Annotated in this window: 123 protein-coding genes and 1 pseudogene (2 of these 124 only partly in view); 25 read left to right on the top strand and 99 right to left on the bottom strand. The window is 47.9% G+C overall.

Annotated elements, in window-relative coordinates; all coding sequences use genetic code 11:
* On the top strand, window positions 1-4 hold the 3' end of the coding sequence (locus tag BBB58_RS04640) for a sensor histidine kinase (RefSeq protein WP_074035786.1). Its footprint begins 1,406 nt before the window's first position; only the last 4 of its 1,410 coding nucleotides appear in the window; its start codon lies off the left edge, out of view; its stop codon occupies window positions 2-4.
* 18 nt (window positions 5-22) lie between these two features.
* Here BBB58_RS04640 and BBB58_RS04635 read toward each other — a convergent pair whose 3' ends face one another.
* The gene (locus BBB58_RS04635; protein WP_074035784.1) at window positions 23-967 is read right to left on the bottom strand and encodes a F510_1955 family glycosylhydrolase; all 945 of its coding nucleotides are present in this window, start codon (window positions 965-967) and stop codon (window positions 23-25) included.
* A 58-nt stretch (window positions 968-1,025) separates the two neighbouring features.
* Window positions 1,026-3,038: a heavy metal translocating P-type ATPase gene (locus tag BBB58_RS04630; protein WP_074035782.1), complete on the bottom strand. Its 2,013-nt coding sequence runs from the start codon at window positions 3,036-3,038 to the stop codon at window positions 1,026-1,028.
* A 130-nt stretch (window positions 3,039-3,168) separates the two neighbouring features.
* Between BBB58_RS04630 and BBB58_RS15310 the strand changes: the two genes are divergently transcribed.
* The 6 genes and pseudogenes from BBB58_RS15310 (at window position 3,169) to BBB58_RS04615 (ending at window position 7,366) form a co-directional block, all read left to right on the top strand.
* Window positions 3,169-3,531: a cupredoxin domain-containing protein gene (locus tag BBB58_RS15310; RefSeq protein WP_244150669.1), complete on the top strand. Its 363-nt coding sequence runs from the start codon at window positions 3,169-3,171 to the stop codon at window positions 3,529-3,531.
* Between the two features lie 15 nt (window positions 3,532-3,546).
* Window positions 3,547-3,774 (top strand): annotated as a pseudogene (locus BBB58_RS15565) (multicopper oxidase domain-containing protein); the annotation flags it as partial.
* A gap of 114 nt (window positions 3,775-3,888) precedes the next feature.
* Window positions 3,889-4,647 (top strand): multicopper oxidase family protein, encoded by a 759-nt coding sequence (locus BBB58_RS04625; RefSeq protein ID WP_276327313.1) that lies wholly within the window; start codon window positions 3,889-3,891, stop codon window positions 4,645-4,647.
* Between the two features lie 155 nt (window positions 4,648-4,802).
* Window positions 4,803-5,948 (top strand): sensor histidine kinase, encoded by a 1,146-nt coding sequence (locus BBB58_RS04620; protein ID WP_074035780.1) that lies wholly within the window; start codon window positions 4,803-4,805, stop codon window positions 5,946-5,948.
* A 97-nt stretch (window positions 5,949-6,045) separates the two neighbouring features.
* Window positions 6,046-6,189 (top strand): hypothetical protein, encoded by a 144-nt coding sequence (locus tag BBB58_RS15135; protein WP_026825140.1) that lies wholly within the window; start codon window positions 6,046-6,048, stop codon window positions 6,187-6,189.
* A gap of 91 nt (window positions 6,190-6,280) precedes the next feature.
* Window positions 6,281-7,366 (top strand): GGDEF domain-containing protein, encoded by a 1,086-nt coding sequence (locus BBB58_RS04615; RefSeq protein WP_074035778.1) that lies wholly within the window; start codon window positions 6,281-6,283, stop codon window positions 7,364-7,366.
* 39 nt (window positions 7,367-7,405) lie between these two features.
* Here the strand turns inward: BBB58_RS04615 and BBB58_RS04610 are convergent, their stop codons facing one another.
* The 7 genes from BBB58_RS04610 to BBB58_RS04580 all read right to left on the bottom strand — a co-directional run bounded on the left by BBB58_RS04610 (window position 7,406) and on the right by BBB58_RS04580 (window position 14,472).
* A complete protein-coding gene (locus tag BBB58_RS04610; RefSeq protein ID WP_074035776.1) occupies window positions 7,406-8,080 on the bottom strand; it encodes a glycerophosphodiester phosphodiesterase in 675 nt (224 codons plus the stop codon).
* Between the two features lies 1 nt (window position 8,081).
* Window positions 8,082-9,389, bottom strand: coding sequence for an ABC transporter substrate-binding protein (locus BBB58_RS04605; RefSeq protein WP_074035774.1), 1,308 nt, complete (start codon window positions 9,387-9,389; stop codon window positions 8,082-8,084).
* A 16-nt stretch (window positions 9,390-9,405) separates the two neighbouring features.
* Entirely contained in the window at window positions 9,406-10,215 is an 810-nt protein-coding gene (locus tag BBB58_RS04600; RefSeq protein WP_047794841.1) for a carbohydrate ABC transporter permease, read from the bottom strand.
* Window positions 10,212-11,117 carry a carbohydrate ABC transporter permease gene (locus tag BBB58_RS04595; protein WP_074035772.1) on the bottom strand — a complete coding sequence of 302 codons (906 nt, stop codon included), beginning with the start codon at window positions 11,115-11,117 and terminating at the stop codon, window positions 10,212-10,214. Before BBB58_RS04595 ends, BBB58_RS04600 begins: the two co-directional genes overlap by 4 nt.
* Complete coding sequence (locus BBB58_RS04590; RefSeq protein WP_074035770.1) at window positions 11,114-12,205, bottom strand: ABC transporter ATP-binding protein; 1,092 nt, start codon at window positions 12,203-12,205, stop codon at window positions 11,114-11,116. The genes BBB58_RS04595 and BBB58_RS04590 overlap by 4 nt, the downstream gene beginning before the upstream one ends.
* A complete protein-coding gene (locus tag BBB58_RS04585; protein WP_084543122.1) occupies window positions 12,202-12,789 on the bottom strand; it encodes a glycerol-3-phosphate responsive antiterminator in 588 nt (195 codons plus the stop codon). Before BBB58_RS04585 ends, BBB58_RS04590 begins: the two co-directional genes overlap by 4 nt.
* Before the next feature lie 201 nt (window positions 12,790-12,990).
* A complete protein-coding gene (locus BBB58_RS04580; protein ID WP_074035766.1) occupies window positions 12,991-14,472 on the bottom strand; it encodes a cryptochrome/photolyase family protein in 1,482 nt (493 codons plus the stop codon).
* A gap of 64 nt (window positions 14,473-14,536) precedes the next feature.
* Between BBB58_RS04580 and BBB58_RS04575 the strand changes: the two genes are divergently transcribed.
* On the top strand, window positions 14,537-15,166 hold the full coding sequence (locus tag BBB58_RS04575; RefSeq protein WP_074035765.1) for a class I SAM-dependent methyltransferase: 630 nt from the start codon (window positions 14,537-14,539) through the stop codon (window positions 15,164-15,166).
* Between the two features lie 108 nt (window positions 15,167-15,274).
* Here the strand turns inward: BBB58_RS04575 and BBB58_RS15305 are convergent, their stop codons facing one another.
* The 11 genes from BBB58_RS15305 to BBB58_RS04525 all read right to left on the bottom strand — a co-directional run bounded on the left by BBB58_RS15305 (window position 15,275) and on the right by BBB58_RS04525 (window position 23,981).
* Window positions 15,275-15,787 carry a GGDEF domain-containing protein gene (locus BBB58_RS15305; RefSeq protein ID WP_244150775.1) on the bottom strand — a complete coding sequence of 171 codons (513 nt, stop codon included), beginning with the start codon at window positions 15,785-15,787 and terminating at the stop codon, window positions 15,275-15,277.
* 24 nt (window positions 15,788-15,811) lie between these two features.
* On the bottom strand, window positions 15,812-16,213 hold the full coding sequence (locus BBB58_RS15300) for a GAF domain-containing protein (RefSeq protein WP_244150667.1): 402 nt from the start codon (window positions 16,211-16,213) through the stop codon (window positions 15,812-15,814).
* A 137-nt stretch (window positions 16,214-16,350) separates the two neighbouring features.
* Window positions 16,351-17,046, bottom strand: coding sequence for an N-acetylmannosamine-6-phosphate 2-epimerase (locus tag BBB58_RS04565; protein ID WP_074035763.1), 696 nt, complete (start codon window positions 17,044-17,046; stop codon window positions 16,351-16,353).
* Between the two features lie 5 nt (window positions 17,047-17,051).
* Window positions 17,052-17,855, bottom strand: coding sequence for a MurR/RpiR family transcriptional regulator (locus tag BBB58_RS04560; protein ID WP_012727332.1), 804 nt, complete (start codon window positions 17,853-17,855; stop codon window positions 17,052-17,054).
* A 23-nt stretch (window positions 17,856-17,878) separates the two neighbouring features.
* Window positions 17,879-19,417, bottom strand: coding sequence for a maltose/glucose-specific PTS transporter subunit IIC (locus BBB58_RS04555; protein ID WP_074035761.1), 1,539 nt, complete (start codon window positions 19,415-19,417; stop codon window positions 17,879-17,881).
* 116 nt (window positions 19,418-19,533) lie between these two features.
* Entirely contained in the window at window positions 19,534-19,812 is a 279-nt protein-coding gene (locus BBB58_RS04550) for a hypothetical protein (protein WP_012727334.1), read from the bottom strand.
* A gap of 58 nt (window positions 19,813-19,870) precedes the next feature.
* A complete protein-coding gene (locus tag BBB58_RS04545; protein ID WP_074035759.1) occupies window positions 19,871-20,920 on the bottom strand; it encodes a C45 family autoproteolytic acyltransferase/hydrolase in 1,050 nt (349 codons plus the stop codon).
* A gap of 63 nt (window positions 20,921-20,983) precedes the next feature.
* Window positions 20,984-22,720 (bottom strand): methyl-accepting chemotaxis protein, encoded by a 1,737-nt coding sequence (locus tag BBB58_RS04540; protein ID WP_074035757.1) that lies wholly within the window; start codon window positions 22,718-22,720, stop codon window positions 20,984-20,986.
* A 97-nt stretch (window positions 22,721-22,817) separates the two neighbouring features.
* On the bottom strand, window positions 22,818-23,273 hold the full coding sequence (locus BBB58_RS04535; RefSeq protein WP_074035755.1) for a hypothetical protein: 456 nt from the start codon (window positions 23,271-23,273) through the stop codon (window positions 22,818-22,820).
* Window positions 23,274-23,284: 11 nt separating this feature from the next.
* Entirely contained in the window at window positions 23,285-23,707 is a 423-nt protein-coding gene (gene fabZ / locus BBB58_RS04530) for a 3-hydroxyacyl-ACP dehydratase FabZ (RefSeq protein WP_031422282.1), read from the bottom strand.
* Between the two features lie 13 nt (window positions 23,708-23,720).
* Window positions 23,721-23,981, bottom strand: a complete 261-nt coding sequence (locus tag BBB58_RS04525) for a DNA-directed RNA polymerase subunit beta (RefSeq protein ID WP_031422281.1) — start codon at window positions 23,979-23,981, stop codon at window positions 23,721-23,723.
* 194 nt (window positions 23,982-24,175) lie between these two features.
* Between BBB58_RS04525 and mscL the strand changes: the two genes are divergently transcribed.
* Window positions 24,176-24,556: a large conductance mechanosensitive channel protein MscL gene (mscL, locus tag BBB58_RS04520; protein ID WP_074035753.1), complete on the top strand. Its 381-nt coding sequence runs from the start codon at window positions 24,176-24,178 to the stop codon at window positions 24,554-24,556.
* Between the two features lie 16 nt (window positions 24,557-24,572).
* Here mscL and BBB58_RS04515 read toward each other — a convergent pair whose 3' ends face one another.
* The 4 genes from BBB58_RS04515 to BBB58_RS04500 form a co-directional block, all read right to left on the bottom strand.
* Window positions 24,573-25,676 (bottom strand): glycerate kinase family protein, encoded by a 1,104-nt coding sequence (locus BBB58_RS04515; RefSeq protein WP_074035751.1) that lies wholly within the window; start codon window positions 25,674-25,676, stop codon window positions 24,573-24,575.
* A gap of 60 nt (window positions 25,677-25,736) precedes the next feature.
* Window positions 25,737-26,519 (bottom strand): flagellar hook-basal body protein, encoded by a 783-nt coding sequence (locus BBB58_RS04510; RefSeq protein ID WP_074035749.1) that lies wholly within the window; start codon window positions 26,517-26,519, stop codon window positions 25,737-25,739.
* Between the two features lie 11 nt (window positions 26,520-26,530).
* A complete protein-coding gene (locus BBB58_RS04505) occupies window positions 26,531-27,304 on the bottom strand; it encodes a flagellar hook-basal body protein (RefSeq protein ID WP_074035747.1) in 774 nt (257 codons plus the stop codon).
* Window positions 27,305-27,402: 98 nt separating this feature from the next.
* Window positions 27,403-29,358: a HAMP domain-containing sensor histidine kinase gene (locus BBB58_RS04500; RefSeq protein WP_074035745.1), complete on the bottom strand. Its 1,956-nt coding sequence runs from the start codon at window positions 29,356-29,358 to the stop codon at window positions 27,403-27,405.
* 186 nt (window positions 29,359-29,544) lie between these two features.
* On the opposite strand from BBB58_RS04500, the gene BBB58_RS04495 reads away from it, so the two are divergent.
* The 3 genes from BBB58_RS04495 (at window position 29,545) to BBB58_RS15290 (ending at window position 32,086) form a co-directional block, all read left to right on the top strand.
* Window positions 29,545-31,326, top strand: a complete 1,782-nt coding sequence (locus tag BBB58_RS04495) for a sensor histidine kinase (protein WP_074035743.1) — start codon at window positions 29,545-29,547, stop codon at window positions 31,324-31,326.
* On the top strand, window positions 31,307-31,750 hold the full coding sequence (locus tag BBB58_RS15295) for a LytR/AlgR family response regulator transcription factor (RefSeq protein ID WP_244150666.1): 444 nt from the start codon (window positions 31,307-31,309) through the stop codon (window positions 31,748-31,750). The genes BBB58_RS04495 and BBB58_RS15295 overlap by 20 nt, the downstream gene beginning before the upstream one ends.
* A 69-nt stretch (window positions 31,751-31,819) precedes the next feature.
* Window positions 31,820-32,086 carry a hypothetical protein gene (locus tag BBB58_RS15290; RefSeq protein ID WP_244150665.1) on the top strand — a complete coding sequence of 89 codons (267 nt, stop codon included), beginning with the start codon at window positions 31,820-31,822 and terminating at the stop codon, window positions 32,084-32,086.
* A 64-nt stretch (window positions 32,087-32,150) separates the two neighbouring features.
* Here the strand turns inward: BBB58_RS15290 and BBB58_RS04485 are convergent, their stop codons facing one another.
* Window positions 32,151-32,912 (bottom strand): SDR family oxidoreductase, encoded by a 762-nt coding sequence (locus tag BBB58_RS04485; protein WP_074035741.1) that lies wholly within the window; start codon window positions 32,910-32,912, stop codon window positions 32,151-32,153.
* Between the two features lie 188 nt (window positions 32,913-33,100).
* Here BBB58_RS04485 and BBB58_RS04480 point away from each other — a divergent pair, with 188 nt between their 5' ends.
* Both BBB58_RS04480 and BBB58_RS04475 read left to right on the top strand, forming a co-directional pair.
* Window positions 33,101-33,607, top strand: a complete 507-nt coding sequence (locus BBB58_RS04480; protein WP_074035740.1) for a hypothetical protein — start codon at window positions 33,101-33,103, stop codon at window positions 33,605-33,607.
* Window positions 33,608-33,620: 13 nt separating this feature from the next.
* The gene (locus BBB58_RS04475; RefSeq protein WP_074035739.1) at window positions 33,621-33,992 is read left to right on the top strand and encodes a VOC family protein; all 372 of its coding nucleotides are present in this window, start codon (window positions 33,621-33,623) and stop codon (window positions 33,990-33,992) included.
* 41 nt (window positions 33,993-34,033) lie between these two features.
* Here BBB58_RS04475 and BBB58_RS04470 read toward each other — a convergent pair whose 3' ends face one another.
* The 22 genes from BBB58_RS04470 to glyA form a co-directional block, all read right to left on the bottom strand.
* Window positions 34,034-35,020 carry a rod shape-determining protein gene (locus tag BBB58_RS04470; protein WP_074035738.1) on the bottom strand — a complete coding sequence of 329 codons (987 nt, stop codon included), beginning with the start codon at window positions 35,018-35,020 and terminating at the stop codon, window positions 34,034-34,036.
* 81 nt (window positions 35,021-35,101) lie between these two features.
* Window positions 35,102-36,403, bottom strand: a complete 1,302-nt coding sequence (gene murA, locus BBB58_RS04465) for a UDP-N-acetylglucosamine 1-carboxyvinyltransferase (RefSeq protein ID WP_074035736.1) — start codon at window positions 36,401-36,403, stop codon at window positions 35,102-35,104.
* A gap of 244 nt (window positions 36,404-36,647) precedes the next feature.
* On the bottom strand, window positions 36,648-36,866 hold the full coding sequence (locus BBB58_RS04460; RefSeq protein ID WP_031422262.1) for a DUF1146 family protein: 219 nt from the start codon (window positions 36,864-36,866) through the stop codon (window positions 36,648-36,650).
* Window positions 36,867-37,066: 200 nt separating this feature from the next.
* Window positions 37,067-38,257 carry an EAL and HDOD domain-containing protein gene (locus BBB58_RS04455; protein WP_074035734.1) on the bottom strand — a complete coding sequence of 397 codons (1,191 nt, stop codon included), beginning with the start codon at window positions 38,255-38,257 and terminating at the stop codon, window positions 37,067-37,069.
* 151 nt (window positions 38,258-38,408) lie between these two features.
* Window positions 38,409-38,819 carry a F0F1 ATP synthase subunit epsilon gene (locus tag BBB58_RS04450; protein WP_012727354.1) on the bottom strand — a complete coding sequence of 137 codons (411 nt, stop codon included), beginning with the start codon at window positions 38,817-38,819 and terminating at the stop codon, window positions 38,409-38,411.
* A 28-nt stretch (window positions 38,820-38,847) separates the two neighbouring features.
* Window positions 38,848-40,266, bottom strand: a complete 1,419-nt coding sequence (gene atpD, locus BBB58_RS04445) for a F0F1 ATP synthase subunit beta (RefSeq protein ID WP_074035732.1) — start codon at window positions 40,264-40,266, stop codon at window positions 38,848-38,850.
* Between the two features lie 34 nt (window positions 40,267-40,300).
* Window positions 40,301-41,158 (bottom strand): ATP synthase F1 subunit gamma, encoded by an 858-nt coding sequence (gene atpG / locus BBB58_RS04440; RefSeq protein WP_012727356.1) that lies wholly within the window; start codon window positions 41,156-41,158, stop codon window positions 40,301-40,303.
* Between the two features lie 36 nt (window positions 41,159-41,194).
* Window positions 41,195-42,703: a F0F1 ATP synthase subunit alpha gene (atpA, locus tag BBB58_RS04435; RefSeq protein ID WP_074035730.1), complete on the bottom strand. Its 1,509-nt coding sequence runs from the start codon at window positions 42,701-42,703 to the stop codon at window positions 41,195-41,197.
* 18 nt (window positions 42,704-42,721) lie between these two features.
* Entirely contained in the window at window positions 42,722-43,255 is a 534-nt protein-coding gene (locus tag BBB58_RS04430) for a F0F1 ATP synthase subunit delta (RefSeq protein ID WP_074035728.1), read from the bottom strand.
* Window positions 43,255-43,782, bottom strand: coding sequence for a F0F1 ATP synthase subunit B (atpF, locus tag BBB58_RS04425; protein ID WP_074035726.1), 528 nt, complete (start codon window positions 43,780-43,782; stop codon window positions 43,255-43,257). The genes BBB58_RS04430 and atpF overlap by 1 nt, the downstream gene beginning before the upstream one ends.
* A 71-nt stretch (window positions 43,783-43,853) precedes the next feature.
* Entirely contained in the window at window positions 43,854-44,075 is a 222-nt protein-coding gene (atpE, locus tag BBB58_RS04420) for a F0F1 ATP synthase subunit C (protein WP_012727360.1), read from the bottom strand.
* 65 nt (window positions 44,076-44,140) lie between these two features.
* Window positions 44,141-44,878: a F0F1 ATP synthase subunit A gene (gene atpB, locus BBB58_RS04415; protein ID WP_074035724.1), complete on the bottom strand. Its 738-nt coding sequence runs from the start codon at window positions 44,876-44,878 to the stop codon at window positions 44,141-44,143.
* Window positions 44,878-45,285 (bottom strand): ATP synthase subunit I, encoded by a 408-nt coding sequence (locus tag BBB58_RS04410; protein WP_074035722.1) that lies wholly within the window; start codon window positions 45,283-45,285, stop codon window positions 44,878-44,880. Before BBB58_RS04410 ends, atpB begins: the two co-directional genes overlap by 1 nt.
* Window positions 45,282-45,533: a hypothetical protein gene (locus BBB58_RS04405; protein ID WP_244150664.1), complete on the bottom strand. Its 252-nt coding sequence runs from the start codon at window positions 45,531-45,533 to the stop codon at window positions 45,282-45,284. The genes BBB58_RS04410 and BBB58_RS04405 overlap by 4 nt, the downstream gene beginning before the upstream one ends.
* 640 nt (window positions 45,534-46,173) lie before the next feature.
* On the bottom strand, window positions 46,174-46,803 hold the full coding sequence (upp, locus tag BBB58_RS04400) for a uracil phosphoribosyltransferase (protein ID WP_012727364.1): 630 nt from the start codon (window positions 46,801-46,803) through the stop codon (window positions 46,174-46,176).
* Window positions 46,804-46,901: 98 nt separating this feature from the next.
* Window positions 46,902-48,113, bottom strand: coding sequence for a hypothetical protein (locus BBB58_RS04395; RefSeq protein WP_074035719.1), 1,212 nt, complete (start codon window positions 48,111-48,113; stop codon window positions 46,902-46,904).
* 204 nt (window positions 48,114-48,317) lie between these two features.
* Window positions 48,318-49,016: a hypothetical protein gene (locus BBB58_RS04390; protein WP_074035717.1), complete on the bottom strand. Its 699-nt coding sequence runs from the start codon at window positions 49,014-49,016 to the stop codon at window positions 48,318-48,320.
* A 108-nt stretch (window positions 49,017-49,124) separates the two neighbouring features.
* The gene (locus BBB58_RS04385; protein WP_074035715.1) at window positions 49,125-50,360 is read right to left on the bottom strand and encodes a sensor histidine kinase; all 1,236 of its coding nucleotides are present in this window, start codon (window positions 50,358-50,360) and stop codon (window positions 49,125-49,127) included.
* A 3-nt stretch (window positions 50,361-50,363) separates the two neighbouring features.
* A complete protein-coding gene (locus tag BBB58_RS04380) occupies window positions 50,364-51,041 on the bottom strand; it encodes a response regulator transcription factor (protein ID WP_031422249.1) in 678 nt (225 codons plus the stop codon).
* 65 nt (window positions 51,042-51,106) lie between these two features.
* Window positions 51,107-51,355, bottom strand: coding sequence for a hypothetical protein (locus BBB58_RS04375; RefSeq protein WP_074035713.1), 249 nt, complete (start codon window positions 51,353-51,355; stop codon window positions 51,107-51,109).
* Between the two features lie 100 nt (window positions 51,356-51,455).
* Window positions 51,456-52,403, bottom strand: coding sequence for a hypothetical protein (locus BBB58_RS04370; RefSeq protein WP_074035711.1), 948 nt, complete (start codon window positions 52,401-52,403; stop codon window positions 51,456-51,458).
* Between the two features lie 4 nt (window positions 52,404-52,407).
* Entirely contained in the window at window positions 52,408-53,661 is a 1,254-nt protein-coding gene (gene glyA / locus BBB58_RS04365; RefSeq protein ID WP_031422243.1) for a serine hydroxymethyltransferase, read from the bottom strand.
* 131 nt (window positions 53,662-53,792) lie between these two features.
* Here glyA and BBB58_RS04360 point away from each other — a divergent pair, with 131 nt between their 5' ends.
* A complete protein-coding gene (locus BBB58_RS04360) occupies window positions 53,793-54,578 on the top strand; it encodes an alpha/beta hydrolase (protein ID WP_074035709.1) in 786 nt (261 codons plus the stop codon).
* A 53-nt stretch (window positions 54,579-54,631) separates the two neighbouring features.
* Here BBB58_RS04360 and BBB58_RS04355 read toward each other — a convergent pair whose 3' ends face one another.
* The 10 genes from BBB58_RS04355 to rho all read right to left on the bottom strand — a co-directional run bounded on the left by BBB58_RS04355 (window position 54,632) and on the right by rho (window position 62,842).
* A complete protein-coding gene (locus tag BBB58_RS04355) occupies window positions 54,632-55,174 on the bottom strand; it encodes a TIGR01440 family protein (protein WP_047794818.1) in 543 nt (180 codons plus the stop codon).
* On the bottom strand, window positions 55,171-55,611 hold the full coding sequence (gene rpiB, locus BBB58_RS04350) for a ribose 5-phosphate isomerase B (RefSeq protein WP_074035705.1): 441 nt from the start codon (window positions 55,609-55,611) through the stop codon (window positions 55,171-55,173). Before rpiB ends, BBB58_RS04355 begins: the two co-directional genes overlap by 4 nt.
* Before the next feature lie 4 nt (window positions 55,612-55,615).
* Window positions 55,616-56,116 carry a low molecular weight protein arginine phosphatase gene (locus BBB58_RS04345; protein WP_012727381.1) on the bottom strand — a complete coding sequence of 167 codons (501 nt, stop codon included), beginning with the start codon at window positions 56,114-56,116 and terminating at the stop codon, window positions 55,616-55,618.
* Between the two features lie 21 nt (window positions 56,117-56,137).
* Complete coding sequence (locus BBB58_RS04340; RefSeq protein WP_074035703.1) at window positions 56,138-57,148, bottom strand: L-threonylcarbamoyladenylate synthase; 1,011 nt, start codon at window positions 57,146-57,148, stop codon at window positions 56,138-56,140.
* Window positions 57,129-57,986 carry a peptide chain release factor N(5)-glutamine methyltransferase gene (gene prmC, locus BBB58_RS04335; RefSeq protein WP_074037873.1) on the bottom strand — a complete coding sequence of 286 codons (858 nt, stop codon included), beginning with the start codon at window positions 57,984-57,986 and terminating at the stop codon, window positions 57,129-57,131. Before prmC ends, BBB58_RS04340 begins: the two co-directional genes overlap by 20 nt.
* Window positions 57,986-59,056 carry a peptide chain release factor 1 gene (prfA, locus tag BBB58_RS04330; protein WP_074035701.1) on the bottom strand — a complete coding sequence of 357 codons (1,071 nt, stop codon included), beginning with the start codon at window positions 59,054-59,056 and terminating at the stop codon, window positions 57,986-57,988. The genes prmC and prfA overlap by 1 nt, the downstream gene beginning before the upstream one ends.
* Before the next feature lie 82 nt (window positions 59,057-59,138).
* Entirely contained in the window at window positions 59,139-59,750 is a 612-nt protein-coding gene (locus tag BBB58_RS04325; protein ID WP_074035700.1) for a thymidine kinase, read from the bottom strand.
* Between the two features lie 106 nt (window positions 59,751-59,856).
* Entirely contained in the window at window positions 59,857-61,080 is a 1,224-nt protein-coding gene (locus BBB58_RS04320) for a cation:proton antiporter (RefSeq protein WP_074035699.1), read from the bottom strand.
* 99 nt (window positions 61,081-61,179) lie between these two features.
* The gene (locus BBB58_RS04315; RefSeq protein ID WP_012727387.1) at window positions 61,180-61,422 is read right to left on the bottom strand and encodes a type B 50S ribosomal protein L31; all 243 of its coding nucleotides are present in this window, start codon (window positions 61,420-61,422) and stop codon (window positions 61,180-61,182) included.
* A 133-nt stretch (window positions 61,423-61,555) separates the two neighbouring features.
* Window positions 61,556-62,842: a transcription termination factor Rho gene (rho, locus tag BBB58_RS04310; RefSeq protein ID WP_074035698.1), complete on the bottom strand. Its 1,287-nt coding sequence runs from the start codon at window positions 62,840-62,842 to the stop codon at window positions 61,556-61,558.
* A 382-nt stretch (window positions 62,843-63,224) separates the two neighbouring features.
* Between rho and BBB58_RS04305 the strand changes: the two genes are divergently transcribed.
* Window positions 63,225-63,920, top strand: coding sequence for a C40 family peptidase (locus tag BBB58_RS04305; protein WP_074035696.1), 696 nt, complete (start codon window positions 63,225-63,227; stop codon window positions 63,918-63,920).
* Between the two features lie 39 nt (window positions 63,921-63,959).
* On the opposite strand, the gene BBB58_RS04300 is transcribed toward BBB58_RS04305, so the two are convergent.
* The 11 genes from BBB58_RS04300 to BBB58_RS04250 all read right to left on the bottom strand — a co-directional run bounded on the left by BBB58_RS04300 (window position 63,960) and on the right by BBB58_RS04250 (window position 73,763).
* The gene (locus tag BBB58_RS04300; protein WP_074035694.1) at window positions 63,960-64,445 is read right to left on the bottom strand and encodes a DUF421 domain-containing protein; all 486 of its coding nucleotides are present in this window, start codon (window positions 64,443-64,445) and stop codon (window positions 63,960-63,962) included.
* A 24-nt stretch (window positions 64,446-64,469) separates the two neighbouring features.
* Entirely contained in the window at window positions 64,470-65,228 is a 759-nt protein-coding gene (locus tag BBB58_RS04295) for an ABC transporter permease (protein ID WP_074035693.1), read from the bottom strand.
* The gene (locus BBB58_RS04290) at window positions 65,218-66,060 is read right to left on the bottom strand and encodes an ATP-binding cassette domain-containing protein (protein ID WP_276327312.1); all 843 of its coding nucleotides are present in this window, start codon (window positions 66,058-66,060) and stop codon (window positions 65,218-65,220) included. Before BBB58_RS04290 ends, BBB58_RS04295 begins: the two co-directional genes overlap by 11 nt.
* A gap of 171 nt (window positions 66,061-66,231) precedes the next feature.
* Window positions 66,232-67,203 (bottom strand): class II fructose-bisphosphatase, encoded by a 972-nt coding sequence (gene glpX, locus BBB58_RS04285; RefSeq protein ID WP_074035692.1) that lies wholly within the window; start codon window positions 67,201-67,203, stop codon window positions 66,232-66,234.
* 14 nt (window positions 67,204-67,217) lie between these two features.
* Window positions 67,218-68,474: a UDP-N-acetylglucosamine 1-carboxyvinyltransferase gene (gene murA / locus BBB58_RS04280; protein ID WP_074035691.1), complete on the bottom strand. Its 1,257-nt coding sequence runs from the start codon at window positions 68,472-68,474 to the stop codon at window positions 67,218-67,220.
* Between the two features lie 27 nt (window positions 68,475-68,501).
* A complete protein-coding gene (gene fsa / locus BBB58_RS04275; protein ID WP_074035689.1) occupies window positions 68,502-69,152 on the bottom strand; it encodes a fructose-6-phosphate aldolase in 651 nt (216 codons plus the stop codon).
* Window positions 69,153-69,226: 74 nt separating this feature from the next.
* Window positions 69,227-70,057, bottom strand: a complete 831-nt coding sequence (locus BBB58_RS04270) for a hypothetical protein (RefSeq protein ID WP_074035688.1) — start codon at window positions 70,055-70,057, stop codon at window positions 69,227-69,229.
* A gap of 96 nt (window positions 70,058-70,153) precedes the next feature.
* Window positions 70,154-71,008: a class II fructose-1,6-bisphosphate aldolase gene (gene fba, locus BBB58_RS04265; RefSeq protein ID WP_074035687.1), complete on the bottom strand. Its 855-nt coding sequence runs from the start codon at window positions 71,006-71,008 to the stop codon at window positions 70,154-70,156.
* 161 nt (window positions 71,009-71,169) lie between these two features.
* Window positions 71,170-71,529 (bottom strand): response regulator, encoded by a 360-nt coding sequence (locus BBB58_RS04260; RefSeq protein WP_074035685.1) that lies wholly within the window; start codon window positions 71,527-71,529, stop codon window positions 71,170-71,172.
* A gap of 91 nt (window positions 71,530-71,620) precedes the next feature.
* Complete coding sequence (locus BBB58_RS04255; RefSeq protein ID WP_074035683.1) at window positions 71,621-71,980, bottom strand: YxeA family protein; 360 nt, start codon at window positions 71,978-71,980, stop codon at window positions 71,621-71,623.
* Window positions 71,981-72,104: 124 nt separating this feature from the next.
* A complete protein-coding gene (locus BBB58_RS04250) occupies window positions 72,105-73,763 on the bottom strand; it encodes a glycerol-3-phosphate dehydrogenase/oxidase (protein WP_074035681.1) in 1,659 nt (552 codons plus the stop codon).
* Window positions 73,764-74,024: 261 nt separating this feature from the next.
* Between BBB58_RS04250 and BBB58_RS04245 the strand changes: the two genes are divergently transcribed.
* The gene (locus BBB58_RS04245) at window positions 74,025-75,140 is read left to right on the top strand and encodes an NADH-dependent flavin oxidoreductase (RefSeq protein ID WP_074035679.1); all 1,116 of its coding nucleotides are present in this window, start codon (window positions 74,025-74,027) and stop codon (window positions 75,138-75,140) included.
* A 39-nt stretch (window positions 75,141-75,179) separates the two neighbouring features.
* On the opposite strand, the gene BBB58_RS04240 is transcribed toward BBB58_RS04245, so the two are convergent.
* The 6 genes from BBB58_RS04240 to BBB58_RS04215 form a co-directional block, all read right to left on the bottom strand.
* Window positions 75,180-76,508, bottom strand: a complete 1,329-nt coding sequence (locus BBB58_RS04240; RefSeq protein WP_074035676.1) for a polysaccharide deacetylase family protein — start codon at window positions 76,506-76,508, stop codon at window positions 75,180-75,182.
* A gap of 114 nt (window positions 76,509-76,622) precedes the next feature.
* The gene (locus tag BBB58_RS04235) at window positions 76,623-77,171 is read right to left on the bottom strand and encodes a GNAT family N-acetyltransferase (RefSeq protein WP_074035674.1); all 549 of its coding nucleotides are present in this window, start codon (window positions 77,169-77,171) and stop codon (window positions 76,623-76,625) included.
* Window positions 77,172-77,202: 31 nt separating this feature from the next.
* Entirely contained in the window at window positions 77,203-78,045 is an 843-nt protein-coding gene (locus BBB58_RS04230; RefSeq protein WP_074035672.1) for a TVP38/TMEM64 family protein, read from the bottom strand.
* A 137-nt stretch (window positions 78,046-78,182) separates the two neighbouring features.
* Window positions 78,183-79,778: a CTP synthase gene (pyrG, locus tag BBB58_RS04225; protein WP_074035670.1), complete on the bottom strand. Its 1,596-nt coding sequence runs from the start codon at window positions 79,776-79,778 to the stop codon at window positions 78,183-78,185.
* Between the two features lie 248 nt (window positions 79,779-80,026).
* The gene (gene rpoE, locus BBB58_RS04220; RefSeq protein WP_074035668.1) at window positions 80,027-80,506 is read right to left on the bottom strand and encodes a DNA-directed RNA polymerase subunit delta; all 480 of its coding nucleotides are present in this window, start codon (window positions 80,504-80,506) and stop codon (window positions 80,027-80,029) included.
* Between the two features lie 80 nt (window positions 80,507-80,586).
* Window positions 80,587-81,912 (bottom strand): hypothetical protein, encoded by a 1,326-nt coding sequence (locus BBB58_RS04215; protein WP_074035666.1) that lies wholly within the window; start codon window positions 81,910-81,912, stop codon window positions 80,587-80,589.
* A 170-nt stretch (window positions 81,913-82,082) separates the two neighbouring features.
* Here BBB58_RS04215 and BBB58_RS04210 point away from each other — a divergent pair, with 170 nt between their 5' ends.
* Window positions 82,083-83,381: a methyl-accepting chemotaxis protein gene (locus tag BBB58_RS04210; protein ID WP_074035664.1), complete on the top strand. Its 1,299-nt coding sequence runs from the start codon at window positions 82,083-82,085 to the stop codon at window positions 83,379-83,381.
* 38 nt (window positions 83,382-83,419) lie between these two features.
* Here BBB58_RS04210 and BBB58_RS04205 read toward each other — a convergent pair whose 3' ends face one another.
* The 8 genes from BBB58_RS04205 to BBB58_RS04170 form a co-directional block, all read right to left on the bottom strand.
* Complete coding sequence (locus tag BBB58_RS04205; RefSeq protein ID WP_074035662.1) at window positions 83,420-85,546, bottom strand: (Fe-S)-binding protein; 2,127 nt, start codon at window positions 85,544-85,546, stop codon at window positions 83,420-83,422.
* Window positions 85,547-85,638: 92 nt separating this feature from the next.
* Complete coding sequence (locus tag BBB58_RS04200) at window positions 85,639-86,355, bottom strand: hypothetical protein (RefSeq protein WP_074035659.1); 717 nt, start codon at window positions 86,353-86,355, stop codon at window positions 85,639-85,641.
* A 7-nt stretch (window positions 86,356-86,362) separates the two neighbouring features.
* A complete protein-coding gene (locus BBB58_RS04195) occupies window positions 86,363-86,881 on the bottom strand; it encodes a GNAT family N-acetyltransferase (protein ID WP_074035657.1) in 519 nt (172 codons plus the stop codon).
* A 170-nt stretch (window positions 86,882-87,051) separates the two neighbouring features.
* Window positions 87,052-87,477, bottom strand: a complete 426-nt coding sequence (locus BBB58_RS04190) for a hypothetical protein (RefSeq protein WP_074035654.1) — start codon at window positions 87,475-87,477, stop codon at window positions 87,052-87,054.
* Complete coding sequence (locus BBB58_RS04185; RefSeq protein ID WP_074035651.1) at window positions 87,474-87,893, bottom strand: YwiB family protein; 420 nt, start codon at window positions 87,891-87,893, stop codon at window positions 87,474-87,476. The genes BBB58_RS04190 and BBB58_RS04185 overlap by 4 nt, the downstream gene beginning before the upstream one ends.
* A gap of 51 nt (window positions 87,894-87,944) precedes the next feature.
* Entirely contained in the window at window positions 87,945-88,505 is a 561-nt protein-coding gene (locus BBB58_RS04180) for a GNAT family N-acetyltransferase (protein ID WP_074035648.1), read from the bottom strand.
* A 34-nt stretch (window positions 88,506-88,539) separates the two neighbouring features.
* Window positions 88,540-89,202 (bottom strand): Type 1 glutamine amidotransferase-like domain-containing protein, encoded by a 663-nt coding sequence (locus BBB58_RS04175; protein ID WP_074035645.1) that lies wholly within the window; start codon window positions 89,200-89,202, stop codon window positions 88,540-88,542.
* Window positions 89,203-89,320: 118 nt separating this feature from the next.
* On the bottom strand, window positions 89,321-91,024 hold the full coding sequence (locus BBB58_RS04170) for a glycoside hydrolase family 13 protein (RefSeq protein WP_074035643.1): 1,704 nt from the start codon (window positions 91,022-91,024) through the stop codon (window positions 89,321-89,323).
* A 213-nt stretch (window positions 91,025-91,237) separates the two neighbouring features.
* Between BBB58_RS04170 and BBB58_RS04165 the strand changes: the two genes are divergently transcribed.
* Complete coding sequence (locus tag BBB58_RS04165) at window positions 91,238-91,702, top strand: GNAT family N-acetyltransferase (protein ID WP_074035641.1); 465 nt, start codon at window positions 91,238-91,240, stop codon at window positions 91,700-91,702.
* 47 nt (window positions 91,703-91,749) lie between these two features.
* The gene (locus BBB58_RS04160) at window positions 91,750-92,514 is read left to right on the top strand and encodes a MerR family transcriptional regulator (protein ID WP_074035639.1); all 765 of its coding nucleotides are present in this window, start codon (window positions 91,750-91,752) and stop codon (window positions 92,512-92,514) included.
* Window positions 92,515-92,571: 57 nt separating this feature from the next.
* Here the strand turns inward: BBB58_RS04160 and BBB58_RS04155 are convergent, their stop codons facing one another.
* The 8 genes from BBB58_RS04155 to BBB58_RS04120 all read right to left on the bottom strand — a co-directional run bounded on the left by BBB58_RS04155 (window position 92,572) and on the right by BBB58_RS04120 (window position 102,080).
* Window positions 92,572-93,174, bottom strand: coding sequence for a hypothetical protein (locus BBB58_RS04155; RefSeq protein WP_074035637.1), 603 nt, complete (start codon window positions 93,172-93,174; stop codon window positions 92,572-92,574).
* Between the two features lie 118 nt (window positions 93,175-93,292).
* The gene (locus BBB58_RS04150; RefSeq protein WP_074035635.1) at window positions 93,293-93,928 is read right to left on the bottom strand and encodes a hypothetical protein; all 636 of its coding nucleotides are present in this window, start codon (window positions 93,926-93,928) and stop codon (window positions 93,293-93,295) included.
* A gap of 33 nt (window positions 93,929-93,961) precedes the next feature.
* Window positions 93,962-95,092 (bottom strand): glycosyltransferase family 4 protein, encoded by a 1,131-nt coding sequence (locus BBB58_RS04145; protein ID WP_012727419.1) that lies wholly within the window; start codon window positions 95,090-95,092, stop codon window positions 93,962-93,964.
* Window positions 95,080-96,405, bottom strand: coding sequence for a nucleotide sugar dehydrogenase (locus BBB58_RS04140; protein WP_074035634.1), 1,326 nt, complete (start codon window positions 96,403-96,405; stop codon window positions 95,080-95,082). The genes BBB58_RS04145 and BBB58_RS04140 overlap by 13 nt, the downstream gene beginning before the upstream one ends.
* A gap of 26 nt (window positions 96,406-96,431) precedes the next feature.
* Window positions 96,432-97,784, bottom strand: coding sequence for a phenylacetate--CoA ligase family protein (locus tag BBB58_RS04135; RefSeq protein ID WP_074035633.1), 1,353 nt, complete (start codon window positions 97,782-97,784; stop codon window positions 96,432-96,434).
* Between the two features lie 17 nt (window positions 97,785-97,801).
* Complete coding sequence (locus tag BBB58_RS04130; protein ID WP_031422168.1) at window positions 97,802-99,145, bottom strand: phenylacetate--CoA ligase family protein; 1,344 nt, start codon at window positions 99,143-99,145, stop codon at window positions 97,802-97,804.
* Complete coding sequence (locus tag BBB58_RS04125) at window positions 99,145-100,173, bottom strand: NAD-dependent epimerase (protein ID WP_074035632.1); 1,029 nt, start codon at window positions 100,171-100,173, stop codon at window positions 99,145-99,147. Before BBB58_RS04125 ends, BBB58_RS04130 begins: the two co-directional genes overlap by 1 nt.
* The gene (locus BBB58_RS04120) at window positions 100,170-102,080 is read right to left on the bottom strand and encodes a polysaccharide biosynthesis protein (RefSeq protein WP_074035630.1); all 1,911 of its coding nucleotides are present in this window, start codon (window positions 102,078-102,080) and stop codon (window positions 100,170-100,172) included. Before BBB58_RS04120 ends, BBB58_RS04125 begins: the two co-directional genes overlap by 4 nt.
* A 396-nt stretch (window positions 102,081-102,476) precedes the next feature.
* Here BBB58_RS04120 and BBB58_RS04115 point away from each other — a divergent pair, with 396 nt between their 5' ends.
* Complete coding sequence (locus tag BBB58_RS04115) at window positions 102,477-103,229, top strand: homing endonuclease associated repeat-containing protein (protein ID WP_074035628.1); 753 nt, start codon at window positions 102,477-102,479, stop codon at window positions 103,227-103,229.
* A 56-nt stretch (window positions 103,230-103,285) separates the two neighbouring features.
* Here BBB58_RS04115 and BBB58_RS04110 read toward each other — a convergent pair whose 3' ends face one another.
* From BBB58_RS04110 to speE, 4 genes are all read right to left on the bottom strand, one after another.
* On the bottom strand, window positions 103,286-104,242 hold the full coding sequence (locus BBB58_RS04110) for a sodium-dependent bicarbonate transport family permease (protein ID WP_074035627.1): 957 nt from the start codon (window positions 104,240-104,242) through the stop codon (window positions 103,286-103,288).
* 218 nt (window positions 104,243-104,460) lie between these two features.
* Window positions 104,461-104,820, bottom strand: coding sequence for a Na-translocating system protein MpsC family protein (locus BBB58_RS04105; RefSeq protein ID WP_012727427.1), 360 nt, complete (start codon window positions 104,818-104,820; stop codon window positions 104,461-104,463).
* Window positions 104,821-105,702, bottom strand: coding sequence for an agmatinase (gene speB, locus BBB58_RS04100; protein WP_012727428.1), 882 nt, complete (start codon window positions 105,700-105,702; stop codon window positions 104,821-104,823).
* Window positions 105,699-106,538, bottom strand: a complete 840-nt coding sequence (gene speE / locus BBB58_RS04095) for a polyamine aminopropyltransferase (protein WP_012727429.1) — start codon at window positions 106,536-106,538, stop codon at window positions 105,699-105,701. Before speE ends, speB begins: the two co-directional genes overlap by 4 nt.
* Window positions 106,539-106,739: 201 nt before the next feature.
* Here speE and BBB58_RS04090 point away from each other — a divergent pair, with 201 nt between their 5' ends.
* From BBB58_RS04090 to cls, 4 genes are all read left to right on the top strand, one after another.
* Window positions 106,740-107,678 carry an EAL domain-containing protein gene (locus BBB58_RS04090; protein WP_074035625.1) on the top strand — a complete coding sequence of 313 codons (939 nt, stop codon included), beginning with the start codon at window positions 106,740-106,742 and terminating at the stop codon, window positions 107,676-107,678.
* Window positions 107,679-107,853: 175 nt separating this feature from the next.
* Window positions 107,854-109,038 (top strand): chloride channel protein, encoded by a 1,185-nt coding sequence (locus BBB58_RS04085; protein WP_074035623.1) that lies wholly within the window; start codon window positions 107,854-107,856, stop codon window positions 109,036-109,038.
* 65 nt (window positions 109,039-109,103) lie between these two features.
* Window positions 109,104-109,454, top strand: a complete 351-nt coding sequence (locus tag BBB58_RS04080) for a hypothetical protein (RefSeq protein WP_074035622.1) — start codon at window positions 109,104-109,106, stop codon at window positions 109,452-109,454.
* Between the two features lie 55 nt (window positions 109,455-109,509).
* Window positions 109,510-111,039, top strand: coding sequence for a cardiolipin synthase (gene cls, locus BBB58_RS04075; protein WP_244150662.1), 1,530 nt, complete (start codon window positions 109,510-109,512; stop codon window positions 111,037-111,039).
* Here the strand turns inward: cls and BBB58_RS04070 are convergent.
* The 5 genes from BBB58_RS04070 to BBB58_RS04050 all read right to left on the bottom strand — a co-directional run.
* A complete protein-coding gene (locus BBB58_RS04070; protein WP_074035619.1) occupies window positions 111,015-111,548 on the bottom strand; it encodes a TVP38/TMEM64 family protein in 534 nt (177 codons plus the stop codon). The genes cls and BBB58_RS04070 overlap by 25 nt on opposite strands.
* A 63-nt stretch (window positions 111,549-111,611) precedes the next feature.
* Window positions 111,612-112,889 (bottom strand): dicarboxylate/amino acid:cation symporter, encoded by a 1,278-nt coding sequence (locus BBB58_RS04065; RefSeq protein WP_074035617.1) that lies wholly within the window; start codon window positions 112,887-112,889, stop codon window positions 111,612-111,614.
* Window positions 112,890-113,045: 156 nt separating this feature from the next.
* A complete protein-coding gene (locus tag BBB58_RS04060; RefSeq protein ID WP_031422148.1) occupies window positions 113,046-113,549 on the bottom strand; it encodes a YwhD family protein in 504 nt (167 codons plus the stop codon).
* A 55-nt stretch (window positions 113,550-113,604) separates the two neighbouring features.
* Window positions 113,605-114,654: a DUF871 domain-containing protein gene (locus BBB58_RS04055; RefSeq protein WP_074035615.1), complete on the bottom strand. Its 1,050-nt coding sequence runs from the start codon at window positions 114,652-114,654 to the stop codon at window positions 113,605-113,607.
* 61 nt (window positions 114,655-114,715) lie between these two features.
* A protein-coding gene (locus BBB58_RS04050) for a PTS transporter subunit EIIC (RefSeq protein ID WP_031422144.1) crosses the window boundary here: on the bottom strand, window positions 114,716-115,343 show its final stretch. It continues 746 nt past the right edge of the window; only the last 628 of its 1,374 coding nucleotides appear in the window; its start codon lies beyond the right edge, outside the window; the stop codon is at window positions 114,716-114,718.

The following is a 115,343-nucleotide window of genomic DNA, read 5'->3' as shown; positions in this document are numbered from 1 at the left end:
ATAATGGAAAGGCGTCTTTTAATCAATTGAGCTCACCTTTGTCGAGGCGCATCTCCCATTCCCCGTCTGTAAACTCATATACGCTGTTATCCGATGTGACAAGCAACATGCGCTCCTCGTTGACTGCCAATTCGATTGGCACAACGTCCGCTTGAAACTCTGGAAGATTGAACGTCTCTGTCGACTCATCGTCTAAGTTGAAACGAACCCCTTCGAAAGAACCATCTGTCTGTCGTACGTATGCCAGCTGCCCCTCATCCGCTCCGACCGTGACAACTTGTTCTGCTTCAACAAGTGGCTCGAACGAATCTCCAGAGTCATTCGAAACGAGGATGCCGGACGGACCGTACAAGAAGACGCGCTCCGCATCCGTCGCATCGGCGACGATTCCTGCCACTTGCGCTTCCTCTATCCCTTGTACCTGCATCGGTTCAAATGATTTCCCACCATCGATGGAAAGATAAAATCCCGGCTCTAGCTCCGAGGTCGCTTCCTCCAAATAAACGTAGAGTGTACCTGTGGCATAACCGGCACTCATATAGTGGAAATCTGCCTCGCCTTCAAGCGACCGACTCTCGAGTACCGCCCCATGATTTTTTCCATGCATGACCCCAAGTGGATTTTTGAAATCTGTCCGACGATCGGGGTGACCGCTCGCATAAAATCCATCCTCGACGACTTCAAATCCCATGTAGTCATGGCGATTTGTCGGCAGCGTATACCAACCATCTTCTCGATATTCCATCAATCCGGCATGCGTCGCGATGACAAGACGTTCGTCGTCTTGCCAAAATCCAGCTCCGTGGATGTGGGAGACCGTTTCATCGGATCCCACACGTTGCCACTCGTCTTTTGTAGTTGTCGTCACATTCTCGGATTGACTCGTGTCCGACGGTGCGTCTTCTGTTCCACACGCCGACAGGAGCAGTGGAGTCAGGAATAGTGATAGCATTAACGTTCGTTTCATCTCGATCCCTCCATCATTAGCATCCCATCTAGCATACTGACTAAAGGTGAAAGAAATGTTAAATCTTCAAAAGTCGAGCGTTGATTGCGACAATAACTGTGCTTAAACTCATCAAGACGGCACCGATGGCTGGGGACAAGATGATTCCAATCGGAGCCAGCACGCCTGCAGCAAGCGGGATGGCGACGATGTTATACCCGGCTGCCCACCACAAGTTTTGAATCATCTTACGATACGTGTTCTGTGAAAGCTCCAAAATCGATAGGACATCTTTCGGATTACTGCGGACGAGGACAATATCTGCCGTTTCGACGGCAACGTCTGTCCCGCTCCCGATTGCGATGCCGACATCCGCTTGTGCTAAGGCAGGTGCATCATTGATTCCATCTCCGACCATCGCTACTTTGCTGCCATCTTTTTGGACGTCTTTCACTTGGTTTGCCTTGTCGTCCGGTAATACTTCGGCATACACGTCATCGATACCGAGCTGACCCGCGACCCAATGCGCGACCTTCTCGTTGTCACCCGTCAACATGATCGAGCGAATGCCTTTTTTATGAAGTGCCTCGACGGTCTCCTTCGCTTCTTCCCTCACCAGATCGGCCATCGCAATCATCCCGACCCATTCTCCGTCTTTCAAAACAAAGACGACGGTCTTTCCTTCTTCCGAGAGTCGTGCAAACGTCTCCTCATCAATTTGAATGTGTTGATCGCGGATATGTCGCGGACTGACGACTTGAACACGCGCACCGTCAACCGTTCCTTCCAATCCGACACCTGTCATCGAACCGAAGTCGTCGACAGCCGCCAGTTTCAATTCCCGTCTCTCGGCTTCTCTTAAAATCCCTTGCGCGAGAGGATGTTGCGACTCACGCTCAACTGCTCCTGCGAGTTGCAACACGTCTTCTTCCTTATAAGACGAGCTCGCCTGTATGTCTGTGACTCCGAAATTCCCTTCCGTCAGCGTACCGGTCTTATCGAAAATGACGGCATCGAGTCGACGCGCCTCTTCAAATTGAGTCCGATTGCGGATGAGAAGACCTTGTTTCGCCGATAATGCTGTCGAAACAGCGACAACAAGAGGTGTCGCCAGTCCAAGTGCATGGGGACATGAGATGACCATGACCGTTACCATCCGTTCAACCGCCGTCCCGACCGAATATCCGAGCATGAACCAAACCGTGAACGTGATGACTCCAGCGGCAATTGCGATATAGAACAAATATTTTGCCGCCCGATTCGCCAAATTTTGAGCCCGTGACTTCGATTTTTGTGCCTCACTCACCAATTCAATCACTTTTGACAAGTACGTTCTTTCTCCCGTACCAATCGTTTCAATCGTCAAGCTCCCTTCTTGGTTGATCGAACCCGCAATGACATCTTCACCTTCTGTTTTTTCGACCGGTACCGATTCGCCGGTCAACATCGACTCGTCGATGGTCGTTCGTCCTTTGATGATTTTCCCGTCCACGGGTACCTGCTCCCCCGGTTTGACGAGGATTCGGTCTCCTTCCTTCAGTTCAGAGATGGGAACGTCTTCCGTTTCTTCCCCATTGATGCGATGCGCCTCGTTCGGGAGCAGTTGTACGAGTTGTTCTAACGCATGTGATGCCCCCATGACCGAACGCATCTCAATCCAGTGACCGAGTAGCATGATCACAATCAGTGAAGCGAGTTCCCAAAAGAAGTCATGCCCACTTCCGTATCCAAAGACGACAGCTGCGCTATAAAAGTAAGCGACGCTAATCGCCAAGCCAATGAGCATCATCATGCCCGGGCTACGCTCTCGTAGCTCTTCCACACTTCCTTTTAAGAACGGCCATCCGCCGTATACATATACAATCGTCGCCAATACAAATAAGATTGTCTTTTCAAGCGGAAAATCGAGTTCAAACCGCAGCCATTCTTGAATCATGTCCGATAACAATAAAATCGGAATCATTAGTCCGAGCGATATGAAGAAACGTCGTTTGAAATCATCAATCATATGCTCGTGTCCGTGTCCGCCATGATGAGACTCGTGACTTCCCTTATGATATTCATGATGTTGATCGTGTGCATGTTCCATCATTCATCCTCTCCTTTACACGAATTGTATACCCCCATATGGTATATAATTAAACAGATTTGGACTTTCATGTTTCTTTCACAATTAGGTGGTACAACAAAGTGAGGACTGAACAATGAAGGAGTGTTATAGAATGAAATCGAAAGGAATGTGGTTTCTGTTGACGGGGATTTTAATTGGGGGCATCTTCGTTTTACTAGTCGTCCTCTTCAACGGGACATGGAACCATAACAACAATATGGACCAAAATCATATGATGGGAAACGATTCGGCAACGGGTCAGATGGGACACGGAGCGAGGCAAGAGCTCCAAGCATCGGATGAACCGACACAGCCGCTTCCGATTCCGACCGCCTTACAGCCAGATCGTGTCACGGAAGACACGGTCTACTATACGGTGGAAGCAACTAAAGGCACGTCACAATTTTTCAAAGACGGCAAGAAATCGGAAACATTCGGTTATAATGGAGACTTACTCGGACCAATGATCGAGTAACCGAAAGGAAAAACAGTCGTAATCGATACCATCAATCGATTGGATGAACCGACAACGTTCCACTGGCACGGACTCGTCATTCCTGCCGACATGGACGGGGGACCTCATCAGACCGTCGCACCAGGTGAACGGGCACAAGTTCGACTCGACATCGACCAAGAACCTAGTACGCTGTGGTTTCACCCCCATCCGATGGGTTCGACAGCTGAACAAGTTTATAAAGGGCTTGCCGGTCTTCTTTATGTGACTAACGATACACCGAATGGTCTCCCGAATGAATATGGAGTCGACGACATCCCGCTCATTGTACAAGATCGACGCTTCACTCCTAACGGTGGGTTAGATTATGATGCCCATATGAACGTTGACGGAACGACCGGGGATACAATTCTTGCGAATGGAGCCATCAACACGACGTTCGACGTTCAAACCGAGACGTTACGTGTGCGACTAGTCAACGGTTCGAATGCGCGCGATTTTGATTTTACGTTATCTAACGAGGCCGAGATGACGCAGATTGCGACAGAGGGAGGACCGTTAGAGCGCCCGATTCCCTTAAGAACCATCACGTTGACACCAGGTGAACGGGCCGAAGTGCTGATAGATTTTTCACAAGTTGAAGATGTCGCCGCCTTAAAAGCGGACGGAGTGACATTCACTACGTTTCGTGTCGGTGAACTCGACAAGGCGTCCATTAAGATTCCGGTGACCGAGACGATGGAGCGCTCGACAGATAAGACGGCAGATCGACGGCTCACCCTTTTTGGATTTGGTAACATGGTTTCAATCAACGGAAAGACCTATGATCCGGAGCGTATCGACATCGAAGCGAAACGCGGAGACACCGAGGTATGGGAAATTGAAAATAAACCAGATATGATGGGTGGGATGACACATCCCTTCCACATCCATGGCGTCCAGTTCCGAGTCATTAGTCGAGACGGCAACCCAACATACGATCAGGAAAAAGGGTGGAAAGATACAGTAGCCGTCGCTCCAGATGAACGAGTAAAGATTGAAATCACCTTCACGAAAACCGGCACATTTATGTATCATTGCCACATCCTCGAGCATGAAGAAAATGGGATGATGGGACAAGTAAAAGTGACCGAATGACCGACACCTCTCTGTTCTATCAGCGGAGAGGTGTTTTGTATCCGTCCCGATTTCGATACGTTTCTGCTAGGACTATTGCCTGTATAGGGATTCCTTCTCGAATGTCGTATACTTATTGTGAATGCATGTACAAATGTTCGCGAGGAGGTAGGTCCATGCGCCGATTCCATAGGATTAGGCAGAAACGATCCGCTCGTCAAAAACAGCAACGCCACACGTTCTCCATCGTTTCCATCGTGGAAGAAGTACAGGATGCGATGTGTTATATCGATTTCTCAAGATGTCGTCTGTATTCGAATGATTCTCTTCGGCAATGGTACCCTTCGATGACAACACAATCTTTTGACACATTGGAAACATTGACTCGTTATTTATATGCCACGTTGGAACAGCATGGGGCGGATTCCGCACAAGTCATGCACCTCATCCAGGAATTGCTCGAATGTGCGACTGAAACGGATCCAAGGATGACCTCACGTCGTCTGCGCTTTAATGACAAGACGCTACATTTGATTTTCAACTTCACGCGCACACCACGTGGCGTTTTCATCATGTGGCGCGACCAAACAGAAGCTGTCCGCTTTGAAGAACGTAAAGACAGTTTCCTTGCCGAACTGTCTCATGATTTCCGCACGCCATTGACTGCCATCCATGGCTATACGGAGTTACTCATGACACGCCATCAAGGTTCGGAAAAGTCGTATCAGATGCTAACACAAGTCAAACAAGAATCGGAACGGCTGGAGCGGCTCGTCGATAATTTCCTCGATTATCAAAAAGAGCGCTACACGGCTGACCAACTGACCGTGACGACGTTCGCACTCCGTCCTCTTTTAGAGGATGTCATGTCGAGCTATCAGACGACCTCCCCGCTTCATACAGTGACATTTGAAACGAATGATGTCTCGATTCAAGCAGATGAAGAAAAGTTACGGCAATTGCTCCATAACCTCATTAGTAACGCCATCAAGTACTCTCCTGACGGCGGTACGGTCCATACGAGAGTATTTGAATGTGCTGGCACAATCATCTTATCTGTATCCGATACCGGCATCGGGATTCCGGAAGAAGCACTTCCATACGTATTTGATGAATATTACCGTGTCGAATCCGCTGCCCACCAATCGATCAAAGGAACCGGTCTCGGTCTACGAATCTGTAAACGAATCGCTGAAGCCCATGGTTGGGGAATTCATGCGGACTCGGTATACGGAGAAGGCACCACCTTTACGATCGAGCTCCACACCAGACAGAGTTGTTCATTGCAATCATCACCTAAACATTTGGTTTCGTTCGACTGATTTAATCGGTTGAACGTTTTTTTTATTTGTTTCGATTCAAGAATGAAGCGCATTCGTTTTGGGAATAAAGAAGTGTCGAAGAGAGGAGGAAATGAAGATGAAACAACGTGGCTACTTATCGATTCCCGTCGCGGTCGTATTCGCCGTCGTTTTCGGGCTCACCCTCGATAATTGGTGGCTCGGCATTGGAATTGGCATCGCTATGTTTTTTGCGTTTCGAGGAACAAAGAAGAAAGCGTGAAAAGATAATGAACATTTACACACCTTCAGATTGACAATTATTTGAAGACTGCTACCGTTAATGTATAGTCTATGAAAAAGGTCGTGAAGGAATGACGCTCACCGTCTTGTTGCTCAATGCTTGTGTCGCATTCACCGGATTTTATATCATCTCGAAGATTTATCATTCTTCGCTTTTTAATTCGTACCGTCTTCGTAGTTCTGTGATTGGAATACTCGCCGGTGCACTCGGTCTGTTTTTGATGTATAACGCCGTAGAAGCTAACGATATGGTCCGTGTGGATTTACGTCACTTACCGCTCGTGTTGCTTGCTTTTTATGGTGCTCGTTTTCCTTTATTTATTGCGACACTTGTCATCGCCAGTACACGATTCTTGTTCGGAATGACCGAGCAGGCCATGATTGCATTTATCGCGACGTTCATCGTCAGCATCGGGATGCTCTGGATTCATCGGCTGCTTCGGGAGCGACTCTTCTTACAGAGTATCTTTTTGAACGTATGGGCGCTCTTCATTATTTCGATTGCCGTCTATATCAATATGGGTTGGAGCACAGCCTATGTATCCCTCGTCTTGTCCATTTGGATGATTGGCATGCTCGTCGGTCTACTCTCGAGCATCCTCACCATCGACCTTGAACAAACGACCCGCCGTGCCATCGAGTACAAACAGTCGTCTGAACGAGACCATTTGACCGGTCTATACAATCGACGTGTGTGGGATCGATATACGGCTTCCATCGGGCAAGAGAATCGGACGTACAATGTACTCGCGCTCGATATCGATCATTTTAAACATGTGAACGATACATATGGTCACGGAAACGGTGATCTCGTCTTACAACAGTTCGCCAACATCTTAAAAGTCGAGACGCGTGCCCATGACACTGTCGCACGAATCGGTGGCGAAGAATTCGTCATCTTGATGTACGACTTGACGCCAGAGAAGGTAGACAAAGTGGCCAACCGGATACGAGAACGGATTGCTGCTGAACTATTCCACTTGAACGATTTTCCACCGATTCAAATCACGACGTCCGTCGGGGTCGCACACGGGACCTCGCTTCCCATCAAGCGGATGGTAGATCTCGCTGATTCGGCGAACTATCAAGCGAAAAACGAAGGGCGTAATCAAGTTGTCATCTCAACCTATGACACACCAGAACCGATCATGACATGACTAAACCCCGCTCCTTCTCAGGAGCGGGGTTTAGTCTACTCATTTTGTAAACCGTTCAACCTCATCTGTCATGATGGCCGAAACTGTTATCGGGGGAAGGTCCTTCACGTCGTTGATCGTGTAGAGCCGTGTCTCGAGCGTCGTCTGTTGTATCTGATCCCATGCTTTCGAACCGATAAATGCAGGCTGGGCGTGAATCGCCTCGGCCCGAATCGTTTCAGCGAACGAGACGGTGTCCGACTCACCCGTGAGTGTCAACACCGCAAGCCGGGCGACTGGTGCCACATCTCGCATTCGGACGAGCGTTTCACGATTGAATGAGGAGAACACGACACGGTCACCGAGTTCAAACTCGTTGACAGCAAACCAAGCGAGACGTTCAATCCCTGGATACGCATATTGATCCGTCTTCAATTCGATGTTCAGGGTGACGTTGCTTCGTTCAATCAGTCCGAGCACCTCTTCTAACGTTGGGATGCGTTCATAGCCGTCAATCTTCAACTGGCGCAACTCCTGAAGCGTCATGTCTTTCACCCATCCCGTTCCATTTGTCGTCCGGTCGACGGTTTCGTCATGAATGACGACGAGACGCCCGTCCTTCGATAGCTGTACGTCCAGCTCGATCCCGTCCACATAGGGAAGAGCTGCCTCGAACGCGGACAATGTATTTTCCGGGTAATTGGCGCTATAGCCGCGATGTGCGTAAATCAACATGTCACTGCCCCAAGGTGGAAGTCGTCTCATCGGCCGCACGCTTCAATGCTTCTTCGACCGACACCCCTTGATACAAACTTTCCATCGCGTTGACGACACTTTGACGTGATTGCGGGAACGTCGAGATGAGCGCTCCTTGTGTCGCCGGTGATGGTTTCGTCTCACTGAGTTGGTCGACCGTCACTTTCAGTTGTGGATATTTCGCCCACATTTCTTTTACGATCGGTTCATTGTATGCTTCCGGATTGATGGCGAAGTAGCCTGTGTCAACATGCCACTGTGCTTGCGCTTCCGTTGAAGCGACATACTTCATGAACTCCCATGCGCCTTCTTTCGTCTCTTCGGCAATGCCATCACCCATCCAGAGCGATGCCCCGCCGATGACGACGCCTTGACGCTCCGCTTCATTCGGTACCGGTAAGTACGATGCGCCGATTTCAAAGTCCGCGTTGTCTGCTACCGTACGGATTCCTGCTGACGAATCAAGGTACATGGCAACTTTCCCAGATTGGAATGCCGCGCGCATGTCGTCCCAGTTTTGACCGACGTTTAGGAATGTCTTCTCATCGTACATCTCTTTGATGAGATTGAACGCGTTCTGTCCTTCTTCGCCATCAAACACGGCTTTCGTCGGGTCTCCGCTTCGTCCATTGTCATTGTCGACATACAGTCCACCTTGTGCGGCCAAGAGCTGTTCAAAGAACCAACCGTAGTTGAGCATCGTGAAGCCGGTCTGACCGTCCGTTGTCAACTTCTTCGCCGCCTCTTTCAACTCGTCATATGTGCGTGGTGCTTTCTCTGGATCGAGCCCTGCTTTTTCAAACGCCTCTTTGTTATAGATGAGGATCGGTGTCGAGGAGTTGAACGGCATCGAGTATTGCTTCCCATCGACCTGATAATAACTCAAGATGTTCTCTTCCCATACGCTCGTGTCAAAATCCTCTTTGTCGATGAACTCTTGAACTGGTGTGATTTTGTTCGAATCGATCATGTATTTCGTCCCGACCTCGAACGTCTGCATGATGGCTGGCGCGTCTTCCGAACCGGCGACCGCATTGAATTTCGTCAACGCTTCCTCATATGTTCCTTGGAAGACAGGTTTGACTTCATAGTCGTCTTGCGAAGCGTTGAACGCGTCGACTTGACTGTTTAAAGCCGTCTCCAAGTCCCCACTCATCGCATGCCAAAAGACGACCTCTGTCTTTCCGTCTTCTGTCGTCGCCGCGACTGGTGCCGCTTCTTCACTGCCACATGCCCCGAGTAATAACACCGAACTTGCCAACCCTGCGAATAATCCTAACTTTTTCATTTGTCATATCCCCCTATTATTTGATAGCGCCTTGCGTCAATCCTTCTTGCAAGTGCTTTTGTCCTGCGAACAACAATACAAGTGTCGGAATGATAATCAAGATGACTGCTGCCATGACGACGCCCCAATCCGAGGCGACTTCGTTCGACTGCATCTGTTTGATGCCGATTTGGACTGTCCGCGCCTGTTCCGTGTTCGTGACGAGAAGCGGCCATAAGTACATATTCCAAGTCGTCAAAAAGCTATACACCGACAATGTGACGAGCGGTGTCTTCGATACCGGCAAGACGACGTTCCAAAAGAATCGGAAGCGACTGATACCGGCAATTTGGGAAGCCTCGTACATTTCATACGGAATCGTTTTGAACTGTTGCCGAAGTAAAAACGTCCCGAATGCGAGTGCGAAGAACGGCACAGACAGTCCCCAAACACTATTCAGCCAACCGAGCGACTGGATTGTCAAAAAGTTCGGGACCATCGTCGCTTCCCATGGCACCATCATCGTCGCCAGGAAAAGCATAAAGATGAGCCCTTTTCCTTTAAAGTCGATGAAGACGAACGCGAATGCTGCAAGACTCGATAATACGACCTGTCCAACCATCACGAGGAGCGCGACAATCAAACTGTTGAGCAGGTACGTCATCATCGGGATGCGTTCGAACGCGGCCACATAGTTTTCCAATGAAGGTTCACGTGGAAGGAGATGTCCCTGGAGCACTTCCTTCCCGTCCATCAGACTGATCGAAAACGCATAGGCGATTGGAAACAGCATGACGACGGCACTCAGGATGAGTAAGACATAGACGCCTATATTCCGTAATCTCATTGGTAATGCACCTTCCTTTCGACCAGTTTGAACTGGAGCCACGTCAACAGAAGGACGGCGATGAATAAGAGCACGGCCTGGGCACTGGCACTGCCGACGTTATAATTGATAAACGCATCTTTGTAGATGGCATAGACGATGACATTCGTCGCATTCGTCGGTCCACCTTTCGTCAATAAATCAATCTGTCCAAACGTCTGGAAGGCGTTGATCAGCGAGATGATCCCGACGAAGAAAAGTGTCGGTGACAACATCGGGATGGTGATGGCCCGAAGTTGCGTCCAATAACTCGTCCCGGCAATGTCCGCACTCTCATACAACGTCCGATCGATGTTCTGCAGACCGCCGAGTAGAATCAAGAAGGTGAAGCCGATATTCATCCAAACGGTCGCAAGTGACACGGAAAGGAGCGCATATTGTGGATCGAGGAGCCACTGTACACCACTTGCCCCCACAGCCTCGAGGAACCGGTTGAAGATACCAATCGACGGATTGTACATAAACATCCAGATGACCGATGACGCCGCGACGCTCATCCCCATCGTCGCCGAGAAAACCGTCCGAAAAATACCGATCCCTTTCAGTTTCTCATTGGCGAGGAGTGCGAGACCGAGCGCAATCAAAATCGTGAGCGGGACCGTCAAAAGGACGAATCCGACTGTCGCCTGAATGCTTTGCCAAAATGCCGCACTCGTGAACAAATTGCTATAGTGCCCGACTCCGACAAAGTCGAGTGGTGTCCCCTGTGAGTCGGTCCGGAAAAAGCTTAAATAAATCGTTCGCAACAGTGGATAGACGAGGAAGACACCAAACAAGATGATAGACGGAGACAAGTACAACAATCCGCTCGCTGCGTCAGATAGCCGCGTCCGGACTTTCTCTCTCGGTAAGGCGACCGTCATTGGAACACCTCCAACGCCTCAAACAGTTTCGGTTGTCGTGGCTCTATGCGCTGTCCGTTCGTATCAAATAGCGACATCTGTTTCGGATCCACATAACACGCCACTTTTTTACCGACCGTAAGCGGCCATTGTCCCGGCCATTTTGCCAACCATTCATTCCCCCCGATGTCAAAAGCGAGAATTGTCTCGGTCCCGAGCACTTCAATATTCTTCAGTTCTGCGTAAAACGTCACATCTTCATCCGCCGGCTTTATTTGCTCAGGACGGACACCGAGTGTCGCCTGTGACATCTCCGTCAATGTGTTCGGATCAAACATTCGCCCGTCTGATGCCATCCAGCCTTTTTCTTGTCGTGTCACGTCGACTAGATTCATCGGAGGTGATCCGATGAAAGAAGCGACGAATGTATTCGCCGGTTTATTGTATAAGTCGAGCGGCTTCCCGACTTGTTGCACTTCCCCCTCATTGAGGAGCATGATGCGGTCCGCCATCGTCATCGCCTCGACTTGGTCGTGGGTGACATAAATCATCGTCAGTCCGAGTTTTCGCTGTAACTGGCGAATCTCTGAACGCATCTTTGCCCGTAGTTTCGCATCCAAGTTCGAAAGCGGCTCATCCATCAGGCAAATGGGTGCCTCGGTCACGATGGCACGTGCCAAGGCGACACGCTGTCGCTGACCACCGGAGAGTTCGCGCGGTTTCCGTTTTAAGTAATCGGTGAGCCCGAGTGTCTCCGCCGCCTGTAGGCAACGCTCCCGCTGTTCAAGCTTCGTCAGTCCTTTCGTATGTAGACCGAACGTGATATTTTTCTCAACCGTCATATGTGGGTAAAGGGCATAGTTTTGGAACACCATCGACAAGTGACGCTCACTCGGCTTCATCCCGTTTGCTGCCACTCCGTCGATGCGAAGCGTTCCGCTTGTGATGGATTCGAGCCCGGCTATCATCCGAAGCATCGTACTCTTCCCGCAGCCGGACGGACCGACGAGTGCGAAGAACTCCCCTGCTTCAATCGTCACGTCAATCCCTCGAATGATTTCCGTCTCCCCGAATGATTTCGCCAGTTGTTGTAGTTGTATCGATTTCATGCTAATTCCTCCTTCTGACTTTGTACGTGCCAAAGTCGTTCATCCCCGGTCGATACGGCGAATGCCCCATGATCGAGGGCGCGATGCACGTCAATCGGTTGACGAATCATGCCACCTGTCACAATCGGAAAGGAGACGTCCCGAGAAATCTTCTCGACGACGCTCGGAATCAGACCAGGCATGAGTTCAATCGCATCCGGTTGTTGCGCCTCGGCGAGCTTGAGCCCGCTCGTGACCGCGTCCGAGTCGACGAGAAAGAGTCGTTGTACCGTCAAGAGCCCCGCTCGCTTCGCATGCTGGAGCACGGATGCTTTCGTCGTGACAATCCCATCGGCGCCGACACGTTTGGCGAGGTAATCGATCCCGTCCCGGTCGAGGCTGATGCCATTGATTCGCTCAGCGTGGAGGAAGACCGTTCGATTTTCTCGTTTTAAGTGCGCCACATAGCGGTCGAGTGTACTGAGCGTTCCCATCATGAGAAACGTCGTCGTCACATCTGTCCGTAAAAACGCCTCGATTTGTTTTGGACTTTTGATGGAGGCAATCATCCGTTCTTGTCCGATTCGTGCAATCGCTTCATTCACTTGAATCAACCTCTCTTCAAAAAAGGACCAACAGAAACGACACGTCATCGACGTACGGGCTTCTGTTGGTCTCTCAAAGGTTCTACCGGTAACTATTCACTTGGAGTGAGGGGGTCTCACAGCTCCTATCGTAACGAACGATTGTAAAGACACGATAAAGAAATCGCAAAGTTTCATGAAGAGAACGTAAAAAAAACCGATTCACGGGGAATCGGTCAACGTCTGTTCGGCTTTCGCTAAGATATCGGATTTCACATCATCATCCCGTCCTTGCCAATTGCGGACCATCATCTTCATCCGCTGGTTTTTCGAGAATCGTTCCTCGTGACGATCGATGAACCGCCAATAGAGGGCGTTGAACGGACAGGCGTCGTCTTCTGTCGTATGTTTCGGGTTGTATGGACAATCTCGACAGTAGTCACTCATCCGGTCGATATATTTTCCGGAAGCGACATACGGTTTTGTGGCGAGCTTTCCACCGTCCGCATGAAGGGCCATCCCAAGAACGTTCGGTAAGACGACCCAGTCATAGGCATCGATGTACATCTCGTTGAACCAGTCGCTCGTCTGTTGCGGTGAAATCTCGAACAATGTCGCATAGTTTCCGAGCACCATCAGTCGCTGGATATGATGATTGTGGGCATGCGCGACGACCGGTTTCAAACTTTGATGCAGACAGTTCAAATCCGTCTTCGCATCCCAGAAGAAGGACGGTAAGTCGCGTTCATGCTTGAACGTGTTCACGTCTTCATAACCGGGCATGACAGCGAGATAGACGGCGCGCATATATTCCCGCCAACCGAGGATTTGCCGGACGAATCCTTCAATCGATGATAGCGGTGCATCCGCCTGACATGCCGCATCAACGACTTCTCGCGGTGTCAGTAGACCGATATTGATGGCAGCTGACAACAGGCTGTGCGACATCTCGGGTTCATCCGTCATCATCGCATCTTGATACGGGCCGAACGTCTCAAGACGCTCTTCTACGAACCGTTTTAGCGCACGTCTCGCCTCATGATGTGTGACCAGCCAATGGAACGGGGTCACCTCTCCTGGATGCTCCGAGAACGTTGACTCGACTTTTTCGATGACGTCTTTCGTGATCGAATCTGGACGGAAATGGATGGCAGATGGAAACGATAGTCCTTCTTTCGGTGGTTTTCGGTTATCCGTATCAAATGACCATTTTCCACCGCGAGGCTTCCCGTCTTCGAGTAATACGTCGAATCGCTTACGCATGTAACGATAAAAACGATCCATCCGCCACGGTTCATTTCCGAGCGTCTCGGTCGCTTCCTTTTTTGATAAGTAGAAGAGCGGGACATCCGTATGTTCGACAAGGTGATGTTTCTTACCGAACTGTTTCAGTTTTTTCGCCATCGGTTCGTCCGTGACGGCGGTGATATGAATTTCGTCCGGATTGTACTGTTTCACATGGTTGTCCCACGCCTCTTGGAACGAATCCGCTTCGTGGTAATCTACGGTATATCCTTTATCACGCAATTCTTCCGCAAAGTGGCGCATCGCAGAGAAGATCAGGACGAGCTTTTGTTTATGGTACGGACGCCACGATGCGCGTGATGTCGCCTCAATCATGACGATGACGTCATCTTCTTTCATATCCTTCAACATCGCAAGTTCGTGCGAGAGTTGGTTGCCGAGTATCCAAAATGAACGCATGTTGTTGACTCCTTTGTCTCATCGATGTGCTACAATCGAGCTACTTTCGAAGTGAGGTGATGATGTGTTACCACAAGTGCTACTGAAATGGATTGACAGTCAATACGAGAATCCAAGGGGTCCCGTCGGAAAGTATATCGGGGAAAAGATGGTACGCCAACACCGGGTCGAAGTCGAATGGACGATTGAACAGTTAGACATTCAACCTGGTACAACCGTTCTAGAGCTCGGGTGCGGGGCCGGCGATGCGATGGCGACCATCCTTCAACGACATCCTGACGTACATGTCATGGGTCTCGACCGTTCGAAGACGATTCTCGATTCAGCACGACAGCGTAATCATGCTTCGATGCAAACAAAACGGGCGAAGTTGATTCAAGGAGATATGCATCAATTTAAGATGATGGACGCATTCGTCAATCACGTGTTCAGCGTTCACACACTATATTTCTGGAGAGATGTCACGACCGTTCTGTCTGAAATCGAACGCGTCTTGAAACCGAATGGCACATTTGTCATCACCTACTGTGACGGGAAAGGTGATGTCGAATGGAACGACATCTCCGATATGATTCGGAATCAATTTATCCCCGCAGCGGTGAGTCTCGGATTCAAGGACGTATCAGTACAACGTGGACCGGACTCCCGTGATTATCATACGGTCGCCGTTATGGGATGCAAACCGAACTCTTAATCACTACCCGTTTTTTATTCGATCCTTTCACGCCAATCGGTTCGTTGGTGCTGAATGCGAAAACAGAAGGCTAAACCAATCGTAATCCATCGGTTTAGCCTTCTGACGTTATTTATAAAACTTGTACGTGTTTTTCCCGCTCGATTTAGATTGATACAGTGCAATGTCTGCCTCTTTCAATAATCGACCGAGGTCCGCCTGTTCGTCGGAATCATATTGAGCGATGCCGATGCTCGCTGATAACGGGAGATGGTCGTCCCATTCTTTCAATACAGACAAGATTTGTTCAGCATACCCAATGACAGTCTCTTTTGATAACGCATGTGCGATTTTAATAAGGAATTCATCCCCACCTAAACGATACACTCTCGAATCAGGTATCGGCTCCATCAAACGTCTCAGACGAAGCGCCACTTCTTTTAGGACAAGGTCCCCTTCATCATGACCGAATGTGTCATTCACCCATTTGAACCCATCTAAATCAATCAAGAACAGTGCCCCACCTTGATTCGGATTCGTCTCAAAATAGTTATTCAAGTAATGTCGGTTATAAAGATCCGTCAATTCATCCCGTGAGGCACGACGTTCGAGTTCTAAATAGTAACTGAACATACGAACCACGCGCTTCAACAAGCGGACACTTTTTTAATCGTACTGGGCGCTTTTATGATTGGCGACACAGAGCGTACCGAAAATATCCCCGTTCTTCGTCAGAATCGGGATTCCCAAATACGACTTGATGTTCACTTCGCGCAGTAATGCCTGAAGTCGCGTCGATTCAATCTGCGATTCGATGTCTTCATACATCAAAACTTCTCGTTGATTGAAATCGATTCGATTACATACCGTATCCTTCAAATCAAAGGACATGCCTTCTTCAAGTAGGATAGGAGAATCTTGTGAGGACAGTTTGAGTATATGTTGGGTGTCATTCTCAATTGACGTGAGATAGACTAGTTTATCTGGTACTATTTCTTTTGCTAACTCAATCAAGTCAATCGCTAGCTCATCGAAATTCCGATACATTTGAAACTCATATGAGTGCATATGGCACCTCCACGCTAAAAATCATCCACACTCATTATATCGAACAGTTTGGTCTTTCCCTGTACCGATATATAAAAAATACCTCACGACGTCCATCGCGTCGTGAGGTATTGAATAGCGTCCTGATTGATCCATTCTTACAGCGGACTCTTCACACTCGAAGTGAGCGCTGCATCGAATCGTGCCGTGATTTGATGCGGACGGGTGATGGCTCCCCCTACAACGACCGCGTGCGTTCCTAAATCCATACAACGCTTTGCCATCTCAGGTGTCAAAATATTCCCCTCGGCCACGACCGGCTGTGTCACGTGGTCTAACACATCTTTTAAAAACTTGAAATCATCATGGTAGAGAAGAGATCCTTTCGTTTCGTCTGTATATCCGTGCAAAGTTGTCGAGATATAGTCGAAACCAAGGCGATCCGCCTCAATGCAGTCCTCGAGGGTCGCGCAATCAGCCATCAACAATTGATTCGGATAAATCGAGCGGATAGCGTGAACCAGTTCTTGGAGTGACAGGTTTCCCGGACGAGGACGCTTTGTCGCGTCGAGCGCGATGACGTCCACACCGACTTCCATCAATTCCTCGATTTCTTTCATGGTCGCTGTGATGAACACGTCACTATCTTCATAGTCACGTTTGACGATACCAATAATCGGAACAGTCACGTGTTTTTTTATCTCTTGAATATCCCTCGCTGAATTGGCTCGAATTCCTTTGGCGCCACCTTGAACGGCCGCAATAGCCATCCGTCCCATAATGAATTCACTATGGAGCGGTTCACCTTCTAAAGCCTGGCACGAAACAATCAATCCAGTCGGTAACGTTATCATAATAGTTATTCACTTCTTTCTTTTAAACGATCAAGCGCTTTAAGTGTTTGTAGATAATGCGCTTTTAATGCTTCATTCGTCTCCATCAATGTCTTCGTCACCGCGTCGGCTGTGAAGAGAAGTGGGAGTTGTGTATTAATCAAGAATGCCTCACCGGAGGCACCGGCAGTCAACAACCGATAGTCGACAAGTTCAGCAAGTGGTGAATGTTGATAACCGACGAATGCAACTGTCGTACACCCCGACTCTTTCGCGAGTTGCATCGCCTGGACGACTTCTCGACTTTCTCCACTATTCGAAAAGGCAATGACTACGTCTTCTGACGTGACAATCGATGCGTCCATGACCATGCTGTGACTGTCGAAAGCGGTAGTCGCCAACAATCCCATCCGTCTCAATCTGTATTCCATTTCCTGTGCCACTAGTCCGGCGTTGCCTAATCCGTATAAGTGAACGGATCGGCTCGATGTAATCTCTTTACAAATCGCAAGTAGTTCATCCTGATCAATTAAATGAGCGGTCGTCTGAATCAATTCAATGTATGACCGCTGCATCGGTTCGAGCGAAGTCGTTTGGGGCAAATTCGTTTCCGTCAACGTCTTTTGCATCATGAGCTTCAGTGAACTATAACTTCCCACTCCGATTTTTTTGCAAAACCGCGTGATTGTCCCTGGTGAAGTCGCAATCGCATTTGCTAAATCGGTAATGTTCATTTCGATTGCCTCATTCATGTTTGCCATCAGATAATCCGCAATCTTTTTTTCACTGCCCGTCATTTCTGAATACACGTGTTTTATTTGCTCCCACACGGTTCTTCCCTCCAACACATTCGTTATTCGCCCCGGCCTAACGCCTCTTGGACTTCATTCTTAATAATTGTAACAGAAGGACCGTAGATTACTTGAATTCCATTCCCTTTTTGAACCACCCCGTGAGCGCCCGTCTCTTTCAACAAGTCTTCGCGGACATGTTGATTGTCGTTGACGGTGACGCGGAGGCGTGTCGCGCAGCAGTCGACCGTCTCAATATTGTCGTCGCCACCTAGTGCCGCAATGATGGCTGACGTACGATCCGACGCCGCAACGTCTGCTGTTTTCACTGTCTCATCCGATCGTCCAGGTGTCATGAAATTGAACTTTGTGATGAGGAAACGGAACGTTACATAGTAGAGCAAGAACCAGAAGGCACCGATGACCGGTACGAGCATCCAGTTCGTCTTGTCATTCCCTTGTAAGACCCCGAATAAGATAAAATCAATGAACCCACCAGAGAATGTTTGACCAATCGTAATCTCAAAGATGTGAGCCATCATAAAAGCAAGTCCATCAAAGATAGCATGTACTAGATAGAGGACCGGAGCGACAAACAAAAATGCGAATTCGAGTGGCTCTGTGATTCCCGTCAAGAATGAGGTGAGTGCTGCCGAGAACAAGAGCCCGAACACGACTTTCTTTTGCTCCGGCTTTGCACAGTGATACATGGCAAGCGCCGCACCGAGAAGACCAAACATCATCGTAATGAATCGACCCGACATAAATCGTGCTGTTCCTTCATAGAATTGTGTCGTGTTCGGGTCAGCCAACTGCGCGAAGAAAATCTTTTGTGTTCCTTCGATCAATGTTCCGTCAATGACCATCGAGCCCCCGAGCCCAGTGGTCCAAAACGGAATATAGAAGATATGGTGCAATCCAAATGGTCCAAGCATCCGAAGGACGAACCCATAAATGAATGTTCCGATATATCCTGTTTTTTCAACGAGACCACCTAACGAGAAAATCCCGTTCTGCACCGTCGGCCAGATGAAGTAGAGCCCAATCCCTACACCAATCGCAACGAATGACGTGATGATTGGGACAAAACGTGATCCGCTGAAGAACCCGAGGAACTGTGGAAGCACTTGCTTGTTGTAGCGGTTATGCAAGAGCGCCGTGACAATCCCAATCAAGATCCCACCGAACACACCAGTTTCAAGCGTTTGAATTCCGAGCGCCATTCCTTGACCGACACTCGCTAAGTTCGTTTCCATCAACTCTCCAGTAATCTGAAGCATTGCGTTGATGGTCGCATTCATAATCAAATACCCAAGCATCGCCGCCAATCCGGCCGTTCCTTTATCAGACTTCGCGAGTCCGACAGCGACACCGATGGCAAACAACACAGCCAAGTTCGCGAATACGATCGAACCGGCAGCCGCCATAATAGTGAATAGATGTTGCAACCAGTCGATGTCGAGGAACGGGTACGCTTGCACCGTATTCGGGTTAGACAAGGCGCCCCCAATTCCTAACAGTAGTCCAGCGGCCGGTAAGACAGCAATCGGCAACATGAACGATTTCCCGAATTGTTGCGCTCGTTCAAAGAGACGTGACATGAATAAATCCTCCTTAAAATCATTTTCACCTGAATCATAATATGAAAAATATTTTTATGCAAGCGTTTACGGTAAAAAAGATTTTAAAAAGAGTGACCTCGTTTGGTCACTCCAGATTACCCTCGACTTTTCCGCGTCAACGTCAATCCACCAAATCCACTGATGACAGCGATGTAAAATCCTAAATCATAGAACCAGCCGGTATTGTTCACTTCATACACACGATACGTATCATTGAATAATCCTAAAATGAGTGAGATCGGTGCAATCCATCCGTGCCAAATACCCCAGAAAAAACCTGCCGGATCCGTCGTGTACGTCCCGTCACCCGGAACACAACCTCCGAGTAGTGTAACAAGTGTCAGCATGATGAGTATGATTCCAAATCGTTTCATCTTTCATCCCTCCTATAATGGGTATTCCCGTTTCTCCTAAAAAAAGCACTGACAAACGTCAGCGCCAAAGTTGAACCGTATTCGCAAACTCGATATCTGTCGCCAATTCACCGTCAAGTGCATGAAGATCGAAATCTTCCCCATCGAGCCATTTTTGGAAGTCGAAGATGACCGGGTCACGGTCTCCACCGAGCGCAAACCAGGTCTCGAGCGTTTCAGGGAAATAAGCAGCCGTATGAATCGTTCCCGCCCAACTCTTGTACAATTCTGAAAAGACGCCCTTGTCGGTGTCGTTCATGAGACGGAATGCGCTCTCCGCATCTTGAATCAAGTGTTGCACGACTTTGATTTCCATCATGCGACGAGTCGAATCATCAAGATGATAGCGATTCTCGTGTTGCAGTAGTTCAAAATGGTTTGTACAGATATTCGATTCCCGTACTTTGATGTCTCGAGGCGTCGCCTCGATTACACGTGTTTTCGATGATTTGTCATGGACGACGTATGTGAATGACCCACGATGCGGAATCTCTTTTAATAAATCGACTGCTTCTTCCACCGTCGCACATGTTTCTAGAATGATTCGTCCAATCATTTGACAGACAAACCCGTCCCCGGGTCGACGACGATTGATGAAATTGTAGCCCATGGCAAGTCCTTTTTCATTCATTCCGTCCATACGTCCGGTGACACGAGAGACCGGTCCGATGACCGCATACCCGTCATCCGGTTGAAAGACGTTGTATCGACCGTCATACGTCATCGGGTGATAATCGTAATTCCGAACGAGAAAGTTATCCCCCGTCAAAATCGAACAGCCGCTGATTGGATTGTTGACTCGAAAATGTCCGAAATGAAGTAACGTGTCATTGAGCGACAGCTTCAGCTCATCTTGTAACCCAATCAACTCTTCCCAAATCTTTGGAGCAAATTCATCGAAGGCAGCCTTTGCCTCAGTGGCATCAATCTCAAATCGCGGAACGCGTAGTTTCCACTGATCCGTCCGATTTTCGAGCAATTGACTGCGCTTAATATATTTTCCTTGAAATCGTCCGAAGTCATAATGACTTCCCCGAAACTGTGTCAGTTCACTAGAGAAATGTTGCATGAAAAAACCTCCCTTGCGCCCATTATAGCGGACGCACGAGAGGTCTGTCTGAAGTGAGACTGTTTATAACTTGAACTGTTGACTCATTCGTTGCATGTCCTCTGCCGTGCTCGACAAATCTTTTACGAGACGATTCATCGTCTCACTCGTCGCCGACATCTGTTCCGTCGAAGCAGCCACTTCCTCATTTCCGGCCGTACTTTCTTCTGAAATCGAAGCAATTTCAGACAGTCCATGTTGAATGTGGTCCTGGTTCGTCTTCACTCGATCGAGTTGGCCACGCATCGAACTCGTCAATTGTTGCATGTGACGAACGCTCTGTTCGATTTCAGTGAACGCACGCTTCGTTGATTCAAGTGTCGCTTTCCCTTCCTCTGCAGCCGTCATGCTCTCTGTAAAGGTTTGACCGAGCGCAATCGAGTTTTGTTTGACGCTTCCGACGATTTCCGAAATTTCACTGACAGACTCAGCGACACTATCCGAAAGTTTCCGAATCTCCGAGGCGACGACGGCAAACCCTTTTCCGTGTTCACCGGCCCGAGCCGCTTCAATCGCTGCATTGAGTGCAAGCAAGTTTGTCTGTTGTGAAATTTGACGAATCATCGTGACCAGTTCCGTCACCTCGTCCGCTTGTTGTTCAAAGTCGCGGACTTGTCCTTGTGATGTTTTCACTTGCGCATGAATGTGAGTCATTTGATTGACGGCACTCTCCATGTAACGTAGACCATCCATCGTCACCCGACTGACGACTTCCGCCTGCTCACTCACTTGTTCTCCGTCTGATGTCGTTTGCTCGACAAGTGTCGAAAATTCATTCATATGTCCGTAAAGACGCATCGTCAAGACACTTTGATTCTCAACACCGCTTGCGATTTCTTCCATCGTATAGGCAATTTGGCGAGAGGCATCATTTACCTCTTCTGAGATACCTGAAACGTTGCCACTCTCATCCCGTACCGTCTGTGCTGACGTTTGAATGCCGGAAATCAAATCTTTTAACATATGTGTCATCTTATCCATCGATACCGTCAGACGTTTGATTTCGTCATTAGATTTTAACTTAATACCTTCAACCGCAGTCGTCGCTGTCGCCAAATCACCTTCAGCAATGGATGTGGCCACACGTTCTAGCGCTTGAAGTGGACGCAATTTCCAGCCAAGATAACGCCAGATGATGATTCCCGAAACGACAAGGAGCACGAGTAAACCGATTAAGATTGGAACTAAACTCTCTTTTAAGACATCTCCTGTAATCGCGGAGACCTCAGTAGCAGCTTTATCAATTCCGAGTACCCCAACTACCTCGTTCCCTTGTTTAATCGGGACGAGCACCGTCACATACTTCCCGTACTCCGGATCATCGATGACATCGGTTGCGACGGTCTCACCTTGGAATGCGGGCGATGCTCCTTCATACGTCATCGCTGTAGTCGGAGACCCGATTTCTGCGGCATCCGCTTCGCTCAATCCGTCCACGATCATTCGAACTTCCTCACCCTCTGTGGCGATCGTGTATACATACATCGCTCCAATTTGCTGACGATATGCATCTAAATATTCACGAAACTGCTCATACTGCTCATTTTTTGACGGATTCGCTACGAAGGATGCATAGGCATCGACATCCAATGATTCACTAATCCGTTCACCATCTTCAATTAACGTCGCATGTAACGTACTGAGTACGGAATGCTTCGTACTGAAGTATTGCACTACTCCAAACAAAATGATGAGCAACGTGACGAAGACCAACATTGATGCTAGAATGCGCGTCTGTAACGACTCTGATTTCTGTTTCATCTCAAAATTCCTCCATTCTCTCCTTACTCTTTTTATCGGATAGAATAGACTTATCTCCACAAAAAAACAGGCGATTTTCGACAACATCGCCTGTTTCTTATTCACCATTTGTCGAATTAATGACTTCGAGTGGTATCGTGATTTCCGATTCACCTTCTTCAACGAGATGGAAGAGTGGAAGTGTCTCTGATACGAACAGATCCGGGTCTACGTCCGTCTGATACTCATACGTCCGAATATCCTCTTCACGCTCTGCAATCAGTTCACCAAACGGAATCGCAACGCGTTCGCCTTCGACCTCATAACTCATGACCGTCGTCGGATCAAGACGACGATTTTCGAGCATTCGAATCGTGAAGAGCATCGTCGTGTTATTCGTTCGCTCAAGAGAAACGGCGATTGCATCGGACTGTCCTGCACGTTTATCAATCATCGTTTCATCCACATTTTGTTCGTAAACGACGTTCTCTTCACTCGACTCTTCTGTCTGGAGCTGCTGACAACCCACAATCGTCATCAAGCCAACTAATAATACAATGACTAAAGCACGCATCCCATTTCTCCTTACTTCAAGGCGAAAGTGAGTTCTGCTTCACAAGCAACTTCTCCGTCGACCGTGGCCACGGCACGTCCTTTACCAATTGGTCCACGAATTTTCATGATTTCTACCTCGAGGCGAAGTTGATCACCCGGGACGACTTGGCGTTTGAAACGGCAGTTGTCAATCCCTGCAAAAAAGGCGAGCTTGCCTCGATTCGATTCGTCTTTCAACATTGCAAAAGCACCGACTTGTGCGAGTGCTTCAACAATCAAGACACCTGGCATGACATTATAGTCTGGGAAATGCCCGTTAAAGAACTCTTCATTCGCCGTGACATTTTTTAATCCAACAGCACGCTTCTTTTCCTCGACTTCGATAATTCGATCAATTAACAGAAACGGGTATCTGTGTGGGATTACTTCTTTGATTTGCTCAATTGTATACATCCATCCACCGCCTTTAAGAGGTTAGCCAAAAATCGGTGATATGGCGCCAGGTCTCGATGTCAAATACATCTTTCCAATCGCCTCCGCCAATGACGCTATATCCGATGACCGCTCCGAGGGCGAGCATCGCGATTGCCAACACTAAAACAACGAGCACGCGCAGTAAAATCGGGAATCGACGATGATTCGATAATCGCGATTGCTTTTTCTGCTTCGTCTCTTGTTCTGGTGAACCTTTTTGTTCTTCCGAACTCGTCTGTTCATCGTTCGCCACGTCCAACCATCCTTTCAGCTAAAATGATTATATCATATTAGTACCTGGTATTAAAATGCGTAAATTGCTACCTTTTTAGTGTACCCTATGCAGAAAAGTCGAACAAGCATCCTTCCCTGATAGAAGTCGAACGATTTATTTCTTCCCTTTCAAATATGCTACGCTTAGACTATTCAACGTCAGGAGGTTTGTCTATGTGGAATGAATTTAAAAAATTCGCAATGCGGGGGAACGTCATCGACTTGGCGATTGCTGTCGTACTTGGTGCAGCGTTCACTGCAATCGTGAACTCACTCGTCAATGATATCTTTATGCCGCTTCTCGGAATCATTATTGGAGGAATCGATTTTTTTAGCTTAAAAGCAAGTGTACTCGGAGTGGACGTGTTATATGGCAATTTTATTCAACAGATTGTGTCCTTCTTCTTGATCGCCATCGCCCTCTTCTTGATTGTCAAAGTCATCAATCGTTTACAGCGTGAAAAAGAAGTGGAGGAAGCTGCTATTCCGACCCCAACGAAAGAAGAGCAACTGTTGACAGAGATTCGTGATCTGCTAAAAGATCGTTCTTTATGAATGCGAAGGCGCCCGACTACTGTCGTGGCGCCTTTTCAATGACATGACGCACGCGTTGGACCGCATTCCTCAATAGTGGAGCTGCTTCCCAAATCGCTTCTTCTAACGTCATGATCCGAGACACGATCGGAAAAATGGCGACGATGCCGGACTCCATATGCGATGTGTAATCGGACTGTCCGGTGAAGACGAGGGTCGGGACCCCGCGCGTATGTGCAAGGCGCGCCAACCCATACGGTGCCTTTCCCTCAAAGCTTTGCGCGTCAAATTTACCCTCTCCTGTAATCAGCCAATCTGCTTTTTCTAACTGTTCTTCGAGCTTAGACCAACTGACCACTTCTTCGATGCCACTCACGTAGGTTGCACCAAGCTGCAATAGTGCAAAGCCGATGCCGCCAGCCGCCCCTGCTCCAGGAAGTGCTCTTCTATCCACTTCAAAACAGTTCGCGTAGTGATCGAGGATCCGGTCATATCGCTTCACTACATCTGCCGCCAATCCTTTCTGGGGTCCGAACACATAGGCTGCTCCGCTTCCACCAATCAATGGGTTCTGTACATCGGAAGACATTCTCCATACGACCTCGCGCGCACGCGGATGAAGACCGGACCAATCAATTGATGCCACTTCTTCTAGTCGATGGGGAATGGTCGATAACACAGCACCGTTCGCATCAAGAAAACGAACACCCAACGCCTCAAGCAATCCTTTCCCACCATCCATAGTTCCGCTCCCTCCGAGCCCGATGGTGATGATCTTCGCCCCACGCTCTAGCGCTTGAACGATCTGTTGACCGACTCCGACTGAACTGTAGCGCCACGGATCGACATGAGCGAGGAGTGTCAATCCTGCTGTTTCCGCCACTTCGATTACCGCGTGCCTCGTTGACGGCTCGAAACCAAAACGTGCAACGCGCTGTATTCCATCCAAGCACACGACATTTTCTTCTATAATGGTTCCTTCTGCATGTGTCGCAATCCAAGCATCCAAAAAACCTTCTCCTCCGTCAGAGATCGGTATGATGGTGACCTCATGCCCTTCAAGCGCACGAAGGACCGCTTGATTTGCTTCCATACTCGAAAGTGAGCCTTTGAATGAATCCATCGCGACTACAATCCGCATTGATGCTTCTCCCCCTTTGTCTATAAAAAAACCGCTTCTCGGCTCGAGAAGCGGTATGCGTTATGGACGTAACGCCGTGACAAGCCCCATCATCTGATCGCTCATTGACATCGCCCGTGAGTTCATTTGATATGCTCGTTGTGTGATTGTCATATCAGTCATCTCTTTCGTCAAATCAACGTTCGATGACTCGAGTGTCCCTTCAATCAATAGATTTCCGAGTGGACGATCGACTTCGGTCTCCAAATCCGCTGCGAACACGTTATCTCCGAGCGGACGTAATTCCGACGTATTGCGGACTTCTACGATGTCGAGACGTCCGAATTCTTGTTCAACGCCATTCACACTCGCAACGACCACACCGTCTTGACGAATGCGCTGATTCGTCGCATCGTTCGGCATCGTGATTGGATTACCGTCATCTCCAAGAAGCGGATTCCCGTTCACATCAACGAGCGTCGTCTCGTCACCGACTGACAATTGCATGTTTCCACTTCGAGTCACCCCGACACCGTTCGGCGTAACCAAGACAAAAAATTGACGGCTCGCCTTTAAAAAGACGTCCAATCCACGATCTGTCGTACGTACTTGTCCGATATTGAACTGCTGTGTAATATCGGCGACATGTCCCCCGACTCCAATCCGAATCCCGTTCGGTGTGTCTCGACCGACTTCGAATTCGGGACGCGGTTGGTTGTTATACGCCTGCGACAATAGCGAAGCAAAATGCCCCTGTTGACGCTTAAAGCCGACCGTATCGACGTTTGCGATATTGTGACCTGTCACATCTAATTGACGCTGAAGTTGAGACAGAGAGTTGACCGAGTTATAAATGGACTGCATGGTGTTCCTCCTTAACGAATACGAGCGATTTCGATTGCTCGCTCGGCACTTTTATCATACGCTTGGACGACCTTTTGATTCGCCTCAAACTGACGATACGTCATCATCAAGTCTGCCATCGTCTGGTCGAGGTTGACGTTCGCTTCTTCAATAAATCCTTGTAGTACTTCGACCTGGGCCGGCGCCGGGGCATCACCCGTCACACGCCAGTCATTGCCGACTTGTTCAAGAGTCGTCAAGTCATCGATTTGGTAGGCACCAAGAGTCGCCACGTTTTGTCCAAGCGATGTGATGACACCATCTTTCCCTACTTGAAACTCGCTCGATGGCAGTTGGATTCGTTCCCCTTCATCAGAAAGGATATATCCGCCGTCCGCAGAACGAAGGAAGAGCGCCTCATCGATCGAGAAGCGTCCATTTGTCGTATACAACGTCTCGCCGCCTTGTTCGACTGCAAACATCGGGGCTCCCGCAAAATCAGTAGGTGCCTTTAAATACAAGTCGGTCGGGCTACCGGATTCTGTGATACTTCCAGCTGAGAAACGGGGCATTGTTTCTTGAAGATAGACGCCCATTGATAGGGTACCTACTTCTCCCTTCACGCGCGATTTCGCGTTATCCGGATTGCTGACTTGTGCAAGAAGCATCTCCGGAAACGAACGTACCACGCCATCAGACGCTTTGAAGCCTGGTGTTCTCACGTTACCAAGGTTGTTGCTCAAAATCTCTTGTTGGCGCTGCAGGGCATTCATCGCTCCCGCTGCTGTATATAATCCGCGTAGCATAATCGTCTTCCTTTCATCCTATAACATGATTCACTCTCTATATCGTACCAAACGAGCGTGACATTCAACGTTTTTTCAAAAAAAGTTCATCCCATAAATTAGGATGAACTCTCTTCATTGACATGGTCGACCATCGGTAACTCGACAATCATCGTCGTTCCTTCTCCTAGTTGAGATTGAACAGAGATGGTACCACCGTGCAGTTGAACGATTTCTTTACAGATTGCTAAACCTAATCCGGTTCCACCAATCCGTTTACTTTCTTCTGATGCCGAACGATAAAATTTATCAAAGATTCGTGCTGCATCTTCTTCCGAAAGTCCTAACCCTTCATCCGTGATCCCGATTTGAATCGTGTCATCTTCACACGTGACATCGACTGTCACATTCCCACCTCTTGGAGAATACTTGATGGCATTGTTCAAGATGTTCGAGAAGACTTGACGTAATTGGGCCGGATCTCCCGCGACAAATAGCGATTCTTCACAATCAAAGTGGAAGAAATGATGCTCTGTCGACCCTGCGTGGATTTCGAGGAGATCTGATAATAAATCGTATAGACTCTCTACTTTAAAGTCAGGTACGCTCATACCCGCCTCCATTTTTTGAATTTTTTGCAAGTCACTCACGAGTCGTTCGAGCCGCTTTGTCTCACTCGCAATCATGTCTAAATAGCGCTCTCGCTTCGTGTTTTCCAATTGACGACTTTTGAGCAGTTCTGAAAAACCGAGAATCGAGGTAAGGGGCGTCCGAAGCTCATGGGATACTGTCGCCACAAGTTCTGTCTTCAAGCGATTGACTTCTGTTTCCTGGGTAATATCTCGTGAGACGAAGATGACACCCACACGTTCATTTTGAAGATCAATCGGTTCGGCGTACATGCGGATCGTTTTCTGACCCTCTTGCATCGTATAGGTGAACGTTTCGTCGAACATGCCTTCTTCTTTAGCACGCTTCGTGAAACCGTTCAATCCCTCTTGATCATCAATCTGGTTCATGAACATCGGATAGTACATCGCAATTGGGTATAGACTGCCCCGTTCTGTAGTCGGAATCGGATGTTCATATAAGTCAAAGAGCGCACTGTTACCAAAGCGTTCATTCGTTTTGAGTTCCGTATAGACGATAGAATCGCGCATCGTGTGCAAAATTCGAGCGGTCTTCTCACGTTCGAGATCGACTTGATCTTGTTGGGTCCGAAGTGAGGTCGCCATCTCATTAAACGCTTTCGACAACTGTCCGACTTCGTTTTGTAGCGGTTTAATCGGGATGAGTGTCGCGCTCGGGTTGCTCGCGAGACGCTCACTGTTTACCATCAGCGTCTGCAGTTGATTGGTCAACCTTAAAATATATGGCTGCAACCCGACAAACAATATGAACAATGCCCCGAGTAGAATCAAAAGCCAAATCCATTGGGCTTTCACTAACTGTTTTGATAGCGCATCTCGCAATTCACTTTCTTGAAAATCAAGATTTTGTCGATAGTCGGTAAAGACCGACTCCATATCGACGATGCTCGCACTCATATCGGCAGCACTACTTGAGTTCAGTTTAAATCGCGTCTGAGTCGATGTTTCATTTTTTTGCATGAATTGCCCTACGGTGCGCATCTGCAGGAACGATTCATCGATTTCTCCTGCCTGCTTCGCAACCACATATTGTTCAAGTGCCGGCATGACGCGTGTCGTATAGATCGAGAAGAGAAGTCTTGCATCTTCTGCGAACTGTACTTCTTCCGCGTTTCTTGCCTGTTCTTCGAACCATGTCGTTTGCTCGTCGATGTTCGTTTGAGCCGTTCTTACTTCTTCTAATAGCGCACGTTCTCCTAACAGGACGTGCCCTCGTAATTCATATTGCATCGATTGCCACGTTTCAAACAGGTCTGTCGCCCGTGCACGTTGCTCACTGATTCGTTCTAATTTTACGGTCGTCTCTTGAATCGATTGCTGTGTATAAAAATAGGTCCCAATCGATGTGAGTGTCACTAAGGCAATCAATATATAGAAAATCGTCATAACTTGTCGACTAATGCGTTGTTCAATCCAACGTTTCATGGAATGCCTTCTTCCTTCACTCTTAGAATGCCTCACTTCGTACGGTGAATGACTTTTTAAAAACAAACAAAAAAAGTTCGGGTACGATGATGAGACGGAGAGTCACTTCAAAAATTCATTCACCTATTAGAAAGAATAACGGAATGACCTCACAAAAAACTCACAAAGATTGAAGGGAATGTGTTCATGACGCGTAATCGAATGACGTTTATCCTCATCCTTGTGATGTTGGTTGGCGTCAGTCTCACTTTATTGATTCGACATCAGTCAATCAATCCGATCGTCACCGTTAACAAGGGCGAAGCTTCTCTTCTCTCTTCTACTGTCGACGAAGAGATTTTGCGACTAGACGGCTCATGGCGCTATGAGTCAGGGATTGTCACCCAAGTTGATCGCCGCTCCTATCGAACCATTCCGTTTACAACCCCTTATCGTGAATCTACCTATGAACTCGATATCGCGTTGCCAACCGGTACGTATGCCTTGCTCATTCCAAAGTCCCTATCCTCCTCTACGATTTTGATAGATGGGAAAATGGTTGAAACGATACAAATTGGAAACAATCGTCTCGTCGAGCAGCCGTCTCTGCTCTTGCTCGATGATGAGACAAAACAATTCCGACTGACGATTCAACATGAACGACAGGCAGGTAATTTCGCACCCATCGAAGAAAGTATATTAGTCGGACCGTTACATGCCATCATGACCACTCAAAACGCTTATGCCGGCTACGAATTTTTCATGTTGCTCATTTCACTTTTGATTGCCATGTTCTATGCCATCGTCTATCTCTTTCACCGAAATGAACGGTTGTATGGTTTCGGAACAGCTTTCTTTTTGTTGACGAGTTTTTCAATCATGTCCCGAGACGGCATGTGGATCTCGGGTAGTGATAAGTTGACGTTAAGTTTAGCCATACTGAGTATCATCATGTTAATCGAGTTTTCGCGATGTTTGGAACGTGTGTCATTTGACCGGTTTTTGGCCATTTCGAGATATCCACTATATGGATTGACTGTACTAGCCATCTTCCTGCCCTCTTCCGTTTACGAAGTGTATGAATACTTTGTATGGATGATCGTTTTATTTATCACGTTCTTCTGGGTCGGATTGAATATTGGATGGCTTCTTGAAAAGTACAAGACAGGCAATCCGCTCGAGTTACTAACTTTCACACTCGCCCAACTCGTCGGGTATATCGGAATCATGACGTCGACGTTCATCGTCTCGCCCAATCAGCAATTATACGCCAATACGTTTACCATCATCTATTTCCTATTGATGTTTTTGCTTCTACCGATTCACCTGTCTAAAAAAAAAAGAAAAAAACAACAAGTTGAAGCGTTGGCCTCTCAGCACGAGATGTCCTTCTTTAACGCTCAAATCAAGCCTCACTTCCTTTACAATACGTTTGGAAATGTGATTGCACTCTGTTACACGTCTCCACCCGATGCGGCTCGTCTACTCAGTCACTTGAGCACTTACGTCCGCTTCATTTTTGAAAATGGTCGAACCGAAAACGAGATATCGATTCGCCAAGAAGTCGATATGATCGACTCGTATCTCGCCATTGAACAGACGCGATTCCGTGATTCGTTCTACGTCGAGAAAGAAATTGATGAATCTCTTCTCGACTGTTCGATTCCACCTTTATTAATTCAACCACTCGTTGAAAATGCCGTGCGACATGGTCTCTATCGACACCCAGGACAAAAGCGATTGACACTTTCTATCCAGGAACGAAACGGAATGATTGAGATTTATGTTCAAGATACAGGGAGTGGTTTTGATCCAAACGTATCAAACAAAACATCTGGGATTGGGATTTGCAATATTAAAAGTCGAATCGAACACCTTCATGGTGCAACGTTTGACTTAGCAACCACTTTGAAAAAAGGCACCACCATTCACCTGCGTTTACCAAAACAGGAAAGGACGAATCATCTAGATGCGTACGATTTTAATTGAAGATGAACATCATATTTTAGGGATGATGGAGCGGATTGTAAAAGAGGAGCCGTCTCTTGAGTGGATTGGTTCATTCCAAAGTCCGGTTCAAGCTCTCACTTTTATTCAAGAGCACCCGGTAGACCTTGTCTTTTTAGATATCGAGATGCCTGAAATGACGGGGCTCGAATTGGCGACCTATTTGCCGGAACGGACACAAGTCGTCTTCACGACCGCCCATCAACAGTATGCCGTTGAAGCGTTCAATTTGCATGCCACGCATTACTTGTTGAAGCCCATCACAGAGCAGATGATTCATAACGTCATTCCGCGTATCATCCAGCGCTATGAGGCGATTCAACAAAAGAATCTCAATCAATCTTGTCGCATACAATTTCTAGATCGTTTTTCGGTACGAACACAAGATGGAAATCTTGTGAAGTGAAAAAAACAAAAAACAGAGGAGTTATTTGCCTACTTAGTTTTTCATCGTAAGCAGGTCATTAATAAGTGGGTGCTTGCCGAAACCCTTTACCCGGACATCGATGAACCACAACGCGCCTTACACAACGTATACAACACGATTTATCGATTGAAAAAGACGTTAGCTGAACATGAACTCGATATAACTGTTAATACAATAAATAATGGCTATTCTATCGAACTTGGTGATTCCTGTGCCTGTGATTATTACGATTGGCTTGATGCACCAAATCCTTCAATTTCTAAAAAAGACTTAAAAAATCGTTTATTTGTTGATAAAGACTATACATGGCATTGAAAAAAGACATCTCACACTTAAAGTGAGATGTCTTTTTTTTATTGTATCCATCGAACGTTCTCTATTAGCGCCCAGTAAACCCTCCGTCAACGTGAAGATGTTGGCCATTCACCCATGCGCCGTCCGGGCCCATCAAGAAAGCGACGAAGCGAGCCGTATCTTCAGGCGTCCCCATTCGCTTGTAAGGAAATAATGGTAGCAAGTGTTCGCGAAGTTCGTCATTGATCCAACCCGTATCCGTCGGTCCCGGATCGAACGCATTCACCGAAATGCCGTATTCTCCTAATCCATTCGCCAACGCAGGTGTGATGGCAATCAATGCACCTTTCGTTGCGATGTAGGCCAGGTTATTCGCATCCGGTCCCCCCGATACGAAGAACAGGATTCGCCCATCTTGATGTCCCGCTTGTTTATAGCGCTCAATAAACGCAAAGGTGAGTCCGAGTGTCCCTTCGTTATTCACCAGGTAATGTTTTCTCAATACGTCGATTGTAAAGTTCTCAACGTTGACATGTCGCTCATAGGTCGCGTTATGGATTAGCCTGCTCGGTATACCAAGTTTAGCTTCCATTCGATCAAGTAATCCGACCTCGTCTCCTGAAGCCAAATCGTATGCCTCATGCTCGACACGGGTCCCTTCTTCAGTCAGTTCTTGAACCAATCGTTCGATGAAGCCAATTTCTTCCCCGATTCCTTCTTTAGCGTCAAACGGACTCCAGTGCGTCAAGTACAAGTCATGTCCTTCAGAAGCAAGTTTTCGCGCAATCGCAGCACCGATGCCTTGATTGCGACTGACGCCAGTAATGAGTGTAAGTGGTTTGTTCATGATGTCCTCCGATTCTATTTGATTATTCTGTTCAGTCTATTAGTGAATCGGTGCCATCATGATTCCCCTCTCATTGATTAATGATTTCATTATATACAATTTTTTCCACGAATGACCTATATATTCGTATCCTCTTTAGATATGATGGACATATATGATTCATCACATCGGTATTGGGAGGCGCTTACTTGAAAAAGTTGATCATAACGACATTTTGTACATGGATATTGAGTGCTTTGCTCTATGCTGCCTTGACGGATGAATCATTTGTCACGCTTACCCAATCCGTCGACGTCAATCAGAACGTGTTGGAGCGCTACTTGACAACTCAAGTCATGTCTCCTAATTTCGGTGGGGATGTTTATGCCAGCTATCAAATCCTCGGGACGAGTACGACTCGACAGGAAGTGTATGTATGGGTGCTTCTACAAGAATATTATCCTAACCATCAACAACTTGAGCGAGGGACCGGAATATCTGCTCCAATCGTCTTACACATTGACCATTCCTCAGGAGTCTCTCGGATTGTCAATCATACGTTACCTCGAGATGGCTCATATTATCCTAGCGACTTACATACCCTATTCCCATTACATATTTCTATCGGCTTAATGTCTCACCCAACAAGACTTACCAACCGTCTCCAACGTCAACTTGAATCAGAGTTACCCCTTCCTGTTTCAAATACATATTGAAAGGATGAATCCCATGAGCCTCATTCAACAAATCAAACAAATTTACATCCCTGTCAAAGAGTTAGACCGTGCCGTTCAATTCTATCGAGACACGCTTGAGGTACCCTTTCTCTTTCAAGCAGGATTGCTCGCATTTTTCGACTGTGGGGGCGTTCGCCTCATGTTGTCCCCTCCAGAGAATGATGTTTTGGCAAAATCAAGTCCAATTCTCTATTTGAGTATCGCATCCATCGATGACGCTTATGCTCAGTTGAAAAATGCAGGAGTGACTTTCATTGATGAACCAAACTGTGTGGCAAAAATGGGGACGACAGAAACGTGGATGAGTTTCTTCAAAGATTCTGAAGGCAACGTGTTGGCACTCGTCTCCGAAATATTGAGTTGAACATACAAAAGACAAGCGACCGCACGCGGTCGCTTGTCTGTTTATTTCAATCGATCTAAGTTTTCGAGCATGATTCCCGTTCCGTGCGCGACACTGAGTGTCGGCTCCTCGGCCATCATGACCGGCAACATGACACGCTCTGCGACGAGTTGGTCAAGACCGTGAAGGAGTGATCCCCCACCTGTCATGATGATTCCGCGGTCGATGATATCCGCTGCAAGTTCTGGTGGTGTCTGTTCAAGGACACGCTTCGCTGCTTCGACGATTTCATTAGCTGATTCAGCCATCGCTTCACGAAGTTCTTCTGACGTAATGGTCACCGTACGAGGCAATCCACGTACCATGTCACGTCCACGAATATCCATCGATTCGTTACGCCCTCCTGGGAAGACCGTCGCGATTTCTTTCTTGATTTGTTCAGCCGTACGTTCTCCGATGATCAGCTTGTGCTTCTCTTTGATGGCACGAAGGATGTCCGTATCGAAGCGATCCCCTGCAATCTTGATAGTCTCACCGCAGACGATGTCTCCCATTGATAAAATGGCGACGTCGGTCGTCCCACCACCGATGTCAATGATCATGTGACCAACCGGCTTCCAAATATCCATGCCTGAACCGACTGCCGCAGCTTTTGGTTCGACGGCGAGGAAGACTTCTTTCGCGCCAGCTTTCTCAGCAGCTTCACGAATGGCTTTTGCTTCAACCGGCGTGACGTTCGCAGGTGTACAAATCAGCATGCGGATGCCTCCGAAGAAGCCTCGGACTTGAATTTTCTCGATGAAGTGACGGAGCATTTCTTCTGTTGTGGCGAAATCGGCGATGACTCCGTCACGAAGAGGACGGATTGCCACGATATCACCAGGTGTACGACCAACCATCTCATACGCTTCTGAACCGACTGCTAGTACTTTTCCTGTAGAGCGTTTTATCGCAACGACTGAAGGTTCGTCTAAGACGATTCCTTTCCCTTTGACGTGAATGACAACGTTTGCTGTCCCTAAATCAATCCCGATATCTTTTGAAAACATGATGTATAGGTTCCTCCGTTCGTTTCTTCATTGAAAAGAGCGAGAAGAGTCTCTCCTCGCCCTCTAATTCGTGCTCGTTTCTTAGTTCTGAACCATTTCTTCAGCAACTTCGACAGTTCCTTCAATACGCTCGATGTCAGCACCGAGTGCTTGAAGTTTCTTGTGGAAGTCAACGTATCCACGGTCGATATGATATAAATCTCCAACGCGTGTCTCTTCTTCCGCGATGAGACCTGCTAGAATAAGTGCTGCTCCGGCACGAAGGTCCGTTGCGACAACTTCCGCTCCTTGAAGGCGTACGCCACCTTTGACAATTGCTGAACGTCCTTCAATCTTAATGTCCGCGTTCATACGACGGAACTCTTCGACGTGCATAAAGCGATTCTCAAACACCGTTTCCGTGATGACAGATGTACCGCCCGCTTTCAAGACGAGTGCCATCATTTGTGACTGCATGTCTGTCGGGAATCCTGGGTGTGGCATCGTCTTCACATCAACCGGCTTCAATTCGTCTGGTGCCGTGACACGCATGCCTTCTGCCGTATCCTCGAAGTGGACACCCATTTCTTCCATTTTTGAAATCAATGGACGAAGGTGCTCACGTTCTGCACCGATGACTTCGATGTCACTACCTGTGATCGCACCAGCAACGAGGAACGTACCTGCTTCGATGCGGTCTGGAATAATCGAGTGTTCTGCACCGCGAAGTGTTTCTACACCTTCGATGCGGATTGTTTCTGTACCTGCACCGCGAACGTGTGCGCCCATTCCGTTTAAGAAGTTCGCAAGGTCGACGATCTCAGGTTCTTTTGCAACGTTCTCGATGATAGTCGTACCCTCTGCAAGCACAGCTGCCATCATGATGTTCTCTGTCGCACCAACAGATGGGAAGTCCAAGTAGATTTTAGCGCCTTGGAGACGGCCTTCTACAGAAGCTTCTACGAATCCGTTTCCGATGACCGTTTTCGCACCCATCGCTTCGAATCCTTTTAAGTGGAGGTCAATCGGACGTGAGCCGATTGAGCATCCGCCCGGCATTGCTACACGAGCGTGACCGAGACGGGCAAGAAGAGGTCCCATGACGAGGATTGAAGCACGCATCTTCCGCACGTACTCAAGGGGTGCTTCATCTTTGATGTCGCCCGACGCATCGACAGTTACTTCATTCTTTTCTTCATTGAACGATACCTCTGCACCGAGGTGACGAAGTACTTTGTTAATCGTGTACACGTCAGCAAGACGTGGTACGTTTTGTAAGATTGACTTTCCTTCGCTAGCTAATAGAGTGGCAACCAATGTTTTGAGTACGGCGTTTTTTTTTCCCTCAACGCGCACAGTACCTGACAGTTTACGTCCTCCACGGACTACGATCAAATCCTTCATATCTCTCTTTGTCCTCCAACTTCATTGTTTTTTTATATAGTGCGTCGATATCCGAATCCGGATGTGATGATGTCGATTATTTGAATGGTTTGCAAAACGTGATGATTTTTCATTCATTAATCAATCTGAATAATAAATAAGTGCAAATTGAAAGAAAAAAACATCATGTCAGACGAATTTATCCTACATGATAATCATATAGGAGTCGTTACAGCAGGATTACAGTTTGTTAAATATTCTGCGACTACTGTATAGGTGCGAGCGCCTGCGCCAGTCGAATGTACTCCAAAAAGAACTGGGCAATCAGTGAACCGAAGACAACCGCTACGAGAACGCGCAAGACAGCAGCTTGCGGACTCCTCACTTGATTGAGCAACTTATCCCATTTGACGGGTAAGAGTGCCCACCAAGCGACGTAGATCGCTATGATATAAATCGCTAGCGAAAATACGGTATTGACCATCGACGATTCCCCTCTTTTCTAAAATTCGTACCATTTTCAATCATATCATGACATGTTAGAGAAAAAAAGACTTAGGGTCTTAAGCTTCGAGCGGTTTGAACCATTCGATCAACTCACTTTCTCTACAAGCACACCAAAAGGGACGTCATTAGCAGTAAGGCCTTACTACAGTAATTGACGCCCCTCACATATTTCAAACATTATTCAATCGATTCGTCAAGGCTGCGAGACCAGCGAATCGCTTCGACGTAATATTGAGACCAATCCGAATCTGTGTTATGGAGTGGAATCGTCAACTGTTCGTAGTCGATGACATCCTCTAACAACTTTCGCAAACCGTTCTGTTCACCGAGTAACGCTGCCTTTACAGGAGGCGCCACCGGAAGCTCTGCAATCAACGTTTGCATCGCCTCATCGAGTATGACGTCGAGTGATGAAAAGATTCCCGTAATGAATGCATCAAACGGTAATACATCTGTCAATGTATCCTCCGCAATCAACTCCATCATTTTTCCGCGAATGACACTCTGTTTAATCAGTTCTTTCGATTCAGACGTCTGCATCTCTCGAAGAAGCATCAAATAAGACCATCGTTTCAACTCATCTAGTCCGATTCGTGCGACGGCTTGCTCGATTGATTCAATCGTTCGACGACCTTTTTGATACACCGTATTGACCGTACGGAGCATCTTATAAGATAGGTCGACACTTCGCTCAATTTGCGCTGAAATCCGTCGAAAACTCGGTTCCGGACGATCGAGCTCTTTCAACATTTCAATGAGCGTGTGACGCAACGGATGCACTTCGGCCCCGTGCACCACGATGGGACGACTAAAGAAGTACCCTTGGAACATTTTATATCCGAGTCGTTTCGCAATCTCATACTCTGCGGGTGTCTCGATTTTTTCCGCCAAAAATTCGACTCGGTGTCCGAGTGCATCAATCAATTTTTGCTGTTGATCGATTGGGGTCGCTTGATAGTCGATTTTGATGATGTCGGCGAGTCCAATCAATGGGCGATATTTCTCTTCAAATACGAAATCATCCAGTGCAATCGTATAACCTTGACGTCTTAACGAGCGGAGAGACTGTAATACTTTCTCCGTCGGTTCGACATGTTCGAGCACTTCGACGACGAGCGATTGACGTGGTAGCAACGAAGGCACTTCCCCTTCAATCAACGTCTGAGGGAAATTGATGAACGCGCGCGTCCCTTCTGTCAATTCCCGAAAATTGAACACAAGGTAAGCGTTATGAATGACGTCAGCTGTTGCCAGCGAATCATCTACGTTCTCAAAAATATTATTTTCGCTGCGGCGATATAACAATTCGTAGCCGCAAACGCGTAATTGTTGGTCAAAAATTGGTTGTCGCGCAACGTAAACTTTCATTCCCTAATCTCCTTTACGGTAGTTCCCACCTTTATTATCGGTCTTCTTCCATATATTTTTTACTAGTCCCGTCATTTAGAAGCACGACAAAAGACCCATCTTTTCAAAAAAAAAACAAAAAAACTCCCACACTTTCGTGTGAGAGTCATTCTTATTCTTTCATATCGCGAATGCTTAAGCGGTTGATCGCTTTTTTGAGCGCAAGTTCCGCACGACGGAATTCGAGTTCCGAGAGCTTCGTGTCTTGAAGACGACGCTCGGCACGAACTTTCGCCGCAGAAGCGCGATCATAGTCGATTTTATCCGCCATTTCGGCTGTTTCAGCTAAGATCGTCACCGTGTCGGGACGAACTTCCATGAAACCGCCGCTGATTGCGATCAGCGTGCGTCCACCATCTTCGTGGCGCAGCTTGAGGACTGAGACGTCGAGTGGCGTCACCATCGGGATGTGCTTTGGCAAAATACCAAGCTCACCAGTGACCGATTTGGCGATGACCATTCGTGCGTCTCCTTCAAAGGCTGCACCATCCGGGGTGACGACGTTGACGTGAACAGTATTCATCGTCTAGTTTCCCCCTTCCGCGTAGGTCTTAGACCAACGTCTTCGCTTTTTTGATGACGTCTTCGATTGGACCGACGAGACGGAATGCATCTTCAGGAAGATCGTCGTGTTTACCTTCGAGGATCTCTTTGAAGCCGCGTACTGTCTCTTTGACTGGCACGTACGAACCTTTTTGGCCCGTGAACTGCTCAGCCACGTGGAAGTTTTGTGATAAGAAGAACTGAATACGACGTGCACGGTGAACCGTGAGTTTGTCGTCTTCAGACAACTCGTCCATCCCGAGGATAGCGATGATGTCTTGAAGTTCTTTGTAACGCTGAAGCGTCTGTTGAACGTTACGTGCAACCTCATAGTGCTCTTTCCCTACGATTTCAGGAGAGAGGGCACGTGAAGTCGATGCGAGCGGGTCAACGGCTGGGTAAATCCCCATCTCCGAAAGACGACGCTCAAGGTTTGTTGTTGCATCAAGGTGGGCGAACGTTGTTGCCGGAGCCGGGTCCGTGTAGTCATCGGCTGGTACATAAACCGCTTGAATCGAAGTTACCGATCCTTTTGCAGTCGATGTGATTCGCTCTTGAAGCATACCCATTTCAGTCGCAAGTGTCGGCTGGTAACCTACCGCCGATGGCATACGTCCGAGAAGGGCTGAAACCTCAGAACCTGCTTGTGTGAAACGGAAGATGTTATCAACGAAGAGAAGAACGTCTTGTCCTTGCTCGTCACGGAAGTACTCTGCCATTGTCAAACCAGTCAAGGCAACACGGAGACGTGCACCAGGTGGTTCGTTCATCTGACCGAAGACCATCGCTGTTTGCTTGATAACGCCTGAGTCCGTCATCTCGTGGAACAAGTCATTCCCTTCACGCGTACGCTCACCGACTCCTGCGAATACAGAAATCCCGCTGTGCTCTTGCGCGATGTTGTTGATGAGTTCCTGGATGAGGACGGTTTTCCCTACACCGGCACCACCGAAGAGGCCGATTTTACCACCTTTGATGTATGGTGCGAGAAGGTCGACGACTTTAATCCCTGTTTCAAGGATTTCAACTTTCGTTGACAATTCGTCAAATGTTGGCGCTTGACGGTGAATCGGTGCACGAAGCACGTCAGCTGCCACTTCTTTATCATCGATCGGGTTACCGAGAACGTTGAAGACACGTCCAAGTGTCGCTTCTCCAACTGGTACCGAAATCGGTGATCCTAAGTCAAGTACTTCCATACCGCGGCGAACGCCGTCAGTTGAGTCCATCGCAATCGTACGGACCGTGTCGTCACCAAGGTGAACAGCTACTTCGAGCGTCAAGTCGACACTAACATCGTCCGCTGTCGCTGCCACGTGTGTGACTTTGAGAGCGTTGTAGATGTTCGGTAAGTGGTTGTCGAACTTTACGTCGATAACTGGGCCCATGACTGCGACTACGCGGCCTTTCATGCCGTATTCGTTCATCGTGTTAGCCTCCTACAATCTAGAGGGCGTGCGCTTATTCAAGCGCCGACGCACCTCCGACAATCTCTGTGATTTCTTGTGTGATCGCTGCTTGACGCGCGCGGTTGAATTTGAGTTTGAGTCCGCGAATGAGTTCATCCGCATTGTCTGTCGCACTCGACATCGCCGTCATCCGGGCTGCGTGCTCTGACACTTTCGCATCGAGCAATGCGCCGTAGATGAGTCCTTCCGCATAACGTGGGAGGAGCGCCGCTAAGATCGTTTCTTCTTCTGGTTCGTATTCATACATCACATTGGATGCGGACTGTTCGATATCCCCGAGCGGGAGCAATTGTTGAATCTTCACTTCTTGGCTGATGACCGAGATGAACGAGTTGTAGCAAAGCTTCAATTCATCAATCTCGCCCTCGCTGAAGGCACCTACCGTCTGTTTGACGATTTCTGCGACTTCAACAAAAGTTGGTTGGTCGTTTAGCCCTGTCATCGCGCTATACACCGGAATGTTGCGTGACTTGAAGAACTGGACACCGACTTTCCCGATTACGTAAAGACGATACTCATCTGTTGATGTGTGCTTGTCTTTGAGTTCACGGTACACGTCACGCAAGACGCTGGCGTTGTATCCACCTGCGAGTCCGCGGTCTGACGTGATGACGATATAACCAGTCCGTTTGACGGGACGTACTTGAAGCATCGGGTGTGTCGCGCCTGATGTACCACCGGCGATCGACGAGATGACTTCTTGCAACTTGTCCATGTACGGCTTGAAGTTGGCGTTGTTCCCTTGGGCCCGGTTCAACTTTGATGCCGACACCATGTTCATCGCTTTCGTGATTTGCTTCGTGCTTTGGGTCGAGGTGATCCGCATCTGGATCTCACGTAATGATGCCATTTCGATTCACCACCTTAATAGACGCTCGTCACCGGATTAAACCGATGGCGAGAACGTCTTTTTGAATTCCGTAATTGCGTCGACCATTGCCTCGTCTGAAGGAAGGTTTCCTGTCTGACGGATTTCACGGCAGAGGTCTTTACGGTTTTGGTCGAGCCATGCGTTCATTTCTGTTTCGAAACGACGGATGTCTGTGACTGGGATGTCATCGAGATGACCTTTCGTGAGTGCGTAGATGATGATAACTTGCTTGTCTACAGAAAGCGGTGCGTTCAAGTCTTGTTTCAAGACTTCAACCGTACGCTGACCACGGTTCAACTTCGATTGTGTCGCTTTGTCGAGATCTGATCCGAACTGAGCGAACGCTTCGAGCTCACGGTAAGACGCGAGGTCAAGACGAAGTGTACCAGCAACTTTCTTCATCGCTTTCACCTGTGCCGAACCACCAACACGTGATACTGAGAGACCGGCGTTGATCGCTGGGCGTACCCCAGAGAAGAAGAGGTCCGACTGAAGGAAGATCTGACCGTCTGTGATCGAGATAACGTTTGTCGGGATATATGCTGAGATATCCGATGCTTGTGTCTCGATGAACGGAAGTGCTGTCAATGAACCACCGCCGAGTTCGTCGTTCAACTTCGCTGCACGCTCAAGAAGGCGTGAGTGGAGGTAGAAGACATCCCCTGGGTAGGCTTCGCGGCCTGGAGGACGACGGAGAAGGAGCGAGAGCTCACGGTAAGCTGCCGCTTGTTTCGAAAGGTCATCATAAACGACGAGGACGTGTTGTCCGCGATCCATGAAGTACTCACCCATCGATACCCCAGCGAATGGTGCGAGGTAAAGAAGTGGTGCCGGCTGTGATGCCGATGCCGAAACGACGATTGTATAGTCGAGCGCTCCGTTTTGACGAAGCGTCTCTACTACGCCACGTACAGTCGATTCTTTCTGACCGATAGCAACGTAGATACAAATCATGTTCTCTTCTTTTTGGTTGATAATCGTATCGATGGCAACAGATGTTTTACCTGTCTGACGGTCACCGATGATGAGCTCACGCTGACCACGACCGATTGGAACGAGGGCGTCAATCGCCTTAATTCCTGTTTGAAGTGGTTCGTGAACCGATTTACGTGCCATAACGCCGTAAGCTTTACGCTCGATCGGGTTATAGTTGTCAGTCACGATTGGTCCAAGACCATCGATTGGTTGTCCGAGTGGGTTGACGACACGTCCGAGGAGTGCCTCACCAACTGGAACTTCCATGATGCGACCTGTACGTTTGACAGAATCGCCTTCTTTGATGCCTTTGTAATCGCCAAGGATGATAATCCCGACGTTACCTTCTTCTAAGTTTTGCGCCAAGCCCATTACGCCGTTAGAGAACTCTACGAGTTCCCCCGCCATAACGTTATCGAGTCCGTGTGCACGAGCGATACCGTCACCTACTTGAATGACTGTACCTGTCTCGCTGACCTCGATTTCAGAACCGTACGAAGCGATTCGTTCTTTTAGCAGGGCGCTGATTTCTTCAGCTTTGATTGTCATTGAATTCACCCCTATTTCTTACGCATTCAACAATTCACGCTCAAGGCGTGTAAGTTTCGTTTCGATCGTATCATCGTACGTCGTGTATCCGACTTGGACACGGAGTCCACCGATGACTTCTTCATCGACGACGTTATTCAATTGGAGCGTCTTCCCGAGCTTCTGTCCGAAGACGAGTTCGACGTCTTTCAAGTCTGTTGCCGACAATGGGTAGGCGCTTGTGACAATACCCTCTGCAATTCCACGATAGTCGTTGATCAATTCGCGGACGTAACGTGGCAATGCGCGAACCTCTGCCGCACGGTCATTTTCGACCATGACGAGAAGTGTGTTCACGACAATCGCCGTCATATCACCAAAGCTGTCTTTTAAAAGCTGTGCAAGCTCGCTGTCACTGACTGCCGGATTCGTTAAGAGATCCATGAGTTCAGGAGTCGCGTGGAGCACTTCATCGAGCAGACGCACTTCCGCTTCGACTTGGTCGAGCGTGCCTTGTTCCCGCGCTAAGTCGAAGAGCGCTTTGGCATAGCGTTTTGCTAATGATGCGTTCATCAGTTCGCACCTTTCGCTTTAGACAGGAAGTCTGTGACGAGGGCACGCTGTTTCGCTTCATCACCTTTAAGGTCTGTTTGAAGGACGTGGCGTGCTGCCGAAAGTGCCTGTGTGACGACTTCCGTTTGAAGAGATTGTTTCGCAAGCTCACGCTCGCGCTCAATCGCTTTCTCTGCCTCGATTTTAATTTGTTCGGCTTCCAAACGCGCCTGCTCCACCAAGCGTGCTTGTTCTGCTTCTGCTTGTCGACGGCTGGCGTCGAGCATTTCTTTTGACTCAGTACGTGCTGCACTGAGTGCATCACGTTGTTCAACGACATAATGTTCCGCATCTTTGCGGCTCTTTTCAGCGAGTTCAATTTCGTTCGCTACATACTCTTCACGCTGTCTCATCATTCCAAGGAGTGGTCCCCAAGCAAATTTCTTCAACAGGGCCAAGAGTACGAGGAATGTGAAAATTGTAAAGATCATATCCAGAATGCGGAGGCCTTCGCCGCCAGCACCAGCTGCAATCATCATCGTATCCATGCATACCCTCCTCTTGACTAAATAAGTGAGGGAGACGTGCTCCCTCTCATGCTATTCTCGTTAACTCGGAATCAAGAGTTGAGGAGAAGGAAACCGACAGCCACACCGATGATCGGGAGAGCCTCAACCAAACCGATACCGATGAACATTGTTTGACGAAGTTCGTTCTTGAGTTCTGGTTGACGTGCTTGTCCTTGTACTGTTCCGTATACGATCAAACCGTTACCGATACCAGCTGCGAGTGCTCCAAGTCCGATAACAAGTGCTGTTGCGAGAAGATTAAGTTGTTCCATTGTGTATATTCCTCCTAAAAGTTAAGTAAATAATTTGTTTGTAACGCTTTGGCGAGATGTCCGAATCAATGTTCGGCCGAAGCTTTGTGCCCGATGTACACCATTGCAAGCGTCAGGAAAATGTAGGATTGGATAACCCCGATAAAGATTGAGAAACCTTGCCATAGAATCATTGGGAAGACCGCAAAGATTGCACCGAGCGGGTTGAGTGCGCCTTCGGCTGTAATCGCGAGTCCCAAGATGATGGTAATCATGATTTCACCGGCAAAGATGTTACCGTATAGACGCAAACCGAGCGTCAACGTGTTCGCAAACTCCTCGATCAATTTGATCGGAAGCAAGAACCAGACTGGTTTTACGAATTCCGCCGAATAGTGTTTCAATCCGTGCAGTTTCACCCCGTAATAGTGCGACATTGCAACGACGAGTGTCGACAACGCCAAGGTTACGTAAGGATCGGCTGTCGGTGAGTTGAACCACAAATAGTGTCCGGAAATGACGTTAAACGGTAGACCCATCAAGTTTGAGAAGAGAATGAACAAAATCAACGTCATCCCAAATCCAATAAAGCGTCCTCCTGTCTTCCAGTCCATCGCACTTGCGATGATTCCACGTACGAACTCCGCGAAGAATTCCATGAAGTTTTGTTTGCCAGTCGGCTTCATTGCCAAACGTCTTGTCCCCCAAATGGCGAATACGAAGACGAGTAACGCTGCAACTAGCACTGTAATGACGTTCGTCCAGCTCCCGTATAACGTATAGTCCCCAAAGTGCAGAGAATATGTGGGAAACTCATGACCCATTAATATTCACCTCTTTTCCTGCTGAGCTGGGCAAGTGTAAACTCGCCAAATTGTATGATGTGGCCGGCGATTAGACCAGTTACCACCGCGATGACGGACACTCGATCCTCGTATAGAAGACCGACTATCACTGCTAACGCACCAACCGCCATTCTTGAAACGGTCCCGTGCGACTTTGGTCGTCGTCCATGCTCGATGACGTCATACATACGTATGACACTTCGATTCTGCATATGTAGAATGATGAGACTCCCGACCCCGCCGATGAACAATCCGAGAAAAACGGCTTTGTACATCGGGACGATGAAGGCGCCAACTAACAAAATTGCAAACCAAATGGTAAACCATTTCGTATAACGCTTCATCAACTCTTTTTGTGCTTTTCTGTCTGCTTGAATCGTATTCATTCGTCCTCTCCTGTCAATAAACTCCGAAGGGTGAGAACTAGCGCCGTAACCCCGAACACGAGTCCAAGGATAATCGACACATTCCAACCAAACGTGCCCCAAAATTCACGTCTTTCGCCGTACTGTCCGACGAGATAACCGATGACAATCGGTCCAGCAAGTGCTGTCGAGATTTGTGAAGCGAGCGAGGCATAGGATAGATAACGATTGTCTTTTTTCGTTATCCAAATCCCCCTTTCGAGTCTCACGTGCTCCCTTGTTCTTCACGAATTCACACTCGCGTGACCATCAAAAGTCACACAAGTTCAGAGTAATAGAAATGGCATAAGAAGTCAATGAATTTCACAATTATAAAAGCGCTTTAAATCAAGTCGTATCAATAGTTTTACGCACTTCATAAACTAAACGATCAAAGCACTTTTTTAAGAAAGTGTGAAGAAACGTTGAAATAAAAATGTTGACTTTATAACATTTCACAAACGGAATCAGATGAAGAATAGTTCAGTTATACCCCCACGTTTTGGAAAATTCAATCGGTAAACGCTTACGTTCACAAAGAGTTACGAAACGTCTGTTGACTTCATTTTGAAATCGTTTTCAACGTCCTGTATCAGTATACCGAGGATGTTTTTACCATGTCGAGCGATTTCGCCCATTTTTTTGTGTTGAATCTCATACTGTTCAAAATCCCTTTCTCAATCCTGGTTTTATATTCGAAATCGAGGGATTCTATTTAAATAAGAAAGAATAGATAAATTCCATCCCAGTTCGCCATTCTTCTCGCTCTAGTTTTGTGTCTATTTTGTGACATCCGTAAATGATAAATATTATTCAGTGTCAATCGTAAAAAAAGCGAAAATCGCATAGGCGATTCTCGCTTTTAAGTCATTACTTCGTACCAAACAAACGGTCACCCGCATCCCCAAGTCCAGGAACGATATAACCGTGGTCATTTAATTTTTCATCGAGTGCAGCAAGATAGATCTCTACATCCGGATGTTCTGCTTGTACACGCTCTACGCCTTCTGGTGCTGCGCAAAGGCATGCCAACTTGATTGACTTCGCTCCGTGTTTCTTGAGTGATGCAATCGCATCAACAGCCGAACCACCTGTCGCGAGCATCGGGTCAACAACGATAAAGTCGCGTTCTGTGACGTCTGTCGGAAGTTTCAAGTAGTATTCGTGTGGCTCAAGTGTTTCCGGATCGCGGTAAAGACCGATATGACCGACTTTTACGTTCGGCATCATTTTGAGGAACCCATCCACCATACCAAGTCCTGCACGTAAAATAGGGACGATTCCCAATTTCTTGCCGGCAATCATCTTTTGAGTGGAAACAGAGACCGGTGTCTCGATTTCTACGTCTGTTAGGGGTAGGCTGCGCGTGATTTCGTATGCCATAAGTGAAGAAACTTCGTCGACGAGTTCACGGAACTGCTTCGTCCCCGTCTCTACTTTACGCATAATCGTCATTTTGTGCTGAATCAAAGGATGGTCATAAACATGTACTTTTCCCATCTTGCTTCACTCCTCTCTCATTCTCTCTCGAGCATTGTACCCTAACTCTGTTGAGATGGGTAGAGCCAACTTCTATTTTATCAAAGGTCAGACGCCACTTATGGTTGAATGACCTGGAAATAATCATTGCCCGGAAGTTCATACGATTGAGATGTGTGTTGATCGACTAAATAGAGTTCTGTTTCCGTTTTCCATACGTCAAAGGATTGCTCAGTCAATTCTTCATACAGATGCAAGTCTCCGATTTTGATAGCTGTAGACGTTTTTTCATGCGGCTGAATATGAGACAAGGCGTCAAACAACTCTTGCGTTTTCGGTCCGTCTAGCCAGATTGTATCTAGATCCGATTCAAAAACCGCCAAGCGCGTTTCCCCTTCGGCGGGGCGCGTGGACATCTTGTTTGTCACAGGACGGCGGACATGTCCCCAAATTTCAAGGACCGTTCCATATGTTTTCGATAACGATAACGACGTCTTTTCAGCCACATCCCCTTCAATCGGTCGGTCCGATAAGATGATGCGTTTCATGAGTTCGCGATGATTTCCCTTTAGCGAGAGCTCTTCTTTCGGATCGACTTTCATATAAGGAGCCTCATATATATTCGGTAGGATGAGTTGTTTGAGCGAGGACGCCTCTCCGATTTGTAGGGTGAGACGATCATCGGCACGCCTCGTCAAGAAAACATACCCTTCATTCTCTCCGCTTTGAAACGGGAATAGTTTTGGTTCAATGATCGGGTCAAGTGTACGCCCATTTCGAATCGTCTCGAACGTCACATAGATCGCTCCCGTATCCGGTGTCGTATAACGGAAAGCCGAGTCGGGCATCACTTCTTCATGCGTCTCGTTCAATGTGAACGTACTTGTAATCGATTCAAGGTCATCGATGCGCTCAAACTCGATTGTCGAGACCACTTTCGATTCTTGAAAGCGCTCTTGTTCGAGCGCTTCAAACGCTTGAATCGGCTCCACGGCAAACGTTCGCTCCATCAACTCATTGCTGTTCGCGCAGGTCACGTAACGTTCATCACCCGCCGCAAAATATTTCACCGTTTTGGAACCGAGTACTTCATAGAGCGGATGATGAAATGTCACTTCTGCCACCTTGGCTCGTCGCTCTGGTAAGACATCTGTCGGACGACGCTCACAGTATGTAAGTAGCTTCTCTTGTGTTTGTTTCATTAACGGTATCTCAGGATCTTGCTCGACTCGATAGGAAGACAAAGGACGTAATTCAATCGCGTTCAACGTCTCGGCACCACATCCACTCAACAAGATACAACTGAGCAAGATTCCCCAATACGTACGCATTGATGTTCCTCCTCATTCCCAATTAGGTGGAAACCACCTAAATTTTTCTTGTACATCATAACATAGAACCTATTTTTGTTTTTATTTCAGAATTATTACGTTTCTGATGATTTGACGAAAGCGGTCCAACTCATTTTATGCTTCAACAAATAGCAACAAAAAAAGAACTAATCCATTAAGAGATTAGTCCTTTTTATCACTTCATTAGTCATCTTCTCGCTCATCCTCGGATGAGTCATCTTGAGATGAGTCGTCCTGCGAAGAATCATCTTGTTCATTCTGGTCGTCCTCTGATTCACGATCGACTTCAATGACCGCCCCATCTTGATTTAGCTCAAGTTTGACAGGATCGCCGACACGCGGAGTGTCATCATCGATTTCAGAACGTGCGGCAAGTGGATATACGTTGTCTTTCCCATCGATCTTAATCGTGACTTCTTGATTTGTGAGTTTGACGAGCGTGCCGTAAATATACGCATCATCATCACCACTCTCACGGTCCACTTCCTTCACTTCATCATCTCGGTTCAATTCGAGTCTTACCCGGTCACCCACTTGCGGTGTATCGTCATCGATTTCATGTGTCGCCGCTAAAGGGTATGTCGACTCTTTTCCATTGAAGCTGATAGTGACATCTTCTTTCGATAACTTCACGAGCGTCCCGTATAGTTCATAGTCGTCTCCATCCCCCACTCGCGCTGCTGACGAATCATCTGATGCGCTACTTGAGCCATCCGATGTAGCAGGGTCATCTGGGTTGTCCGTTGATCGATCGTCACTCGCTTGATTGATTGCTTGTGGAACAATGACCGTATCCGTCTGATTCCCGTTTACGTAAAATCCAATTCCAACAATTGCCATGACAGCTAATAATGAGCCGATAATCCAACCGATGCGTTTCATGTTTGTTTCCTCCTCATGATGTGTTCTTCTTATTTTCATCATAAGCCTCTTCCGTGAGAGCATATTTAAGGCTTCATTAGAAGTTGATGAGAAAATGCGAAATATTCATCAACGAGTCAGAAAAAATATACTGCCATCCGGATGATTCGATCTACTCCCGATCGTCCACTCATTCAAGTCCGCCACTTCTTTCGCAATCGCGAGACCAAGACCGCTCCCACTGCGATCGCGCGCTTCATCTAATCGGTAGAATCGATCGAACAGCCGATTCCTCACATCATCCGAAAGAATCGGTCCTCGATCGCGTACCTCAATTCGATCACTCTTCAACTGAAGGCTCGTCTCTTCCGCATACTTCAAACTATTGTCTAATAGGATGACAAGAATCCGCTGTAACGACTCACGATGACCAAACCAGCTTCCTGTAGCTTCAATAGGTAAATGGACGCCATAAGACCGCAAAAAACGTTCTCCTATTGATTCCCCAAGTTCAGCTAAATCGATTTCTTCTCGCTCTACCTGTTCGAGTGCAGCAAATCGATTCAATTCGAGCATAGGTTCAATCAAATCATTTCGCATTTGACGCGACTCCGTTAAAATATGGTCAATCGCTTCGGCACGTACACTCTCATCTTCTTGTCCCCATCGTTGTAATAACTTCGCATAGCCCTCGATGACGGTCAACGGTGTCTTGAGTTCATGTGAAACATCGGCGACGAAACGACGTTGTTGCTCCATCGTCCCTTCGACTCGCTCGATCATATGATTAAATCCGTCCGAAAGAGTCGTCACTTCATCTTTTCGGTCAGCCACTTCGATTGTCTCTAACTTACCGGACTCCGTGATCCGTTCCATCGTCTCTGTCAATCGGCGTAACGGTGACAGACCTTGACGTAAAATCCACCACGTCCCGAGGAACGTCAAGAGAACGGCAAGGAAGAACATGACGAGAAAAATGGTTGCGAGCGCTTGAATCGTATTGCTCACATCTCGATCCTGAAAGCCGAACGCTAGTCCATCCGTCGTCGCGACCACAAACCAATCATCGATGAGGGCCGGTTCCCCGTAATTGATGGGAAACGTCGTTCCGTCTGGCACTTCTCCCCCGATGATTCCCCATTCGCCGTTTTCTTGACGTTCTAACACGACACTGTCCTCATGAAGCGACAATACCGCATCGCTATTCCGGACATCTTCTTCCAAGAGATTCAACGCCTGCAGTAACACGTCAAAACGCGAATCGACAATTTCCTGCCTGGCGACGAACCAGGTCACGCCAAAGGAGACGAGAAGAAGCAACAACATGAACCCTGTCATCGCCCACGCAATCTTTGTTCGTAGCATCGGTCACTCACCACGCTTCAACATATAGCCGACACCGCGAACCGTTTGAATCCAAGAGCCGGTCAGTTTTTTCCTTACGTATCGGACATACACGTCCACGACATTCGTATCCCCATAGTAGTCGAATCCCCACACGTGTTCGACGAGTTGGTCACGCGTCAAAACACGCTCCGGATTCTCTAAAAAGAAAACCAACAAGTCAAACTCACGTCGAGTCAAATCTACTTTCTTTCCGTCACAATATACTTCATGACGATTCACGTCGACAGTCAATGTGTCGTACGTCAACACCTGTTCGGAATGGTCCTGACGAACAAGCTGGCGCATTCGTAAAAATGCCCGAATTCGTGCGAGCACCTCTTCTATTTCAAATGGTTTCGTGATGTAATCATCTGCGCCAAGATCAAGACCACTCACTTTGTCGTATCGATCGCCACGGGCCGTCACCATCAGAACCGGTAACAAAGGTCGCTCTTCTTTCAGACGACGGACCACCTCGAGTCCACTCATTTGAGGTAACATCACGTCCAGCAACACGAGGTCGACATCATCAGCGAGAGCTCGTTCCAAACCGGTACGACCATCTGTCGCCACCATGACCGCATACCCCGCATGCTTCAATTCCAACTCCAGTAATCGCGCAATCTTCGAATCATCTTCTACGACGAGAATCGTCTGCATCCTGCTCACTCCTTTGAAAAAACGCCGAGCAGTTCGCTCGACGTATTGTTATTCATTTCCCGAAATCAATCCGCAAAAAACAGACGAACGCCTTCTGGAACGGCTTGCTCGATTCGTCTTTCTAAATCATCTTCCCATTCATCCCACTTCGTATCGACTTGTTCCATCTGCTGTTCGACTTCCAGCGCCGCTAGTGATAGTTGCGACAGGCTGGATTGTCCAGGTGAAAAAAAGAACAAAAATCCGGCAAGCCCGATTCCCATAAGTCCGATCGCCAATAAAGTTGTTCCAATGGTTTTCATTACACGTTTCATACACGCATCCCTCCTACCTCAAATCATACGACAGGAAAACGAGAAATCGTGGTGTACTTCATTAGAATTTCATGAGAAAAGGCGCTACTCATGTAGCACCTTATTCTTCGAGCACGGACTTCGCAATCGGTGCCCAATACGTCCCTTCCATCTCAGAAACGGTCGTCAACGTTTCACGGTACGCCGGGTCATTCGCTTTTTTCTCGGCAATCCCTTTCATCCAAAGGACATCTGCCTTGTAACCGGATTCTGGATACGACTCGAGATAAGCCGCATAGTCCGCAATGTCCGCTTGTCCCAATTTATTGTCGACAAGAAGTCGATAAAACCCAACTGCTTGTTCTTGTCCGACTTTCGCTTTTCCACCTAATAGGCGGTCGGCTTTTTCATACTGTTTATCTTGAACAAGTGCTTCTACCTCAGCCAGCGGTACAACATCCGTTGATGTGTCCGGTGCCTCTTCGGTTGATTCCTTTGGCTTCTGTTCGTCCGAATCTTGAAGTTTCTCATTCTCTTCTTCGAGTCGGGCGACTTCTGCCTCGAGCTCTTCAAGGCGTTCTGCGAGTGCTTCTTCTTCCGTTACGGTCTCGACAACGACTTCGTCCGGCTCGTCCGGCGTGACGCCGGGCGGTTCGGCATCCGGCCAAAATATGAGCGTTCCAGCCGCAAGACCAACGACGAGCGGAAGTCCAAGCCATTTCTTATCGAGCTTGAACGCCTGTCGCCACTCGGCTAAATCAGAATGTTGGATGACAGCCGACGAGAACGAACGAAAGCGGCGCTTGGCCGCTTTTCTTCCGTTCGCCTTCACTTCTAGCGCAAGACCTAGTCGATGGAAAGCAGCAGGCACTTTCATCCCGAGGAGCGGCACGATTCGTTCGCTCGCTTCTTCATAATAGCCATGGTCGAGGAGCGTCGTGATGACACCAAACTCACTGGCGACAAGACGGAAAGAAGGATCGTATTCCCCTTTACGAGCCAACCATTCTGTCATATCGAACAATGGAAGTTCGGATAGCTCTCGTTCTGCTAGTGTCCGAATATCCATTGACTCAGCCTCGTTCAGGGTAAAGCGGGAACTTCGCCGTTAACGATCGCACGTCTTGAAGTGCTTCCGCGATTACCGCCTCGTCTTCATGTTGTTTCAGCACACGCCCGATGAGACGTGCCACTTCTTTCATATCCGCTTCTTTGAAGCCACGAGTCGTCATCGCAGCCGTTCCGAGACGGATTCCGCTTGTGACAAACGGTGATGCCGGGTCGAATGGAATCGTGTTTTTATTGACCGTGATTCCTGCTGCATCCAATGCATGCTCAGCTGCTTTACCTGTGATGTCGATTCCTCGAAGATCGACAAGCAAGAGGTGATTGTCCGTTCCGCCCGATACGATTCGAAGTCCCTCTTCTTCAAGGCCTGCCGCAAGTGCTTGTGCATTCGCAATAACTTGACGTTGGTAATCTTTGAATTCCGGTTGGAGTGCCTCACCGAACGCGACCGCTTTTGCCGCGATGACGTGCATGAGCGGTCCTCCTTGAATCCCTGGGAAAATCGACTTGTCGATCGCTTTGGCGAACTCTTCTTTACAAAGAATCATCCCTCCACGTGGTCCACGGAGAGTCTTGTGCGTCGTCGTCGTGACGAAATGCGCATGTTCGACCGGGTTCGGATGCAGACCTGCTGCCACGAGTCCAGCAATGTGCGCCATATCGACCATAAGGTAAGCATCGACACTGTCCGCGATCTCACGGAACTTCGCGAAGTCGATTGTACGTGGGTATGCCGATGCTCCCGCAACAATCAATTTCGGCTTATGTTCCTTCGCAAGTGCAGCGACGACGTCGTAATCGATGTGTTCTGTCTCTTTGTCTACACCATATTCGACGAAGTTATATTGCACACCTGAGAAGTTGACCGGGCTACCGTGCGTCAAGTGACCACCATGAGACAAGTTCATTCCGAGAACCGTATCTCCTGCTTCAAGCACCGTGAAGTAGACCGCCATGTTCGCTTGTGCACCCGAGTGTGGTTGTACGTTTGCATGTTCTGCACCGAACAATTCTTTCGCACGGTCACGCGCCAAGTTCTCAGCGACGTCGACAAACTCACAGCCACCGTAATAACGGCGTCCCGGATATCCTTCGGCATATTTGTTCGTCAATACGCCTCCTTGCGCTTCCATGACCGCTTCTGAAACAAAGTTTTCTGAAGCGATGAGTTCGATGTTGTCGCGCTGACGACCGAGCTCGTGTTGCATTGCCTCAAATAATTCCGCATCCTGCACTTTCAACTTCGTCGTGTTTACCATGTGAAGACCCCCTCTAAATGTCTAAAAATCAACACCCCCATCGTACCACACGCTTGTTTTTTTGTTTTTCGCAATAATCTGATGAAAAGTTGGGTATCATTAATAAGAATGTAACTGTGAGGAGGCCACTTATGATTGAGACAAAAGAACTGACGATCACTCCGTTCGAACGGACACGAACGGTCCGAATCTACACACCTGCCGACTATGAGACGTCCGAAAAACGATATCCGGTCCTCTACATGCACGACGGACAAAACTGTTTTGCTGACGAGGATGCGAGCTACAACATGAGCTGGCGCGTCGGTGAATATTTAGACGCCTCGAAGCGTGACTTGATTGTCGTCGCCCTCGATAGTGCACCAGGCGAACAACGACTCGATGAGTATGGACCTTGGGAAAACCCTTATATCGGTGAAAGTTTGCTCGGAAGTGACATCGTGCTCGGCGGGCAGGGTTCGGCGTATATCGAATACATCGCGCAGGAATTGAAACCTCAAATCGATGCTGACTATCGGACGATTCCGGAAGAAACAGCGATGATGGGAAGTTCGATGGGTGGGCTCATCTCGATATATGCAGCCTGTGTATATCCAGACGTCTTCAAGCGTGTCGCTTCCCTGTCCTCTGCATTTTGGTTCAACCAAACCGAGCTGGAACAATTGATTGAAGCGAGCGATTTGAAGGGCGTCGAGCGTCTTTACTTGGACGTCGGCGCAAAAGAAGTCGAGGAACCGATCGAAAATGGACCGACGAACGAGATGTATCGTGAGTCGAGCGAACGCGTGTACAACTTGTTAAAAGACAAGGTCGAACACATCCGATTCGAAGTGATTGAAGAAGGAGTTCACAACGAGCTCGCCTGGCGTGAGCGTTTCCCGATGGTCATCTCCTATCTTTTTGGAGAAGATTTATAATTTGAACAAAAAAGCATCGCATTCGGTCGAAAAACCTAAATGCGATGCTTTCTTCATTTATTTGGATACTGAGCCCGTGGCCCACCAATCAGTTTCGGTCTCGTGACTGCGAACGTGACGTACGCCTCTCCGAGATGCTTCGATGATAACCGAACCGGTATCGCGACCGGTTTCAAATGCATCCCAATCAATGTCGAGCCGATATCAATCCCGGCATCTGCTTGAATCGATTCGACGACACATGGCTCCTCGAAGTTCGCATACGCCTTCTCCGACATCGCCCCACCCGCGGAACGGACCGGGACGACCGTCACTTCAGTGAGGCCGAACTGTTTGAGTGTCCGGCGCTCAACGGTGAGGGCACGGTTGATGTGCTCACACCCTTGAAACGCCAAATGGACACCTGTCTTTTCTCTAAATTCAAGGAATGCTTCCATCAATTCGCTTGCGACATCAATGGAACCTGCCTTCCCAATCGTTTTTCCGAGCACTTCACTCGTCGAGCATCCGATGACGAGAATGCGCTCATCATTTAACGGGAACCGTTCGTGAAGCTCCGTCAAAAATCCGAGAAGTTCCGTCTTCATTTGACTCACTTCGATTCGTAAGCGCTCATCTTGTCGACACGGTTTGAATGGCGACCGCCTTCAAAGTTCGTATCGAGCCACGTCGTCACCAAGTCGAGTGCAAGACCAGGTCCGATGACACGCTCGCCCATCGTCATGATGTTCGAATCGTTATGCTGACGTGTCGCTTTTGCACTGAATGAATCATGGACGAGTGCCGCACGAATCCCTTTGACTTTGTTCGCCGCAATCCCGATTCCGATTCCCGTACCGCAAATCAAAATCCCACGATCGAATTCACCTGCCGCTACCGCTTCTGCGACCGGGATGGCCACATCCGGGTAGTCAATCGAGTCCGCTGAGTGCGTCCCGAAATCTTTATACTCATGTCCGAGTTCCTCAAGCAAGGCTACGATTTCTTTCTTCAAGTTGAAGCCGCCATGATCAGCGCCAATTGCAATTTTCATTCGTTCATTCCCCCGTCTTCTTTGGTAGGCGTCTCGGTGGTTTCGTCACCTTTGACCCATCATTCGTTAATTTTAACACAAGTCGATTCACGAGTGGTTCGAGCTCGTTTCGCACCTGGCGATACACATTCATCGAACCGCCGAACGGATCGTTGATGTCCCGTTCGAGTCCCGTCACAAATTCATAGAGCGTGTACGTCCGCTCAGACAAATCCGGGTATGTATCCCGAATTTGTTCACGGTGTGCGCGTGTCATCGTCAAGATGATATCCGCCCAATTCCCTAACACTTCATCGAACGTCTGGGTGACATGATCGAGCTCAATCCCACGTTCTCTGAGAACTTGCAGTGCGTTTTCTGAAGCATCGAATCCTTGCATCGTCCGTAGACCAGCTGAGCGAATATCAAACTCATCCCCGGTCATCTTCGAACGGAGCAAGGCCATCGCCATCGGGCTTCGGCACGTGTTGCCACTACATATGAATAATACGCGTTTCATTGACATCGCGTGTCCTCCTCTATGTCTTTAGGCATCTTTCGTCGGGTGCACAATCTTTCCGCCCGCTGCTTTGTATAAACGGTTATAGACGGCAAGTGCGACTCCGACCGGTTCAATCGTGTTCACATAAATCTCATCCACGTCCGTTTCATCAAATCGACGAAGCGCGTCGTATAAACGTTGCGCCGCCACTTCCATCGAGGTCCCAAGTGAATACGTGACCTCAGCCGGTGTCGGGTTCTCGTCGAAGACGAGTGCACCGATTCGCAACCCCGCTTGCTTCCGCTCCTCGATGACACGTTCTAAATCTTTGCGTGTGCAATCGACTAAAAAAACAGGTGCCGTTGGGGCATAGTGCGTGTACTTCATTCCCGGCGATCGTGGTGTGGCTTCATCGTTACTCAAATTGGCATCTAAGGCGACCGGTCCAATGACAGCTTCCATTTCTTCTCGCGTCACACCACCTGGTCGTAAAATCGTTACCGTGTCCCCCGTACAATCCACAACGGTTGACTCGACTCCGATTCCGGTAGGACCCCCATCCACGATTCCTGCGATTCGTCCGTTCAAATCATCCGCGACATGTTGAGCAGTTGTCGGCGAAGGTCGTCCGGAACGATTCGCACTCGGAGCCGCAAGCCCTAACCCTGACTTACGAATCAACTCGAGTGCTGCCGGATGATTCGGCATCCGGAGTCCGATGGAATCGAGGCCCGCGGTCACGAGCGAAGAGGCTCGTCCGTTTGAAGGCAAGATGATCGTCAAAGCGCCTGGCCAAAACGCATCCATTAAGCGTTTGGCAACAGGAGGAATCGAATCGACAAACAAACTCGTTTGGTCGATTGAAGCGATATGGACGATGAGCGGGTTATCCGACGGACGACCTTTTGCCTCAAAAATCTTTCGAATTGCCACATCGTTCATGGCATCTCCAGCGAGACCATAGACGGTTTCTGTCGGCATGGCGATGATTTCACCCGCTTGAAGAAGACGTACCCCCTCTTCAATCTCATTCGAATTAATCCATTTCGTTTCCATACGCAATCCCTTCCCTTACGGCATAGACGATACGGTCCTTGCCGTTTATATCTTTTAAAATACCCGTTTCTGCTTCAGGATAACGTTCAGACAGTAATGATTTCACATCTTGTCCTTGGTTATACCCGATTTCAAACGCAATCAAATGCCAATCGGCACGTAAGACGCGCACCGATTCCAATATTAATTGCCGATACATGTCGAGCCCATCCTTCCCTCCGAAGAGCGCAAGGTGCGGTTCGTAGCCGACGACCGTCTCATCTAACAGCTCATCGGCCTCGATGTAAGGCGGATTTGAGACGAGAACGCGAATCGAGTGGTCCGCAATCGGTGCGAGCCCGTCTCCTTCATAAAACCGTACAGTTGCGCCAAGTGTGGCTGCATTTCGTTTAGCGACTTCAATCGCCTCACGCGAAATATCGACCGTCTGTACACGTACGCCGAGCTCGAGGCTCAAGGTAATCGCAATGGCCCCGCTTCCTGTCCCGACATCGACAATCTCATCATCCTTGATGTGACGAAGTTGCCCAAGTACCCAGTCGATCAACTCTTCCGTTTCTGGTCTCGGAATCAACACATCCCGGTTCACTTCAAACGAGCGCCCGTAAAACGGAGCATGTCCAATCACGTGTTGTACCGGTTCTCCGATCAATAAACGCTCGATTCCCGTCTCGAACCGTGTCGCTTCATCTGAAGACAATTCATCCGACAAACGAACGAGGAGACCGGTGCGATCGACTTGCAACACATGCATGAGCCACCATTCGGCAGCCGCACGGTCGCGCCCAGCTTCAACTAGTCGTTCTTCCGTCTGCTTAAGTAGCGCGGCAATCCGCATCATTCCGCTTCCTCCATGAGACGTGCCTGTTCGTCCATGATGAGTGCGTCGATAATGTCTTCGAGTTCACCTGCTAGGACACGGTCCAACTTCTGAAGGGTCAATCCAATCCGATGATCTGTGACACGACTTTGTGGGAAGTTGTATGTGCGAATCCGCTCGGAACGGTCACCTGTTCCGACAGCCGATTTTCGTTGCGCAGACAACTCTTCCATATGTTCGCTTTGCATTTTGTCATACAGGCGTGCTCGAAGGACCTTCATCGCCTTATCCTTGTTTTTATGCTGCGACTTCTCATCTTGACATGATACGACGAGCCCTGAAGGAATGTGTGTCAAACGGACAGCTGATTGCGTCGTGTTGACCGATTGTCCCCCTGGACCAGATGAAGTGAACGTATCAACTCGTACATCTTTCATATCGATATGCACTTCGACATCCTCTGCTTCCGGAAGAACGGCAACCGTTGCTGTGGACGTATGAATTCGTCCGCCCGATTCAGTCGACGGGACTCGCTGCACACGATGGGCTCCGTTCTCAAACTTGAGCTTTGAATAGGCACCTGCCCCGTTGATCATGAACGTGACTTCTTTAAATCCACCGAGTTCGGTATAGTTCGCGTCAATGAGTTCCACTTTCCAATTTTGACGTTCAGCGAATCGCGTATACATCTTATATAAATCTCCTGCAAAGAGTGCCGCTTCGTCTCCGCCTGCTGCTCCTCGGACTTCGACGATAACGTTCTTGTCATCGTTCGGGTCTTTTGGAAGCAATAAAATCCGCAGTTTCGCTTCTAGCTCTTTGACTTCTGGCTCGAGGAGGTTCATCTCTTCTTTTGCCAATTCACGCATGTCGGCGTCGAGCGTCCGGTCTTCAAGCATCGTCTTCGCTTCCTTGAAAGCTGTACTTGTTTCTTTATACTGACGATACATCTGTACCGTCTCTTCTAGTTGTGCCTGCTCTTTCGAATATTGTCTCAACTTCGTCGAGTCACTGAGCACCTCAGGATCGGCGAGCATTTCATTCAATTGCATGTAACGATCTTCTAATACACTTAAACGGTCAAACATGATGATCCGTCCTTTCTCCGTCAAATCAAACTCTATATATTATAGCAAAAAAACGGACCGCCGAGGGCGGTCCGTCGATTCATCAGTCTACCACCGTATGGCGGACCGGATGTGGTTTGTTCGGTACATCATGACAATGTCGGCATCGTGGTTCGTAAGACTCGGAAGCCCCGACCAAGATGACCGGGTCCTCATACCGAGCAGGTTGCCCATCGATCAGACGTTGTGTCCGCGAAGCAGGCGCGCCGCATGACAAACAGATGGCCTGTAGTTTCGTCACGAACTCCGCGCGTGACAACAGTTCAGGCATCATCGTGAACGGTTCGCCTCGAAAGTCCATATCGAGCCCAGCGCAGATGACGCGTTTGTCTTCGTTCGCAAGTTGTTCGATGACGTCTACAATTCCTTCATCAAAGAATTGCACCTCGTCAATCGCGATGACCTGTGTTTCTTCACGAACGGCATCATACAAGTCTTGGCTTGATGCGATTGGCACGGCCACGACCGAGTTCCCTGTGTGTGAGACGACGTTCTCTTCATGATACCGGTCGTCGATTGCTGGTTTGAATACTTGGACCGGAATCTTTCCATAATGAGCACGGCGGACTCGGCGAATCAATTCCTCCGACTTCCCCGAAAACATACTCCCACAAATCACTTCAATCCAACCATATCGGTTCGTCACATGCATCATTGTTCTTCGCCCTCTCCATCGATAATCGCTTTCCGATTATACCTATCTTTCGAGTTGAGGAAAAGGGTTGACTTCTCCTAAATGCTGATTGAAAGAACTCCATCCTTTATTCATCAGCGTTCGCCTCTTTTTGTTCATCGATTAATTTCAATTTTCGCGCAAGCGGTCGAATCGTGAGACCGTGCAATGTAACGGAAATGAAGACGAGACCGAGTGTGAGCGGCAACATTTGCTTCGCATCGTCAATCCCAAGATGCGCGACTTCTTCAGCAAAGAATCCCGCGACCGTCATCGCGACAATCCCGCGTGGGGCAATCCAACCAATGAACCCTCGTTCCGCTAGCGGCAAACCTCCACCGATGGTCGACAAGTAAATCGCAACTGGGCGAACCAAGAACAGGATGCCCGCAATCGTCAAGAGAAGCGGCCATTGGAAAATATTCAACAGCTCTGCCCGAGACAGGGAAGCCGTCAACAAGATGAAGACAGATGAGATGAGCAAGATTGAAATATCCTCTTTGAATGATTGCAGTTCTTCGATGATTTCTTCATCCCGATGTTTCGTATTGGCCATCGTCATCCCCATCGCCGTAACGGCGAGCAGCCCGACTTCATGCATCATAAGCTCACTGAGTGAGAATAAGATGAGGACAGCCGTCAACGTAACCGAGGCACGGAGATAGCGAGGTACTTTTTCTGCCACAAACCATCCCATCAAGAGATGGCCGAACAAGTAACCGAGTCCAATCCCTACAATACAGGCACCTGCAAAGAGGAGTTGCATCCATAAATCCATACCTTCATATACGATGTATCCAAGTCGAACGACGAAGAGCCCGAGTAATGCTCCAACAGGGTCGACAATGATGCCTTCCCATTTTAAAATCGCTCCGACTCGATCTTTCAAGTGTGCCTGACGCAACAACGGAATGACGACAGTCGGACCCGTCACGACGAAGAGCGCCCCCATCGTCCAGGCGACGACCCAATGTAACCCTCCTACATATTGAATGAGTAGCGACATCCCGACAAATGAGAGCGCGACTCCAATCGTGACAATCCGGACGATCGACCTCCGGAACTGATTGATTTCGCTAAAGTGAAGCCCAAGACTTCCTTCGAATAAGATGATGGCGACCGCAAACGAAATGATCGGACTATATAAACCCCCTAATAATTCACGCGGATCGAACAGCACGAGGATTGGACCCGCCAATACTCCAGCGAGCGTCATAATGATGATTGCCGGGATTTGATAACGCCATGCCAACCATTGAGACATGATGCCGACCCCGATCAACAAGCTAATACTAATGAGTATAAATTCCATAACGGCCCCCTCACGACATACTTTCGTCTCTTTACCCGTGTCGATGCAACAAAAAACCGCCAAGGGCAATCCCTAGGCGGTGAGCATACAACTTTACGATTAACGTTGGTATTTCTTGTTGAAGCGCTCGATACGACCATCTGCAGATGCGAATTTCTGGCGACCTGTGTAGAACGGGTGCGAATCAGAAGATACATCGACACGGATGAGTGGGTACTCGTTTCCATCTTCCATCGTGATTGTCTCGTTAGAGTAACGAGTTGAACCAGTGATGAATTTGAATTCTGTCGTCGAGTCCATGAATACGACTTTACGGTATTCTGGGTGGATTCCTTGTTTCATTGCTTTTCAACTCCTTCGGCCCTAAGTATTCTTTCAACCTAGAGAAAGTTCACTAGAATATAATATCACCCTACTATAGGTTTTACAAGTCTGTTTTCGTTTTTTTCACCGGTCGTCTTTTTTTCTTATCTGCCTATAGCGCAGCAAAAAAGTCGAGGTTTGTTTTCGTCTCACGGACACGGCGTAAGAACTGTTCGACGAAGTCTGGAGACTCGTTCATCGTACGACGAATCGTCCAGAGCGAATCGAGTTCGTCCTTCCCGAGTAACAACTCTTCTTTCCGTGTTCCCGAGCGACGAATGTCGATTGCAGGGAAGATCCGGCGCTCTGCCAATTTCCGGTCCAGATGCAGTTCCATGTTCCCTGTTCCTTTGAACTCTTCATAGATGACGTCGTCCATTCGCGATCCGGTATCGACGAGCGCTGTCGCGAGGATAGTCAAGCTACCTCCATCCTCGATATTCCGTGCCGCTCCGAAGAACTTTTTCGGTTTGTGGAACGCCGCCGGGTCAATCCCCCCCGAGAGTGTCCGTCCGCTTGGTGGAACAGACAGGTTATACGCACGCGTCAAGCGTGTGATGGAATCGAGTAGGATGACCACGTCTTTCTTATGTTCCACGAGACGCATCGCGCGTTCGAGAACGAGTTCTGAAATACGCGCATGGTTTTCCGGTGTCTCATCAAAAGTCGAGAACGCCACGTCCGCATCCGGTACAGAGCGTTGAATATCCGTCACTTCCTCTGGTCGTTCATCGATTAGAAGAATGATTAATTCGACGTTCGGATGATTCGTCGTGATCGAGTTGGCAATTTCTTTTAAAAGCGACGTTTTCCCCGCTTTTGGTGGTGCCACAATCAACCCGCGTTGGCCAAACCCGACTGGTGCGATCATATCCATGACACGAACCGAAAGATGGGCCGGCTCTGTCTCGAGCACCATCTGTTGTTCTGGATAAATCGGTGTCAATGCCGGGAAATAATCACGCGAACGCGTCGAGTCCGTCGACTCTCCGTTGACCGCTTCAACACTCAACAAACCTTGGAACCGTTCATTCTCTTTCGGTTTACGGACCTTTCCTGTGACAAGGTCCCCGTTTCGAAGATTAAAGCGACGAATTTGCGATGCAGCGATATAGATGTCTTCGGAAGATTGAGAATAGTTGATTGGTCGGAGGAATCCAAATCCGCCATCATTTTGAGACTGAGGATTCGGTGGGATGATCTCTAAAATACCTTCGAGGAAGTATAAATCTTTTGATTCAGCCTGTGATTTCAAAATACGGAACATGAGCTCACGCTTACGCGCTTCTCGAAAGTTCGGTACTTTGACTTCTTTGGCAATTTCATATAATTCTTTCAACGTCTTCGTTTCAAGCTCACGAAGTGTATAGTTCTTTGTCGGTTCTGTCTGTTGACTCATTCAAGTCACCTATCTTTCTACATTTCATTACAAGAAGCATTCAACTTGATTCATTTGTTCTGCCATCATCTAACCATATTTTGCCCGTGCCATCACCGTGCAAAAATCACCTTTTGTTCAATCGTTTCCCTCTTGTACAAATCCTTACACAGTAAAAGATAGTTTTGTAACAAAATAAGTGCTATATCCACATATTGTTTCATTTTTGTTACAAGAAAACGCTTTTTTGACTTGCGATTGAAAAATGCTATCGGTCTTGCGCATGATATAGTTTATTTGCACAGGAAACCGGGTATATCCCGCAACTTGTGCTCTACCATTAAAAATTACTCGATTTGTCATATACGAATGTCTTGATTTTAAAAACGGAGGGATTTATACAATGTTAAAGCGTATCGCATCAATCGTCGTCGCTGCCACTGTCGCTTTCTCGGGTCTTATGTTCTCAACAGGTGAACAAGCAGAAGCCGCTACCGGTACATTTGCTTACTCGAAAGTAAACGGTTTGAACATCCGTACTGCCCCGTCACTTACATCATCGAAAGTCGTCGCGAAAATGGATAAAGGTCAACGCTATACATACCTTGGTAAATCCGGTTCGTTCTATAAAATCAACTACAAAGGCACACACCGTTATATCTCAGCTTCTTCAACGTACACATACTTGAAAGCGAACACGTCGACATCAACAACGGTTTCAACGTCATCTTCTAGCAAACGTTCGAAACTTGTCGCTGAATCGAAGAAATATCTCGGAACACCGTATCGCTATGGTGGAACAACAACTTCAGGGTTTGACTGCTCAGGATATACTGGACACGTGTACAAGAAAGCAATCGGAAAAACACTACCACGTTCTTCACGTCAGCAATACTCAAGCGCGAAGAAAATCTCGAAGTCAGCGATCCAAGCAGGCGATCTCGTCTTCTTCTCACATTCAGGCGGAACGATTCAACACGTCGGAATGGCTCTTAGCAAAACACAAATGATCAACTCAGAAACAGGCGGCGTGAAATACGCGAGCTTCACTTCTGGATACTGGGCACCACGCTATGTAGGCGCTGGATCATATCTCTAATACAATATCACGACTCGGTTCATCGGAACCGAGTCGTTTTTATTTGTTCACATGTCCCATTACATGACGAGAGTCTTTCAAAACAGAAAACGTTCCATCCGTTTCTATGATTACTGCTTCGACTTGTCCTCGAGGAGTGCCACTTGATCGAATCGCTTGAATGACCTCGATCTCTAAAATTCGTTCTTTTTGTAGATGTTCTCTCAAATAATCTCCTTTATAAAACAGTAGAGTTGGTTCTGATTTAATCATTTGATTCACAATGGAGAATCGCTTAGATAGTTTCGCTAATATATATTGTAAGACAATTAGTGTACCGAACGCAGTCAGTCCAGCCAATAAAGAGGTTTGTTGACTAGTCAAGGTCGTTGCCAAAATAGAACCAAGTGCAACCGTCACAATAAAATCAAATGCATTCATTTTTGCCAATGTACGCTTACCAGAAACACGCAACATGAGAATGATAGAAATATATGCTCCAATCCCTGTTAAAATAATCCGAATCATCGTTGATAGTTCCTGCATCAAACTCCTCCCTTATTTTTGTTTTTATGCCCCTCTCGCGTTCGTTGCCGCAAAGACGATCATGAGTACACTCATCGTACCCGCGACTGCGAGCCCTGCAGATAAAGCACCCCAGTCAATCTCCGGCTGAGTCAGAACCGCTCGCATCCCTTCGAAAATATACGTGGTTGGATTGAACGTCGCCGCCACTTTCAACCATTCGGCTTCAATCAATTCTTTCGGAACGAACGTCGTCGACAGGAAAATTAAAGGAAAGAACAACAACGTCCCTGCCTGTGCCGCTTGTGCATTTCGTGTTTTCAAGGCGACGCCCACTGAATATCCTGCGAAACCAAGTCCAAATCCGATTGCGAGTAATACCGTAAAAAAGAATCCAGCGGCACCGACAGGAATCGTGAGACCGAGGAGAAACGCAAAAACAAAAATAAGTAGCGTTTGGACGAGTAATTGCAACATCCCCGCAATCATCGGTCCGAGCACAATCGCCGTACGGGTCGCCGGTGTCAACAAGAGCCGTGCGAAATAGCCACTCTCAATATCTCGGACAAGCGCCTGACCCGTGCCTCCCGCTCCCCCGACTGCACCTGAAACAATGGATACGGGTAAGATGAAATTCAAATAGTCGCTCCCTTCGAACTGAGGCAACGAGGCCACGCTCGACAAGCCACTCGTATACACAAGTAAAAAGAATACAGAAATGATCAAGTTCGGGATGAATGAAAACGGATTTCGAATAGTTGTCAGCAAACTCCGTTTCGTGAATAGCCATGTCTCAGTCCACACGGATCTCGCCTCCTTCATACGATTCGCCTGTCACTTTCAAGAATACATCATCGAGCGATGGTTGCTTGACAGTCAATCGTTCAGGCTGCAACCCTTGTTCATCCAAGGAACGAACAATCTCAGTCAACGTCATGTCACGTAACTCAAACGATACATGTGTGCCATTCGAAGATGTATGAAATCGCGTCGCAGCAAGGGTCGCTTCAGATTCTGTAGCGAAGTCCATCGAAATCGTCTCTCCACCGACGAGCTGTTTCAATTCCTCGGCCGTTCCTTCACTCACAATCTTCCCGTGATTGATGATTGCAATCCGGTCAGCCAACTCATCTGCCTCCTCTAAGTATAGGGTCGTTAAAAAAATCGTCGTCCCGAATTCCTCGTTCAATCGGCGTACTTCATTCCAAATTTCGATTCGGCTCGCCGGATCGAGTCCGGTCGTCGGTTCGTCTAAAAACAAGACCGTCGGACGATGGACGAGTGTGAGAGCCAAGTCGAGACGTCGTCGCATCCCACCGGAATAGGTACCACTCCGGCGATCGGCCGCATCCGTCAGTGAAACGACTTCGAGTAACTCATCGGCTCGACGTTGCGCCTCTTCATTCGACATCTTAAACAAACGCCCTTGTAAGACAAGGAGCTCTCGTCCCGTCAACACTTTATCGATTCCTGTTTCTTGTAAGGCAACTCCAATCGATAATCGGACATCTTTTTCTTGTTTAACGACATCGAATCCATTGACTCGTGCCGCTCCAGATGTCGGTCTCACGAGTGTCGTCAACATTTGCACCGTCGTCGATTTACCCGCACCGTTCGGACCTAAAAACGCAAAGATTTCTCATTCTTTCACGAAAAATGACACGTCATCGACAGCTGGAACATCCTTGAATGTTTTGACGAGTCCTTCAACCTGAATCATCACACCCACCTCCTGACTATCCATTCCCGTTTTCTGACGCTTTCACCACAAAAAAGTCGTGGACGTTTTCACATCCACGACTTCTGATTATTCTGGTTTCATGACCATTTTTTGTTTTTTCTTAAGTGAGTGGTTCCCTTCGACGAAACGAACGGTACCGGACTTGGCACGCATGACGACCGAATGGGTCTGTCCGCCTTGTGACGTGAATTGGACTCCACGTAACAGCTCACCATCTGTGACGCCGGTCGCCGCAAAGATACAATCTTCACCTTTCACCAAATCATTGAGGAGGAGGATTCGATCCGTATCTTCGATTCCCATGTCATGGCAACGTTGTTTCTGCGCTTCATCTTCCGGGAGCAAACGCCCTTGGAAGTCTCCACCTAAACACTTCATTGCGACTGCAGCGATGACACCTTCTGGCGCCCCGCCTGAACCGAGCAACAAATCGACACCCGTTTTCGGGAAAGCGGTGTTGATGGCCGCGGCGACGTCCCCGTCCGGAATCAATTTGATTCGCGCACCGGTCGCGCGGACACGTTGAATGGTTTCTTCGTGACGGTCCCGATGTAAAATCGTGACGACGACATCTTCCACGTTTTTCTTCTTCGCTTTCGCCACGATTTCAATGTTCTCTTCAATCGAGTTGTCGAGACTGACGAGACCTGCCGCTTCCGGTCCGACGGCAATTTTATCCATGTACATGTCTGGAGCATGAAGGAGATCGCCTGCATCCGCGACCGCGAGAACCGCAAGTGCTCCCCACGTTCCGGTCGCTACGATGTTTGTCCCTTCTAACGGATCGACTGCGACATCGAGACGAGAACCGTAGCCATTTCCGACTTTTTCTCCGATGTATAGCATCGGGGCCTCATCCATCTCCCCTTCACCGATGACGACAATCCCTTTCATCGGAATCGTGTCAAATACGTCGCGCATGGCCGTCGTTGCCGCATCATCCGCTTCGACTTTCAATCCTCGTCCCATCCAACGGGCTGAAGCAAGTGCCGCCGCTTCTGTCACCCGAACCAGTTCCATCGATAAACTTCGTTCCACCCGAAATCTCCCCTTTATACCTCGGTTTGTTCCTCCACCCAAACGAGCGCACCGAGTTGTTTTAATTTGCCGACAAAGTCGACATACGAATCATTCAGTCGTTCCGCATGTAGTAGCGTCGATTCACCAGAAGCTTGGAGCGCTGACAGTACCAGGGCCGCAGCACTCCGTGCATCGGTGCATTCCATCTCTGCGTTCGCCAGCTTATTGCCGCCACGAATCACAGCCGATGCATCCTCCAGTGTAATTTGCGCATTCATCCGTCGCATCTCGGCGATGTGGCGGAATCGTTGCGCATACAATTTATCGGTGACAACACTCGTTCCGTCAGCTTTTAATAAGGCTGCCGTCATCACCGGTTGCAAGTCGCTCGGATACCCCGAGTAATGGAACACCCGAATATCTGTTGGCATGAATTGGTTCGCCGTCACGGTAATTGACTCCTCACCGACCTCGACGTCCGCTCCGAAATCCAACAGTTTTTGAATGACCCCTTCGAGATGTGTCGGAATGACCGGTTGGACGGTCACACGACCGGACACTGCACCGAACATCATGAACGTTCCGGCTTCGAGACGATCTGGAATGAGTGTGTGCGTACAACCGTGGAGGCGTTCCACCCCTTTAATTCGAATCTCATCCGTTCCTGCCCCACTCACATGTGCACCCATCGATGTGAGCATGGTCGCCACATCGACGACTTCCGGATCGCAAGCCGCGTTTTCGATGACCGTCGTCCCTGTCGCTAGAACAGCCGCAAGCATTGCACTCACGGTTGCCCCAAACGACCGCAAGTCCAAGTAAATTCGATTCCCAACAAGTTCATCGACCCGGACATGATAGAGACCTGATTCATTCTCAACATGAATGCCGAGACGTTCCAACGCTTTCAAATGTAAGTCAATCGGCCGTGGACCAATCGCATATCCTCCAGGTAACCCAACCGCCCCTTTTCCAAAGCGAGCCGCGAAGACCCCGAGTAAATAGACAGCGGCACGGACTTTGCGCGTCTCAGAACCGAGGAGAGGCATTGCGACTGCTTCATTCGAATGAATCGTCATTCGTTCGCCATCCCGCTCTACCCGAACCCCTAACTCTTTTAACAAATTGACCATCACTTCCACATCTTCAATCATCGGAACGTTTTCAATCGTCACCGACTCTTCCGTGAGAAGTGCAGCCACAAGGCAAGGGAGAGCGCTCTGTTTCGCTCCGCTAATCTCGACGGTTCCTTCTAGTTTTTGCTGCCCAACGATATGGAGAATTTCCACGCTGATCAAAACCTTTCTACGACGGACTTATTTGGATTGAGCGTTGTTCCAATCCGCTAAAAACTGCTCAATGCCTTTGTCTGTGAGCGGATGTTTCATCATTTGTTCGATAACTTTGTAAGGGACTGTGGCAATGTCAGCCCCAAGGAGTGCAGCTTTTGTCACGTGAACCGGATGACGCACAGATGCTGCGATAATTTCTGTCTCGATGCCATGGATTGCGAAGATGTTCGCAATAGTCTCAACTAAATCAAGCCCATCTTGTCCGATGTCATCCAAGCGTCCGATGAATGGAGAAACGTATGATGCCCCGGCACGTGCCGCAAGTAACGCTTGGTTAGCGTTAAAGATGAGCGTGACGTTTGTCTTGATTCCAAGCTCCTTGAACTGTTTTACCGCTTGCATCCCCGCTGGTGTCATCGGTACCTTTACCGTAATATTCGGCGCGATGGCGGCAAGTTCCTTTCCTTCTTCCACCATACCCGACGCATCGAGTGCAATAACTTCGGCGCTGACCGAGAGATCCCCGACGATCTCACAGATTTCACGAAGTCTTGTATGGAAATCGACACCTTCTTTGGCGACGAGCGATGGATTCGTCGTCACGCCTCCAATGACGCCCATTTGATGAGCTTTTTTTTTGTTTTCCACATTTGAAAAATCAATGAAAAAACGCATATGTGTCTCCTCCTTAATTTGTGATCGCTTACAATCTCTATTATGAGGAAAGTCATGTCGAATTGCTATACCCTTTACGTCAACGATGCGATTGCAAGCATCGATCCTACGACAAGGCCAATCCCAGCAAGAAAACCGAAAAATGACCATTTCATAATTTTACTTTGCTTCACATAGTATGCTTGGTGTGGTCCTTCTTTCAAACGTTCCAATCCGTGGGTTTCAATCCAATTCGTTGCTGCCGTCTGCTCATCTGCCACAAGGTCGCCGGTGTAGACAAATGGAACGATTTCTTCCGGACGACTCAACCGTTCAAATCGCTCACGTCGTGTCGAGATATTCGCACCAATCCAATACAATTCTTTTGGTGTGTAAAATAGCGGAATTCCCTGCTCATGGAAAGATTTTATCCATTGATCAAAGGCAACCAGATCACGTTGATCGAACAAGATTTCCATGGCATCATCTTTTGTCATAATCGATAGCATCGGAGTGTACTCTACCGTAGGCCGACCAATCCGAACCGTCGGAGACGGCTGTGTCTTTCGGACAATCGCCGGGAAGAAGACGATTTGTCGAATCGCTGAGATTGGAAATGATTGCTCGACCGACTCGCCCGGTTCATGCCGATACGTCACACCCTCGATGCTCGTTGCGGTCATTTCGTATCTAGAGTGATTCCGTTCTTTCCAAAATAAACGACGGAATGTGTTCGTAAACCAATACACCCCAAACCCACCGATGGCGACTAAGACTAACAATGGAATAAGCCAAGGTACCGGATAATAATAAATTAAAATGAGTGGGGCGGCGGCTAATGCTAAAGAAAGACCAATCAACACGACTGCTCCATATACATAAAAGATTCGCCAAAACAATTCTGTCGGTCGCTCGTTATAAATCACAAAGACTCCCCCCTTTTTTTCACCATATATGTATACGTTCCCAAAAAAAACAAAAAAAGGCTGACTCTTTTGTAGAGTCAGCCTTTCAGGACAGGATTAAGCTTGGTTGCTTGAACCAAACTCACGCATCTTGCCAGTAACGACGTTATAAATCGCTTCGATACCAGGTCCGATAATTTTACGTGGGTCATATACTTTTGCATCAGCAGCAACTTTCTCACGTACTGCACGAGTCCATTCTTGTTGGCACTCAGTGTTGACGTTGATTTTGCTGTGGCCGAGCTCGATTGCTTTTTTTATTTTTTGCTCAGGAATTCCTGATCCGCCGTGAAGAACGAGTGGTGTTTTAGTCGCTTCCGCGATTTCTTCCATCTCTTTGAATCCAAGTTTTGGCTCGCCTTGGTATTCACCGTGTACAGAACCGAGTGCTGCAGCAAGTGCATCCACTTTCGCTTCTTTTACAACACGTACACACTCATCGAGGTCAGCGTATTGTACGCCACCAACAACGCCGTCTTCTTCGCCGCCAACTGTACCGACTTCTGCCTCAACAGAAGCACCTTTAGCGTGCGCGTACTCGACAACTTGTTTCGTCATTTCGATGTTTTCATCGATTGGGTGGTGTGAACCGTCAATCATGACTGACGTGAAACCAGCGTCGATCGCTGCTTTACACTTATCGAATGAAGAACCGTGGTCAAGGTGGATTGCAACTGGAACAGTGATGTTGTAGTCGTGCATAAGACCTTCAACCATTTTGACAACTGTCGTGAAGCCACCCATGTACTTCGCTGCACCTTCTGATACACCGAGGATTACTGGTGATTTCTCGTCTTCCGCAGCGCGAAGAATCGCTTGCGTCCACTCGAGGTTGTTGATGTTGAATTGGCCGACTGCATACTTGCCTTCGAATGCTTTGTTAAGCATTTCTGTCATTGATACTAATGGCATAATGACATCCTCCTGTCTGTTCGCTATTATACACGTTTGGGAAAAGTTCCCCCGTGCAATTCGTTCCCATTATAACACACCGTAAAACATGTGCCTATGCTATTCGGGCATAGAAATGGCTTAGCGCAAGCGTTTACATATGTCATCTTGGTGACGAAACGTCAAATTTTCAAGACTTCTTTCACTTTTCCAATCATCCCATAAATATCAAACGGCTTCTCAAATTGTGCCGTGATCCCGAGACGACGCACTTCTTCAATCACCGTTTCTTCCCCAAATGCCGTCATGATCATGACGGGTGTGTCTAACTGTTTCTCGCGCATGCGACGTAATACTTCGTGTCCAAACATACGAGGCATATTCATATCGAGCAATACCAAATCATATTGCTCCCGCTCTAAAAATTCCCAGGCGCTGATGCCGTCTTGCGCCGTGTCCACGTCTACACCCATGTTCGTGAACACTTGCGCGAGCATCGTACGAATTCCGTCCTGGTCATCTGCTATTAACATCCGTGACATGCATGTCCCTTCTTTCATTCATCGTTTACCATATTCAAACAATTTAACCTTACCAAACTCATCTCTTTTTCGCGTCGTCTATCTTTTGAAATCAAGGGAACGATGGCTCGGAATTCTCTTCTTCCTGTTCTTCCTTCAACTGTTCAGGTACGTCTAGCACATTCACCTGCTCGTAGTCGGTCACTTCCGCATCTTCTTCTTTCACAAATACTCGCAGATAGTTCCCTTCCGGTAACAACCCAGTGGTGGCAATAGACAGAGGACGTTTTTTTCCATTCTCGTCGTACCCGATGAGATCATAGCGATAACCCCCCGAGGTTTGCGTCGCCACTTCTGCACTTGGGACTTTGACATAATAGACATCGGCTAACAATCGATTGGGATCGACATAACGCCAACCTACTACTAATAGAATGCCAATCAATAGGATGGCAACGAGATTTCGTTTCATAAAAAATTCTCCCTCAATCTAAGAATCACTACTTATGAGGTATACCGTTATTCCGAATCGATGAAAAAAAAAAACAAAAAAGGTTCATCCTATTTAGAATGAACCTTTCCTGCAATGCAGTGCATTACGATTCGACAGTCACAGGCACAACTGCGATTTCAATCTCCTTCTCTACTTCTTCACGTTCTTCTTTCAAACGCTCATCCGACCATTTGAAGACGTCGGCCATGCAACGAAGGACACCTTCTTTGTGTTGACGGACGAAATCGATATCAAAGAACATCGCACCGGTCCGGCGAATCAAGAAGTCGATGGCGCGTACGACCGATTCTTCTTCGATGCCATAAATCAACTGTGCATAGACGACCTCTGGCAAGTCATACGCGTTCGAGTCCATCCGCTCGATGACACGATCGATATTCGATCCGTATAGACGGACGAGTTCTTCCGCGTGCCCCGCGTCGAGACCGTGATTTTGAAGTTCTTTCGTTTTCTTCTCGAGGAAGTCTTTGAACCCTTTCGATCCGCCGACGTGACCACCTGACATCGGCATATGCTTCGTCCGGCTTGCCAAGTAGACGACGCCCTCTTCTTCTTTTAATAATTTCGCGACAAGGTCGACGACCGTTTCTGACATCTTCCGATACCCTGTCAATTTACCGCCGGCAATCGTGATCAAGCCGCTGTCTGACTGCCAAATTTCGTCCTTACGTGAAATTTCAGAAGGGTCTTTTCCTTCCTCATAAATCAACGGACGAATACCCGCCCAGCTTGATTCCACATCATCTGCCGTGACATGAACGTCTGGGAACATATAATGGATTGCATCCAAAATATAATCGCGGTCCTCTGTCGTCATGCGTGGATGCGCTTTGTTTTTATCAAAGAACGTATCCGTCGTTCCGACGTACGCTTTGTTTCCGCGTGGAATGGCAAAGACCATGCGCCCGTCTGGTGTGTCGAAATAAATTGCCTGTTTGAGTGGGAATTTCGATTGATCGATGACAAGGTGAATTCCCTTCGTCAAACGAAGCTGTTTGCCTTTTTTTTTTTTTTCTTCTTCCCGTAACTCATCGACCCATGGACCAGTCGCATTGATGATTTTTTTTTCATAGACGTCATATGTCGACCCATCGATTTGGTCTTCGACGTGTACCCCCGCCACTTTGCCGTTATCGTAAATCAGCCCGGTCACTTTGGCATAGTTCATAAGAAGCGCGCCGTGATTCGCGGCCTCTTTCGCCACTTCGATTGTCAATCGTGCATCATCCGTCCGATACTCGACATAGTATCCACCACCGACTAAGTCATCTTTTTTGACGAGCGGTGCTTTTTTGATGACTTCATTCGGTTTGAGCATCATGCGACGTTCTGCCCGTTTGACGCCTGCAAGGAAGTCATACACCATGAGTCCGATTGAAGTTGAGAAAGGACCAAACGTGCCTCCCTTGTGCATCGGTAATAGCATCTGTTCCGGTGTCGTGACATGTGGACCGTTCTCATACACGATGGCACGCTCTTTCCCGACTTCTGCGACGAGCGCCACTTCAAATTGTTTCAAATAGCGGAGTCCCCCGTGAACAAGTTTCGTCGAACGGCTTGACGTCCCGGCCGCAAAGTCTTGCATTTCGAGAACCGCTGTCTTCATCCCACGTGACGACGCATCGAGCGCAATCCCTGCTCCGGTTATCCCTCCACCGACAACAAGAACGTCATGACGTTCGCTTGTCAGTTGTTCGTATCGTTTCGCTCGTTCTTTCGCTGAGAAATTTCTGATTTCCATCTTATTCCCTCCTATAGTAAGTACGGTAAAATGAATAGAAAAAGAAAACACAACAAAAACAAGGCTTCCCCCTTCTGTTGTGGTCTCTCTATTGTCTCGAACCGAATATCAACTTTTCTCCTGTATTATACCCTATTCTTTTCAGTTCAATCATCTCTTACGCTTGCGCAATCTGTAATGTGTTCATTCACAAGCATCCGACTCGCATTTTTGAGTCGAGAAGCTTAGACTTCAAGGTATCATGTTGAAGGAGGATTTCAGATGAAACGTATGTTACAACCTTTTCAATTCAAAAATGGCGTCGAAGTACCGAACCGACTCGTCTTGGCTCCGATGACACATTACTCATCAGAACCAACGGGCGAAGTATCCGAGCATGAGCTCGCCTACTATCGGAAACGGGCGCAAAACGTCGGGCTTGCGATTACAGCATGCGCGTACGTGACAGAAGACGGGAAAGGTTTCCCGAACGCATTCGGGGTCAATGACGACAAATTCATCCCGGGTCTCCGTCAATTGGCGGAAAGTTTAAAAGCGGAAGGTGCAAAAGCCATCCTTCAAATTTTCCACGCTGGACGGATGTCACCACCTGAACTCGTCCCGAACGAACAACCTGTCAGTGCAAGTGCTGTCGCGCCTGTCCGAGAAGGCGCCGTCACACCACGTGCCCTCGAGACATCAGAGGTCGAAGCCATTATCGAGGCGTTCGGTGAAGCGACGCGTCGGGCCATCGAAGCCGGGTTTGATGGCGTCGAGATTCACGGAGCGAACACCTACTTGATTCAACAATTCTTCTCACCGCACTCAAATCGCCGTGAAGATCGCTTCGGCGGTGATGTTCATGGACGTTTGACGTTCCCACGCGAAGTCATTCGTCGTGTGAAAGAAGCAGCTGCAGATGCAGAAGACTTCTTAGTCGGCTATCGTTTCTCACCGGAAGAAATCGAAGAGCCAGGAATCACACTCGACGACACGGATGTGTTACTCGATATGATTTTAGAAGAGGGCGTTGATTATATTCACGCTTCTCTCTGGAACTTCAATACAGCTTCCATGCGTGACGAGAATGTCACGGAGCGTTCGATAGACCGCATCGCCAATCGAATCAATGGTGACATCCCACTCATCGGAGTCGGGCAACTCCAACGTCCGGCCCAAGTGGAAGACGCACTCGACGTCGTCGATTTTGCCGCACTCGGTCGCGAACTGATCATCGATCCACAATGGCTGGAAAAAGTGGAATCGGACCGCGAAGACGAGATCGAGACAGAACTCGACTTGAACAAACAAGCCGAACTCGCTGTCCCAGCTCCGCTATGGAACGCCATCACGACACGTGCCGGTTGGTTCCCAATTAAAGATCAAGAAGTGAAATAAAAAAATGAACCTGCCGTTTATCACGGCGGGTTCATTTTTTTATTTCAACGTCAAGAGCTCACTCATCGTCACAAACGTGTACCCTTCACGTTTCAGCGCATCGAGAACTTTCGGCAACCCTTCAGCTGTGGACTCATGAATATCATGCATCAAGACAACAGCACTTGGATGGACATTGTCCATAATCAAGCGATACATTTGATCGGCATTACGGTGACTCCAATCAAGAGAATCGACCGTCCATAGTGCAAGGGTCTGCTCCTTTGTCTGAATGATCTGCTCAATCATTTCATTTTTAGCCCCGTATGGTGGACGAACCAATGATGGGCGTTGTCCCGTAAGCCTCTCAATTCGTTCATCAACCTGTTCGAGTTCCTCTTTGACTCCCTTCTCAGACAATTGTGTCAAATCCGGGTGATGTTCAGTATGATTTGCTAGCTCATGACCTGACAACGCTACTTGTCTCGCTACATCAGGATAGAATTCCATCTGACTCCCTAACATAAAGAACGTAGCACGCGCTTGGTATTTCTCAAGTGTCTCAAGAATGTGAGGTGTCACAATCGGATGGGGTCCATCATCGAACGTCAGTGCAACATATTTCCCATTGGGTTCAAGCGGCTTATTTGAGGGACTCATGATTGGAGAATCTTCTTGTGCAGTGGGCGTATCTAATTCGGATAACAAAAACGGCTCAACTTCCTTCATCGGAATGTGAACTTCTACCACACCTGCCGCTCCCGCCGCCACTTCATACTCGTCAAATATGACATCTAGACCAGAGGACGTCAGTATCCACTTCGTCGATTTAGGGTGTTTAATCGCTTCACGTAACTGATCCTCAAATACGTATTCTTGATGTTGTAATTGTGTGATGACGCTATGCTTGAACCATTCTAATGCATGTTGGTCATCACGTAAGACATCATCCCATTCAACGAACGTTCCGTCCGAAAGGTTCATCCGAAATACGTCGACAGTGGTTTGACCATTCGCACCACCAGTGAATGCATAAGTATGAACGACTAGCGTGTATTCAGTCTGATTCGTTTGATATGTATCGGTCTGAATATTTAAGTGACCCGTTTGACCGTGACTAGGGGTGAGGTTGTGTTGAAATGCTTCTTTCTTTTCTAAAATGAATGCATCCAGCTCCTCGTTTAGCATTTCATAATCCGTTCTCGGAACAGAGATTGATGTCGTATATCTTTTCGCTTGTTCACTCTCTACCGTTAAGTGTAACCCGGGGTATTGTCCGGTAAAGGATGGTGTCGGAACTTTTTTAATCGTCGGGGCGGCTCCCGCGATGTAATACCATGTGCCCATCCCAATCAATAACATCACAATAACTAACATGTGTCGTTTCATTCTTATTCTCTCCTATTTAATTCAATCGATTCGATTGTAGCAAACTCTTCACGAATGAAATCGTCAATATGGCGACAAATATATACAAAATCATACAAAACAGGTACGTCGTCTTTAAATAGACGGCGTACCTGTTTTCATCCATTCTTCGCGTAACATGCCCATCCGAATCGAATCGTAGCGTTTCGCGTTCACGACACGCACTTGACGAATTCGACCTTCAAGCTGCATCCCTACTTTTTCAGCGACCCGCATCATTCGCTCGTTCCCTGACCATGTCGTCAATCCCACGCGGACGACCGGTAACGTTTCAAACAAATGTTTCGTCCATAGACGAAGGGCACGCGTCCCGACACCTCGATTCCAGCGGTCGGATTGATGCAAGATGATGCCCATCTCGAGCCACTCTCGTCCGGCATCTTCGAAATAATAGGAAACCGTGCCATATACCGTTCCACTGACCTCAATGACCCACATGTCTTCTTTTTTGATGAACGATCGCTCGATTTGCTGAAACTCTTCGTAAGACATTGACTTGTGTTCGAAGTAAGGCGCGTCCCACTGTTTCCATTCCGGTACCGCATCTCGATAAATCAATTCCCAGAGTCGTGATAGATCCTGTTCTTCAATCGGTCGAATGACCACTTCTTGATCTTGTCGCATGTTGTCTTCCTCTCTATAAATCGTCCTTACCTTATTCTTGTGTCCCGTTCGAATCTCCTTTTTTTTGTTTGTGCCAAATGAACGCAAGAATCAAGACAATCACACTTGCCATGACAGAAGCGATTGCGATTGGACTCGAATCGGTCATAAACAATTGTCCAATCGAGACAGAATAAGCAAGTCCGAACGACGTGACGAGTTTTGCCCCGAACGCGATACCCGCAAAGCGCAGAAACGGTACACGACTAAACCCCGCAGCGAGACAGATGACCTCGTCAGGTAAAATCGGAATGATAAATAAGACGAGCAAGACACCAAGACCGTATCGATCGACATATCGATCGTACGTCTTCAGTTTTTCTTCATCGACCCAACGAATCATGCGCCCTCGACCAAATCGGGCCAGTCCATACATGACAAAGATTCCAAGTGTCGTCGCAACGCTTCCGACCAAAGCGGCACGAAACGGTCCGAGCGCGACACTCCCAATCGGCACGCTGACCGCTTCCGGAACGGGTAACGCAATAGGTTGTAAAAAGCTAAATGCTGCAAACACCCAGACCGCCTGTCGTTCATATTGTTCTAGTAAACGATCCAATCCGTATGTGTCATAAAGGATGAGTCCGAATGAAACATAATAGACGAGAACGAAAATCAAGAAGAGAGAGAACGTGATCTTCCACATCTGCTTTAGGATGACGTTCGAGCCGTCCCGAATCGCCCGAAGTAACCCGACCGAGAGGGCGAGTAAAACAACACCTGTCCAGCCAAGTTGATACGGCAATAAAAGGGAAGGCAAGACGACGAACGGCAACAGACTGAGCGCGACAAGCCCTAATCCATATCCAAGATAAATCGAATGTCGTTCTTTCATGTGCCCTCACCCTCTCCCCGTTCTATTTCTAGTGTACCCACAAAGTGATAGGGATGTATCCTGCCGAAGGCGCTTTCCCTCTCATGCTTTTGACGTAGAAAAACCACGGTCCGCAATGGACCGTGGCTTTCAATCACTTATTCTCCAAGTGATGCTTGGATGAAGTCATGGAATAGACGTTGTGGACGTTCTGGACGCGAAATCAATTCTGGGTGGAACTGTGATGCCACGAACCATTTGTGTTCTGGAATCTCAATGATTTCTACGAGACGACCGTCTGGGCTCGTACCTGAGAACTTGAAGCCTTCTGCTTCAAACGCTTCACGGTATTCGTTGTTGAACTCATAACGGTGACGATGACGCTCGTATACGAGTTCTTGATCGTATGCCGCATGCGCTTTCGTCCCTTTTTCGAGTTTACATGGATAAAGTCCAAGACGAAGTGTGCCGCCAAGATCCTCGATATCTTTTTGTTCTGGAAGAAGGTCGATGATCGGATACGGTGTCGACGGATCGATTTCTGCCGTATGTGCGCCGTCCAACTTCAAGACGTTACGGGCAAACTCGACCGTCGCAAGTTGCATCCCGAGACAGATTCCGAAGAATGGGACGTTGTTTTCACGAGCAAAACGTGTCGCTTCAATCTTCCCTTCGATTCCACGCTCACCGAATCCACCTGGAACGAGGATTCCGTCCGCATCGCCGAGGATGTCTGAGACGTTTTCAGCCGTCACGTCTTCCGCGTTGACCCAGTCGATGTCGATATCCGCGTTGAACGCATAACCCGCATGTTTGAGTGCTTCCGCGACCGAGATATACGCATCACGCAATTCGACATATTTCCCGACGAGTGCGATTTTCACTTTCTTCTCAAGGTGTGTGACCGTGTGGACGAGTTCTTTCCAAGCCGTCATGTCAGCAGCCGGTGAATTGAAACCGAAGTAGTCGTTGACGAGTTGGTCCATTCCTTGTTTTTGAAGGTTGAGTGGTACTTCATAAAGTGTCGATGCGTCTTGCGCCTCGATGACCGCTTCTTTGCGTGTATCACAGAAGAGGGCGATTTTTTCACGCATGTCTTCTGGGATGTCATGCTCCGTACGAAGGACAATGATATCCGGTTGAATTCCGTAGCTGCGAAGCTCTTTGACACTGTGTTGTGTCGGTTTTGTCTTCATCTCACCTGCGGCACGAAGGTAAGGGACGAGTGTACAGTGGACGTACATGACGTTCTCTTTCCCAATGTCATTCTTCACTTGGCGAATCGCTTCGATGAACGGAAGGGACTCGATATCCCCGACTGTTCCACCAATCTCTGTGATGACGACATCGGCGTTCGTCTCGCGTCCTGCACGGAAGACACGGTCTTTGATTTCGTTCGTGATATGCGGAATGACCTGAACCGTCCCACCGTTATAGTCTCCACGACGCTCTTTCTTCAAGACAGTTGAATAAATGCGCCCTGATGTGACGTTCGCGTTTTGCGACAAGTTGATGTCGATAAAGCGCTCATAGTGTCCGAGGTCAAGGTCAGTCTCAGCGCCATCATCTGTGACGAATACTTCTCCGTGTTGATACGGGCTCATCGTACCTGGGTCAATGTTGATGTATGGGTCAAACTTCTGAATCGTGACGTTGAGTCCTCGATTTTTGAGTAGACGCGCGAGCGAAGCTGCCGTGATCCCTTTACCGAGCGAAGATACTACCCCGCCTGTTACGAAAATGTACTTTGTCATGTTTCTTTCTCCTCTCTTGAATACCAACCATCGGGAAACGAAAAAACAAAAAAAGCAAAAGTGCCCCCGAAAATGGAGGACACTTTTGCTGCATCGTTACGTGCTAAACTAGCCCATGACTAATTTACGCCAGAGACGATGCAGTCGTCAAGATATTATTTTTTCTTTTTTTCAAGTCGATGAACACGACTAAAAAAGAAAAAGAGACACGCCTAGCCGGGCGCGATGCCCGGCTTTTTTGCGGTCTCTTATAAATCATCCTCGTCTTCGATATCGAGGTCGTCGTCCAAGTCATCGTCCTTGAAATCGTCAAGGCCTTCTACTTTTTCTTCTTCGTCCTCATCATCAAATTCAGATGAATCATAGTCTTCAACTTTTGCGAATACATCCAAGTCATCCTCGATATCGACGATGCCTTCGTCTGCTTCTTCGAACTCTTCTTCGAATTCGTCAAGTTCACCACGTTGACGTGCTTCGATGACGAGATCCTCATCCGACTTATCGAATGGGTACCAAACACGAAGCGCCCAACGGTTTGCTCCTAAGTTGACGAACAACCCGTCGATGTTCAAATCGGTGTAAAGTTGTGCGATTTTTTCGAGCTCTTCCTCTTCACTCGCAAACGTATAGTTTTGCTTGATTTTTTCGCGAATCTCATCAAAAGAAACAGGCTGTTCGCCAGTTTCTTGGAGAAGTTCATAAACGAAATCAATCAACGATTTATTCATTAAAGGACACTCCTTTTCCGTCACTAGTTAAACATCACTCCTCATTATAAACAAAAGCGATATGAAAAAGCTAGGGAAAATTATGATTCATGTGTTCTACTCGGACGAACTCGGAACCAGTACAGGCTGATCAATCCAATATTGAAAATCCACGTAAGTCCTAGAACACCGAACATCCATGCTTTTGGAATTTGAAACGATAATTCCTCGTTGACCGTCTGCCCAACGTACAAACCGTATCCTAACAATCCAATCATTAAGAAGGAGTACGCAACGACCATCCCAAACCGCTTCCACAGCTGCAAGAGCAAGGAAGCAAACTCCTTATTTTCCCCATATTGATCAAACAGATACGTATGGCTTACACTCGAGTACATCGTCTGCGTATACCCACTGACAAATAAGACAGGGATGAACGCAAGTGGCTCGATAAATCCTAGGAAAAAGATGAGGGAGGACACGAGTAACACGAGGTATGGGTGACGTGCGAAATCAAATATACGACTAAATAAAATCCAGCCGATGACGCCTACTAAAAATGGGAAAAATACATAAAAAATGAGAACTTGAAACGAGTACAAGGCAAGACTGACAAAGACGGCACCAATTAACGTCCAACCACCGAACAATCCAATCACAAACGACAGCAATTGAACCTGACGGGTGCGACTCGCTCCAATAAAGTCTCGGACGCGCTTTTGGTACAATAACCATCCAACATAAACGAGCAAAATAATCATTAAGCCAAATACTTCGATATAGCCACGCGCCCCTTCTAAAAGACTGAGCAGACGACTAATCAATGTAAAAACGGTGACCGCGATGAAGGCACGGAGAAAAGAACGAGTTTCAAACTGCCAAGTCGCCGATTTTTGAAGCGGTAATTTCCGAACAAAAAGCCATGGTAGAATCAAACTGACCAAAAAGAGAGCGATGGCCAGATTGTATGACTGTGTCAATGCAAAAGAGAATATCGCAATCCAACCGACTAACATCAGAACCAACGGCCAGGAGCTTCCTTTAGCTTCTTTTGAATCTGGATCAGCAGCTGGTTTCAGTTCGTTTAATTGCGATAAAATCGTCGTCATAATCGACCCGACTCCAATTGATCCAACCCCGACTAAAAAGGCGCTCCATTCAATCGCACGCTCAAACGGGAGAACGAAACAAATGAGACCGACAACGAGTACGACAAAAGCGATTAAAAAAGTATCTTTAGAACCACGGCGTCCAATGACATAAACCCACAATAATAGACCGGACATACTGGCTACATAAAAAATCAAGAATGGAATGAGACGCCCGACACCTTCTTCGACTGCCATAATAGATAAAAATAAGATCTGCGGAAGAATTTGACTACTAAGAGCACTGACAATCGTCAATAGGACAACCATGTTTTTCATGGGACACACTCCTTACATTGAGATTGAATATTCTGTTCCTCAATCATCCTTTCCCAGATCCATTCGTCTGCGAACCTCTTTCATAACACATTTACTTCTCAGTTTCTTCACTCTTTTGCCGATATAGAAGAGAATGACATTTTAGATATGAAAGAGAAGGAGAAAAATATATGGCACTTTTTCGTAAAACAACATCCAATCACTTCGTCGCCACTACCGGTTTTCCTGAAATCCAGACAATCGCTAAACCAGCCGACTCAAGCTTGAATGGTCGCACTCACTACATGGGATACACGACCTCTCAAGTAAAACGACTGCAAGATATGGCTCCACTCGTCGAGTCAGTACTTGACGATGTACTTGAAAACGTACTCGACCACTTAATGCTGCAACCGGAAATGGTACAGATTGCGAACGCATCATCCACAAGAGAACGATTAAAAAAGGTATTCGCCGATTATTTCCGCAGCCTACTAACAGGGAACATCGATGATAAATTCTTGGCAATGCGGAAACGAATGGGACAGACGCACCACCACTTCGCCGTGCCTGTCGTCTGGTTCTTGGCGACGTACTCGGCATTTAATACGTTGCTCATCCCAAAAGTGGTTGAAACGTATCAACACGATCCTGCCCTCTTAAGTGAGTCCCTCTTAGCGTTGTCACACGCGATGAATTTAGACGCACAAATCGTCACCGAACAATACGTCAACGCCCGCCTCGATGAAATCGAGTCTGCGAACCAAGCTCGTGCGTCCCTGTTGAGTGACGTGACACGCGTCAGCACAGAAGTGGCGACTACGATGGAACAAACCGGACACGCCATGTCTGAAACGAGCAATCGTGCTCACCAAGTCCTTGCGGAAACGAAAAAAAAGGAAAAAATGAGTCGTCATTTGATGAAGTTGACGCACACGAACGGAAATCAAATCGAACAGATGGAAGTAGAGTTCAAACAGTCGGCCACCTACGTCGATACTTCGCTCGATCGAATTACCGCCCTAAAAGAAGGTTCACAGGATATTGTCAGCATGACCAAGAGCATCGAACAAATTGCTAACCAAACGAACTTACTCGCCTTAAACGCTTCGATTGAAGCGGCTCGCGCAGGAGAACACGGAAAAGGGTTCGCCGTCGTCGCCACCGAGGTACGCACACTTGCGGAGAACGCAAAACAACTGAGCAGTCAAATCAACGCGCTCATTCATGAAAATGAGACGAACATCGCGGCCCTCCTCGAGCAAATGGGGCAAATGCATCGGACGAACGATGAAGCGATGCGCCAACTAAGCACCGTCAAAGCTGGTTTTTCGACCGTTCAAGAAGAAATGGGCCAATACGTTCTTTCTTTCGAACGAAACAAACAAGACCTCGGACAGATGGTCGAGACCATTTCATCGATCAACGAGACGACGCAAGGGTTATCTCACTTGACCTCTTCCCTTCTATCCACCTCTGAGATGCAGTAAACAAACAAGGCACGGTCCGCGGACCGTGCCTTCATGTATTATTGGACAACTGGTTCTGGTATCTCGATGGCCTTCAGCGAGCGATCGAGCAATTCGACGACATCGAACGTGCCGACGGTCTCATCGACTTCCTTCGCTTTTGTTCCATCAGATAACATCGTCAAACAGTACGGACATGCCGAACCGATAACAGTCGGTTTCGTCTCAAGCAACTGTTCTGTCCGAGCCACGTTGACACGTGTCCCGACTTTTTTTTTCTGCCACATGAGACCACCACCGGCTCCACAACACATACCGTTTTCACGGTTACGTGTCGCTTCGACGAGTTCGACACCCGGTATGCGTTCTAGGACGAATCGTGGTGCATCGTAAATGCCGTTATAACGACCAAGGTAACAAGAGTCGTGATAGACGACACGTTCGTTCACGTGAAGGTCTGGCTGAATCCGACCTGTGTCAAGTAACTCCGCGAGCAACTCCGTATGATGATACACCTTCACATCAGTCAAACCGAAGTCCGGATACTCATTTTTGAACGTATTGTACGCGTGCGGGTCGACCGTGACGATTTTCGTCACCCCATACTTCTCAAATAGTTTAATGTTCGCTTCGGCGAGTTCTTGGAACAGCAACTCGTTTCCGATTCGACGTGGTGTATCCCCTGAGTTTTTCTCTTCATTTCCGAGAATGGCGAATGAGACGCCTGCCTTGTTCAAGACGCTCGCAAAGCTCTGCGCGACTTTTTGGCTACGGCTATCGTAAGACCCCATCGCGCCGACCCAGAAGAGATACTCGAATTCCTCGCCTGCTTTTTTTTTTTCTTTCGCCGTCGGGATGACGAGCTCTGTATCCTTACGCCAGTTCTCGCGTTCTTTCCGGTTCATTCCCCACGGGTTTCCTTGACGCTCGATATTGGCGACCGTACGCTGTGCCTCAGGGTCCATCTTCCCTTCCATCATGACGAGGTAACGACGAAGGTCAATGATTTTATCGACGTGTTCGTTCATGACCGGACACTGGTCTTCACAGTTACGGCAAGTCGTACAAGCCCAAATTTCTTCTTCCGTGATGACGTTGCCGATCAACTCGTCTGCGACGAGCATATGACCGTCTTGCGCAGCTGCTGCGATTTCAGCACCTTGCGTGTTTTGGAACATGAGTGCAGGTGCCCACGGTGATTTTCTCGTGACCGCCGCGCCTTTCATATTCATATGGTCACGAAGTTTGACGATTAAGTCCATCGGCGACAACATCTTCCCAGTTCCTGTTGCCGGACAAACATTCGTACAACGCCCGCACTCGACACAGGCATACAAGTCGACGAGCTGCTTCTGGTTGAAGTCTTCAATCTTGTTGACCCCGAAGACAATCTCTTCATCCGACTCTTCCGCTTCTTCCATCGCTGAAAAATCAACAGGTGCCAAGCGACCGACTTTGTGCGTGCGACCGAGCCATACGTTGAGCGTTCCGGCAATCAAGTGTGCGTGTTTTCCTTGTGGGATGTAGACCATGAAGCTGAGCAAGAATAAAAGGTGCATCCACCAAAAGACGACGAATAAAGCGAAAGCGACAGAGCCCGGTACCCAAGCAAATGCTGAGCCGATGAGCGTCGCGACCGGTTCGCCCCACATTGGAAGCTCTTCTTTATAGACGAGGTAAAACCCGTTCCCGAACAATACGGAAACCATCAACCCGCCGATGAAGATGAGGGCAAGACCTGCTAAAAAGTTTCGTTTCAAGCGCACGAGCTTCTCGACGTAACGACGGTAGAATCCCCAAACGACCGCAACGAGAATCATGAGCATGACGATTTCTTGCATGAACGTAAAGATTGGATAAAGCGGACCGAGCGGGATATGCGGGAAACGTGTTCCCACCGCTAGTCCTTTCCAAATAAAATCAATCGCCCCGAATTGGACGAGGATGAAGCCATAAAACATCATGACGTGAATTGCGCCACTCTTCTTATCTTTCAACAATTTCTTTTGACCGAACACGTTGATCATGACCTGTTCGAGTCGTTCTTTGTTCGTTTGGCTCCATTCTGCCTTCTTCCCGAGCTTGATGAACGTATAACGCTGATGAACTAGCGTAGCAAATAAATATACACCATAGCCGAGGACGAGCAAGAATAGAATCCAGTTGACGATTAAAAATGTAGACATCCCCAAAACTCCCCCTTTTGAAAACGGATTCAATCTTGAATTCAGTATATCAAATGATGAATGAACAGTCATTCATTTTTTTTTTGTTCTCATCAGAAGTTTAGAAGATGTTTCAATATGAGCAATAATCCCCCATAGCTGCACACGGCCAATACGAACGTGCGGAAGTGCAAATTTCGGTCGGATGGCAGTTCAAACTTCACGATATTGAGAATCATCGCCCCGGCCACAAAGGCAAAACAGAGCGCTTCGACGTGCGCCGCCAAGTCAATCCAGCGTGAAAAGAACCCACCAAGTAAAATCCCACCACTCAACAAATAGCGTCCTTGTCCCATGTAACGTTCACCATAATGACGATTTAAGTCATGCCCGAGCGCTAAAAAGTGGACACCGAGCGCTGTCGCATAGAAACTTCTCGCAACGAACGTCACCGAGTCGGCTGTCACCACGTACGCCGAGAAGGTCATATAGGCCGTGAGGAGTGTCACCTGTAACCAATACGAAACGGCCCGGTCGACCGCCTCATCTTGAAAGTGAGGGGTACGAACGAACCGCATGGTGCCGTAAAACAACGTGAAACCGATGAGACTGACGATGTAGATTTCTGAAGGTAACGCCAAATTCAACCAATCGACACGAAGCGTGTCCTGGCGTTTGTTCAGGGACGGCAAAAGATACATGAAGAAGTACGTGATGGCGATGCCGCTCGAGAAAGAGAACCATTTTTTCGAAGGAACGGTCTCTTCCCGGAACAAATAGATGCCGAAGAAGTTAATCAGCGCCAAATAGATGATGATCCAGTTCGCCATCTCGTCCTCACCCTTTCAAGTCAATCCAAAACCGCTCGACGACTGTCCCGTCTTCTTCCGTATACGGTGTGTCCGCAATGCCACCATTGTTTAAAATGACTTGACGGGAAGCTATATTTGTCCGGTTACACGTGATGAGTGCCCGCTCGATTCCAAGTTCTTTCACTTTCTCAAGCGCAAGTTGCAGTTGGATTGTGGCGAGTCCACGCCCGCGTGCGCTCGGTTTCACCCCATACCCGACATGCCCGCCAATCTTCAAGAGCGATTCGTTCAGCTCATGACGAATGTTCGTCGCGCCAAGAAGCTCCTCCCCGTCCGTGAGCCAATACGTTGTGCTCGGGACCCAACCTTTTTCTATATGTTCACATAACTCCTTCTGACGTAACGTGTTGACATATGCCTCGAAGTCGGTCGTTTCACGGTCCACTGAAGTCGGGACGATTCGCTCATCACGTTCGTAACATTCTTGTAAAAATGCGAGAATCTGTTCTTTTTGTTCGACAGATGTTTTGATTAGTCTTAACATCACATTTCCCCCTTTAACCATTTCCATTCGCGTTCTCTGTTTGATTTCCTTGTTCCTTCATCTTAGAGAAGATACCTTCGAAATAAAATGGACGTTCTCGTCGAAGTGTGTCCCCTTTCAGGCATGAAAAAAAGTGCCATCCTGTTCAGATGACACTTTTGACATGCTTACTATTCGAGTCCGAGCCGTTGTGGCATATGTGGCGCGAGTTGTCTCGCTTCTTCCAACCGACCTGCTTCGACGAGCGTATGGAAATGTAAAAACTGTTCATGCGATGCATCACTGATGGCTGCCAAATAATCGACGTACCGATCGTAGACCGCTTTGTCTTCTGACCGCGCCTCAATAAGTGCGATGTACAGGCGAACGGTGTCTTCCCCGTAAAGGAGCGGGAACTCATCGTTCAGTTGAAGCAATTTATCGATTGAATCGACATCGACTCCGTTTTCTTGGTCATAATGCATGATGACTTGCTCAGCATGATCTTCAAGGCGACCGCGCCACTCTTCATATTCTTCTTCATTCGTTTCGAGCATCTCGAACCAGTCTTCGTTCAACATCTCTTCAATCTTATTTACGCGTTCTGTGAAGTTCATACGCTCTCTCCTCCTTCAAATGTCCATGTGACATGTACTTCGTATATACCCACGTTTTCTTCATTCATGGATAATTCATATACGAACGTACATGACTCTTCAGACACATCGAGTCGCGATGTCGTCGTCGCCATCGTCATCGACATATAGGCATTCTTATATAAGCTTTGCGTGAAGCGACCTTCGATGAAGGAATGGTTCATCTCGATCGGTCCTTTGCAGATGAGCGCCAATCGTTCCGGCGTGTACTTGATTGTCGTCGGGACCGTTCCGTCCTCTTGTTGTTGGTCAAACATTAAAATAAAGCCAGTCTTCAATGGATAGTATACGCCGTCAGCCGATAGTTCGATCGGCTCAAGAATGTCACTCATCCGAGTTGTTTGCTGGACACGCACGCGAAGTGGTTCAATCGCCATGCTCATCCCCCTTTCCGTCAACTCATCGTACCATATGTGGTAGGAGTCGTTCTATCGACGGTGCTTCGTTTTCACATAGACGAGATGGTCTACCCACTCATCATTCTCAAAAATAAATCCCTCTCTCGTGCACTCGTACGACATGCCGACACGCTCTGCGAGACGAACGGATGCCTCATTGTCGAGATTGATGTGTGCCTCGATCCGTTGAAAATTTAAGTCGTCAAAGGCGAGGCGCATCGCTAAATCGACCGCCTCTGTGCCATATCCGTTTTGCCAATGTTGGTTATGGATGGTATACCCGACCCGACCCCAATGAAATCCATCTCGCGCCAATGTCGAGAAATCCACCATGCCGAGATGTATCCCATCTTCAAGCCGGAAAATCCCAAAGACATGCGCACGGTCTTCATGTGCGAGTGATTGGTGTGTGTCGACTAGCTGACCGAACCAAACGGACGTACAGTCGCTCATATCTAATTTCCCCGGGTCATATACATGTTGTGAAACGAGACGATTTGTAAAGCCGCTTAACCATGTGTCATAATCTCGTTTCTCTAACGGTCGTACGATGATTCGATTTGTTTTTTTATGATACGTAAATGGATTCAATCTCTCCTGTCTCCTCCCTATTACTTTTAAACAGTCAGAAAAACTTCTTCCACTTTCCTTCCGAAATCACATCGATCTTCCCTTCGTTTACACGAATCGCGGTCTCGTCGTCAATCGCATAGGCCGGCGACTGTAATGTCTCCGCCCATTCTGCAGCATCTCGTGACGTGTTCTCCGGTAACATTTCGTGGTCGAGATGAGGAAAAATCGAGAAGTCGACAAACCCTAATGTATCATCACTCTGCTCGTCGGATGCGCGCCATCCGACAAACGCTTCTCCAATTCGTGGTGTCATCACCATGCTACCTGCACTCAATCCGACGTAGACGCCTTTCCAGGACGGGAGCAGCGAGGCTACCCCGGACTGTTTCATCCAATGGTAGAGAAAGAGCGGATCGCCCCCATTCACCAATAATACGTCTGCCTTATCAAACGCCGGTCTCCACACCGACTCATCGATACTCGGGAGTGCGCTCAGTTCAAGCACCCCAACCGACTTCCAGCCCAACTCACACATCGGCGTCGAGAAATCTCCGTTGAAAAAGTTCCATGCGTGTTTCGTTCCCCCGTTCAACGCATAAATGGCTGTTGGGATACAGAGTGCATTACACTCTTCAATCGGCTTGTCCAATAATTCCAAAAGTGCCTGCTTGATGCTCTCGTTTTTAACGCCAGCGGACGTCAATAGTAGTTTCATTTGTTTCCCTCCTTATTGAATCTCTTCTAAAGCATTCTTATCATCCCCGTGCATCCCCTTTATTCATATTAAAAAGACCGTAGTCGACTTCTCGCCTACGGTCTTCAAACATGAAAGATTAGCTAATTTTATACACGCGACCTTCGAACGGTTTCAAGTGAAGGAGCGATGATTCCGCATCGCCTTCAACCGGCATGTTGCTCAAGACGACATCTTGCGCACGAAGTGTCTGATCCATATCAAACATCGTCTCTTTCGCCGTCAAGTTCGTGACGACGAGGTACTGCGTGTCACCGAGCGTACGCGTATACGCATAGACTTCCGGGTGTTCCGGCAAGACGACATCATACGCCCCATAAACAAACGTCTCATTATCTTTACGAAGTTGAATCATCTCTTTATAGAAGTTAAAGATTGAGTCCTCATCTTCAAGCTGTGATTCGACGTTGATATCCGTATAGTTCGGGTTGATGCCGACCCATGGCTGCTCTGCGAACGTGAATCCGGCGTTCGGGGCATCACTCCACTGCATCGGTGTCCGCGTGTTGTCGCGTGACGAGTTCCACGTGATGCGCATCATCTCGTCATGACTCTTCCCTTGCTCGACACCGATATAGTAGCGGTTGCGTGTCGCGATGTCATCATATTGATCGATCGAATCGAATTTGACGTTCGTCATCCCGATTTCTTGACCTTGATAGATAAACGGCGTCCCTTGCATGAGGAAGTACATCATCGCAATCGACTTCGCGCTTTCTTTCCAGTAACGCTCATCGTCTCCCCATTTCGAGACCGTACGCGTCTGGTCATGGTTTTCGACGTAAAGGGCGTTCCATCCATCGGCCTCAAGTCCTTTTTGCCATTTCGTCAACACGTTCTTCAAGTGAACGACATCGAGTTTCGAATCGGCATCTTCACTCCAAAGGTCCATGTGTTCGAATTGGAAGACCATGTTCATCTTCCCTTCCTTTTCACCGACCCATAGATGGGCATCGTCAGGTGAGACGCCGTTCGCTTCACCGACCGTCATGATGTCATGTTTATTGAACGTCTCGTCACGAAGCTCTTCTAAATAGTCGTGAATTCCGTCCACGTTCATGTGCATCTCGAACGACGGTACAAAGTCGAGGTCGTTCGGGTTTGGCAAGTCGGCGAACGTCGGATTCTTGCGAATATGGCTGATTGCATCGACACGGAATCCGTCAATCCCTTTTTCGAGCCACCAGTTGATCATATCGTATACCGCTGTACGCATCTCAGGATTTTCCCAATTGAGGTCCGGCTGTTTCTTCGAGAAGACATGCAAGTAGTATTGCTCCGTCGTTTCATCGAATTCCCAAGCCGAGCCACCAAAGATCGATTCCCAGTTATTCGGCTTCGACCCGTCCGGTTTTCCGTCGCGCCAGATATACCAGTCGCGCTTCGGATTGTTTTTTGAGCTCTTCGATTCAATGAACCAAGGGTGCTCATCCGACGTATGGTTGACGACGAGGTCGAGCAACAGCTTCATACCGCGCTGATGCACTTCGTCCAATAAGCGGTCGAAGTCTTCCATCGTACCGAACTCGTCCATGATATCTTGATAGTCACTAATGTCATAACCGTTATCATCGTTTGGCGATTTATACATCGGGCAAATCCAGATAACATCAATACCGAGGTCTTTCAAATAGTCGAGCTTATCAATGATTCCTTGAATGTCTCCAATTCCGTCCCCGTTCGCGTCATAAAAGCTACGAGGATAAATTTGATAGGCGACGGCTTCTTTCCACCAGTTGCGTTTAAGCGTTTGTGTTTGATGTTCTCGTTGTAAAAGTTGCATGTGATCTAGATACTCCTTATCCCAAAACTCACTGCTCATCATTTATACTTATCTTATTCGTGCTGTGAACTTTATATCATTAGCGCAATCGTTTGCACGATGCAATAAATAAAACTTACCAAAAAACATTCGATGATACAAAGATGTTTCATCAGCATACTCAACGTGTACCCTACACGATTTTGAAAAGAAATGAAAGCGAGGTGCTTCATCATGATTCGATTTGCCACAATGGAGGATTTTTCAGCAGTCGATCAATTGATTTTAAAGAAAGCAAAAGAGTTCCAAGTAGCCGGAAAGTCGCAATGGGTCAAATATTTAGAGCCGAGTCGTTCCGACTATGTCCGTCACGATTTGACAAACGGGACGGTGTTTGTCTACGAACGAGATCAGCAAGTCGTCGGTGCCGTCAGCCTGATTCCTCCGACTGACTGGGACCATAATCTATGGGACGACCCGGACGGTGCCGTCTACTTGCATCGACTCGTCACGGACTCGAGTGCAAAAGGTGAACGCATCGGGGAACGTTTGATGCAGCATGCCTTAGCAAACACGTCTTCGACCATTCGATTGGACTGTGTTGCCGATAACGCCTTCTTAAATAACTACTATCCTCGGTTCGGTTTCCACTATATCGGCGAACGAAATGGATTCTCACTGTTTGAAAAAAAGGCTTGACCTTGACGTGACGTCAACCTTTACGCTTTGACTAAGGAGGTGAAGGGATGTATTCGATTCAACAACTTGCGTCACTCGCTGGAACGACAACGCGAACGCTTCGACATTATGACGCAATCGGTCTTCTCATTGCGAACCGTGACGCCAACGGCTATCGGCGTTATTCTTCGCGCGATGCGGAACGGTTGCAACTCATCTTACTCTATCGCACGCTCGATGTTCCTCTCGATCAAATCGGAGAATTGCTTGATTCAACGACGTTCAACCGGATTGATGTGTTGAGTGGACATATCGAGGCGTTGCGACAGAAAGCAGCCTATTTCGCTCAGCTTGCCGAGACGGCAGAAGCGACCCTCACCTCACTCAAAGGAGGGATTCCAATGGATGACAAGTCATTATTTGATGGATTAACTTATGAGGAGATTCAAGCTCACGAGGCGAAACATCAAGAGGAAGTGCAGGAACGTTGGGGAGAGACTTCAGCTTACAAGACAGCACAAGAACGTGCGCAGAAGCGATCGAAAGCGGACTGGGAACGCATCAATCAAATGCAACTCGATTTGATTGCGCCACTCGTTGATTTATTTCGTTCACAAATCGCAATCGATGACGACCGAGTTCAATCGATTGTGAAAGACAATCATCTGTTCATCGACACACACTTTTACGACTGTTCACTCGATATGTTCAGTGGACTCGGACAGATGTATGTGACGGATGAACGATTCACGGCATTTTATGATCGCTTCGAGCCGGGGCTCGCTGCGTATTATAACGAGGCCATCCAATACTATTGTATCGCGAACAGTTAAGTCCAAGCCTCAGGCTTGGACTTTTTTTCGTCGCTCGGTGTCTTCTTGCGGTCCTATTTAAAGATGTTTTTGTAACATCGGGAGACTCGTCGCCAAATAAATATAAGGGAAGGTCGAGAAGTTGTCCGTTCCACCTGTATAGATTACTTCACTCGTTAGTGGGGTCCATCCTTTCTTCGTCCACTGGCAAAGTCGAACTTCTTTTCTCGATGTGTGGTTATGGAATCCCCAATATGCTTCTCGTTGTCCCACTGCCATCGATGGGGTGATGTTTAAGATGGGACAGTTCATTTCTTGTAACAATCGTTCGTTCATTTCCGCAACTTCGTACATGATGATGACGTCCGGTTGCAGGTGTCGAATCGTATGTTCCGCTTTTTTATCTTGTAAGGAAACAACACGCGTCATACGCTGTTCCGGAATCGAATCGTCACAGAAAGCATACCGCGACTGCAACTCCGCGATTCGTTCTCGACTGAACCGCCGCATTATGGGAGTCAGGAAGGAAATGTACGATTGTGTCAGAAGTTCTTTCCACGTGTTGACATGAGTCGGTGTCGGACCATCTTCCATGATCACATGTGTGACGCCTAAATCCCGTATCGCTTGATAGACAAGTGTTGAACTCCAGTGGTCGCCCGTGCAGAGTACAACTCGCATTTTCTCATCTCCCTCCACTTTGGTTTGCGGTTTGACGCATCTCTCGGACCGCCACATCAAATGAACCAAACATTTGTTGAATGTCTTTTAATGTCGGACGATTGCCCTTTTCTTTTTGTCACACTTCATAACCCCATGGTGAGAGAGCGGTCAAATGTTCATCTGCCTCGTGTAGCGCGTCCATCATTTGCTTCTCCGTGAACAGCTCTCGCGTTGAGATGCCAATCTCGTCTAACGCTTGGGACCAAGACCCGAAACGCCTCACCACTTTCGTGATACTCGGACGTTGGTTCTGCTTGGCCCATTTGGCATAAGCGGTCGACGTCAATGGATGAAGCTCTTCATTGGCATCAAGTAACGATTGGATGATTTCACATTTTTGATCGAACGAGATGATACTCTTCAAATTCGCCTCAATCAGTGCCACTTTCCACGATCCGAACTGAATGACGACCTCTGTCAACGTCGGTGCATCATTGGTCATGGCCCACTTTCGATAATCGGCACTATTGAATGAATCATGCTCTTTCGCCGCTTCACGAAGCATTTGAATCATTTCCTTCTTTGTGAACCGTGGCGTTTGCTGTTCCAACCCAGCCAAACGCAGTACATTCGACCATGATCCGTACATTTCCAATAATTCCACCACGGTTGCCCCGCCGTGAATCTTTTGCCATTTCTGATACATGTAGATGGTGAGGCGACCGTCCGAAGAAGCCTCTTGTAAGTGATCAATCAGTTGTTGCTTTCCCATGTCGCCTCCCCCTTACGTGATTGACGTATCGGTTCATCCCACTTCACGGCTACTAATTTGTGCGAACAGGTGAAGTTGACGACTTAAAATTTTCGTTTCGTCAAATTTTTCTTCGACCACTTCGCGACCACGTTGCCCGAATGAATAACACTGTTCAGGATGTTCAATGAACCAGCGCATCGCCAAGGTCAGTGCCTCAGGTCGACCGACCGGAACGAGAAAGCCGGTTTCCCCATCCGTGACTTCTTCTCGACAGCCACGGATATCGGTAGCGATGACAGGTAATCCGGACGCCATGGCTTCAAGAATAGAGCGTGGCAATCCTTCACGATAAGAGGGAAGTAAAAAGACGTCGTGTGCTGCAAATAAAGAGGGGGTATCCCGAACGAATCCGGCGTAATGAATCTGTGGATTTTGGGCTAAATGCGCCTCGACTTGTTTCGCCGTCTCTTGATCACGTTCACTCGTCATCAACTCTCCAGCAATCGTCAACGTCGCGTTCGGATAGCGTTTCGTCAGTTCATCGAACGCCTGAAGTAAATCTAGGATTCCTTTTTCTTGAACGAGCCTTCCGACAAACAAGAACTTTAAATGTTCTGGGGAAATGTGTTTCTCTGTCGGATAAAATCGATTTAAATCAATCCCGTTTCCGAGATGCATCAATCGTTCGTCCTCTTTGAAATGTCTTGTTTTAGCGAGTGAGTAATCTTCCTCGCTTTGGAGCAACAACCAATCGGTCGCTAATGCCGCGAGTGATTTCTCTAACCAGAAGACGAGTTCGTATGCGATTCGACCCATTCGTTCGTGGAAGTAAAATCCATGTGCGGTATAGAGAATATGTGGTGTCCTGGCAATGCGGGCCGCAACTCTTCCTAACGCTGCGGCCACCGGGGTGTGGACGTGAATGGCATCATATTTTTCGCGGCGCAATAACCTTACCAACTCTTGAATGGTCTGTAGATTACGCTTCGGGCTAAACTTTCGATCGATTGGCAACGTATGAATGACCCATCCTTCGTCCCGAAGACGATCCGTCCGATCACCGTAAGCACACGCGACGTCGACTTCGTGTCCTTCCGCCTTCAGCGACTCAATGAGAGGACGTAGCAACACATCCGCTGTCATATCGACAGCGCAGAACTGGAGAATCTTTAAAGGCGCCATAAGTGCACCTCCTCCGGCTTCATCGCGCGATCGAGCATGCCTTTCAAGTCAATGACGATGCCACGACCTAACTTCAGCTGGCGTTTCGCAATCGTCCAACCCTCTTGAACGAATTCATCGTGAGACACGGCATAGATGACGACATCTGCTGGTTTTAAGTCACAGTATGATTTGACATCGATTCCATACTCTCGTCGTACCTCTTCCGGATCGACGAGCGGGTCACACACTTGCACTTCTAAGCCGAACTCCTCGACCTCTCGAATCAAGGAAGCCACTTTCGAATTTCGGATATCACTGACGTTCTCTTTGAAGGACATCCCGAGGACCGTTACGCGCGATCCGAGAATGGCCATGTTTTGACTAATCATCGTTTTTATCAATGATGTGGCGACGAAACGTCCCATCGTCTCGTTGATTCGACGACCTGCTAAAATCACTTCCGGATGATAACCGAGCATTTCAGACTTCATCGTCAAATAGAATGGGTCGACGCCGATACAATGTCCACCGACTAGACCTGGCCGGAAGTTTAGGAAGTTCCATTTCGTCCCGGCAGCCTCTAACACCTCGAGCGTATCGATGTTCATGCGATCGAAGATGATGGCCAATTCATTCATCAACGCGATGTTCAAATCTCGCTGTGTATTCTCGATCACTTTGGCCGCCTCAGCCACTTTAATCGAGGAAGCGCGATGAACCCCGGCATCGACTACCGTCTCATAAACAGCCGCTACCACATCGAGTGTTTCTTCATCCTCGGCAGCTACGACTTTTTTGATTGTGCGGAATGTATGCTCACGGTCGCCCGGATTGATTCGTTCTGGAGAGTAGCCGACTTTAAAATCAATCCCGGCCCGGAGACCCGATGTTTTTTCAAGTAATGGGATACACTCTTCCTCTGTCAGTCCCGGATAGACCGTAGATTCGTATACGACAATCGTGCCCGGTCGCAAATGCGCTCCAACAGCACGAGTCGCGCTACAAATCGGTCCTAGATCTGGTTGATTTTGATCATTGATGGGTGTCGGCACAGCCACGATAATGAAATCCGCCTCTTCAAGTTTGGCGACATCCGTCGTATATAAGACCGCTGCTTGCTCAAGGTCTACTGATTCAACTTCTCGCGTGCTGTCGAGATGAAGGGTAAGCTCATTGATACGCGTTTCATTGATGTCTACTCCGATGACGTCTCCTACGCCACCTAGCGCAACAGCGACAGGGAGTCCGACATATCCTAATCCGACTACAGCTACGTGACGATTGGCAATGGTTTTTTGTGTTGTACGTGATTCTGAGATGAGTTTATCCATGTCCATCTGCCTCCTGAGATTCGGAATTATGCGGTTTTATCAATCACAATGACTTTTCCATTCGGTCCCCGAGGAATTGATTGCACGGGGGTCAACGTAATCACGACCTCTTTACCGAACAGTAGTTCAAGCTCGCTCCTCATAATCTCTTCATGTTCTGGCTTGAAGCGTTCAAGATCCGGGACGTATTTTAGTTCGATATGATACAAATCATGTTGCCGATATTGCGTTTGGATGACCGAGTTGGGTAACACTCGGACAACGGTCGTCAAATCCCCTTCATAGATTTTTTTTTTGTTTGGGGTGAGTACATAATTGCTTTCGCGTCCCTCAATGGAAGTGACGAACGTTCCTCCCTGTCCACAAGCACATGTCCCCTCTCCAATTTTCATCCGATCGCCAATCCGGTAACGGACGAGCGGTGTCCCATGGGTCGTAAAACTCGTCACTAAAATTTCTTCGTGATCCCCATACGACTCGATCACGCCTGTTTCGTGGTGGAGATGCATATTCCCATGGGTACATTCCGTTAAAATCGGTGCCCCCTCAGAAGACGCGTACTGATCAAAGACCGGGGCATTAAACGCCTCTTCTAAGATGGCTCTTCCTTGAGGCGTAATCGTTTCGGCTGTCGGAAAAATAGCCATTAATTGAAATTCAAGTGGGATCTGATTCTCTTTGATGTATTTTGCGATTTCAATCATGGCAGACGGTGCACTGTCTAATACAATTGGTTTGAATCGATTTAATGCGTCGATGTAATGAGGGATAGTCTGAGGATTGACATGATAGAGCGAGAACAGCATCTGATTGAGCGGTCGATTGTAGCGCCAAAATACAGGTTTTTCTTGATTCGGATTACAAATTTTCCGTCCTGTGAAACTCGCTCGTTTCATTCCTCTGGTAAACCCGTGATGCGCTTTGAAAAAGTCAACGTGGGCCATACGTCTTTGATAGTCTTCTTTCGTGAAATGGACTTGCAAGGACGTCCCTGTCGTTCCACCGGTTCGACCAAGAATGTCTGTTTTGATGTTAGAATGGATGTCCGGATTTTTTCGAACTGTTTCTTTTTCGAGGATCGGGATGCGCTTCAACTCTTCCATCGATTGGAGGGGAAGAACAATCTCGTTTTCTTCAAACAGTTTTTGATAATATGCATTGTTCGTCGCACAAAATTCGAGAAACGCATTGAGTCGCTTCAATTGATCGGCTGCAACGACTGCCCCATCTTTGGGACGATTGGCTAAAATGACTAACTCACGCTCATATGTGCGTCCATACCGTTCTTGCCATAGTTTCATTCCATACAATGTCGTCATCCATTGTTGTAATCGAATCGGTGATTTCATGTATAAATCACGAAGCGCAAACCCTGCCATGGTGTAGTCTCCTCTCGCTAAGTGTAGAGTCGTTTCACGACTCGGACTTTTCCGTTCTTTTCTTTCTTGATGCTTTTCACATCTCGTAAAAGAACTTTCATTCGTGAAGTAAACAGACGCTCGACTTCTTTTTGGAGCGCGACTTCATGTTCAGGCTCAAATCGTGCTTCATCCTTCACGTACAGCATCTCAATTTCGTCTATTTTGTGTTGCAACACTTGAATTTGAATAATAGAGTTCGGTAGCACGCCGACCGCTGCGGTCAAATCTCCTTCAAACACCTTATAGCCTTCCGGCGTCTCAACATAGTTCATTTGACGACCATCGATTGACTCGATAATGGTGTCCTGTCGACCACATGGACACATCGCTTCACTGAGGGTCATCCGATCGCCAATGCGGTAGCGAATCAGCGGTGTTCCGTGCGTCGTGAAACTGGTGACGAGCGCCTCTCCAAATGCATCCGTCTCGATGATTCCCATCTCAGGGCGTAAGTGCATCTTCCCGCACTCACACTCCGTAACGATAGGAGCCCCTTCCGAAGAAGCATATTGATCGTAAACCGGCGCTTGGAACATCTCTTCTAACAACAAGCGTCCGGATGGTGTGAGCGTCTCCGAGGTCGGAAATAAAGCCACCGGTCGGAACGATAATGTCTTTTGATGGGTTTTCAAATATTTTGCGATTTCAATCATATCGGAAGGTGAACCGTCGAGTGCGGCCGGTTGAAATTCGTTCAACGAATCGATGTAGTGTGGAATCGTCGTCGGATTCGAATGCACGACCGAGTAGAGCATTTGCTTCATCGGGGCATTATACCGCCAATACACCGCATTCTTTTGATTACCTGGACAAATCATCCGTCCTGTAAAACTAGCTCGCTTCATCCCACGGCGAAAACCATGTTGTTCTTTAAAAAAATCGAGATGCGCCATTCGCATTTGATAATCGTATTCGGTGAAACGAACCTGAATCGATTTACCCGTCGTCCCGCCCGTCATGCCGATGATCGGGGCATGAAGGTTAGAAAAGATGGTCTCATCCGTTCGAAGCGTCTCTTTCTCCAAAGGGGGAATCCGCTTAAAGTCTTCTAAGCTCTTTAAGGGTAAGGTAACCCCGTGTTTTTTGAAGAGTCGCTGATAGTACACGTTGTGTTGATTACAAAACTGTAGGAATTGATTCAAATGATTGAGTTTTGCATCAGGTGACGCTTCATTTGGAGCACGTCTCAGTCGCTCCAATTCCTGCTCATAATACTGACCGTATCGCTCCCGATATAACTTGATTCCATATAAGGAAACCAGCCAATTTTGGAGGCGAATCGGTGAGTGTGCATAAATCCGATCCTGTAAAATCCCCATTACTCGATGCCCTCCTTCAACACTTGATGATAGGCGATGTACCAGTCGATAAACGCGTTTACGCCATCGCGAATCGACGTCTGTGGTTGAAAGTCAATCGATTCATACAAAGAGGAGGAATCTGCAAAACTCGCGGGTACATCTCCCGCCTGAAGTGGTAACAAGCGGAGGATGGCCTTTTTCCCGACTCGCTCTTCGATCGTCCGAATAAAGTCCATCAAGGATACCGGTTGCTGATTTCCAATGTTATAGACACGAAACGGAACGTCACTCCGGTCAGGTAGAGGATGTTCATAGTCAAACTCCTCATCTGCCAACGGTGCGATATCCATAAGTCGGACAATCGACTCGATGATGTCGTCGATGTATGTGAAATCTCGTTCCATCTCACCATAGTTGTATACATCGATTGGTTCGCCTTTTAAAATCGCCTCCGTAAATTTGTAAAGTGCCATATCGGGACGCCCCCATGGCCCATAGACGCTAAAGAATCGCAACCCCGTCGTTTTTAGACCGAACAAATGGCTGTACGTATGAGCCATCAACTCATTCGCCTTCTTCGAAGCCGCATACAAGGATAGCGGATGATCGACCGGGTGTTGTTCGGAAAATGGCATCGCCTGATTTGATCCGTAAACCGAGCTAGATGAGGCATAAATCAATTGCTCTACTGGATAGAAGCGACAAGCCTCCAAGATGTTCAAGAAACCAACGATATTGGATTGAATATAAGCATCTGGATTTTCTAGACTGTAGCGTACACCGGCCTGAGCCGCCAAATTGACCACGACTTGGGGTTGGTTTTTTTCGAAGACACGCGTGATTGCCATCTTATTTTCGAGGGCATCACGATAGAGTTTGAAGCGAGGATGCGTCAACACATGAAGTCTTGATTCTTTTAATCTCGGATCGTAATAATCATTGACCACATCGATTCCGATGACATGATGTCCTTCTTTTAGCAACCGTCGAGCTAGATGGAAACCAATGAACCCGGCCACTCCGGTCACGAGAACTATTTTTTTCATAACGACTTCCTCCTTTGCGTTGACTCGTTGACTCGCATGCGTACCGGTTCGAATTGTGGCGCAAAAATACTTTCCATCACTTCTTCTGGCAGTTCGTTGTTTGCGACAAACAACAAGAAAGAAGTGAGTCCATTCGATTGATCGAGTAGATATTCAATCGTTTTCAAAATCGGATCAACCGATTTAAAGGGTCTTGTACAACCGACGAAAATCTTTTCATATACTTGATTCGTATGTTCGCTCGTTGCGAGCAGTTCTTCGAACAGCTTCTCACCAGGACGAATGCCACTGAAATGAATCGGGATTTGTTCGAGGGTGAAACCGCTCAGTGTAATCATCCGTTTCGCCAAGTCCACAATTTTGACGGGATTCCCCATATCTAGTACGAACACTTCGCCCCCATTTGCGCGCACGCTCGCTTGAATGACGAGGCGACTCGCTTCTGGGATGGTCATAAAGTATCGGGTCATCTCTGGATGCGTCACCGTAATGGGTCCGCCCCGTTGAATTTGTTCTTTAAAGAGCGGAACGACGGAGCCACGACTTCCTAAGACGTTGCCGAAACGAACGACCGAGAATGTCGTTTTGCTGTGGCGAGCCTGCTGTTGGACAATCATTTCTGCTACTCGTTTCGTGGCACCCATCACGTTCGTCGGATTGACCGCCTTATCCGTAGAGATCATGACGAACCGCTTCACTTCAAAGAAATCGGCGGCTTCGACCATATTCTTCGTTCCGTAAATATTGTTTTTCACTGCTTCTCTCGGATTGTCTTCCATGAGCGGAACGTGCTTGTGAGCTGCCGCATGATAGACAACGTCCGGTCGATACTGATCAAACACTTCCATCACCCGCGCCCGGTCTTGGACGTCACCGATGACGGGACAAATCTCTGTATCAGACCCGAGTAAGCGGAGTTCGCGATCGATTGCATATATGCTATTCTCGCCATGTCCAAACAGGATGAGTTTGCCAGGATTGAATTTCATCAATTGACGGCAAAGCTCTGAACCAATCGAGCCTCCTGCACCGGAGATGAAAATGGTTAATCCACTCAACGTTTGAGAAATCTCCGAAACATCGAGCTGAACCGGTTCACGGCCGAGCAAATCTTCGATGGCCACTTCTCGAATTTCATTTAATGAGACTTTTCCGGATGCGAGTTCCGCAAGCATTGGCAGTGCATGGGATTCGACGCCTGTCTTCTCAATTCGTTTCAAAAGTTGTACTCGATTTCCGTATGGAAGAGAAGGAATGGCCAACACAACCACTTCGATATTCAGCTCTTCAATTTTGCGTTCTAATAAATCGATTGAACCGATGACCGGTGTCCCGTGAATGTAGAGACGGTGAAGCAATGGATTATCATCCAACACCCCGACCACATGCAGCACATTCGTTCGATGCTCTTTCAGTTCTTTAATGATTTTTTGACCCGATTCCCCACCACCGATAACCAAGGTAGCTTTTCCATTCGACACCGGTGAGTGAAATCGGAAAAACGATCGTGTCCTAGCGACGAGTCGGATAAATAACATTCCGTTAAATGCGAGTAAGCTTTGAATAAAAATTGCTTGATAGGAAAAGCCATCCAATAATACGTATGATGCGAATAAGACGAACGTGTCACTCATGACCAACACAATCGCCAGTAATTGCAATTCACGCATCGATCCGTATCGCCAGTCGATTCGGTATACCCGAGTCACCCATCCTAAAATGAGAAGAACGAGCGTCTTCAATCCGAGGATCGTGATCAAATCTAGCGGGTCAGATGTTACCGTCGGATCATTTGCAAAGAATAGGTCAAACGTCACGAAAATCGCGAGCCCTGCAATTGTGATATCGAGTAACATCAAGAGCGCATTTTTTTGATCAATGGGAGACCGAACAGTTGGAGTACTCATCCTTTCACCACCTTCCATCCCAATCAGCTTCGAGTTGATGCTAGATAAGTACCCGTTCAAGATTCACAATCCAAAAGAAAAGAATAGCTTTTTGATACGAATGACATTTCGTCATGAAACGGTTTAACAAATGTGTAATGAGTTTTTACTTTCTTTTGTGAATATTTTTAATTTATATGGGTATTATGGGAAGTAGAAGGTAGGACATTTGGATTATTTTCACTTTGAGATTTTGCGAATGTCGCATTCTCCCAAAGTAGTCAATCGATTCAGGTTCCTCCCTTTTCATATCTCGTCACCGGACACATATTCTAGCTTTCCTTCAGGACCACCATTGTTTAACCACACCATGACCTTTGAAGCCACGACTTGCTTCTGAAAAGGAGAGACATCACGATGAAACGATGGACAGAGCAACAGATCCTCTCATGCCTAAGACAAGCAGCGAATGAACTTGAAGAATTTGACACAAAACAGTACACACTATGGGCCCGAAACAAAGACGTCCCCTCCCTATCGACCGTGATTTACAAATTTGGTTCTTGGCGGGAAGCCGTTCAAGCGGCGGAGATTAAGATGTTGTATCGTTATTATTCAGATGAAGATATTTTGACCGCACTGATTGAGGCCTCAGAAGAACTTGAACTCTTCACGAGCCAAACGTATCGTGCCTGGGCAAAAATCTCGCAAGCCCCTTCTTTGACGCTGATCAGCAGCCGGTTCGGTTCGTGGTCGAATGCGTTACGTGAAGCCAAGCTTCAAACGACAACGGTACGGAACAATGAAGAACGGATCATTCAAGCCTTGATTGAAGCCTCCGAAAAGTTAGAGCGTCTCACGTCCCAACATTACGCCGTAAGGGCACAGGAAAAAGGCTATCCGACGGTAGCGACAATCGCTCGCAAATACGGATCATGGAGCTATGCGCTATTTGTCTTGGATATCGCTCCTCCGAAACGTAAATGGGATGAGGAAGATGTCATTGATGCCTTGCAGTTAGCCAAAACAGAACTACCACATTTTAGTATCCTCCACTACCGGAAATGGGCCGAAGGTCGAAATGTTCCAAGTACATCGACAATCAATGCCTTATTCGGAAGCTGGACGGCTGCTTTAAAATGTAAAAAGGAACAAAAAGTAAAACAGTAATCCATACAGATGAACTCATACAAAAAGCGCCGACTCTTTTCGAGTCGACGCTTTTTTCATGTGACGATCGCAATGTATAGCGGGATTCCAACTAACAGGTTGAACGGGAACGTGACAGCTAGCGAAAGGGTCAAATAAAATGATGGTTTCGCTTCTGGGACCGAGGCTTGTAACATGGCGGGAGCGGCGATATACGACCCACTCGCTGCGAGTGTCATCAAGAGGATCGTTCCGCCGTCAGATAAATTGGCAATCCCCGCTGCAATAAAGCCGACAAGTGCTCCGACTAACGGAAACACCATCCCCATCATCATAAATTTTAGTCCATATGACGGGACCGTTTTCAACTGCTGTCCGACTTTCATTCCTAGACCTAGTAAGAATAAGAGTAAAACGCCCGGGAAAAAGTCGACGAAAAATGGTTTGAGCGGTGTGGCGTCTGGTGTCACCAGTCCAACAATCAGACCTGCAAACATCAAGAGGATACTTTTCGAGAACAAACTCTCCCGCAACACCGATAGAGAGTTCGCCTTCCCTGACGTAGCCGTGATTCCCATCATGTGTGTCTGATTATACAACAGTAACGCCACAATCAGGCCGGGAATTTCAAGGACGACGACTAGTGTTGTCATGAACGGCTCGTACGCAATCCCGAGACGCTCGAGCTGTGTCGATGCTGCTACATAGGTGACGAGTGACACCGAGCCGAACGTCGCAGCCATGGCAATTCGCTCAGGGAATGAGAATTTGAACATTCCTCCGACATAGAATGCGAGAAGCGGTAGCAAAATCCCAATCAACAGCGTCACGGTCAGCGGTAATGCGATGTCTTCAAAAGATACCGAGGCGAGTCCCATACCTCCCTTCAGTCCGATAGCAAGCAGTAAGTAAATATTGAGCGTCGTACTCAATGAATCCGGGATCTTTAAGTTTGATTTTCCGACTGCGGCGATAACGCCCGTCACAAACAGTAGTACCGGGGCGCTCGTCAATAAAAATAAAAACAATTCCATACATCTTCCTCCTTGGCGACAAAAAAGCGCACACCTAAAGAAGGCGTGCGCTGTATGCCGACGGCTCGAATAATCGCTCCGTCAGGCCGACAACTGTCGGTTTATTGAATTGGTCAGTAGCTCCGTAACAAGATTTCGAAAGCACGCTTCATCTTGACTCGTCCAGTCGATTCTCTATACGTCTCTGCCTTTCATTTTAAGAAGGTGGCGTTTCATTGTCAATCGGTTTGATCCCAAGGGGCATCTAGACGAAACACGATGAGACGCTCCCCTGTTTTCGTACTGATGTCCGTATGGAGCGAGATAATCGAACGACCGAGTACTTGTTCGACAATTGTTTCGAGTTGACTCCGCCCTGATTCGACGAGATTGTTGCGATATTTCTTCAATTGCTCGCGACCTGAAGACTTGGTAGCCAAATCATACTCGGCCGGCGTCAACACGCCTTGGAGTGTGACGATGGCGAGGTCTCGAAGCAGGTCTGCCTTACACGTCAATGACCCGCGACCCAAATATTCTTTCTCCCATTGGGTAATCCGAGCGCTCAGTTCCATTTCCAGCTGACCCTTTTTCCGCATTTACTTCACGAATCCAATCATCATCTCACGAAGAATCTTAGCTGCTGCGATGGCAGTCATATCTGACTGATCGTATGCCGGTGACACTTCGACAAGGTCTGCACCGATGATGTCGAGGTCTGCGTTTGCAATGGCATGTACCGCTTCGAGCAATTCTTTCGTTGAGATGCCACCGATTTCTTGCGTCCCTGTCCCTGGTGCCGCTGACGGGTCGAGGACGTCGATGTCGATCGTGACGTATACTTTTTTGCCAGCGAGTGTCGGTAAGACGCGTTTGAGTGGTTCGATCACTTCAAATTGATGCATGTTGTAGCCGACTTCACGAGCCCACTCAAACTCTTCTTTCATCCCTGAACGGATTCCGAACGAATAGCAGTTCGATGGTCCAATCAAGTTTGCCGCTTTTTTGAGCGGAGTCGAGTGTGAGAGCGGCTCGCCTTCATACTCATCTCGAAGGTCCGTATGCGCATCCAAGTGGAGGATGACAAAGTCGTTGCCGTAAACGTCATGCATCGCTTTGATGATCGGCCATGTGACAAGGTGCTCACCGCCCATGCCGAGTGGGAACTTGCCTGCTTTGACGACATCTTTGACGAACGCCTCGATCATATCGAGCGACTTCGGTGCGTTCCCGAATGGAAGCGGGATATCTCCTGCATCGTACACCGCGGCATCAGCCAAGTCACCGTCTAAATACGGGCTATATTCCTCGAGTCCAATCGATACTTCACGAATCCGGTTCGGACCGAAACGCGAGCCTGGACGGAAGCTGACTGTCCAGTCCATCGGCATCCCGTAAAGAACCGTCTTCGCCTCTGTCACCTCTGGGAGGCTGGCGATAAACACTTTACCTGAGTAGGCTTCATCGAAACGCTTAATCATTTTGTTAAGTCCTCCACGAATTTCGGAAGAACGAACGCTGCATTGTGAAGCTTCGGCGTATAGTACTTCGTTTCGATGTCATGGAACCGCTCAGCTGATACTTGTTCCGGGTCGTATTTCTTCGAACCGATCGTGAACGTCCACATGCCACTCGGGTACGTTGGTACGTTTGCTGTGTACAACTTCGTGATTGGGAAGATTTCCTTCACGTCACGTTGAACCGTTTGGATGAGTTCTGGTGTGAACCATGGGTTATCCGTTTGAGCCACAAAGATGCCATCCTCTTTGAGCGCTTTTGAAATCCCTGCATAGAAACCTTTTGTGAAGAGGTTGGCTGCTGGTCCGACCGGTTCAGTCGAGTCGACCATGATGACGTCGTACTCGTTTTCTGACTTCGCGATATGCATGAATCCGTCACCGACGATGACTTCAACACGCGGGTTATCGAGCTCACCCGCAATATTTGGTAAGTATTTCTTCGAATATTCAATGACTTTCCCGTCGATATCCACGAGAACTGCTTTTTCTACTGATGGGTGTTTCATAATTTCACGGATGACACCGCCATCTCCCCCACCGACTACGAGCACATGCTTCGGATTCGGGTGTGTAAAGAGTGGGACGTGTGCGACCATCTCGTGATAGACGAATTCGTCCTTATCCGTCGTCATGACCATCCCGTCAAGTAACAACATCGTTCCGAACTCGTCCGTTTCGACCATCTCTAGTCGTTGAAACTCCGTTTGTTCGCTCTCATAAACGTGGTTTACACGGAACGTAATTCCGTAATCTTCTGTTTGGTGCTCCGTAAACCATAACTTTAATTTTTGGTCCATCGATAGAACCCCTTTCTGTTCAAAAAGTTGTTCGTATGCGAGTGGCGTTTTGAGGCGCTTCTTAATCATACGATAGGAAGTATACAAAACCTGTACCCATTTTGCACGATTTTTTTTCGGAATCGGTCTTGAATGTGAGTTTTTTGTGAGACGTTGCCGATATACTGATTGAACCAATTCTGAATCGAAAGGTGGAATAGTATGTGGTCACCCTGTGCTTCTTGTAACACAACAATTCCTTTGATTGCTCAAGGAACACTCGTCACGAAATTCAAGGAATACTCTTACAAAACGTTTGAAGAACTCGATACGCTCCTTCTGCATGCGGAAGGAACGGTTTACTGTGTCGATTATAACTCGAAAAGTCAGACGCCTCCGCTCGAGGTCGAAGCACTAAAAGATCAGCTTGCGCATCGGCACATCATTGAACAGATTCAGCACGGCACGTTCGAGAGTCACCTCCAACCGATCATCTTCCTCGATTCAACGGAAACGTTCGGATATGAAGCGCTCCTCCGCAGTAGCGCCAACATTTCACCTGGTGACCTATTCCGGACGGCAAACCGTTTCGGTCTCCATTCGAAACTCGATCAACGTGCCCGCGCGGAAGCAATCAAAGCAACGTTTGAAGCCGTTGCTCCTCAGCAAAAGACGTTCATCAACTTCTTACCTTCGACCATTTATAACCCGGACTATTGTCTCCAGCACACGTTTGACATCATTGACCGATATGACCTCAGCCCGGACCGCTTTATCTTTGAAGTCGTGGAGACGGAGAAGGTACATGACGTGGATCATCTCCAACACGTGTATTCGACATATAAAAAGCGAGGGATGAAAGTAGCATTAGACGATGTCGGGGCAGGCTTCTCGACAATCGATATGTTGAAGCGGCTCGAACCGGACTATGTCAAAATTGACCGTTCCTATATCTCGTTTTGTGATGAAGACGCTGAAAAACGCGCTTTCCTCAAACAAGTGCGTGCGTTAACCCATTCGATGGGCATCACCCTTCTTGCTGAAGGAGTAGAACGTATGGAAGAGGCAGATGTCTGTCGTGAGCTCGGATTCGATTTAGCGCAAGGATATTTCTTCGGAAAACCGGCCCCTGCCAATCAATACAAGATTGAAATCGCATAAGTCATCACTTTCAAAAGCACAGGAATCGACTTCGTCGTCATCCCGTGTTTTTTCATTTACCGGTCCCTTATGATCACTTCCTTATTGTTTCATCTACTTTTAGGTTTCGTTCAGAGATGTTCAGGAGATAGCATATTATAGAAGGTTGACGGGAGCGAAAGAGGTGGATATGTAGATGAAGTCATGGATTGTCAGTGGCTATGCAATCGTACTAGGAATCATCATCGGTTTAGTAAGTTGGCTTTTCTTGTCCGTCGTTTATAAAGGGATTCACGTTGTATGGCATACGGTACCTGAGCAATTTGATATTCCGTTTTATCTGTTTCTCGTACCGGTCATCGCTGGTGTAAGCATCGGTCTGTTGCAACGTCGGTATGGGCAAATGCCTCGTCTCATGCCAGAAGTGATGGAAGAACGAAAAGATACCGGTCGTATCGACTATCGCTTGATTGGATTCACAACATTGACCGCCCTCCTCGTTCTCATCGGAGGTGCAAGCCTCGGTCCTGAGGCCGCGCTCGTCGGCATCGTCGGCGGACTCACGACATGGTTCTCCGAGCGAATCCGCTATGTTCGTCAAGAGTTAGGTGAATTACAAGAAGTCGGTCATGCCGTCGTGCTCGGGATTGTCTTCAACGCGCCACTATTTGGTGCGATTGCTGCTGAGGAGAACGAGCAGAAGAAACAACCGATGCTAAACCTTCTGGCGACACTCGCCGGGATTGGGACGTTTTATTTATTGAACCAACTGGATGAGCGTCCCCCGTTCATCATTAAGTTCCCTGCGATTGAAAGTGTCCAGATCGATTGGACGATGTTATTGATTGTTCTTGGCGGCATGGTTCTCGGCTGGCTTTATTTGGTGAGTGAACATGCATTGATGCGACTTTTTTCAAACATACCAATCTTATTGCTTACAACGCTCGGTGGAGTCGGAATCGGGATCATGGCTCTTCTTTATCCGGACCTCCTCTTCTCCGGAGAAGAAACTATTCTTGAGTATATCGACGAGTGGCGACTGATTCCTCTCTATACCCTTCTCTTATTTAGTGTACTGAAACTGCTTTTTACCGCATTCTGTTTAGCGACTGGTTGGCGTGGTGGGCACATCTATCCTCTTCTTTTTTTTTTTTTCATGCTCGGTTACTTCTTCAGTTTACTGTTTGACATCGATATGACATTTTCCGTCGTCTTGACGACGAGCGCCTTACTGGCGACGGCGATGCGACAACCGCTGGCTATTATCGTACTACTCGTTCTCTTTTTTCCTCCGAATAGTTGGCTCTATGTATTCGCAGTCGTTGCAATCGTTTCAAAAATTCCACTTCCATCGTTCATCCATTCACCAGCGAAAGCTTGATTAAAAAAAATGAAAAAAGGGTAAGAGATGAATAGTTATGCACTCTCTCGAAAGGAGGAACGGTTGTGAGCGAATATGAAATGGCCATTGAAAACCTAATTGACGCAGTTAGTTCGGATTGGATTAGCATCATTTTAGCTATTTTAGTCGTGATTATGGGGATTGTCGTCTTCATTTATGTCGTCATGACAATCGTCGACATGTTTTTGTCCAAGGATATCGTCTGGGGAATCGTTGAAGTCATCGCTCTATTCGTAGGACTGGCAGTGCTCTTGTCCGTCTTCTACTATTGGAATCGGAATCGGGTCAAAGCACAGTTTGGTCTCTTCCTCGTCTTGTTCTCTCTCGCAGTGAATGTGTACTTCTTCGTTCGTTATGCGGACGAAATCAATGCTGTTTTGAACAGCGTGTACTAAAAAACGAGGGGGAATTCCCCCTCGTTTTCATCGTTCATCGAAATATAGAAAGGTGGTGTTTCCTTTGAAACGTCGCGTAATTCAACTGATCATCATGGTGATCAGTGTCATCTTGCTTATCGGTCTCTTGTTCTGGCTCGACGTCCTTATTCCTATATTAATTGGAATCGCCATCATCGCACCGCTCGTCGTCGGATGGCAAATTCTATTTGACCAAGTACAACCTCAAGGGAAGCTCGCCTGGTTACTGACCGTCTTCTTCATTCCATTCATCGGTGTCTTGGCATGGGTCATGTTTGGCCGTACGCCACGCCGTCATCGACGCTTCAAACGAACGTCATCAGAGATCCGGATGCTACGGCAAGCAATCGAAAGCGAGAAAATTGAAACTTCGCCTGATATTGTGTCGTCTTACCCGTTGACACAGACACTCGAAAAATTAGGCGCATCCGGTGCCGATGGTCATACTTCGACTAAACTACTCGTCAATGGTGAACAGAAATTTGATGCATTGTTAGACGCCATCAACAGTGCAACCGATCATATCCACATCCAATACTACCTCTTTCGGACGGATGACATTTCGTTAAAAGTTAGAGAAACCCTCATTCAAAAATCGAATGAAAATGTCATTGTCCGCTTTCTGTATGACGGACTCGGTAGCCAAGAAATCGGGGAAGAGTTTATCCAACCGTTACGGGAGTCCCGTGTCCACGTTCAGGCGTTCGACCCCGTTTTGCATCCGTACCTGGTGTTTAACGCCAACTTCCGCAACCATCAAAAACTGATTGTCGTGGATGGGCGAATCGCGCTAACAGGCGGGTTGAATGTCGGGGATGAATATCTTGGGAAGAATGATACACTCGGTTTTTGGCGTGACACCCATCTCCGTCTTGAAGGTCCGCTCGTCCGAGAATTGCAACAGCTCTTTGTCGAGAACTGGCTATATGCAGGACAAGGGACGAGTGATGAAACATGGGATCTGTTCGCAGATGAAGAGCACCTCTCTCAGTACTTTGTGAATGAACCGAAAGGGCAAAACGGTGCGACACAACTACTCGTCACATCGCCTGGTAAAGACGTCACGATTCGCGATGGACTCATGCGTCTGTTGATGGATGCCAAAGAATCGATTTGGCTCACCACCCCATACCTTGTCCCCCCACCTGAACTATTGGCCATTCTTGAAGTCGCAGGTCGTAGTGGCATCGATGTCCGAATCGTCGTACCGGGCAAAGGAGACGAATGGTTCAGCTTCCATGCGACCGAGTATTATTTTGAACAATTGTTGAAGCGCAATATCAAAATTTATAAATACAATCGCCATTTTATCCATGCGAAAACACTACTGATTGATGGCAAAGTTGCCCTCGTCGGGTCAGCCAACTTCGATTTTCGTAGTATGTTTCTAAACCACGAGATGATGATTGCCCAATTCGATACTACATCCATTCAAGAACTGCACGAGGCATTCCTGAAGGACTTTGAAGAATCCATTTTAATCGATTGGACCATGTTGCGGAAAAAGACGACCGGCAAACGTTTCGTCGAAGCGTTTTGTCACATTTTCTCGCCACTCCTTTGACGCATTCGCCAAACAAGATACGTCATGGCGACGACACCAACTAAAAACAATTGCCATCCAATCGTTAACTGCATCGCTGCCGTCACCGCCAGTCCTTCCATAATCAAGGCAGGAATCTTTCCAATCGTACTTGCTACTGCGAACGAGGCGAGCGTCATGCGACTGAACGCCGCCGATAACGTGACGAGACCAGAAGGAACGAATGGCATAAGACGCATCCCGAGGACGAGAAACCAAGCCTCGGCTCCTTCGGACTCCCGAAGCCGTTGAAATCGGCTACCATTCGGGGAAACATAACGGTGTAGGGCTTTCCGATAAAGGATGAAACTCACGACGGCGCCAACTGCTTCCCCGACAATCGATACGAGGATGCCCGGCACGAGACCGAGGACACTCACATTGATGGCTGTCAAAAAAGCACTAGGGAGGACACCGGCGACCGCAATCACACTATTCAGTAAAATACTGATCATCAAAAATAAAGGGAGCGGGAGCAGTTCCCATTCCATAACAATCACTCTTTCTATTCACAAAATAAGGACCATGACATGTCGTCATGGTCCTTTACTATATCATAGCGATGATGAAGAGGTTGCACCGGCTTCATCCCACGAGTCTTCGTCGACTGGTGGTAAATGTTTTTCTTCCAATTTCGAAACGACAACCGCACATGCCGCATCCCCCGTGATGTTGACTGATGTGCGAAGCATATCAAGAATACGGTCTACTCCGATAATGAGAGCGATTCCCTCTACCGGTAAGTTGACTGACTGAAGGACGAGCGCAAGCATGACAAGTCCGACTCCCGGTACACCCGCTGTCCCGATCGAAGCGAGGACCGCTGTGATGACGACCGTCAACAACTGAGTCATTGTTAAGTCAGAAGCGAACACTTGCGCGATGAAAATCGTCGCAACCCCTTGCATGATCGCTGTTCCGTCCATGTTGACCGTTGCCCCAAGTGGCTGTACGAACGACGAAATCGAACGCGGCACACCGAGTTTTTTCTGTGCGACTTCCATCGATACTGGAAGCGTCGCATTTGACGAAGAAGTCGAGAACGCGAACGTCATCGCCTCATAGAAGTTCTTGAAGAAGAAGACTGGGCTCATCTTCCCGATGAAGTAAACCGCTGCCCCGTAGACAATCGTTGCATGTAAGAATAGCGTCAAGACGACGGCAATCATATACCACGCCATTGCGACAACCGCGTCGAGACCGATGCCTCCGATTGCAGAAGCAATCAATGCGAATGCGCCGTATGGAGCGAGCTTCATCACAAGATGAATCAAGTACATCATAATGCGATCGCCTTGTTTGACGAATTGACGCCACGTTTTCGCCTTGTCCCCGAGGGCAATCAGCGCAAACCCAATCAATGCAGCAAAGACGATGATTTGAAGCATGTTTCCTTCAGCGAGCGCCGTAATCGGATTCGTTGGAATCATATTGACGAATGTCTGTACGATATTAGACGATTCCTCGGTCGCTGTTGATTCAAATTCAAGACCTGTCGTTTGGAAGTCCCCACGCTCCCCTGGCTGTAAGACGGATGCAACACCCATCGCTAACATGATCGCGAGCGCTGTCGTCGCTAAGAAGAACAGAATCGACTTCGACCCGACTCGACCTAGTTCTTTCGGGTCCCCGAGACCCATGACGCCTAAAATAATTGAGAAGAAGACAATCGGTACGACTAACATTTTAATTAAATTCAAAAAGATCGTTCCGACCGGAGATAAAATATACGGATTCACAATCTCATAAACATTATCCGGCAAGCCCGCCAATCCGAGACCAACAACAACACCTAGCGCGAGACCGATTAAGATTTTTTTCGTTTCGCTCATCGTATCACCCTTTCTTTTTTTCACAATGTAGTCAGTATATCATAATACTGAATTTTCATACAATTACAACTGAATATCTCTTCAGTTACAAATTCTCTTGAAATTCCCAAAAACTTGAAACAAAAAAGATTGGAGACGAAAATTCGTCCAATCTTTTTACTCAGCGTCTACACGCTCGAGCTCTGCATGAAGTTCAGTCGAGTTCGCCCAAATCTCAGGGCGATGTTCTTGTAAGAAGTTCGCTAAAACGTCGCGGGACGGAGCGTCCATCATGTCGATTAAAATCCGACCCTTTAACGATTTATCCATTTGATTAACGTGATACGGTAATAATTTATAACCCCGTCTCGCTTCCACGTCAACTAACATGTCACATGCCGCGACACCGCCATAATAAAAGCCTTCCGGTTTTCGACCGACCGTCACCCACACGATCCAATACGGTTTCCCGTTCGGTACCGCTTCCGGGTCCGTCAAAAACTTAATCCGTTTCTCGATGGCAGACTTGGCGTGCATCGCTCCCATATCGATTGTTGCAACGCCTTCTTCGACATCGATGATGACCGGAGACATGTTATTTAAACTAAGCGAACCGACACCAAAACCACCGTGTCCGTCCGTCGCATCGTCTGAAATAATATTAAAATTAATGTCTTTCATGTTCCACCCTCCCTCTCTACTGTACACAATGATATAGGATGGTGGCAATCCTGAGTCACACCCACTCGATTTGGAAGCGTCCCCCTGGACCGATCTGTTGGATTAATGAACGATCTTCTTCAATGATCCTTCCGATGACATTGACGCGCTCATCTGCCGGCAAATCCCGCTTCGTTATTTGCAGTTCCCCTGCATAACGACCGTAACGTTCATTGTCCATCGTGATACTACCGAGCACTCGCTCTTCTGTATCTCGCGGTTGAATCAAATGGTCCCCAGGTCGTCCATACGCTCTCGATTCGACCGAACGGATGACGTCCCGGGCTGGGTCCATCCGATTCGTGTGACTGGTTGGAACCGAATCATCATGATTTCGTGTGGTCGCTCGAAGAACGATGACGCCCTCGTCGTACTCCCGAAACTGTCGCATCGTCTGATTGGATATACACGGATCTCCAATCAAGATTCGATCGACCGTCGCTTGTAAATCGATATAACACGAAAACGGAGATTGGTGGCGGTGCATCTCGAGTGTCGGTAATGTCTCATGAAGGGGACCACGTAACCGTTCATCTCCAGGGATGAATGCTTGTACCCGTATTCCTTGCGCATGTAACCAGGCGTTTCTTTCATCAAACCAAGAACGCTCGAGTCCTGTTTCCGGACGGGGATAAAAGTTATGCCACGCTTCGACATGCTCACGTCGTAGCCCTTGTCGTAGCATCTCTTCAAGCTCTGCTTCCGTGAGCGTACTCGCATTGAGGGCGACCATCATATGTCGTGATAAATCCGCCACTTGTTTCGGTGTGACACCATAGTCAACACGTAACCCGGTGACACCCCACTCCAACAGCGCATGAGCATCATCCCAAGTCTTACCGAGTGCCTGTAGAGACGATGGAGCGATATCCGCCACGAGTTCCATCTTTAGACGACTTGCCAACGCACCTAATTGCTGAAGTCGTTCCGTATAAGTTGTCGGATCGTCTTCCGGAATATGGAGCGACGTGAAGATGCTCGTAAACCCTGCCTCTCGCATGCGTTCCATCCAAGCCATCGAATCAAGTGTCAGTTCATCGCCTAAGTACACTGAAATCCCTCTCATATGAATCCACCTTTCCAAAAGTAGAGAAAAAGATGACTCGACTGGAGCCATCTTTTTTTTATTAAATCCCGTCTGCCATCTCTTCTTTGAAACCGAAGAAATAAGTAAACAGGAAGCCTGCCGTATATGAAATCAATAGTCCGGCAATGTACGTCAAATACATGCCATTATCAATCAATGGTGTGAGCGATAGACCGGAAACACCAACCCCGAGCGCCGCTGTCTTCATTGTCGCTTGGAAGGCACCACCGACCGCGGCCCCCAGACACGCTGTCAAGAAGGGACGTCCGAGCGGAAGCGTGACACCATACAGGAGCGGTTCCCCGATTCCAAGGAAACCTACCGGAATGGCCCCTTTGATAATATTGCGAAGGCGTGGGTTGCGCGTCTTCACAAAGATTGCAAGCGCTGCACCGACTTGACCCGCCCCGGCCATCGCCAAGATTGGGAGAAGGGCCGTTGTTCCGACCGTGTTCAACAGTTCCAAATGGATTGGCGTCAAACCGTGATGCAATCCGACCATGACAAGCGGTAAGAAGAATCCGGCCAAGAGTGCCCCTGCGACAGGTCCCCCGAATTCAAGCGTCGCATTGATTCCTCGCATGATACCGTCTGACAATACGCCAGCGACCGGCATTATTGCATATAAAGCAGTAAATCCAACGATCAAGACTGTAAAGAGTGGTGTG

The organism is Exiguobacterium profundum (assembly GCF_001909285.1).
GTDB lineage: Bacteria > Bacillota > Bacilli > Exiguobacteriales > Exiguobacteriaceae > Exiguobacterium > Exiguobacterium profundum.
Note: the sequence above shows the minus strand (reverse complement) of the source record. Positions and strands in the feature narration are given on the sequence as shown.

Bases quoted from the DNA above. Each gene is read 5' to 3' on its own strand.
- BBB58_RS04635 (WP_074035784.1), bottom strand. From the start codon at position 967: ATGAAACGAACGTTAATGCTATCACTATTCCTGACTCCACTGCTCCTG.
- BBB58_RS04630 (WP_074035782.1), bottom strand. From the start codon at position 3,038: ATGATGGAACATGCACACGATCAACATCATGAATATCATAAGGGAAGT.
- BBB58_RS15310 (WP_244150669.1), top strand. From the start codon at position 3,169: ATGAAATCGAAAGGAATGTGGTTTCTGTTGACGGGGATTTTAATTGGG.
- BBB58_RS04625 (WP_276327313.1), top strand. From the start codon at position 3,889: ATGAACGTTGACGGAACGACCGGGGATACAATTCTTGCGAATGGAGCC.
- BBB58_RS04620 (WP_074035780.1), top strand. From the start codon at position 4,803: ATGCGCCGATTCCATAGGATTAGGCAGAAACGATCCGCTCGTCAAAAA.
- BBB58_RS15135 (WP_026825140.1), top strand. From the start codon at position 6,046: ATGAAACAACGTGGCTACTTATCGATTCCCGTCGCGGTCGTATTCGCC.
- BBB58_RS04615 (WP_074035778.1), top strand. From the start codon at position 6,281: ATGACGCTCACCGTCTTGTTGCTCAATGCTTGTGTCGCATTCACCGGA.
- BBB58_RS04610 (WP_074035776.1), bottom strand. From the start codon at position 8,080: ATGTTGATTTACGCACATCGCGGCTATAGCGCCAATTACCCGGAAAAT.
- BBB58_RS04605 (WP_074035774.1), bottom strand. From the start codon at position 9,389: ATGAAAAAGTTAGGATTATTCGCAGGGTTGGCAAGTTCGGTGTTATTA.
- BBB58_RS04600 (WP_047794841.1), bottom strand. From the start codon at position 10,215: ATGAGATTACGGAATATAGGCGTCTATGTCTTACTCATCCTGAGTGCC.
- BBB58_RS04595 (WP_074035772.1), bottom strand. From the start codon at position 11,117: ATGACGGTCGCCTTACCGAGAGAGAAAGTCCGGACGCGGCTATCTGAC.
- BBB58_RS04590 (WP_074035770.1), bottom strand. From the start codon at position 12,205: ATGAAATCGATACAACTACAACAACTGGCGAAATCATTCGGGGAGACG.
- BBB58_RS04580 (WP_074035766.1), bottom strand. From the start codon at position 14,472: ATGCGTTCATTTTGGATACTCGGCAACCAACTCTCGCACGAACTTGCG.
- BBB58_RS15300 (WP_244150667.1), bottom strand. From the start codon at position 16,213: ATGCACTCATATGAGTTTCAAATGTATCGGAATTTCGATGAGCTAGCG.
- BBB58_RS04565 (WP_074035763.1), bottom strand. From the start codon at position 17,046: ATGATAACGTTACCGACTGGATTGATTGTTTCGTGCCAGGCTTTAGAA.
- BBB58_RS04555 (WP_074035761.1), bottom strand. From the start codon at position 19,417: ATGTCACGTCTCTTTGAACGAGCGCAACAATTCGGGAAATCGTTCATG.
- BBB58_RS04550 (WP_012727334.1), bottom strand. From the start codon at position 19,812: ATGAAACGATTTGGAATCATACTCATCATGCTGACACTTGTTACACTA.
- BBB58_RS04545 (WP_074035759.1), bottom strand. From the start codon at position 20,920: ATGCAACATTTCTCTAGTGAACTGACACAGTTTCGGGGAAGTCATTAT.
- BBB58_RS04540 (WP_074035757.1), bottom strand. From the start codon at position 22,720: ATGAAACAGAAATCAGAGTCGTTACAGACGCGCATTCTAGCATCAATG.
- BBB58_RS04535 (WP_074035755.1), bottom strand. From the start codon at position 23,273: ATGCGTGCTTTAGTCATTGTATTATTAGTTGGCTTGATGACGATTGTG.
- fabZ (WP_031422282.1), bottom strand. From the start codon at position 23,707: ATGTATACAATTGAGCAAATCAAAGAAGTAATCCCACACAGATACCCG.
- mscL (WP_074035753.1), top strand. From the start codon at position 24,176: ATGTGGAATGAATTTAAAAAATTCGCAATGCGGGGGAACGTCATCGAC.
- BBB58_RS04515 (WP_074035751.1), bottom strand. From the start codon at position 25,676: ATGCGGATTGTAGTCGCGATGGATTCATTCAAAGGCTCACTTTCGAGT.
- BBB58_RS04510 (WP_074035749.1), bottom strand. From the start codon at position 26,519: ATGCAGTCCATTTATAACTCGGTCAACTCTCTGTCTCAACTTCAGCGT.
- BBB58_RS04505 (WP_074035747.1), bottom strand. From the start codon at position 27,304: ATGCTACGCGGATTATATACAGCAGCGGGAGCGATGAATGCCCTGCAG.
- BBB58_RS04500 (WP_074035745.1), bottom strand. From the start codon at position 29,358: ATGAAACGTTGGATTGAACAACGCATTAGTCGACAAGTTATGACGATT.
- BBB58_RS04495 (WP_074035743.1), top strand. From the start codon at position 29,545: ATGACGCGTAATCGAATGACGTTTATCCTCATCCTTGTGATGTTGGTT.
- BBB58_RS15295 (WP_244150666.1), top strand. From the start codon at position 31,307: ATGCGTACGATTTTAATTGAAGATGAACATCATATTTTAGGGATGATG.
- BBB58_RS04485 (WP_074035741.1), bottom strand. From the start codon at position 32,912: ATGAACAAACCACTTACACTCATTACTGGCGTCAGTCGCAATCAAGGC.
- BBB58_RS04475 (WP_074035739.1), top strand. From the start codon at position 33,621: ATGAGCCTCATTCAACAAATCAAACAAATTTACATCCCTGTCAAAGAG.
- BBB58_RS04470 (WP_074035738.1), bottom strand. From the start codon at position 35,020: ATGTTTTCAAAAGATATCGGGATTGATTTAGGGACAGCAAACGTTGTC.
- murA (WP_074035736.1), bottom strand. From the start codon at position 36,403: ATGAAGGATTTGATCGTAGTCCGTGGAGGACGTAAACTGTCAGGTACT.
- BBB58_RS04460 (WP_031422262.1), bottom strand. From the start codon at position 36,866: ATGGTCAATACCGTATTTTCGCTAGCGATTTATATCATAGCGATCTAC.
- BBB58_RS04455 (WP_074035734.1), bottom strand. From the start codon at position 38,257: ATGAAAGTTTACGTTGCGCGACAACCAATTTTTGACCAACAATTACGC.
- BBB58_RS04450 (WP_012727354.1), bottom strand. From the start codon at position 38,819: ATGAATACTGTTCACGTCAACGTCGTCACCCCGGATGGTGCAGCCTTT.
- atpD (WP_074035732.1), bottom strand. From the start codon at position 40,266: ATGAACGAATACGGCATGAAAGGCCGCGTAGTCGCAGTCATGGGCCCA.
- atpG (WP_012727356.1), bottom strand. From the start codon at position 41,158: ATGGCATCATTACGTGAGATCCAGATGCGGATCACCTCGACCCAAAGC.
- atpA (WP_074035730.1), bottom strand. From the start codon at position 42,703: ATGACAATCAAAGCTGAAGAAATCAGCGCCCTGCTAAAAGAACGAATC.
- BBB58_RS04430 (WP_074035728.1), bottom strand. From the start codon at position 43,255: ATGAACGCATCATTAGCAAAACGCTATGCCAAAGCGCTCTTCGACTTA.
- atpF (WP_074035726.1), bottom strand. From the start codon at position 43,782: ATGGATACGATGATGATTGCAGCTGGTGCTGGCGGCGAAGGCCTCCGC.
- atpE (WP_012727360.1), bottom strand. From the start codon at position 44,075: ATGGAACAACTTAATCTTCTCGCAACAGCACTTGTTATCGGACTTGGA.
- atpB (WP_074035724.1), bottom strand. From the start codon at position 44,878: ATGGGTCATGAGTTTCCCACATATTCTCTGCACTTTGGGGACTATACG.
- BBB58_RS04410 (WP_074035722.1), bottom strand. From the start codon at position 45,285: ATGAATACGATTCAAGCAGACAGAAAAGCACAAAAAGAGTTGATGAAG.
- upp (WP_012727364.1), bottom strand. From the start codon at position 46,803: ATGGGAAAAGTACATGTTTATGACCATCCTTTGATTCAGCACAAAATG.
- BBB58_RS04395 (WP_074035719.1), bottom strand. From the start codon at position 48,113: ATGCGTACGTATTGGGGAATCTTGCTCAGTTGTATCTTGTTGAGTGGA.
- BBB58_RS04390 (WP_074035717.1), bottom strand. From the start codon at position 49,016: ATGAAACGCATCGGTTGGATTATCGGCTCATTATTAGCTGTCATGGCA.
- BBB58_RS04385 (WP_074035715.1), bottom strand. From the start codon at position 50,360: ATGCTACGAACAAAGATTGCGTGGGCGATGACAGGGTTCATGTTGTTG.
- BBB58_RS04380 (WP_031422249.1), bottom strand. From the start codon at position 51,041: ATGCAGACGATTCTCGTCGTAGAAGATGATTCGAAGATTGCGCGATTA.
- BBB58_RS04375 (WP_074035713.1), bottom strand. From the start codon at position 51,355: ATGAAACGTGTAATGAAAACCATTGGAACAACTTTATTGGCGATCGGA.
- BBB58_RS04370 (WP_074035711.1), bottom strand. From the start codon at position 52,403: ATGGATATTCGGACACTAGCAGAACGAGAGCTATCCGAACTTCCATTG.
- glyA (WP_031422243.1), bottom strand. From the start codon at position 53,661: ATGGTAAACACGACGAAGTTGAAAGTGCAGGATGCGGAATTATTTGAG.
- BBB58_RS04360 (WP_074035709.1), top strand. From the start codon at position 53,793: ATGATTGAGACAAAAGAACTGACGATCACTCCGTTCGAACGGACACGA.
- rpiB (WP_074035705.1), bottom strand. From the start codon at position 55,611: ATGAAAATTGCAATTGGCGCTGATCATGGCGGCTTCAACTTGAAGAAA.
- BBB58_RS04345 (WP_012727381.1), bottom strand. From the start codon at position 56,116: ATGTCAATGAAACGCGTATTATTCATATGTAGTGGCAACACGTGCCGA.
- BBB58_RS04340 (WP_074035703.1), bottom strand. From the start codon at position 57,148: ATGGAAACGAAATGGATTAATTCGAATGAGATTGAAGAGGGGGTACGT.
- prmC (WP_074037873.1), bottom strand. From the start codon at position 57,986: ATGCGGATTGCCGCGCTACTTAAGCAGACGGAAGAACGACTAGTTGAA.
- prfA (WP_074035701.1), bottom strand. From the start codon at position 59,056: ATGTTTGACCGTTTAAGTGTATTAGAAGATCGTTACATGCAATTGAAT.
- BBB58_RS04325 (WP_074035700.1), bottom strand. From the start codon at position 59,750: ATGATGCATGTGACGAACCGATATGGTTGGATTGAAGTGATTTGTGGG.
- BBB58_RS04320 (WP_074035699.1), bottom strand. From the start codon at position 61,080: ATGGAATTTATACTCATTAGTATTAGCTTGTTGATCGGGGTCGGCATC.
- BBB58_RS04315 (WP_012727387.1), bottom strand. From the start codon at position 61,422: ATGAAACAAGGAATCCACCCAGAATACCGTAAAGTCGTATTCATGGAC.
- rho (WP_074035698.1), bottom strand. From the start codon at position 62,842: ATGAGTCAACAGACAGAACCGACAAAGAACTATACACTTCGTGAGCTT.
- BBB58_RS04305 (WP_074035696.1), top strand. From the start codon at position 63,225: ATGTTAAAGCGTATCGCATCAATCGTCGTCGCTGCCACTGTCGCTTTC.
- BBB58_RS04300 (WP_074035694.1), bottom strand. From the start codon at position 64,445: ATGCAGGAACTATCAACGATGATTCGGATTATTTTAACAGGGATTGGA.
- fsa (WP_074035689.1), bottom strand. From the start codon at position 69,152: ATGCGTTTTTTCATTGATTTTTCAAATGTGGAAAACAAAAAAAAAGCT.
- fba (WP_074035687.1), bottom strand. From the start codon at position 71,008: ATGCCATTAGTATCAATGACAGAAATGCTTAACAAAGCATTCGAAGGC.
- BBB58_RS04260 (WP_074035685.1), bottom strand. From the start codon at position 71,529: ATGTCACGGATGTTAATAGCAGATGACCAGGACGGAATTCGTACGATG.
- BBB58_RS04255 (WP_074035683.1), bottom strand. From the start codon at position 71,980: ATGAAACGAAATCTCGTTGCCATCCTATTGATTGGCATTCTATTAGTA.
- BBB58_RS04250 (WP_074035681.1), bottom strand. From the start codon at position 73,763: ATGGAAATCAGAAATTTCTCAGCGAAAGAACGAGCGAAACGATACGAA.
- BBB58_RS04245 (WP_074035679.1), top strand. From the start codon at position 74,025: ATGAAACGTATGTTACAACCTTTTCAATTCAAAAATGGCGTCGAAGTA.
- BBB58_RS04240 (WP_074035676.1), bottom strand. From the start codon at position 76,508: ATGAAACGACACATGTTAGTTATTGTGATGTTATTGATTGGGATGGGC.
- BBB58_RS04235 (WP_074035674.1), bottom strand. From the start codon at position 77,171: ATGCGACAAGATCAAGAAGTGGTCATTCGACCGATTGAAGAACAGGAT.
- BBB58_RS04230 (WP_074035672.1), bottom strand. From the start codon at position 78,045: ATGAAAGAACGACATTCGATTTATCTTGGATATGGATTAGGGCTTGTC.
- pyrG (WP_074035670.1), bottom strand. From the start codon at position 79,778: ATGACAAAGTACATTTTCGTAACAGGCGGGGTAGTATCTTCGCTCGGT.
- rpoE (WP_074035668.1), bottom strand. From the start codon at position 80,506: ATGAATAAATCGTTGATTGATTTCGTTTATGAACTTCTCCAAGAAACT.
- BBB58_RS04215 (WP_074035666.1), bottom strand. From the start codon at position 81,912: ATGAAAAACATGGTTGTCCTATTGACGATTGTCAGTGCTCTTAGTAGT.
- BBB58_RS04210 (WP_074035664.1), top strand. From the start codon at position 82,083: ATGGCACTTTTTCGTAAAACAACATCCAATCACTTCGTCGCCACTACC.
- BBB58_RS04205 (WP_074035662.1), bottom strand. From the start codon at position 85,546: ATGTCTACATTTTTAATCGTCAACTGGATTCTATTCTTGCTCGTCCTC.
- BBB58_RS04200 (WP_074035659.1), bottom strand. From the start codon at position 86,355: ATGGCGAACTGGATCATCATCTATTTGGCGCTGATTAACTTCTTCGGC.
- BBB58_RS04195 (WP_074035657.1), bottom strand. From the start codon at position 86,881: ATGTTAAGACTAATCAAAACATCTGTCGAACAAAAAGAACAGATTCTC.
- BBB58_RS04190 (WP_074035654.1), bottom strand. From the start codon at position 87,477: ATGAACTTCACAGAACGCGTAAATAAGATTGAAGAGATGTTGAACGAA.
- BBB58_RS04185 (WP_074035651.1), bottom strand. From the start codon at position 87,893: ATGGCGATTGAACCACTTCGCGTGCGTGTCCAGCAAACAACTCGGATG.
- BBB58_RS04175 (WP_074035645.1), bottom strand. From the start codon at position 89,202: ATGAAACTACTATTGACGTCCGCTGGCGTTAAAAACGAGAGCATCAAG.
- BBB58_RS04170 (WP_074035643.1), bottom strand. From the start codon at position 91,024: ATGCAACTTTTACAACGAGAACATCAAACACAAACGCTTAAACGCAAC.
- BBB58_RS04165 (WP_074035641.1), top strand. From the start codon at position 91,238: ATGATTCGATTTGCCACAATGGAGGATTTTTCAGCAGTCGATCAATTG.
- BBB58_RS04160 (WP_074035639.1), top strand. From the start codon at position 91,750: ATGTATTCGATTCAACAACTTGCGTCACTCGCTGGAACGACAACGCGA.
- BBB58_RS04155 (WP_074035637.1), bottom strand. From the start codon at position 93,174: ATGCGAGTTGTACTCTGCACGGGCGACCACTGGAGTTCAACACTTGTC.
- BBB58_RS04150 (WP_074035635.1), bottom strand. From the start codon at position 93,928: ATGGGAAAGCAACAACTGATTGATCACTTACAAGAGGCTTCTTCGGAC.
- BBB58_RS04145 (WP_012727419.1), bottom strand. From the start codon at position 95,092: ATGGCGCCTTTAAAGATTCTCCAGTTCTGCGCTGTCGATATGACAGCG.
- BBB58_RS04140 (WP_074035634.1), bottom strand. From the start codon at position 96,405: ATGGATAAACTCATCTCAGAATCACGTACAACACAAAAAACCATTGCC.
- BBB58_RS04135 (WP_074035633.1), bottom strand. From the start codon at position 97,784: ATGGCAGGGTTTGCGCTTCGTGATTTATACATGAAATCACCGATTCGA.
- BBB58_RS04130 (WP_031422168.1), bottom strand. From the start codon at position 99,145: ATGGGGATTTTACAGGATCGGATTTATGCACACTCACCGATTCGCCTC.
- BBB58_RS04125 (WP_074035632.1), bottom strand. From the start codon at position 100,173: ATGAAAAAAATAGTTCTCGTGACCGGAGTGGCCGGGTTCATTGGTTTC.
- BBB58_RS04120 (WP_074035630.1), bottom strand. From the start codon at position 102,080: ATGAGTACTCCAACTGTTCGGTCTCCCATTGATCAAAAAAATGCGCTC.
- BBB58_RS04115 (WP_074035628.1), top strand. From the start codon at position 102,477: ATGAAACGATGGACAGAGCAACAGATCCTCTCATGCCTAAGACAAGCA.
- BBB58_RS04110 (WP_074035627.1), bottom strand. From the start codon at position 104,242: ATGGAATTGTTTTTATTTTTATTGACGAGCGCCCCGGTACTACTGTTT.
- BBB58_RS04105 (WP_012727427.1), bottom strand. From the start codon at position 104,820: ATGCGGAAAAAGGGTCAGCTGGAAATGGAACTGAGCGCTCGGATTACC.
- speB (WP_012727428.1), bottom strand. From the start codon at position 105,702: ATGATTAAGCGTTTCGATGAAGCCTACTCAGGTAAAGTGTTTATCGCC.
- speE (WP_012727429.1), bottom strand. From the start codon at position 106,538: ATGGACCAAAAATTAAAGTTATGGTTTACGGAGCACCAAACAGAAGAT.
- BBB58_RS04090 (WP_074035625.1), top strand. From the start codon at position 106,740: ATGTGGTCACCCTGTGCTTCTTGTAACACAACAATTCCTTTGATTGCT.
- BBB58_RS04085 (WP_074035623.1), top strand. From the start codon at position 107,854: ATGAAGTCATGGATTGTCAGTGGCTATGCAATCGTACTAGGAATCATC.
- BBB58_RS04070 (WP_074035619.1), bottom strand. From the start codon at position 111,548: ATGGAATGGGAACTGCTCCCGCTCCCTTTATTTTTGATGATCAGTATT.
- BBB58_RS04065 (WP_074035617.1), bottom strand. From the start codon at position 112,889: ATGAGCGAAACGAAAAAAATCTTAATCGGTCTCGCGCTAGGTGTTGTT.
- BBB58_RS04060 (WP_031422148.1), bottom strand. From the start codon at position 113,549: ATGAAAGACATTAATTTTAATATTATTTCAGACGATGCGACGGACGGA.
- BBB58_RS04055 (WP_074035615.1), bottom strand. From the start codon at position 114,654: ATGAGAGGGATTTCAGTGTACTTAGGCGATGAACTGACACTTGATTCG.